General features: G+C 46.7%; 93 protein-coding genes, 3 tRNA genes, 1 other RNA gene, 1 pseudogene and 1 riboswitch. Of the genes and pseudogenes, 52 read left to right on the forward strand and 46 right to left on the reverse strand.

Translation table 11 applies throughout. The features are described 5' to 3' along the window. The first annotated feature begins 559 nt into the window (after nucleotides 1-559). Entirely contained in the window at nucleotides 560-3,499 is a 2,940-nt protein-coding gene (locus RJ60_RS00005) for an HD domain-containing phosphohydrolase (RefSeq protein ID WP_258006128.1), read from the forward strand. On the opposite strand, the gene RJ60_RS00010 is transcribed toward RJ60_RS00005, so the two are convergent. Continuing rightward, entirely contained in the window at nucleotides 3,496-4,998 is a 1,503-nt protein-coding gene (locus RJ60_RS00010) for a hypothetical protein (protein ID WP_103133739.1), read from the reverse strand. The genes RJ60_RS00005 and RJ60_RS00010 overlap by 4 nt on opposite strands. 9 nt (nucleotides 4,999-5,007) lie before the next feature. Continuing rightward, complete coding sequence (locus RJ60_RS00015; RefSeq protein ID WP_099830220.1) at nucleotides 5,008-5,763, reverse strand: ABC transporter ATP-binding protein; 756 nt, start codon at nucleotides 5,761-5,763, stop codon at nucleotides 5,008-5,010. Nucleotides 5,764-5,950: 187 nt separating this feature from the next. On the opposite strand from RJ60_RS00015, the gene RJ60_RS00020 reads away from it, so the two are divergent. The 3 genes from RJ60_RS00020 (at nucleotide 5,951) to RJ60_RS00030 (ending at nucleotide 11,110) form a co-directional block, all read left to right on the forward strand. Further along, on the forward strand, nucleotides 5,951-8,074 hold the full coding sequence (locus RJ60_RS00020) for an RND family transporter (protein ID WP_099830221.1): 2,124 nt from the start codon (nucleotides 5,951-5,953) through the stop codon (nucleotides 8,072-8,074). A 68-nt stretch (nucleotides 8,075-8,142) separates the two neighbouring features. Continuing rightward, the gene (locus RJ60_RS00025) at nucleotides 8,143-8,652 is read left to right on the forward strand and encodes a 2'-5' RNA ligase family protein (RefSeq protein ID WP_099830222.1); all 510 of its coding nucleotides are present in this window, start codon (nucleotides 8,143-8,145) and stop codon (nucleotides 8,650-8,652) included. 109 nt (nucleotides 8,653-8,761) lie between these two features. After that, nucleotides 8,762-11,110, forward strand: a complete 2,349-nt coding sequence (locus tag RJ60_RS00030; RefSeq protein ID WP_099830223.1) for a Lon protease family protein — start codon at nucleotides 8,762-8,764, stop codon at nucleotides 11,108-11,110. A 109-nt stretch (nucleotides 11,111-11,219) separates the two neighbouring features. Here the strand turns inward: RJ60_RS00030 and RJ60_RS00035 are convergent, their stop codons facing one another. Continuing rightward, nucleotides 11,220-12,230: a phospholipase gene (locus RJ60_RS00035; RefSeq protein ID WP_099830224.1), complete on the reverse strand. Its 1,011-nt coding sequence runs from the start codon at nucleotides 12,228-12,230 to the stop codon at nucleotides 11,220-11,222. A gap of 128 nt (nucleotides 12,231-12,358) precedes the next feature. Between RJ60_RS00035 and RJ60_RS00040 the strand changes: the two genes are divergently transcribed. The 3 genes from RJ60_RS00040 (at nucleotide 12,359) to RJ60_RS00050 (ending at nucleotide 16,068) form a co-directional block, all read left to right on the forward strand. Continuing rightward, nucleotides 12,359-13,588, forward strand: a complete 1,230-nt coding sequence (locus tag RJ60_RS00040) for a S9 family peptidase (protein ID WP_099830225.1) — start codon at nucleotides 12,359-12,361, stop codon at nucleotides 13,586-13,588. Then, nucleotides 13,585-14,274: an aspartate/glutamate racemase family protein gene (locus RJ60_RS00045; RefSeq protein ID WP_099830226.1), complete on the forward strand. Its 690-nt coding sequence runs from the start codon at nucleotides 13,585-13,587 to the stop codon at nucleotides 14,272-14,274. Before RJ60_RS00040 ends, RJ60_RS00045 begins: the two co-directional genes overlap by 4 nt. 246 nt (nucleotides 14,275-14,520) lie before the next feature. Next, the gene (locus RJ60_RS00050) at nucleotides 14,521-16,068 is read left to right on the forward strand and encodes an ankyrin repeat domain-containing protein (RefSeq protein WP_099830227.1); all 1,548 of its coding nucleotides are present in this window, start codon (nucleotides 14,521-14,523) and stop codon (nucleotides 16,066-16,068) included. 105 nt (nucleotides 16,069-16,173) lie between these two features. On the opposite strand, the gene RJ60_RS00055 is transcribed toward RJ60_RS00050, so the two are convergent. Together RJ60_RS00055 and RJ60_RS00060 are read right to left on the reverse strand one after the other, a co-directional pair. Beyond that, complete coding sequence (locus RJ60_RS00055; protein ID WP_243392358.1) at nucleotides 16,174-16,518, reverse strand: MarR family winged helix-turn-helix transcriptional regulator; 345 nt, start codon at nucleotides 16,516-16,518, stop codon at nucleotides 16,174-16,176. A gap of 93 nt (nucleotides 16,519-16,611) precedes the next feature. Continuing rightward, a complete protein-coding gene (locus RJ60_RS00060) occupies nucleotides 16,612-17,991 on the reverse strand; it encodes an MATE family efflux transporter (protein WP_099830228.1) in 1,380 nt (459 codons plus the stop codon). Between the two features lie 1,511 nt (nucleotides 17,992-19,502). Here RJ60_RS00060 and RJ60_RS00075 point away from each other — a divergent pair. The 4 genes from RJ60_RS00075 (at nucleotide 19,503) to RJ60_RS16445 (ending at nucleotide 23,443) form a co-directional block, all read left to right on the forward strand. Then, nucleotides 19,503-20,405 (forward strand): DMT family transporter, encoded by a 903-nt coding sequence (locus RJ60_RS00075; protein ID WP_103133741.1) that lies wholly within the window; start codon nucleotides 19,503-19,505, stop codon nucleotides 20,403-20,405. 88 nt (nucleotides 20,406-20,493) lie between these two features. Further along, nucleotides 20,494-21,879 (forward strand): TldD/PmbA family protein, encoded by a 1,386-nt coding sequence (locus RJ60_RS00080; protein WP_103133742.1) that lies wholly within the window; start codon nucleotides 20,494-20,496, stop codon nucleotides 21,877-21,879. Beyond that, nucleotides 21,879-23,222: a TldD/PmbA family protein gene (locus RJ60_RS00085; RefSeq protein ID WP_103133743.1), complete on the forward strand. Its 1,344-nt coding sequence runs from the start codon at nucleotides 21,879-21,881 to the stop codon at nucleotides 23,220-23,222. The genes RJ60_RS00080 and RJ60_RS00085 overlap by 1 nt, the downstream gene beginning before the upstream one ends. An 8-nt stretch (nucleotides 23,223-23,230) precedes the next feature. Further along, the gene (locus RJ60_RS16445) at nucleotides 23,231-23,443 is read left to right on the forward strand and encodes an FmdB family zinc ribbon protein (protein WP_374704097.1); all 213 of its coding nucleotides are present in this window, start codon (nucleotides 23,231-23,233) and stop codon (nucleotides 23,441-23,443) included. A gap of 319 nt (nucleotides 23,444-23,762) precedes the next feature. On the opposite strand, the gene glnA is transcribed toward RJ60_RS16445, so the two are convergent. Then, nucleotides 23,763-25,088 carry a type I glutamate--ammonia ligase gene (glnA, locus tag RJ60_RS00095; RefSeq protein WP_103133745.1) on the reverse strand — a complete coding sequence of 442 codons (1,326 nt, stop codon included), beginning with the start codon at nucleotides 25,086-25,088 and terminating at the stop codon, nucleotides 23,763-23,765. Between the two features lie 135 nt (nucleotides 25,089-25,223). On the opposite strand from glnA, the gene RJ60_RS00100 reads away from it, so the two are divergent. The 4 genes from RJ60_RS00100 to RJ60_RS00115 all read left to right on the forward strand — a co-directional run bounded on the left by RJ60_RS00100 (nucleotide 25,224) and on the right by RJ60_RS00115 (nucleotide 28,048). Continuing rightward, the gene (locus RJ60_RS00100) at nucleotides 25,224-26,648 is read left to right on the forward strand and encodes a phosphoribosylaminoimidazolecarboxamide formyltransferase (RefSeq protein WP_103133746.1); all 1,425 of its coding nucleotides are present in this window, start codon (nucleotides 25,224-25,226) and stop codon (nucleotides 26,646-26,648) included. 45 nt (nucleotides 26,649-26,693) lie between these two features. Beyond that, an RNA gene (gene ffs / locus RJ60_RS00105) (signal recognition particle sRNA large type) lies at nucleotides 26,694-26,955 on the forward strand. 78 nt (nucleotides 26,956-27,033) lie between these two features. Then, nucleotides 27,034-27,501 carry a peroxiredoxin gene (locus tag RJ60_RS00110; RefSeq protein WP_103133747.1) on the forward strand — a complete coding sequence of 156 codons (468 nt, stop codon included), beginning with the start codon at nucleotides 27,034-27,036 and terminating at the stop codon, nucleotides 27,499-27,501. Nucleotides 27,502-27,544: 43 nt separating this feature from the next. Further along, the gene (locus RJ60_RS00115; protein ID WP_099830236.1) at nucleotides 27,545-28,048 is read left to right on the forward strand and encodes a flavin reductase family protein; all 504 of its coding nucleotides are present in this window, start codon (nucleotides 27,545-27,547) and stop codon (nucleotides 28,046-28,048) included. Here the strand turns inward: RJ60_RS00115 and RJ60_RS00120 are convergent. Together RJ60_RS00120 and RJ60_RS00130 are read right to left on the reverse strand one after the other, a co-directional pair. After that, entirely contained in the window at nucleotides 28,031-28,504 is a 474-nt protein-coding gene (locus RJ60_RS00120) for a hypothetical protein (RefSeq protein ID WP_103133748.1), read from the reverse strand. The two genes, RJ60_RS00115 and RJ60_RS00120, sit on opposite strands and share 18 nt — an antisense overlap. Nucleotides 28,505-28,987: 483 nt before the next feature. Then, a complete protein-coding gene (locus RJ60_RS00130; protein ID WP_146028877.1) occupies nucleotides 28,988-29,974 on the reverse strand; it encodes a coenzyme F420-0:L-glutamate ligase in 987 nt (328 codons plus the stop codon). A gap of 292 nt (nucleotides 29,975-30,266) precedes the next feature. On the opposite strand from RJ60_RS00130, the gene RJ60_RS00135 reads away from it, so the two are divergent. Both RJ60_RS00135 and RJ60_RS00140 read left to right on the forward strand, forming a co-directional pair. Then, the gene (locus tag RJ60_RS00135) at nucleotides 30,267-32,099 is read left to right on the forward strand and encodes a glycerophosphodiester phosphodiesterase family protein (RefSeq protein ID WP_180979876.1); all 1,833 of its coding nucleotides are present in this window, start codon (nucleotides 30,267-30,269) and stop codon (nucleotides 32,097-32,099) included. Nucleotides 32,100-33,014: 915 nt separating this feature from the next. Continuing rightward, a complete protein-coding gene (locus tag RJ60_RS00140) occupies nucleotides 33,015-33,956 on the forward strand; it encodes a DMT family transporter (RefSeq protein WP_103133752.1) in 942 nt (313 codons plus the stop codon). Nucleotides 33,957-34,236: 280 nt separating this feature from the next. On the opposite strand, the gene RJ60_RS15905 is transcribed toward RJ60_RS00140, so the two are convergent. Both RJ60_RS15905 and RJ60_RS15910 read right to left on the reverse strand, forming a co-directional pair. After that, on the reverse strand, nucleotides 34,237-34,863 hold the full coding sequence (locus RJ60_RS15905; protein ID WP_258006129.1) for a cation:proton antiporter: 627 nt from the start codon (nucleotides 34,861-34,863) through the stop codon (nucleotides 34,237-34,239). Beyond that, complete coding sequence (locus RJ60_RS15910; protein ID WP_308410907.1) at nucleotides 34,839-35,297, reverse strand: cation:proton antiporter; 459 nt, start codon at nucleotides 35,295-35,297, stop codon at nucleotides 34,839-34,841. Before RJ60_RS15910 ends, RJ60_RS15905 begins: the two co-directional genes overlap by 25 nt. Nucleotides 35,298-35,439: 142 nt before the next feature. After that, nucleotides 35,440-35,514, reverse strand: a riboswitch (Fluoride riboswitch). A gap of 50 nt (nucleotides 35,515-35,564) precedes the next feature. Here RJ60_RS15910 and RJ60_RS00150 point away from each other — a divergent pair. From RJ60_RS00150 to RJ60_RS00170, 7 genes are all read left to right on the forward strand, one after another. Continuing rightward, complete coding sequence (locus RJ60_RS00150) at nucleotides 35,565-35,765, forward strand: hypothetical protein (protein WP_103133753.1); 201 nt, start codon at nucleotides 35,565-35,567, stop codon at nucleotides 35,763-35,765. Continuing rightward, nucleotides 35,762-36,661, forward strand: a complete 900-nt coding sequence (locus RJ60_RS00155) for a carbon-nitrogen hydrolase family protein (RefSeq protein ID WP_103133754.1) — start codon at nucleotides 35,762-35,764, stop codon at nucleotides 36,659-36,661. Before RJ60_RS00150 ends, RJ60_RS00155 begins: the two co-directional genes overlap by 4 nt. A 154-nt stretch (nucleotides 36,662-36,815) precedes the next feature. Further along, entirely contained in the window at nucleotides 36,816-37,748 is a 933-nt protein-coding gene (locus tag RJ60_RS00160) for an ATP-grasp domain-containing protein (protein ID WP_103133755.1), read from the forward strand. A gap of 1 nt (nucleotide 37,749) precedes the next feature. Beyond that, on the forward strand, nucleotides 37,750-37,968 hold the full coding sequence (locus tag RJ60_RS15915; RefSeq protein WP_258006131.1) for a hypothetical protein: 219 nt from the start codon (nucleotides 37,750-37,752) through the stop codon (nucleotides 37,966-37,968). Nucleotides 37,969-38,244: 276 nt separating this feature from the next. Continuing rightward, nucleotides 38,245-38,490, forward strand: a complete 246-nt coding sequence (locus RJ60_RS15920) for a hypothetical protein (RefSeq protein WP_258006132.1) — start codon at nucleotides 38,245-38,247, stop codon at nucleotides 38,488-38,490. Further along, nucleotides 38,484-38,888, forward strand: a complete 405-nt coding sequence (locus tag RJ60_RS15925; protein WP_258006133.1) for an amidohydrolase — start codon at nucleotides 38,484-38,486, stop codon at nucleotides 38,886-38,888. The genes RJ60_RS15920 and RJ60_RS15925 overlap by 7 nt, the downstream gene beginning before the upstream one ends. Nucleotides 38,889-38,978: 90 nt before the next feature. Then, nucleotides 38,979-39,668, forward strand: coding sequence for a hypothetical protein (locus RJ60_RS00170; RefSeq protein WP_258006134.1), 690 nt, complete (start codon nucleotides 38,979-38,981; stop codon nucleotides 39,666-39,668). Between the two features lie 48 nt (nucleotides 39,669-39,716). Here RJ60_RS00170 and RJ60_RS00175 read toward each other — a convergent pair whose 3' ends face one another. Beyond that, on the reverse strand, nucleotides 39,717-41,534 hold the full coding sequence (locus RJ60_RS00175) for an Ig-like domain-containing protein (protein WP_103133757.1): 1,818 nt from the start codon (nucleotides 41,532-41,534) through the stop codon (nucleotides 39,717-39,719). A 683-nt stretch (nucleotides 41,535-42,217) separates the two neighbouring features. On the opposite strand from RJ60_RS00175, the gene RJ60_RS00180 reads away from it, so the two are divergent. Then, entirely contained in the window at nucleotides 42,218-43,354 is a 1,137-nt protein-coding gene (locus tag RJ60_RS00180; protein WP_180979877.1) for a uroporphyrinogen decarboxylase family protein, read from the forward strand. 45 nt (nucleotides 43,355-43,399) lie between these two features. Here RJ60_RS00180 and RJ60_RS00185 read toward each other — a convergent pair whose 3' ends face one another. From RJ60_RS00185 to RJ60_RS00200, 4 genes are all read right to left on the reverse strand, one after another. Then, nucleotides 43,400-44,356: a uroporphyrinogen decarboxylase family protein gene (locus RJ60_RS00185; RefSeq protein WP_103133759.1), complete on the reverse strand. Its 957-nt coding sequence runs from the start codon at nucleotides 44,354-44,356 to the stop codon at nucleotides 43,400-43,402. Between the two features lie 3 nt (nucleotides 44,357-44,359). Next, the gene (locus RJ60_RS00190) at nucleotides 44,360-46,138 is read right to left on the reverse strand and encodes an ASKHA domain-containing protein (RefSeq protein ID WP_103133760.1); all 1,779 of its coding nucleotides are present in this window, start codon (nucleotides 46,136-46,138) and stop codon (nucleotides 44,360-44,362) included. Nucleotides 46,139-46,339: 201 nt separating this feature from the next. Further along, complete coding sequence (locus RJ60_RS00195) at nucleotides 46,340-47,038, reverse strand: vitamin B12 dependent-methionine synthase activation domain-containing protein (RefSeq protein ID WP_099830252.1); 699 nt, start codon at nucleotides 47,036-47,038, stop codon at nucleotides 46,340-46,342. Between the two features lie 33 nt (nucleotides 47,039-47,071). Then, complete coding sequence (locus RJ60_RS00200; protein ID WP_099830253.1) at nucleotides 47,072-48,130, reverse strand: uroporphyrinogen decarboxylase family protein; 1,059 nt, start codon at nucleotides 48,128-48,130, stop codon at nucleotides 47,072-47,074. A gap of 261 nt (nucleotides 48,131-48,391) precedes the next feature. Between RJ60_RS00200 and RJ60_RS00205 the strand changes: the two genes are divergently transcribed. The 6 genes from RJ60_RS00205 to RJ60_RS00235 all read left to right on the forward strand — a co-directional run bounded on the left by RJ60_RS00205 (nucleotide 48,392) and on the right by RJ60_RS00235 (nucleotide 55,412). After that, the gene (locus RJ60_RS00205; protein ID WP_099830254.1) at nucleotides 48,392-49,873 is read left to right on the forward strand and encodes a DUF2779 domain-containing protein; all 1,482 of its coding nucleotides are present in this window, start codon (nucleotides 48,392-48,394) and stop codon (nucleotides 49,871-49,873) included. Between the two features lie 132 nt (nucleotides 49,874-50,005). Continuing rightward, nucleotides 50,006-51,067, forward strand: a complete 1,062-nt coding sequence (locus RJ60_RS00210; protein ID WP_099830255.1) for a nitronate monooxygenase family protein — start codon at nucleotides 50,006-50,008, stop codon at nucleotides 51,065-51,067. 68 nt (nucleotides 51,068-51,135) lie between these two features. Next, nucleotides 51,136-51,771, forward strand: a complete 636-nt coding sequence (locus tag RJ60_RS00215; RefSeq protein ID WP_099830256.1) for a corrinoid protein — start codon at nucleotides 51,136-51,138, stop codon at nucleotides 51,769-51,771. A gap of 236 nt (nucleotides 51,772-52,007) precedes the next feature. Then, nucleotides 52,008-53,252 carry a DNA recombination protein RmuC gene (gene rmuC, locus RJ60_RS00220; RefSeq protein ID WP_099830257.1) on the forward strand — a complete coding sequence of 415 codons (1,245 nt, stop codon included), beginning with the start codon at nucleotides 52,008-52,010 and terminating at the stop codon, nucleotides 53,250-53,252. 698 nt (nucleotides 53,253-53,950) lie between these two features. Further along, complete coding sequence (locus RJ60_RS00230) at nucleotides 53,951-54,646, forward strand: queuosine precursor transporter (protein ID WP_099830259.1); 696 nt, start codon at nucleotides 53,951-53,953, stop codon at nucleotides 54,644-54,646. Nucleotides 54,647-54,809: 163 nt separating this feature from the next. Then, nucleotides 54,810-55,412, forward strand: coding sequence for a DNA polymerase ligase N-terminal domain-containing protein (locus RJ60_RS00235; RefSeq protein WP_099830260.1), 603 nt, complete (start codon nucleotides 54,810-54,812; stop codon nucleotides 55,410-55,412). A 120-nt stretch (nucleotides 55,413-55,532) separates the two neighbouring features. Here RJ60_RS00235 and RJ60_RS00240 read toward each other — a convergent pair. After that, a pseudogene (locus RJ60_RS00240) lies at nucleotides 55,533-55,982 on the reverse strand (YbaN family protein). Between the two features lie 30 nt (nucleotides 55,983-56,012). Beyond that, complete coding sequence (locus tag RJ60_RS00250; RefSeq protein ID WP_099830263.1) at nucleotides 56,013-57,482, reverse strand: catalase; 1,470 nt, start codon at nucleotides 57,480-57,482, stop codon at nucleotides 56,013-56,015. A 356-nt stretch (nucleotides 57,483-57,838) separates the two neighbouring features. Here RJ60_RS00250 and RJ60_RS00255 point away from each other — a divergent pair, with 356 nt between their 5' ends. From RJ60_RS00255 to RJ60_RS00270, 3 genes are all read left to right on the forward strand, one after another. Then, on the forward strand, nucleotides 57,839-58,672 hold the full coding sequence (locus RJ60_RS00255; RefSeq protein WP_099830264.1) for a sulfide/dihydroorotate dehydrogenase-like FAD/NAD-binding protein: 834 nt from the start codon (nucleotides 57,839-57,841) through the stop codon (nucleotides 58,670-58,672). After that, the gene (gltA, locus tag RJ60_RS00260) at nucleotides 58,665-60,041 is read left to right on the forward strand and encodes an NADPH-dependent glutamate synthase (RefSeq protein ID WP_099830265.1); all 1,377 of its coding nucleotides are present in this window, start codon (nucleotides 58,665-58,667) and stop codon (nucleotides 60,039-60,041) included. Before RJ60_RS00255 ends, gltA begins: the two co-directional genes overlap by 8 nt. A 685-nt stretch (nucleotides 60,042-60,726) precedes the next feature. After that, nucleotides 60,727-61,587 (forward strand): ROK family protein, encoded by an 861-nt coding sequence (locus RJ60_RS00270; protein WP_258001713.1) that lies wholly within the window; start codon nucleotides 60,727-60,729, stop codon nucleotides 61,585-61,587. Nucleotides 61,588-61,901: 314 nt separating this feature from the next. Here RJ60_RS00270 and RJ60_RS00275 read toward each other — a convergent pair whose 3' ends face one another. The 3 genes from RJ60_RS00275 to RJ60_RS00285 all read right to left on the reverse strand — a co-directional run bounded on the left by RJ60_RS00275 (nucleotide 61,902) and on the right by RJ60_RS00285 (nucleotide 64,716). Then, nucleotides 61,902-63,344 carry a cell wall metabolism sensor histidine kinase WalK gene (locus RJ60_RS00275; RefSeq protein ID WP_099830268.1) on the reverse strand — a complete coding sequence of 481 codons (1,443 nt, stop codon included), beginning with the start codon at nucleotides 63,342-63,344 and terminating at the stop codon, nucleotides 61,902-61,904. Further along, complete coding sequence (locus RJ60_RS00280) at nucleotides 63,341-64,012, reverse strand: response regulator transcription factor (RefSeq protein ID WP_099830269.1); 672 nt, start codon at nucleotides 64,010-64,012, stop codon at nucleotides 63,341-63,343. The genes RJ60_RS00275 and RJ60_RS00280 overlap by 4 nt, the downstream gene beginning before the upstream one ends. A gap of 323 nt (nucleotides 64,013-64,335) precedes the next feature. Next, a complete protein-coding gene (locus RJ60_RS00285; protein ID WP_099830270.1) occupies nucleotides 64,336-64,716 on the reverse strand; it encodes a hypothetical protein in 381 nt (126 codons plus the stop codon). Nucleotides 64,717-64,895: 179 nt separating this feature from the next. Here RJ60_RS00285 and RJ60_RS00290 point away from each other — a divergent pair, with 179 nt between their 5' ends. After that, nucleotides 64,896-65,945: a BMP family ABC transporter substrate-binding protein gene (locus RJ60_RS00290; protein ID WP_099830271.1), complete on the forward strand. Its 1,050-nt coding sequence runs from the start codon at nucleotides 64,896-64,898 to the stop codon at nucleotides 65,943-65,945. 584 nt (nucleotides 65,946-66,529) lie between these two features. Here RJ60_RS00290 and RJ60_RS00295 read toward each other — a convergent pair. Next, nucleotides 66,530-67,816: a HAMP domain-containing sensor histidine kinase gene (locus RJ60_RS00295; RefSeq protein ID WP_099830272.1), complete on the reverse strand. Its 1,287-nt coding sequence runs from the start codon at nucleotides 67,814-67,816 to the stop codon at nucleotides 66,530-66,532. Then, nucleotides 67,797-68,474, reverse strand: coding sequence for a response regulator transcription factor (locus RJ60_RS00300; RefSeq protein ID WP_099830273.1), 678 nt, complete (start codon nucleotides 68,472-68,474; stop codon nucleotides 67,797-67,799). Before RJ60_RS00300 ends, RJ60_RS00295 begins: the two co-directional genes overlap by 20 nt. A gap of 136 nt (nucleotides 68,475-68,610) precedes the next feature. On the opposite strand from RJ60_RS00300, the gene RJ60_RS00305 reads away from it, so the two are divergent. After that, the gene (locus RJ60_RS00305) at nucleotides 68,611-68,853 is read left to right on the forward strand and encodes a (2Fe-2S) ferredoxin domain-containing protein (protein WP_099830274.1); all 243 of its coding nucleotides are present in this window, start codon (nucleotides 68,611-68,613) and stop codon (nucleotides 68,851-68,853) included. Nucleotides 68,854-68,890: 37 nt separating this feature from the next. Here RJ60_RS00305 and RJ60_RS00310 read toward each other — a convergent pair whose 3' ends face one another. Next, on the reverse strand, nucleotides 68,891-69,640 hold the full coding sequence (locus RJ60_RS00310) for a nitrilase-related carbon-nitrogen hydrolase (RefSeq protein ID WP_099830275.1): 750 nt from the start codon (nucleotides 69,638-69,640) through the stop codon (nucleotides 68,891-68,893). Next, nucleotides 69,637-70,239 (reverse strand): pyroglutamyl-peptidase I, encoded by a 603-nt coding sequence (locus RJ60_RS00315; RefSeq protein WP_099830276.1) that lies wholly within the window; start codon nucleotides 70,237-70,239, stop codon nucleotides 69,637-69,639. Before RJ60_RS00315 ends, RJ60_RS00310 begins: the two co-directional genes overlap by 4 nt. A gap of 98 nt (nucleotides 70,240-70,337) precedes the next feature. On the opposite strand from RJ60_RS00315, the gene RJ60_RS00320 reads away from it, so the two are divergent. After that, nucleotides 70,338-72,287: a S9 family peptidase gene (locus tag RJ60_RS00320; protein ID WP_099830277.1), complete on the forward strand. Its 1,950-nt coding sequence runs from the start codon at nucleotides 70,338-70,340 to the stop codon at nucleotides 72,285-72,287. Between the two features lie 7 nt (nucleotides 72,288-72,294). Then, nucleotides 72,295-73,326: a GNAT family N-acetyltransferase gene (locus RJ60_RS00325; RefSeq protein ID WP_099830284.1), complete on the forward strand. Its 1,032-nt coding sequence runs from the start codon at nucleotides 72,295-72,297 to the stop codon at nucleotides 73,324-73,326. A gap of 81 nt (nucleotides 73,327-73,407) precedes the next feature. Here RJ60_RS00325 and RJ60_RS00330 read toward each other — a convergent pair whose 3' ends face one another. Both RJ60_RS00330 and RJ60_RS00335 read right to left on the reverse strand, forming a co-directional pair. After that, nucleotides 73,408-73,725 (reverse strand): cupin domain-containing protein, encoded by a 318-nt coding sequence (locus RJ60_RS00330; RefSeq protein ID WP_243392369.1) that lies wholly within the window; start codon nucleotides 73,723-73,725, stop codon nucleotides 73,408-73,410. A 75-nt stretch (nucleotides 73,726-73,800) separates the two neighbouring features. Beyond that, nucleotides 73,801-74,817 (reverse strand): TIGR00341 family protein, encoded by a 1,017-nt coding sequence (locus tag RJ60_RS00335; protein ID WP_099830279.1) that lies wholly within the window; start codon nucleotides 74,815-74,817, stop codon nucleotides 73,801-73,803. A gap of 104 nt (nucleotides 74,818-74,921) precedes the next feature. On the opposite strand from RJ60_RS00335, the gene RJ60_RS00340 reads away from it, so the two are divergent. From RJ60_RS00340 to RJ60_RS00350, 3 genes are all read left to right on the forward strand, one after another. After that, nucleotides 74,922-75,815, forward strand: a complete 894-nt coding sequence (locus tag RJ60_RS00340) for an SMR family transporter (protein ID WP_099830280.1) — start codon at nucleotides 74,922-74,924, stop codon at nucleotides 75,813-75,815. A 67-nt stretch (nucleotides 75,816-75,882) separates the two neighbouring features. Further along, the gene (locus RJ60_RS00345) at nucleotides 75,883-76,758 is read left to right on the forward strand and encodes an acetamidase/formamidase family protein (RefSeq protein ID WP_099830281.1); all 876 of its coding nucleotides are present in this window, start codon (nucleotides 75,883-75,885) and stop codon (nucleotides 76,756-76,758) included. After that, the gene (locus RJ60_RS00350) at nucleotides 76,758-77,708 is read left to right on the forward strand and encodes a lysylphosphatidylglycerol synthase domain-containing protein (RefSeq protein ID WP_103133761.1); all 951 of its coding nucleotides are present in this window, start codon (nucleotides 76,758-76,760) and stop codon (nucleotides 77,706-77,708) included. Before RJ60_RS00345 ends, RJ60_RS00350 begins: the two co-directional genes overlap by 1 nt. A gap of 25 nt (nucleotides 77,709-77,733) precedes the next feature. Here the strand turns inward: RJ60_RS00350 and elbB are convergent, their stop codons facing one another. Then, nucleotides 77,734-78,399: an isoprenoid biosynthesis glyoxalase ElbB gene (elbB, locus tag RJ60_RS00355; protein WP_103133762.1), complete on the reverse strand. Its 666-nt coding sequence runs from the start codon at nucleotides 78,397-78,399 to the stop codon at nucleotides 77,734-77,736. Between the two features lie 196 nt (nucleotides 78,400-78,595). Between elbB and RJ60_RS00360 the strand changes: the two genes are divergently transcribed. Then, nucleotides 78,596-79,888 carry a glycosyltransferase family 4 protein gene (locus RJ60_RS00360; RefSeq protein ID WP_258006135.1) on the forward strand — a complete coding sequence of 431 codons (1,293 nt, stop codon included), beginning with the start codon at nucleotides 78,596-78,598 and terminating at the stop codon, nucleotides 79,886-79,888. A 35-nt stretch (nucleotides 79,889-79,923) separates the two neighbouring features. Here the strand turns inward: RJ60_RS00360 and RJ60_RS00365 are convergent, their stop codons facing one another. Together RJ60_RS00365 and RJ60_RS15360 are read right to left on the reverse strand one after the other, a co-directional pair. Further along, nucleotides 79,924-80,994 carry a DUF362 domain-containing protein gene (locus RJ60_RS00365; RefSeq protein WP_099831014.1) on the reverse strand — a complete coding sequence of 357 codons (1,071 nt, stop codon included), beginning with the start codon at nucleotides 80,992-80,994 and terminating at the stop codon, nucleotides 79,924-79,926. A 480-nt stretch (nucleotides 80,995-81,474) separates the two neighbouring features. Continuing rightward, complete coding sequence (locus RJ60_RS15360) at nucleotides 81,475-81,678, reverse strand: hypothetical protein (RefSeq protein ID WP_133117348.1); 204 nt, start codon at nucleotides 81,676-81,678, stop codon at nucleotides 81,475-81,477. Between the two features lie 185 nt (nucleotides 81,679-81,863). Here RJ60_RS15360 and RJ60_RS00380 point away from each other — a divergent pair, with 185 nt between their 5' ends. The 3 genes from RJ60_RS00380 (at nucleotide 81,864) to RJ60_RS15365 (ending at nucleotide 83,661) form a co-directional block, all read left to right on the forward strand. Further along, nucleotides 81,864-82,442: an MMPL family transporter gene (locus tag RJ60_RS00380; protein ID WP_099831016.1), complete on the forward strand. Its 579-nt coding sequence runs from the start codon at nucleotides 81,864-81,866 to the stop codon at nucleotides 82,440-82,442. Between the two features lie 322 nt (nucleotides 82,443-82,764). Then, nucleotides 82,765-83,397, forward strand: a complete 633-nt coding sequence (locus tag RJ60_RS00385) for a hypothetical protein (protein ID WP_102819070.1) — start codon at nucleotides 82,765-82,767, stop codon at nucleotides 83,395-83,397. 12 nt (nucleotides 83,398-83,409) lie between these two features. Then, the gene (locus RJ60_RS15365) at nucleotides 83,410-83,661 is read left to right on the forward strand and encodes an MMPL family transporter (RefSeq protein WP_258006136.1); all 252 of its coding nucleotides are present in this window, start codon (nucleotides 83,410-83,412) and stop codon (nucleotides 83,659-83,661) included. 72 nt (nucleotides 83,662-83,733) lie between these two features. On the opposite strand, the gene RJ60_RS00395 is transcribed toward RJ60_RS15365, so the two are convergent. The 5 genes from RJ60_RS00395 to RJ60_RS00415 form a co-directional block, all read right to left on the reverse strand. Then, nucleotides 83,734-86,538, reverse strand: a complete 2,805-nt coding sequence (locus tag RJ60_RS00395; RefSeq protein WP_099831018.1) for a response regulator — start codon at nucleotides 86,536-86,538, stop codon at nucleotides 83,734-83,736. Between the two features lie 47 nt (nucleotides 86,539-86,585). Then, nucleotides 86,586-87,074 (reverse strand): hypothetical protein, encoded by a 489-nt coding sequence (locus tag RJ60_RS00400; protein ID WP_099831019.1) that lies wholly within the window; start codon nucleotides 87,072-87,074, stop codon nucleotides 86,586-86,588. Between the two features lie 162 nt (nucleotides 87,075-87,236). Further along, nucleotides 87,237-87,875 carry a lipid-binding SYLF domain-containing protein gene (locus RJ60_RS00405; RefSeq protein ID WP_243392457.1) on the reverse strand — a complete coding sequence of 213 codons (639 nt, stop codon included), beginning with the start codon at nucleotides 87,873-87,875 and terminating at the stop codon, nucleotides 87,237-87,239. 56 nt (nucleotides 87,876-87,931) lie between these two features. Next, nucleotides 87,932-88,456: a hypothetical protein gene (locus RJ60_RS00410; protein ID WP_103133766.1), complete on the reverse strand. Its 525-nt coding sequence runs from the start codon at nucleotides 88,454-88,456 to the stop codon at nucleotides 87,932-87,934. Continuing rightward, the gene (locus RJ60_RS00415; protein ID WP_103133767.1) at nucleotides 88,453-89,166 is read right to left on the reverse strand and encodes a glycerophosphodiester phosphodiesterase family protein; all 714 of its coding nucleotides are present in this window, start codon (nucleotides 89,164-89,166) and stop codon (nucleotides 88,453-88,455) included. The genes RJ60_RS00410 and RJ60_RS00415 overlap by 4 nt, the downstream gene beginning before the upstream one ends. 232 nt (nucleotides 89,167-89,398) lie before the next feature. Here RJ60_RS00415 and RJ60_RS15370 point away from each other — a divergent pair, with 232 nt between their 5' ends. Further along, nucleotides 89,399-89,683: a hypothetical protein gene (locus RJ60_RS15370; protein ID WP_146028878.1), complete on the forward strand. Its 285-nt coding sequence runs from the start codon at nucleotides 89,399-89,401 to the stop codon at nucleotides 89,681-89,683. Nucleotides 89,684-90,557: 874 nt separating this feature from the next. Here the strand turns inward: RJ60_RS15370 and RJ60_RS00425 are convergent. The 5 genes from RJ60_RS00425 to RJ60_RS00450 all read right to left on the reverse strand — a co-directional run bounded on the left by RJ60_RS00425 (nucleotide 90,558) and on the right by RJ60_RS00450 (nucleotide 96,516). Continuing rightward, on the reverse strand, nucleotides 90,558-91,655 hold the full coding sequence (locus RJ60_RS00425; protein ID WP_099831025.1) for an ABC transporter ATP-binding protein: 1,098 nt from the start codon (nucleotides 91,653-91,655) through the stop codon (nucleotides 90,558-90,560). Between the two features lie 23 nt (nucleotides 91,656-91,678). Continuing rightward, the gene (locus RJ60_RS00430; RefSeq protein WP_099831026.1) at nucleotides 91,679-93,892 is read right to left on the reverse strand and encodes an iron ABC transporter permease; all 2,214 of its coding nucleotides are present in this window, start codon (nucleotides 93,890-93,892) and stop codon (nucleotides 91,679-91,681) included. Between the two features lie 75 nt (nucleotides 93,893-93,967). Next, nucleotides 93,968-94,969 (reverse strand): ABC transporter substrate-binding protein, encoded by a 1,002-nt coding sequence (locus RJ60_RS00435; protein WP_099831027.1) that lies wholly within the window; start codon nucleotides 94,967-94,969, stop codon nucleotides 93,968-93,970. 620 nt (nucleotides 94,970-95,589) lie between these two features. Next, on the reverse strand, nucleotides 95,590-96,120 hold the full coding sequence (locus RJ60_RS00445; protein ID WP_243392458.1) for a carboxymuconolactone decarboxylase family protein: 531 nt from the start codon (nucleotides 96,118-96,120) through the stop codon (nucleotides 95,590-95,592). Between the two features lie 198 nt (nucleotides 96,121-96,318). Next, entirely contained in the window at nucleotides 96,319-96,516 is a 198-nt protein-coding gene (locus tag RJ60_RS00450; protein WP_099831030.1) for a DUF6485 family protein, read from the reverse strand. Nucleotides 96,517-96,625: 109 nt separating this feature from the next. Between RJ60_RS00450 and RJ60_RS00455 the strand changes: the two genes are divergently transcribed. The 4 genes from RJ60_RS00455 (at nucleotide 96,626) to RJ60_RS00470 (ending at nucleotide 99,098) form a co-directional block, all read left to right on the forward strand. After that, a complete protein-coding gene (locus RJ60_RS00455; protein WP_099831031.1) occupies nucleotides 96,626-96,808 on the forward strand; it encodes a hypothetical protein in 183 nt (60 codons plus the stop codon). Between the two features lie 517 nt (nucleotides 96,809-97,325). Beyond that, on the forward strand, nucleotides 97,326-97,541 hold the full coding sequence (locus RJ60_RS00460; protein ID WP_243392459.1) for a hypothetical protein: 216 nt from the start codon (nucleotides 97,326-97,328) through the stop codon (nucleotides 97,539-97,541). 240 nt (nucleotides 97,542-97,781) lie between these two features. Then, a complete protein-coding gene (locus RJ60_RS00465) occupies nucleotides 97,782-98,057 on the forward strand; it encodes a hypothetical protein (RefSeq protein WP_099831033.1) in 276 nt (91 codons plus the stop codon). 324 nt (nucleotides 98,058-98,381) lie between these two features. Then, complete coding sequence (locus RJ60_RS00470; RefSeq protein ID WP_103133769.1) at nucleotides 98,382-99,098, forward strand: hypothetical protein; 717 nt, start codon at nucleotides 98,382-98,384, stop codon at nucleotides 99,096-99,098. Between the two features lie 545 nt (nucleotides 99,099-99,643). Here RJ60_RS00470 and RJ60_RS00475 read toward each other — a convergent pair. From RJ60_RS00475 to RJ60_RS00485, 3 genes are read right to left on the reverse strand one after another with little or no spacing between them, the layout of a single operon-like run. Next, a complete protein-coding gene (locus RJ60_RS00475; protein WP_103133770.1) occupies nucleotides 99,644-100,897 on the reverse strand; it encodes a molybdopterin-dependent oxidoreductase in 1,254 nt (417 codons plus the stop codon). A 12-nt stretch (nucleotides 100,898-100,909) separates the two neighbouring features. After that, nucleotides 100,910-101,320, reverse strand: coding sequence for an iron chaperone (locus tag RJ60_RS00480; protein ID WP_099831036.1), 411 nt, complete (start codon nucleotides 101,318-101,320; stop codon nucleotides 100,910-100,912). A 3-nt stretch (nucleotides 101,321-101,323) separates the two neighbouring features. Further along, entirely contained in the window at nucleotides 101,324-101,614 is a 291-nt protein-coding gene (locus tag RJ60_RS00485; RefSeq protein WP_099831037.1) for a DUF1905 domain-containing protein, read from the reverse strand. Between the two features lie 535 nt (nucleotides 101,615-102,149). Between RJ60_RS00485 and RJ60_RS00490 the strand changes: the two genes are divergently transcribed. Further along, on the forward strand, nucleotides 102,150-103,397 hold the full coding sequence (locus RJ60_RS00490) for an HD-GYP domain-containing protein (RefSeq protein WP_103133771.1): 1,248 nt from the start codon (nucleotides 102,150-102,152) through the stop codon (nucleotides 103,395-103,397). Between the two features lie 858 nt (nucleotides 103,398-104,255). Here the strand turns inward: RJ60_RS00490 and RJ60_RS00500 are convergent. The 4 genes from RJ60_RS00500 to RJ60_RS00515 form a co-directional block, all read right to left on the reverse strand. After that, a tRNA-Met gene (locus RJ60_RS00500) sits at nucleotides 104,256-104,332 on the reverse strand. Between the two features lie 6 nt (nucleotides 104,333-104,338). Next, nucleotides 104,339-104,415, reverse strand: a tRNA-Met gene (locus tag RJ60_RS00505). Nucleotides 104,416-104,474: 59 nt separating this feature from the next. After that, nucleotides 104,475-104,563: transfer RNA gene (locus RJ60_RS00510), tRNA-Leu, on the reverse strand. 46 nt (nucleotides 104,564-104,609) lie between these two features. Continuing rightward, nucleotides 104,610-105,941, reverse strand: a complete 1,332-nt coding sequence (locus RJ60_RS00515; RefSeq protein ID WP_103133772.1) for an MBL fold metallo-hydrolase — start codon at nucleotides 105,939-105,941, stop codon at nucleotides 104,610-104,612. 98 nt (nucleotides 105,942-106,039) lie between these two features. Here RJ60_RS00515 and RJ60_RS00520 point away from each other — a divergent pair, with 98 nt between their 5' ends. Next, complete coding sequence (locus tag RJ60_RS00520; protein ID WP_103133773.1) at nucleotides 106,040-107,410, forward strand: sodium:glutamate symporter; 1,371 nt, start codon at nucleotides 106,040-106,042, stop codon at nucleotides 107,408-107,410. The last annotated feature ends 485 nt before the right edge of the window (nucleotides 107,411-107,895 follow it).

Below are 107,895 nucleotides of genomic sequence, written 5' to 3' on the forward strand. Positions count from 1 at the left end.
AGTTCCTAATCGAAGCCTGTACTAGGGTCACGCCACCTGTATGCCGGTCACCATCTGGACAGTAAGCAGGTTTCCTCCAGACTTATCCCGGGATAGTATGTCCTCCCGGTTTTGATGACACTAGTAGTTCTTACGACACGTTCACGGTGGTTCACTTGTATTCGTCTCCTCTGGTACTCACCTGACGGGATCGCTGTCCCGCCTTTTCCCGTAACGTTCACTACCATGGCTCTTTACCACAGCAGCTTACGGTGGTTTGAAGCCTCCACCTGCATGGCGGCTTCGAGGGGCCCTCCCTCATCTTCAATTAAGCATGGCTTGAAGTTTCCTTCTTCGCCTTCTTGGCACACACCAACCGCAACCAGTATTGTGGAAACAACTATGGAGATTCCACATTATAAATCTCGCAATCTTCACTATAATTTTAATGCAAATGATTGATTCTTAAGAAAATGGCATTGCTCAAACGATCAGTCTTCAAAACTCTGATCTTGAAGAATCCTTTAGCGGTCAAGAGCCCGTCACTGAGTAGTGCTTTCTGGGTATCGTGAAGGCAAAAATGATAGACTTGACAAAACCAGTCGTTTCTCATACAGGAGTATTTATGAAGAATTGGCTTATAGCTGTCTCTCTGGCTGCTCTAGCAACGCTTTTCTGGGCCGTTATAGGTTTTGCGGTGACAGAAGTCAGGTATTCTAAAGTTGAAAGTCAAATTGCCAACTCCGCAAGAATGATCGCGGAAAACACTGCAAAGACCACATTAATCGGCCACTTTCATCGGGATTCGTTTTATGAAGCTGTTATGCAGAATGACAACGATTTCACCAATCACTACCTAATGGAGATGCTGGCCAGTAATATGCATATCAAAGGTGTTGCTGTTTTTTTTAATGATGAGGTTTTTGCGTCTGCTGGTGAGAAGTTTGAAATTGCCGTCACGCCTACTGTTGAAGGAGGAGACTACTCGGAGATCTTCTCAGTGGGCAAGGATCTTTTTGCAATTTCTGCCTTCACCAACAACGCTGGTTCAGAGAGCTCAAAGGATGGGTATGTCATTCTGAAGCTAGATCTCGAGGGAATTCTGAGTCTGCTTACAACAGAAGGATACAGCTTGAATAGCGAGAAGGGGAGTCTGCTATTAGCAGGAGTCTCAGTTTCTCTTGAGCGCAGATGGCTACCGGCTAACTATGCCGCAATCGCTTTCGTCTTTCTTCTGACATTCGCCTTCACCGCTACTATACAGCGAATGACTGGCAAGAAGTTTCTTGTCAGAAGGAACAGAGAAATGTCTCTGCTTCTGGAAAAGATTCCGACACTGATCTGGTGCTTCAGAGATCAGGAGACTTTCGGAATCGTCAATGAGTCGTTTGCAAAGTTCTTTGGCAGGCACCCGGAGGAAATTGATGGGAAGAATGTCTTTGAGATTCTCACGGAACAGGAGGCAATAGAATGTGTTGAGAGCAACAAGGAAGTTTTCGCTCGAAAAGAGAAACTTGCTTTTGAGCAGAATTCAGAGAACTCGATTGGAGAGCTAAGAATCCTGGAGATTACGAAGACGCCGGATATCGACGAGTTCGGAAATATTAAATCCGTGGTTTGTTCTGCAAACGATGTCACAGAGGAAAGAAAGGCTCTTAGCAAGATCAAGCTCATCCAATTTGGGCTGGATAACGCGAACGATGAGGCCTACTGGATTGCACCTGACGGCACGATACTGTATGCAAACAGCGAAGCCTGTAAGAATCTTGGATACACAAAGGATGAGATTTCCGGACTGAAGGTAAATGATCTCGATAAATCGATGGAGGCAATGGATAGAAGAGTAAGCTGGGAAAGGCTTAAGTCGAAAGGAAGGGATACATTTGAAGCCTATCATGTGAGAAAGGACGGCTCTGTCTTTCCCGTCGAGATTAACAGGAATTATTTCAGGTACGATGAAAGCGAATACGAATTTACTTTTGCCCGAGATATATCTGAACGCATGAGAAATCTGGAGATTCTTGAGAGAGATAGGTTCAGAATAGAACGGCTTCACGATGCAGCTCTCAATCTGGAAAGATGCGGAACCCTCCAGGATGTATATGACTCTGTGATTGAAGCAGCTAATGAGATCCTTGAATTTGATATATGCTTCATCTGTGTCAACGAAGAGGATAATCTAGTAATCAAGGCATCTTCCAACCTAAATCCGCGAGACCCAATTGTAATGCCGAAAGATGTTGGAATTGTCGGGAAGACTTTCAGAGAGAAGAAGCCTTACATAATCGATGATATCCAGGAGTTCCCCGGCACTCTCAAATCAAACGACATCTACCGTGCTGGCCTAAGCGTTCCGATTGGAGATGTTGGAGTCTTTCAGGCGATGTCCGCGAATAGGTCGAAGTTTGGCCAACAGGAGCTAAGACTGACTGAACTTCTTATGTCTCACGTCCGCGAAGCGATCGTGAGAATCGAGACCGAGAAGCGTATGAATTACATGTCTCTTCATGACGGGCTTACTGATTTGTACAACAGGTTCTATTTCGAGGAAGAACTCATCAGGTTGGAAGGATCGAGATTCTATCCTATTTCAATCGTTTCGGCCGATGTCGACGGTCTGAAGCTAATTAACGATACGATGGGCCATGCAAGAGGAGATCAGATACTTTTGGAGTTTTCGAGAATTCTGAGATCCTGTTTCAGAAAGAATGATGTTATTGCAAGGTTTGGTGGAGACGAATTTGCAGTTATTCTCATACGAACGGATGAAGCTACTACCGAGAAGATCGCGTCGAGAGTCAGGGAGATTGTCGGTAAATTCAACAGAGATCACATCGGACCTCCTCTGAGTGTTTCCATGGGAATCGCTACCAGTAAGGGACAGGAACAATCTCTTGTCGAGACTCTGAGGCATGCAGATGACCTGATGTATCGTGACAAACTTTACAGGAGCTCCAGCGTCAGAAGCCAGATGGTGAACACGCTGCTAGTTACTCTTGCCGAAAAGGATCAAATCTCTGGCGGTCATGCGAAGAGACTGCAGAGGATGTGCCTAGAACTGGGAAGAAGAGCAGGACTGAGTTCTCGGCAACTCAGCGACCTAGCGCTTTTTGCTCAGGTTCACGATCTAGGAAAGGTTGGAATTCCAGATAGAATACTATTCAAACCAGGCCCACTAGATGATGATGAATGGAAAGTGATGAGACTTCACCCAGAAAAGGGATACAGGATCGCCGTGTCATCTCCAGACCTCTCTTCAGTCGCAGATCTAATTCTCAGGCATCATGAAAGATGGGATGGTGAGGGCTATCCTCTGGGTATCAAGGGCGATAAGATCCCCGTTGAATGCAGAATTCTTTCTATTGTAGATGCCTTTGATGCAATGACAAATGACAGACCATACAGCAAAGCCAGGAACAGGCAGGAAGCAATTGACGAAATAAAGAGATGTTCCGGTACTCAATTTGACCCCGAACTGGTGATTAAGTTTAGGGAAATGATAGAGATAGAGTCTTTCTAGATGCTCTTGATTATTTGTGAGATTTTTTTGTAGCTCAGAAGAGATATAAGAAGCGCTACTGCCAACGATGATAGTGATATTAGAAGGAGCCAAGCTGTGCCGGTGCCGTCAACTGCGCCTTTCAGAATCAACGTGATAGGCATTATTGCCCCAAAACTCAATCCCATGCAGATCAATTGGTTCAGAAGAACGAATTTCGTTCTCATGAATGCATTCGGATTATCCATTTGATCGGGAGGTGACGAAAGAACACCTCTTATACCGAGCAGAGAGGATGTCACATAAAGCACAAAGACAGCCGGAACAACCATAAGATAACCGAAAGAACCTCTCTTGATCAAGATGCTTACGCCTAGAACGCCCACAAAGAGAACTGTCCCCAACAGAACAGGTAGAGTGGTTTTTATGGCTATCATCCTTCCCAGAGAAAGAGGCAATATCTTTGTAGTCTCAATAAAGGGATACTCTCTGCCCATCAAAAAGGCGGATTGTATAGTGGTGAAGATGGTACTAATAAGTACCATAGTGAAGATCGATGTTACTACTTCTTCTGATATAAGTCCAAAAACAAGTCCAAAGACAACGGGATAGAAAAGATAGTATATTAGCTGTTCATAGCGTCTATATATCTTTAGTTCTCTTCTGAGCAAAACCCATCCCCGCCTGTCATTGAAGGTCACGGTCTTCTGCTTGTTCTTGGAATATGATACCGGTTCGAATTTGATAGATGAGGCAACCCTGAAAAAAACATATCCCAGCAAAGGAATTGCTGCTACTCCAACTAGGAGGTACAGAGGGCTTTCCGAAGACTTAACACTCCAGGTGAAGATATTCATAGGGTTTGAAAAAACCTCCCAAGCGCTTGCCAGCTTCTGCAGATAAAGCGGTATGTTATCCGTGCTCTGTGGAACTAACTGAACTATTATGAAGAACATGAAAGCTGCCGCAATTTGAACGATGAACATTACTTTTCTTGCGACTGCCCTGGACATGAATTTCCCAAGAGCTACAGAAACGATGGAAGCCAGAAGTACGGTGTTTATTACCACGAGAACAAGTGAAGGGATTCCGATCCATGGATTGGGATCGATCCTGAGATGGTATGGAAGAGCGATTCCCAGAAAGACGGACAGAGTGAGCCCCTGATATAGGGTCGAGATAATAATCTGATAGACTATGATACTCACTCTCTTTACCGGAAGAACGAGAAGCATGTCTATCTCATCGTTTCTCATGAAGAGATAAGACGATGTGGCCGAAAACGAGATTAGAAAGAACAGCCCTGAGATTGTCAGAAAGAATCCGGCCATGACCTTGCCAAGGGAGACGCCTTCAACGGCTACTCCAGAAGTCGCACCATACACGTTCCAGAGAAACATTCCGATCATGATTGTGAATAGTGCAAAGACGAATAGCTGGCCCGAAAGGCCTCCTCTTGTGCCTTTCTTGCCCGGAAACATGAAGAGCTTGTACTTAAGGAACAGCTTAAGGTCGTTCAAATAGACACCTCACAATGCGCCTACAATTTCCTGGATGTCTTCGTTCTCGCCAGTAAGCTGCAGGAAGAGGTTCTCTAGAGTCTCTTTGTTGTCGGCTCCTGCTCTCTTTCTTAGCTCATCCATCGTGCCCTCGGAAATAAGCTTCCCCTTGTTGATTATGCCTATACGGTCGCACATCTTTTCCGCTATCTCCAGCACGTGTGTGGTCATGAAAATGGTAGAGCCTTCGCCCTTATACTTCTCAAGAAGCATCTTAAGTATCTTCGCGCTTCTTGCATCGAGACCTACGGTCGGCTCATCCAAAAAGATGACTTCTGGTCTCCTCATCAGAACAGAGATAACCATTATCTTCTGTTTCATACCGTGAGACATCTCAGATATCATCTTCCCCAGATAATCTATTCCAAACGCTTCACATAGTTCGCCGACTCTCTTCTTCGCTTCTTGTCTCTTATCGGGAAAGACATCCATAATGAACTCAAGGAACTCCGCTCCTGTAAAGTAGGAATAGATTCTTGGTTCTTCAGGGACAACACCGATCTTGCTCTTTATCTGAAGCTCATTATTCGAGTAGTTCATGCCGAGGATTTTTATCTCTCCAGAAGTAGGTCTAAGCGTACCGGTAAGCATTCTAATCGTTGTTGTCTTTCCAGCTCCGTTTGGTCCCAGAAAGCCATATATCTCGCCAGAGTTCACCAGCAGATCTATCTCGTCTACTACGGGGCTCTTATCGAATGCTTTCGTAAGTTTTTTACAGTCAATCATCTAGCATCCCTCCAGACGGTATTGCTTCAGGACGATCTTCGTGTATGACCCGAACCTATTCTACGACAAGACCCGATACATTTCACAAAATGTCAAGAAATTCTGTTGATCTGGCAGATGATTCCTATACAGCGCAGGCAATCCTGTTGCCGGATGATATAATTGGCTAAGTTTATGAGGTGGGCATATGAGAAAAGCTGTCTCCTTCGCATTATTAGCTGCCGTAGTAATAATTCTATTGTCGGGAATCAACGGTCTCAGCTTCGATCCCTCGCCCGCAGCATTTCTGAGCCATGATGATCCTGAACTGGCAGCGTTCAACCGAATCGCGGAGGTTTTTGGAGACACTGGATCGATCATGGTGATTCTTAATGCATCGGAAACTCCACTCGAGCTTCTGAAAAGAATATCAGATGAGATAAAGTCTCTTGACTGGGTCAACTCGGTGTTGTCAGCCACTGAAGCGATGAAGCTGGGAAGGTTCAATCTTTTCACTTTGAGAATTCCAACTGAGGACTACGTGTACTTGGAAGATGGGAAATTGGTGCTGAATGAAGATCTGCTGACAGATCCGATATACAGTAACCTGCTGATATCTTCTGACGGCAGCTATTACGGCATACTGATTACAATCGCAGACGGAAATGAGTTGAGCAGCGACACACTTGTCCCTGAACTTCGATCGAAACTCGATTCTCTCGATGTAAAGGGCTATAGACTAATTGGAGAGAGCGTTGCCAACACAGAGACATTCAGATCAATAATCGATCTTACCTTCAAGTATCCACCTTTCATTCTACTTGCAATTCTCATGGTCTACGTAATCAAGTTCAGAAAGGTCTCGCTTGCTTTGCTTACACTGGTTCCTCCTCTAGCCTCCGTAATGGCGATAGTTGGAGTAATGGGTATAATGAAGCTTTCGATCAACAGTTTGACCGTTATGATCCCTTCATTTATCGTCATTATTGGAAGTGCATACGGGATGCATTTCCTCTCAAGGTTTGAAGAAAACATTCATCTTAAGAATGCCGTCAGTCGGACAGTTCACGAGGAGAGAGTTCCTGTTCTTTTATCTGCTTTGACAACGATGGCAGGCTTTTCTTCATACATTCTGCTCGACTTGAAGGCCTTTCAGGAGATGGGTATATTCGTCTGTTCAGGAATCTTCCTCTCTGCGGTTTTCACAATTGTCGTGCTCCCGGGACTTGTGCCTTCAAGAGAAACTGTGAATCCGCAACGTGCATCACCTCCAAGAGACGTAAATCGTCTTGCGAAAAAGGTAGTTGTCTGGGCCGTTATAGTGGGCAGTATCGCCTCTCCTTTTCTGATCATGACAATTCCAATGACTATTGACCAGTATAATTTCTTCAAAGAGAATTCGGAGATTAGAAGAAGCGCAAACACCATGAAAGAGGCTTTCGGTTGGCTGACAAATTATTCGCTGATGGTTACACCAAAAGAAGGGGATAGCATTGCATTAACGACAGATCATGTAGAGAGTTTGGAAGCGTTCGAAGCGGAGCTAAAGAGACTTGATGGAGTTTCGAAGGTCATGAGTCTACTCGATCTGTCAAGAGAGACGGGTGTTCCGTTGACGCTTATGGTGAGAGCACTGAACTCAAGTGATGTTTTCGGTGACTCTACAACACTTCTTGTGAGCGACAATGCTATACGATTCAATCTGTTCTCTCCGGAGAGCGACAGTCGAAGCGCCGAAAAACTGAAGTTGGCCGTCGAAGAACTAATAATGAGCTATCCGGAACTGGATGACAATTTCAGGTTCAATCTGGCTGGAACTACGCTTATATGGAAGAGCGTGAACTCCTCTGTTGTTAACAATCAGATTCAGAGCTTGATAGTATCGTTTGGGCTTATCATGCTCCTCCTATTCACGATATTCAAAAGTTTGAAGTCGACAATCATCGCCACGATACCTATTCTCCTTACAACTCTTTTCAACTTCGCTTTTATGGCGCTTTTCAGGATCCCGTTGAGCATTTCTACAGCGCTCATTTCGGGAATGTTGATGGGACTGGTAATCGATTATTCGATTCACTTCACTATCTGGTTCAGGAGGTTCGGCGATTCACGTAGGGCATATCAACAGACCGCAAATGCAATTCTTGCAAACGGGCTCAGTCTTGTTGCTGGCTTTTCAGTTCTTCTGCTTTCACCTCTCTTGTTGTACGTTGATGTGGCGAAGTTGATGGTTAGCGGACTTGTTGTGGGAATGGTTCTTACTCTAATACTTCTGCCAGAGATCGCATCTAGAAGTAAGAAGTTTTCTGATAGGGCAAAAGCCTCTGACTGATATAATTCACTTATATTCAGATTGGAGGTGGCGTTCTGAAAGCTCTCGTTTCTCTTCTTCCAGACGATCTGAATCGGTTTGTCAGAGAGCTGTGGGATGAATTGAAAACAGACTTCGGATTACGTTCGGTTATGCTCAATCCATTTCCACACATTAGCTATTGCATTTTCGAAGAGACGACTGTCACTTCAGATTCCATGCTTGAAGAGATTGCGGCCGTTATGGGTGCCTTCCCGGCAAAGACAGAATATCTTGGTATTTTCACTGGTGAGAGACCGGTTATTTTCATTGGAGTAGCTAAAAGTCCTAGTTTGGCTTCTCTTCATAAATCGCTATGTAAAGTCCTTTGTGAAGCGGTAGACAGCAAAGCAGCCGTTTACAGCGAGACTCGCTGGATTCCTCATATAACACTTGCCTATGGAGATGATATTAATCGAAGCAACATAGGTCCTGTGATGGAGAGACTTGCATTCAGGGACTTCCATCATGAGTTTGTAATTGACAATCTGGCAGTTCTTGAAGAGATTCCAGAGAAGGGAATTGTTGTCAGTAAGAGCTTCAGACTCACCTGTTCCTGAAGACAAGCTGGTCTATCTTTATGAATCATTTTTCGTGACTTTCAGTGTCTCAGATGGGCTCTCAAAGAGTCCAATTTGTTATAATCGATCAGAAGAAGGAGGTAGATGAATGAAAAGAATTGGCTGGAAGGAGATAGATTTGAAAATTCCACTGCCGAAGAATGTAAAGTCAACTGAATGTTTAAGTGAACTAGAGGAGTTCATCGGACAGGAGAGAGCCATAAGAGCTTTGGAGACAGGGCTTCATATAAACGCAAAGGGATACAATGTTTTTGTTTCCGGCAGTAACAACACCGGAAGAAGGACATTTGTCAGTCGTTATCTGAAGAAGAAGGTCGAAGGAACAAAGACTCCGGGCGACTGGATATATGTCTACAACTTTGATGAACAAAGGTCGCCAAATTCAATTCCACTTGAAGCGGGCGCTGGGAAGGTATTTCAGAAAGAGATGAACGAGTTTGTTGAGATAGCTATCAACTCGATCAGCGAGAGCTTTCAGAGTGAGGACTACCAGCAGAAGGTAACTTCGATCCAGAATGAGCAATCGGAAAAGCGTTCAAGTATGCTGAAGGAATTGTTAGAAAAGGCGAAAGAAAAGGATTTCACTGTTCAAATAAACCAGACAGGAGTTGCAACGATTCCTCTCTGGAACGGTAAACCGCTTACCCAGGAAGTGTACGAAGCCTTACCGGAGGAATACCAGAAGCAGCTTACCAAGAAAGGCGAGGAAGTCCGTGAATTAGTCAACTCGTATCTTCTTAGATTGAGCAAGATGGAAAAGGAGTATGGTGAGAAGTACAAGGAATTGAATCGAAACGTGGCTTCTTTCGCAGTTGAAGGTCACATAAAGGAGATGAAAGACAAGTTTAGCAAGAACAAAGAGGTCGTTGATTTTATAGAGAGCATGAAGGAAGACTTGCTTGACAATCTGGGAGTATTCTTCAGCCAGGAGATCGACTCCAAAGCTTTCTTCGGCAAGAGATATGCGGTCAATCTGTTTGTCGACAACTCGGGAATAGAGGGGAAACCCGTTGTGGAGGTAACAAACCCCAATTACTCCTCCCTTTTCGGAAGAATAGAGTATGTAGCAAAGATGGGAATGCTTGATACCGACCACACCATGATAAGGCCAGGCGCAATACATAACTCGAACGGCGGGTATCTTGTCCTTGATGCCAAGAGCGTACTGAGCGAACCCTACGTCTGGCAGACTCTGAAGCAGGTACTCTTTTCCGGTCTCGAAGGAATTGAGAATCTAGAACACAAGATCGGTCTCTTATCGACTGTTAGTCTGAAGCCTGAGCCAATTCCGCTGGATATAAAGATAATCATGATAGGCGAGCCGTGGATATACAGCATGTTAAGTACGCTCGATACGGATTTCAAGAAGCTCTTCAAGATTAAAGCCGAGTTTGATTGGGAAATGGCGTTGGAGAAGGACACGATTGGCAAGCTCTGTGGGCTAACCTGCAATATTGTGAGGGAGAATACTTTGAAGCCGCTTGAAAGGGACGGAATCAAAGAAGTGATAAAGAGAGCGATATTCCTTTCGGGAAGCAGGAAGAAAGTCTCGACTCAGTTTGGTACCCTTGAACAGCTCCTCCTGGAGAGCTCGGCCATGGCGGATATGAAGAAGCACGATATGATAGAGGCTGAGGATGTATCGACCGCTTGGGAAGAGATGCATACAAGGGTCTCCCTCTATCAGGACAAGATAAAGGAAATGTTCAAGAACTCGACATTGATGGTTCAGACAGATGGTGAGCTTGTTGGTGAGATAAACGGTTTGACAGTAGTCCAGACAGAGGATCTCTCTTTTGGAATACCGGTGAAAATAACTGCCAAAGCCGGTCCGGGCAACAGCGGTATAGTTGACATACAGAAAGAATCGGAACTAAGTGGAAGCATCCACAACAAAGCCAGCCTGACTATTCAGGGATACATGAGTTCGAGATATGCGCAGCAATTCCCGCTGAGTCTGAACGGTTCGATAAGTTTTGAGCAGGTCTATTCGACAGTTGAAGGGGATAGCGCTTCCGTGGCGGAGACAGTCGCTTTCCTGTCTGCAATTGCCGATGTACCGATTAAGCAGTCAATAGCAGTTACGGGCTCGATCAATCAAAGCGGAAGAGTCCAACCCGTAGGCGGAGTTCAGTACAAGATTCAGGGCTTCTATGATCTCTGCAAGATAAAGGGGTTTACCGGTCAACAGGGAGTGGTCGTGCCTCAGGCGAACTCTGACAATGTTGTTCTCCCTGACGAAATAATTAATGCCATTAAGGAAGGGAGATTCAACATATGGACCGTTGAGACCGTGGACGAGGCCATTGAGGTACTGACGGGCATGAAGTCGGGAAAGCTCGGGAAGAGCGGAGAGTACTCGCCTGGCAGCTTCAACCAGAGGGTAATAGAGAAGTTGATGAAGTACTATGAGATAGCTTCTCAATCGAAGAAATGACTAAGCAAGATACGTAAATCAATGGTGGTTGTTCAAATGGCCAATAAGAAAAATGGCGACAGACATATCTGGCATGTCCATCGCCATTTTTCGTAAGGCAGCTACCTGATCATGATTCGGAGTCTATTGCCGCGAATCTGTTCAGCATATAGTTTATGTATCCCTTTACATAAGAAGCAGTCTCTCTGAGAATCTCAACGGAGAGGTTGTCTAATTTCGATGTCTTGCCTGCTTCGTGAAGATCATCGAAATACTCTTTGCCTAGCCAGACTGCCTGAGGTTTCTCAAGTTCATTTCCCATAACATGTTTGAGTTCATAGTATACTGGATTGAGTTTCTCTCTGGAGTACTTCCGCAAATCTACCGCGGCCTGCTTCGGATTCTTGACGATTCTGGCAGGAACCTCTTCGAGCGCCATTAGCAGGGGCTCGTATTGTCCCCAAATCAAATAACCACCGTAGAAGTCGTATGCGAAGTGATAATTCGCAAAGATGGCGAGCCACTTGTCCATGTTGAAAGGAAGCTTCAGCAGTTCGAAAAACGGCGCGGGGAATGTATGAAAAGGCTGGCCGACATCTTCAAGATAGTGCATTGCTCTACCCATGAAGCGGTATGCCCAATAATGGTCTCCTCTGGAATAAGCGATCTCGGCCAGATCGCTGAAGTACTGAACGACGTCAGTCACTTCTCCGACTCTAACGAAGAAGAGCATTCTGTATTCCATGTGTCTTAATCCCTGGCTGTCTCCGAGGAGCGTCTCTATTCCCTTTAGTTCGAGCCCCTTATCCATGCCTAGATCGGGCTCGTAAGAATAGACCGAAAGGATCTGCCACAGGGGTGCCAAATTGTCAACAGGTCTGGGGTTTGGGAAGACTGCGCTGTATAGGTCGAGATCTTCTTCCGGCAGATAGCTCTCGCCGAGATAATCGTAGAAACCCTCTATGGCCGGATTGTATTCACGAGTGTCAACATCGGCGTATGTGTACGGGGTTATCTCAACGTACTTGTCAAAAACCTCCTCATACTGGGATACAATCAAATACGTTAGAGCATCGTGCCCCGACCATGAAAATCCGAACACGGCTAATAGCAGTATTAGAATCATCATCACCTTTTTCACGTAACCACCTCCAATTCTTATAATAACAGATTCAAACTGCATTATTGTCTTCTTGATACCGATTAGCTTCGTGATAGGCAAGCTTTCTGATAGTATTGTCTAAGAAAAGCAGTTTAGGGAGGTGCAATATGGCCGACGCTTCTAGAGGAGTTTCAAGAGGCTCATTAGACGTGCGGATTCTTCAAGATATTGAATTTGATTTCCAGCTCTACAGGTCTCTTGGTGCAGTATCGTACGAAGGAGGCACCGTAGGAGAGATTCTTTCGCTTGTACCGCATATAGATTGTGAAGACCCATCAACTTGGGTGAAGTCATTCAAGGACCTGGCAACAAGGTTGAAGAACCACGCTCTGAAGGTTTTGCAGAAGGGCAATAGCGAGACTGCTAGACAGGAGTTTCTGAGAGCAGCAAGTTACTTCAGAGCAGCAGAGTACTTCGGAGATCCTCGAGACTCTAAGACAAGGTACATCGGTATGGAAAGCAGAGATTGCTTTGTATATGCTTTCAGAACCACTGATATTCAGTTCGAAGCTGAGAGAATACCCTACGGTGAGGATTTCATTCCGGCGTACTGGATTGCTCCAACGACCGGCGGCACGAAGAAGACGATAATTATGATGAGTGGTTTTGACGGGACATCGGAAGAGATGTATTTCCAGGCAGGCTCGGCCGCTTTGCAGAGGGGTTACGCGGTTGTTCTCTTCGATGGCCCCGGTCAGGTAGGAATGAGAAGGTTTTCGCCCGAGACTCCGTTGCGTCCTGACTACGAAGTTCCGATTTCCAAAGTTGTCGACTATGCTTTGTCGAAGGAGGATGTCGATCCATCAAGACTCGCGCTGTATGGCATTAGTCTCGGAGGTTATTTCTCACTTAGGGCCGCTGCTCACGATTCCAGAATAAAAGCCCTGATTTCCAATTCACCTGTTACCGATATCTACAAGTACCTATCTGCATTTGCCGGAGAAGCTATCAATTCTCCTGAAGATATTACACTGGAAACGGTCGACCTTGTGCCCTCGGAGTATTTGTCTAAGGCTCAAAAGCTCCAGCTCGTCAACATAATGCTCAGGTTCGGCGAGGTCTCCATGTCCAAGGCTTTCAAAAGAATGAGGGATTTCGTTGTAGGCAACGCTATAAAGAGTATTCAGGTTCCATTCCTTGCCATGGTGGGAGAGGGAGAAGGAGAAGAGGCGCTCATCCAGGCAAGGGAAGCCTCAGATAACGTTTCGGGAAAGTCAACAATGAGAATATTCAAGAAGCAGGAAGGCGCAGATTCCCATTGTCAAGTTACTAATCTTCCTTTGTCCAATTCAGTGCTTCTTGATTGGCTGGACGATGTTTTTGGAGCAACGACATGAAGCGTATTGGCCTTTTGGGTGGGATGAGCTGGGAATCATCACTGGAGTACTACAGATTGCTAAATGAAATGGTCAAGAACAGGCTTGGGGGATTGCATTCCGCAGAATGCACCTTGGCTTCAGTTGATTTCGGCCCCGTTTCGGAGATGCTAAAGAGTAATGACTGGAAGGGTATAGAGAGGGTCTTGACTGCCGCAGCCATTGATCTGAAGAGAGCGGGTGCAGACTTTCTTATCATATGTACCAACACAATGCATCTTTTGGCCAGAGAAATCGAAGGAGCATCAGGGCTTGAAGTCCTAGAAATCGGTAAGGCAGTCGGAGAGGAGATCGAGAGAAGGGGACTTGAAACCGTTGGACTCCTCGGCACAAGATTCACTATGGAGAGGGCTTACTACAAGGATACTTTGGCGGGATTTGGCATAAATGTTATCGTTCCTTCAGCTGAAGAAATGGTAGTAGTAGATATGATTATCTTCGAGGAGCTCTGCAAAGGAATCTTCAGGGAGGAATCAAAGTCAGTCTATAAGGCAGTGATTAAGGGTCTTCAGTTCAATGGAGCCGAGGGAGTTATCCTTGGTTGCACTGAGATACCTCTGCTGATCAAAGAATCAGACGCTGACATTGCCGTTTTCGATACTACGGCCATTCACGCCCGGGCGGCCGTCGATCATGCTCTTGCGTGATTCGGAATCAAGAATACTGAATAGTCCACAGTTCTCTAGAGAATGCATGACGCATGAGATTGACTCACAAGACAAAAGCGTTTTGCTTCTGAATCGGTAAGTTCGACCGGATCCGAGATTCCAAATCACTCTTGTGTGAATCTCGACAGGGAAGGCTATTTTCTCAGGTAGATACTGCTATTCACATGATTAGCAGCTATTTCAAATTGCTAGTGATCGTTCACTTCGCGGAAGGAGGATCTAAGTATGAAAAGACTCTTGTTAGTGCTTCTATCAGTACTGCTGTTATCGGTAGTCTCTTTTTCTAGCGTTTACAATAGTGCGTCCAACGGTGACCTGCAAGGGGTAAAGGAAGCTGTCAACAGCGGTGGTAATATTAACGAGCGTGGCTATGCAAACAAAACACCCTTGATGGTCGCAGCGGATTACGGCCACTCGGAAATAGCAACCTACCTTATTGAATCTGGGGCAGACATTTCAACTGTTGACGACAATGGCTATACAGCTCTTCATTACGCTGCGAGAAAGGGTCTCCTCGATGTCGTGAAGATGCTCCTTGAAAGAGGGGCGGACATAAACGCTCATCCGGCCAGTTCGATGTTTTATGAAGGCTATACACCTTTGATCCTTGCCTGTGACAACTCCAAGAACGATGCTACTCTGGAAGTCGTTAAGTATCTTGTGGAGAAGGGAGCCGATCTGGAGAGAGTTGAATATGCTTTCCGCTCACCTTTGATTGCTGCGATATTTTCGAAGGGGACAAATACCGTAGTCTTCCTGCTTGAAAACGGAGCCGATCCAAATCGACCGGCCAAGGACGGAAGAACTCCTCTCTATCTAGCTATATCGGAAGGCCTCCCAATTGAGGGCATAGAAGCGCTTCTAGAACATGGGGCAGATGTGTCTATCGGCAATGAATACTATACGCCGCTTCAACTGGCCGTATCGAAGTCCAATAATGATATTTCGAAAATGCTGATCGAATTTGGCGCCGACTATTCTGGAGTAGATGATTCAGGTAATACCCTACTTCATCGCGCTGCAGGTAAGGGATCTACCAAGAACATCGAGATGTTTGTTGAGCTTGGAATCGAAGTTGATTCAAGGAACTATGAAGGGAAAACTCCTCTGCATATCGCTTCAGAGAACGAGTCCTTGAGAAATGTCAAGCTCCTTATTTCGCTTGGAGCCGACGTCCTGGCAAGAGATAACAATAATCACCTGCCCCTACACTTGCATCTCGCTGTCTACCAAGAAGACAAAGAAACTATTGAGAGCTTGCTTTCTGCGGGTGTCAGTATCAATAACAATGAAGTAGAAAGCGGTATCTCACCGCTTCATATCGCAGCCGCTTATGGAAAGCTAGATATTGTCAAGTACCTCTTAGAAAGAGGCGCGGATGTTTCGATCGAGACAGATGAGGGAATCCTTCCAATTCATTCCGCTGTCGGCCGCAGGGGAAAGACGGAAGTCGTCGATTACTTGCTCGAAAGCGGAGCTGACATTGAGGCCGAAGATAACGAAGGCAGAACGCCTATCTTCTATGCTGTTAAAGACTACAACATGGAAGCGATTTCTTACCTCGGTGAGAGAGGAGCGAATGTCAATCATCAGGATCACAGCGGGAAAACGCCCTCACACTACGCTGTCGAGGACAAATGGGACGCGATCGAAATGCTTACGATCCTGAGCGGATTCGGTTTGGTGCCGGATACAAAGGACAACGCAGGAATGACTCCGGAGGATTATGCTGCATCAGAAGAGATAGTTGGATTCTTGAAAACGCTTTATTGAAGTCTCGGATAAGTCCGCGATCCAAACTACTAAACCGGTGTCTGCCTTGCGCAGGGACCGGTTGTTTGTAATGGGCCATAAGATGTTAACCAAGAAACGTCATTGTCAATCATTGACTCTTCTGGCATTTTGAGCGGCTTTCTGAAGAAGAGAAAACAGGCAATCTCTTTCGCCGTTGGAGAAACCTTCTGTTAGCATTGTTTCATGATCTCTTCCAAGCCTTCCTAGCTCTTGACCAATTCTTATGCCGCTTTCTGTGAGAAACAGCCTGTAACTCCGGCTGTCTGATGGGTCGGTTTTCCTCTTTATATAGCCTGCTTCGGTAAGTTTCTTCATGGCTACAGGAGTAATTCCCTTATCGACACCGAGGATTTCGCTGAGCTCATTCTGGCTTATTCCGTCCTGGACATCAGCACTCTCACAAAGAAGAAATGACCATTTCCCAGTCAAAATTTCTGCATTTCCCTGCTGAAATAGACATTTGCACTGCGCGAAATGCGATATATCCAGCGGCCAATGTACTCTTCTCTATCGAAGGCTGGATCACGCGACGTCCGTTGTGCCTGCCTCAGCACTGAGCTCACTTGAACGGAATATCTTCAGTTCTCTAAGGTAGAAAACCAGCGATATTGCGAAAGCGATCAAATCGGCAAGTGGAAAGGATATCCAGATGCCATTAATCCCTAGAAAGCGCGGAATCACTAGAATCAGTGGTATCAGAATTATTATCTGTCTAAGGAGGGATAAGAAAAGTGCGGGTATGGCCTTGCCAAGAGCCTGGAACATTCCAGAAGCAATAACCTGGATGCCAATGGTCGGGATGGCAAGGATAACAATCCTGAGAGCAGAAATTGTGGGTTCAATAAGCTCGATTTCATCAGTGAAAATCGATATGAGTTGTCTTGCAAAGAAGAACATTATGATTGCCGAGAAAAGGGCGATCAACGTGGTAACTGCGGAGGCCAGTTTGACAGACTCTCTTGCTCGCCTCATTTTTTTGGCGCCGTAGTTGTATCCGACAATTGGAAGAAATCCCTGATTGACGCCGAACATAGGCATTATGAAAACCATTAGAAGTCTGTTGATTACTCCATACACCGCAACGGCAATATCCCCGCCGTAAAATACAAGCGAATTGTTGAGAACCACAGCGAGAAGGCTGCCTGCCACCTGTCTTGAAAATGCAGAAAGACCCACGGAGACGGTTCCCTTCAGGATTGTCCACTCTGGAAGCAAAGAAGCCAGAGAGATTCTCAGCAGACTCTTTCCGCTAATGAAGTAAAAGAGAATATAGATCGAGGTAATCGCCTGAGACAAAACGGTTGCCAGCGCCGCGCCTCTTATGCCCATGTTGAGAGTGAAAATGAAAATGGGATCAAGAATTATGTTAAGAACAGCAGAGATCAACATTGCAGCCATTGCTATCTTTGGTTTTCCTTCTGCCCTAATAACATGGCTCATAGCCATTCCAAAAGAAAAGAAAGCGCTTCCGAGAAGTATTATGCTCAGGTATTCTCTCGCATACGGAATGATGGCTTCACTCGCTCCGAGCAGTATGAGCAACTGATCTATAAAAAAGTATCCCAGCAGGGTCATCGCCAATCCGAAGGCGATCGAGAAAGCCATTACGTTTCCAGCGGCGCGTCTTGCCTTTTCGTGATTCTTTTCACCCAGCGCCCTCGATATAACTGAAGCGCCGCCGATTCCGAACAACTGAGCAAATGCCATAACGAATATTTGAACGGGGAAAGAAATAGATATGCCCGCGATGCCCATCGACCCGACGCCTCTTCCGACGTAAATTGTATCAACGAAGTTGTACATTGCCTGAACAAGCATGCCGATAGTTGCAGGTAAAGAAAGACTGAGAAGAAGCTTTCCAATCCTCTCCTCCCCAAGCATCTTATGTATGTCTTTTGCCATAACTCACCTCTAAGACAGTTGCATATTCAACTATTATAATTCATAGTAGTACCGAATGCTTTCTCTCTCGCTTTCGTGCCGGTAGTTCTGATTCGATTAGAAGCGAGTTGGCAATCGTTGTCCGTAAGCGGTCCACCGTTCTCCGGAGCCGCCGTTGTATGCTTAAAGGCGGAGAACCCGCTGAACGCTGATGAAAAACCACGTTGACCGTCATCGCTTCTCCGTTCTCCGTAAAAGCCACGAAGAAGATTGAAAACAAGATTCAGGATCCGAGTCTGAAATGATTGCCTTATGTTATTCAAAAGACACCACATCGCGTCATGCTGAACTTGTTTCAAAATACTGCTCTCAAGGTTTTTCGAACCTGCACACTGCAACCTCGGTACTTCAAGACCAGATCCCGTACAGAAGCATCACGAGATGACATGACGTGGAAGCATTTCAGAGCGAAACGAGTTTTAATGCTTCTTTTCTTGTTTGCTCTTACCAACAACCAATAACGAACAATTTATTATCGCTCTTTCTTGTAGCACTGCGGAATGACAGTCTTTTCTTACTTCAGGTCATCCTGGCACGCTTCTGGCAAGGATCTCGATCTTTGAAACAGTTGCCAGTGACAAGTTGCGAGTTGTAAGAGCAAAAGCTAATAAACTCTCTAAGTATCTTGAAACGCTCTTCTCGGTGGACGGCGGACCGTTGACGGACAACGTTGTCTCCGTCAGTGACCAGCGGGTCCTTGTTCTTAAGCGAATAGCGGCTCTCAGGACGAGATCCCGTGCAGACCCATCACGGGATGACAAAGAAAGGGATTGATACTAGAGTAATTCGGGATGCCGGCCTTAGGTTATTCGAAAAGCATCGTATCGCGTCATTCTGACACGCTTCTTGTCAGAATCTCGATGAATAGCGCGGAGATCCCGATCAGTTACCCTGAACAGGATCCCCAAACAGGAGCATTTTGGGGCAGGCTTCTCAGGGCAGGCTCTACGGGATGACAGCCGTTTTTTATGTGATTCTGACATGATACCAGCCTGGATCTCGGTTCTCTCGTGAGCGAAGCGACCGTCTCTACCAGCTTTTTCTCGATTGCTCTTCTTGGTGGACGGGTCTTTGCTCTTGGACGGTCAACGGAGAACGGATCTTCATAGCGTTTCTTAGCCCGCGAAGCGGAACTGGCCTCGCCGAAGGCGAGACTGGCCAGGCAAAGCCTGACTGGCCACCGAAGGTGACTGGCTTTCAGATCGCTTCCTGCCGAAGGCAGCCCTGCGTCCGCCGATGTTCTTTCGGCGCCTTGCGTCTTATTCCGCTCTTTCTCATTCTCTCTTGTCGGAGAACCATTCAACGGCCAAGTGATCTCGCTTGGCACACCTCAACCTGCAATCCCCGACCCCGGTCACGTCAACGACGGCATCGGTACGGTCGAAGTCTCAATGATTGGTAGCTTGTCAACCAAGAGTGTCTGTTGTATTCTTCTTCCATGGGACTTTACGCTCAATATTTGAGGTGAATTTATGATCCGGGGCAACAAGAAGTCTATTAAGGTCAAGTCGACATTCTTCCTAGTTATTACGGGTCTTCTCTGGAGTACGGGAGGTCTGTTGATCAAAAATGTAGACTCAAATCCACTTGCGATTTCCGGAATGAGAAGTATTATTGCCTCTTTAGTAATACTTGTAGCTCTCGGAAAACCAAAGTTCACCTGGTCTTTTTCGCAGATAGCCTCGGCTCTAGCCTACACAATCACAGTGATCCTGTTCGTTTCAGCGAATAAAATGACGACAGCTGCAAACGCGATTTTGCTGCAGTCGACTGCTCCCATATATGTTGCGCTTTTAAGCGCCTGGATTTTGAAGGAAAAGGTCAGGCTTCTTGATTGGATTACCATTGTGACTGTCTTCGGAGGCATGGCGCTCTTTTTCTTTGAAAACCTCGATAGCAGAGGTATGGTTGGAAACATTATGGCAGTAGCTAGCGGAGTTACTTTCGCTCTGTTCAATGTATTTATGAGACTCCAAAAGGATGGGTCTCCGATGGAGTCTGTGCTGCTAGGAAATATCCTTACTGCCGTTGTTGGGATTCCCTTTCTTATCGGTTCTCTTCCGAGTCTTTCAGGCTGGGTAAACCTTATTATACTGGGTGTTGCACAGCTTGGTTTGTCATATGTTTTCTATTCAGAAGCGATTAAGCATTCTACTGCACTGGAAGCAGTCCTGATACTCATGATAGAACCGATTCTTAGCCCACTATGGGTCTTTCTCTTTATGGGAGAGGTCCCTGGAAAACTACCAATGATCGGAGGAGCCATAGTAATTGGAGCTATAACTACCAGATTCATTGTGAGGGGGCTTTCAGGAAAACCGATAGCGCTGAAATATGCTGCCGCCAGAAGCCTTTTCAGGCGTAATAGACTATAGATTCTTAAGCGAGTTTCTAATTACACGTACCTCACTACTCATAATGTTGTAAAATAGTAAGAATACCTAACAAGAATGGAGGTGCATCATGTATTCAGATGAAGCATACTCCGCGGTTATCACTAAGATATTGTCTGGCGGAGCGGATTTTGCAGAAATCTTCCTGGAAGAGAGATACACGGGAAGTATAAGCATGGTTCAAGGTGAGGTGGAAGGAAGCGTTTCGGGGAAATTGTTTGGAGCAGGACTGAGAGCCTTTAAGGGGACAAGAAGTATCTATGCTTACACAAACGACCTTTCACTTGATGGTCTTATGAAAGTTGCGGATAGGCTTAAGGCGGTCATTGATCAAGAAAGAGATGTCGATACCGTAATTGATTTCAGAGAGAGAGAGTACGTTGATCTTTGTCCGGTTCTTCATGCACCCGAAAGCGTTCCGAAAAAGGAAAAAGTCGGTGTTATGAAGCTTGCTCATGAGGGAGCTTCGACTTTCTCAAGCACAATATCTCAAGTTGTCGTGAATTACATCGAGTATGATCAAAATGTCTGGATCTATAACTCCGAAGGAGTTAAAGCGCAGGATCATCGTTCAAGGACAAGATTGGCGATATCCGCTGTTGCTACCAAGAACGGCAATATGGAGACGGGTTTCTATGGTCCGGGAGGTGCAATGGGGTTTGAGTTCTTCAATATCAAGGACCCGAGGGCCGCTGGTGAAAGAGCTGCTCGAATCGCCGACAGGATGGTTAAGGCTGAGTATGCGCCTGCGGGAAAGATGCCTGTCATAATCTCCAATGAATTTGGCGGGGTTATCTTCCATGAGGCATGTGGTCATGCCCTGGAAGCAACCGGAGTAGCAAAAGGGGCGTCGGTCTTTGCAGGGAAACTGGGACAGAAGATAGCAAATGAATGTGTCTCTGCCGTAGACGACCCGACGATACCTAATGCTTGGGGATCGGCAAATGTAGATGACGAAGGGACACCGACAAGAAGGAATCTTCTAATAGACAAGGGAATCCTCAAAAACTACATGATTGACCGCCTCGGAGCGATAAAGATGAGAATGGAGCCCACTGGAAGTGCCAGGAGGCAGGATTACACATACGCTCCGACATCTCGAATGAGCAACACCTTCCTCCTTCCGGGAGAGTACTATCCGGAGGAAATAATCGCAGCAACAGACTACGGTCTGTACGCAAAATCCCTTGGAGGCGGTTCCGTGATGCCATCCACGGGTGAATTCAACTTTGCAGTTATGGAAGGTTACATGATAGAGAACGGCAGGATAACCAGGCCGGTACGCGGTGCGACTCTAATTGGGAAGGGCGATGAGGTGCTCACGAAGATAGACATGGTCGGTAATGATCTGGCGAGAGGTCAGGGAATGTGCGGATCTATCTCTGGCTCGATTCCCGCCGATGTAGGTCAGCCCACTGTGAAAGTGTCTGAATTGATAGTTGGGGGGCGAAACTGATGGATATCAAGACTTTCGCTGACAAAGCCTTCGAAATCTCCAGAAAGAGAGGGTTCGAGGAATCCGAAATATATTACTCAAGCGGTGGAGAATTCCAGTTGAGCTCTCTGAACGGCGAAATAGATTCGTATAAGGATGCCAGTTCGACAGAAGTGTACTTCAGAGGACTTAAGAGCGGAAAGATCGGAGCTGCTTTTTCCGAGGTTCTTAGCGAAGAAGCTGCAGAACTGCTGGTCGATGAGGCTTTTCAGAACTATTCTGTAGCAAGTGGAGAAGATGTATATGTGTTTCACGATGGATCGGGCGATTATGCGCAATTCGATGGTTATTCAGGAGACTTTCAGAAGAAATCAGTCAAGGAAAAGATCGATACGGTGATAGCGTTGGAGAAATCGGCGCTGGACTACGACAAGAGAATCGTTATGATTCCAACTTGCAGAACTGCAGACAGCTGGTCGGAACTTGTTATCGTCAACACCCTAGGTCTTAACAAAACGTATAAGAGCGATTATGGATTTGCTGTCGTTGTGAGCCTTGCGGAAGATGAGAAATCGAAGAAGACGGGCTTTTCCTTTTCACTTGTTAGAAGACCTGAGGAGCTTGATGTCGAGAGAATCGGTCACGAGGCCTCCAGGAGAGCGGTGGAACAGCTGGGTGCTGGAAAAGTCAAGAGCGGAAGGTACAGAGTAATCTTCAGGAACGACGTATTTGGACAGTTATTTGGGACCTTCATGTCTATGTATTCAGCAGATAACGTTCAGAGAGGGCTTTCGGTTTTGAAGGGAAAAGAGGGAACAGTAATTGGATCAAGCAGGCTGACTGTCTATGACGATCCTTTACTGCCCGAAAGTCCCTATAGCAAGCCTTTTGATGACGAAGGCTTTCCGACTTCCAAGAAAGCGATCGTGGAGAATGGAAAACTTATGACCTTCTTATATGATCTGAGAACTGCGAAAAAGGATGGGAAGAAGTCAACAGGCAATTCAGTGAGAGGAACTCACAGAGCAAAGCCTTCCATTGCTCCCGTCAATACTGTCATTGAGAGAGGAGAGAAGAGTTTTGACGGACTTCTCGAGACTATGGGAGAAGGGATATTTGTGACCGACTTAACGGGTCTGCATTCAGGAACAAATCAGGTCTCAGGGGAGTTTTCTCTTGGTGCCAGCGGGTTCTATGTCAGAAACGGTAAGATCAGTAATCCAATTGAGCAGTTCACAATATCCTCAAACATATTGAAGGTCTATAATGGAATTGCTGAAATTGGGTGCGATCCAATCTCCTCCATTTATCGTGTTACTTCTCCTTCAGTGCTGGTGGACGAAATCGATGTTGCATCTGAGTGATAAGGGAGGTGTGTTATTTGCCTTTATACAGGTTTGTCTGTGAAGATTGCGGTAATGAAGAGAGCCTTCTTCTGAAGATTAACTCTCAGGTGCCCCCTTGCGAGAAATGTGGGGGCAGCCTCTCCAAGCAGATAACCAACATCTCAAGCTTTGGCTGTTCTTCAGGTTCCGAAAGCTGCGGATCCTGCTCTGGTGGAAGCTGCTCTACTTGTGGCAATTGAACTCTTTATGAACACAAGCCCGGGGATCCCCGGGCTTTTTTGTTCTCCGGTTTCCAGTTGTGTTTACCTTTAAAGCTCTTTTCATTTATTCGTTTTTGTTGCTTCCGTTCTGCATTCAAAATCTCTGGCCGATCGCTTCGATTCATATATTTCGGGTTGTTCTGACCCGGAAAGACAACCGAAGAAATTGTCTAGCCTTTGGCCTGCAAGCAGTGTAACCAAGCGTTTACGAGACACCCAAGCATTCTAGGCATCTTCTCACCGATTCAGCTGTCGAGTTCCTTCTTAGATATCGACAATGTTCGAGGCTAGACTTCACCTAGTAGAGCTCAAGATACTTGCTGGTTTCCCAGTCTGTTACCGAAGCACAAAACTCGCTCCATTCGCTTTCTTTAGATCTCATGAAAGTATCAAAGACATGCTTGCCTAGAGTGTCTCTAACAAATTCGCTGTTCTTTGTGAACTCAAGAGATTGCCAGAGAGTGCCCGGAAGGCTTTCTATCATAAGCTCCTTCCTTCTTGATCCCTTAATGTTGAAGATGTTTTCATCTATTGGGACTGGTGGTTCAATACCTTTTTCAATCCCGTCCAGCCCGGCTGCGAGTGTAAGAGCAAGTGCAAGATAGGGATTACATGTGGGATCAGGACTCCTGAATTCCAGCCTGGTACCTTCTTTTCTAGTGCTGGGAATTCTGATCATCGCACTTCTGTTGCCCAGAGCCCAGGAAATGTTCACAGGAGCTTCGTAACCAGGCACCAACCTCTTATAACTGTTAATTGTGGGGTTAGTTATTGAGGTGATTTCTCTTGCATGAAAGATAAGACCTCCAACAAAGTTCAGTGCAATGGTACTCAGACCGTGTGGACTGCTTGGATTGAAGAAGGCATTCTTGCCTTCAGAAAAGAGACTCATATGAATGTGCATGCCAGATCCGTTCACTCCGGAAAAGGGTTTGGGCATGAACGTGGCGTGAAAACCGTTCATGATAGCTATTGTCTTCACCACCCACTTGAATGTCTGAATATTATCCGCTGTCTTCAGAATGTCGGTGTATCTGAAGTCTATCTCATGTTGAGATGGAGCTACTTCGTGGTGCGCGGCTTCAACTTCAAACTCCATTTCTTGAAGCGACATTACAATCTGTTTTCGAACTTCTTCGCCTCCATCGACGGGAAGTAAGTCGAAATAACTCCCTGTATCAAGCATTTTGCCAACGGGTTTTCCACAAGAACTATCCCTTCTAACAATGAAAAACTCCGGTTCTGGCCCTGCGAAAGCTTCGAATCCCATCTTTTTCGCTCTTTCGATGACCTTTTTCAGTATATACCTTGGATCTCCATCAAATGGAACTTCATCTGGTTTGTACACGTCGCAGATCAGCCTTATCGTATTAGAGTTGCCGTTGTCCCATGGAAGTAAAGCGAAAGTCGATAGATCAGGCCTTAGATACATGTCGGACTCTTCGATTCTCACGAACCCATCAATTGAAGAACCATCAAACATAGCGCCTTTCTCAAGAATAGTTGGCAGCATCCTTGCGGGCACTTCTACATTCTTCAGCATCCCGTTAATGTCTGTTATCTGAAGCCTTGCGAAACCAACTTCCCCAGATTCACTCTTCTGAATCAGCTCTTTTTCAGTCATGTTACCCCCGCTATCCTTGCCCGACCCAAGGGCATGTGATAGTAAAGTATATGCCTTGTTCAATAAGATTCTTCGAACCAATCGAAAAGTCTTGGAGTACAAATTGATGATAAACTAATCACAGGGAGGTGCCTGATGAATATTAAGCGTGCCTTTATAAGTGTTCACAACAAGTCGGGAGTGGAGAAGATCGCGGGCTATCTCGCCTCTAATGGGGTGGAGATAGTTGCTACAGATCACACCGCGGAATATCTTATAGATCATGGCATCAATGCAATAAAGGTTGCAGACTACACAGGGTTTCCATCAATATTTGACGGGAGGCTTAAGGCGATTCATCCGAGGATAATCGGAGGAATACTTGCGATCCAGGATCTTCCCTCACACATGACGGAGATGAAGGAACATTCGATTCTTCCCTTTGACATAATAATCCTGAACCTCAAGCCCTTTGAGTCTGCAGTGAAGAAATCACCCGATGAGTTGAACCTTTCTAAGGAGATCGATGTGAGTGGACCTGCACTTCTTATGGCAGGTGCCAAGAATCACAGGGATATAGTCGTCATTTCCGATCCGACAGACTATGATGAAGTGATAGAGAGTCTGGAAGAATGTGGCGATGTTCTTCTTCTGAAGAGGAGAAGGTATGCTCTGAAAGCGATCTATGCGGCAATGCTCTATAATTCGTCTATTCATAAGGCGCTCTCTCAGATTTTCGCTTCTGAAAAATATGATTACACAGTTATGGAGTACGTTATGCAGCTTCTCTACGGGGACAATCCCTCTCAGAAGGCATACCTCCTGAAGCTCTCAAAAGAACCCGGCCTGTTGGACGAGGTTCAGATCGGTAATCCGGCTGTGGGGCTGAAGAAGTCTCAGTTGAGGAACATGAATGTATTCATGGAGCTCTATTACTACAGTGATAATATCTCTGTCTTTCTAGACAAGGGAAAGATAACGAAGGTCTTTGCCGGCAAGCTACGTGACGGTTATTCGGAAGGTGGTCCAGACACGATGTTTGCATCTACTTTTGCTATTGATGGAGATACCATCAAGAAGCTTCACGAGGACGGAGTTGAAGCGTTTGGCGGAGTTTTCGACCGTGATGCAATTCTTGCTGCACGCGAAAGAGATATTATGATACTCACTGCTCCTGCGCACGAAGCGGTGTCTCTCTCAGAAGAGACTTACTCAGGCTTCGGAAATTACTTCGTGAGAGAACTATCATATAAAATGAAGGACTACGATCTTGAGAATGACGATAAGCTTGCTCTTTTCTGTTCTAGAGTGAATAGAGCGAACAACTTATCCATCTTCAGAGAGGGTGAGAGCGCCCTTCTGAAGAGTGGACTGAGCTACACAGAGCTCATGAATTATGACTTTGAGAATCTCGACCTTCAGGATTCGGTGATGGCATCAGATAATGATCTTACCGATGAAGTGCTCGCAAGACTCAAGGCCGCCGGAGTTAGAAGAATGATTTTGCCAGGCACAAGAAGAACCTATTCTCATAAGAGTGTACTCGTTTTGGGAATTGACTTTACTAGACTAAACAACTAAGGAGCACTTGAAAGCTGTAAAGTCAGAATATATAATGTAGTTACACCATGCTAGGCGGGGAGCTGGCGGTTCCCTGTACCCGAAATCCGCCATACGCGGGGCCGAATGCCTTCCGAGGCTTTGCCGGTTTGGTGTCGGTTTGTCTGAAGGTGTTGAGGATTGAGTCCTGCGCAATGGGAACTTGCGAACCTGGTCAGGTCCGGGAGGAAGCAGCCATAAGCAAGCACTCCCGTGTGCCGCGGGGGCGCTCAGTCTGAGCCGGATCGCAAATACGGCCAGGTTGTCAATGTCGACGAAGGATGCATGGTGTTTCTTCTATGTATCATGCTTATCATCTGCTAGAATTAATATGACAATTATAGACGGTTATTAGGAGGTATATAGAATGTTGCTTAAGGGAGAAAAGGCAGAAGACTTCTCGCTTTTCGGTTCGGATCTTAAGGAGTATAAACTCAATGAATATCTAGGCAAGAAAGTAGTTCTTGTTTTCTATCCGGGAGCATTTACAAGTGTATGCCAGAAAGAGCTTTGCACATTCAGAGACTCGCTGGCCAATTTCGAGAGTATGAATGCTGTGATTCTTGGAATAAGTATGGATAGTCCCTTTGCCAACAAAGCCTTTAAGGAGCAGAATTCGCTTTCCTTCCAACTTCTGTCTGATGTCGCAGGGGAGGTATCTAGGAAATACGGAGGAGTACACCAGGACTTTTCGGGCGTGAAGGGACTAGTTGTCTCTAAGAGAGCTGTATTCATTGTGAACAGAGATAGCAAGATCGCTTACACATGGGTCTCAGATGATCCTAGAGTTGAGCCTGACTACACAGAGATCGCGAATCAACTGAAGAGGATTTAGCGACAGGGGGATCCCCACGTCGTTTTTGTAATAGGAGGTCAGCATGACTGAATTCAGTTTTCCGGAATACTCGACCGAGCTACTGGAGTATCTTAAATCAGGAAGGGTGCTAATAGGTGTGACAGACGGAGTAGAAACTAACTTGATGACAGTTGCCTGGGGCTTCTTGGGATACACGTGGAATCGTCCTGTTTTTATTACCATGATCAGGCCAAGCAGATTCACTCATAATTTCTTCAGGAGCAGTGACGGCTTTTCGGTTAACTTCATGTCGGCGAAGTGGCAAGAGGCACTTAATTTCTGCGGAACAAGAAGTGGAAAATACTTCGACAAATTCAAAGAGACAGGCTTAACCCCTCAAGAGGGAATTTCACCATCGATTGTAGTGGTAGGTGAGGCAGACAAAGTGCTGGAATGTCGTGTCATATCGAAAGAAGCACTAACACCGCTAGCCCTTAATGGAAGTATTGCCAGTACTTTCTATGGTGATAACTCATACCATTCACTCATATTTGGAGAGATTACCGACTCATACACTCTTCCTTGAGTAAATGCCGAGAGTCAAAGTTAGCAGAAGAGACGCTATAAGAATAGACCACAGTACATACGACGACCAATTAGGCGTCTGATAGCTTAGTCTTGAGGAAGAGTCGATGAGAAGAATGTCTCTGGCAAAGAAAAGAGAGATAATGGTTTGGAGTGAAGAAAGAAACCCAACGACGAAATTCCATCCCCTTCTTTGGGCAGCTATTGCAGCGATATGAGCAAAGATGTAAATTACGAATGAAACCGGAGCCAATGCTATTCCCATGACGAAGACTAGTCTTACGGACTCAGGGTTCTGAAGAACATTATCCGACATTTGGTTTGCTATGATAATAAGACTGACCGAAAGCAAACCGACTACCGTAGCTATTGAAGTCAAATGCAAGTAGGCCTTTTCTCTTCTTCTGGCCTGCACAACGCTTATCGCTCCATGTTCTCTCTTCTTCAAATCATTCACCCAGACAACAATATTCCAGACTTACGGTCTCTCACCATAAGTTGACAAAGCTTTCCAAAGTAGTACGTATATTGAATCATTTGCGTGCGCATTATTATTATTATACTGCAAGTAATACTAATTATCGAAAGCAAAAAAAATGAGCTTCGCAAGGTTCACGAAGCCCTAGATTTATATATACTCAAGAGTAATATAGCACATTCTCAGGAATCGCTCGTTGATATACAAATAATGAAGTCTAAATCTAACTCAAAGGGAGGTGTTCTTAATCTCCTTCAATTCGATTTTGAATAGATTCTATTTTGATGCATTAACTCTCTCTTGAGTAGATTTATTATGATTATGATGCATTACGAGCTAACTAGATCTTTCATTGGAGCCGTCTATCTTAGGTCATTTGAATGGAGCAAACCGATGAATAAGCGACAATAACATTTTGTCTGCCGGACCGCTTTCTCGAAAAGTCTGTCATTCTACATTTGACTAGGTTTGATTGTTTCTTCCAAACGGGACAGATATTAGCAGCGCTAACAATAGTATCAAGTTCGGAATGATCATTTTGATAAAGGACTTGATTGTGACACTTGCAGGATATGTGATTGAATCAAAGTCATACTTGATTTCAGTGTATCTATAATTAAGACCTCGAACAATGCATATGGGCGAACACTCATCAAAGCCACCCATAGCTGTACCTGCAAAAGCAGCAATGGAGTCGACAACAATGTCCATACCACCGGACTTTGGCTTTCCGAACAGATCAGTTCTTGCATGTTCTCTAGATAAAGGATCAATTCCAGAGAAACCAATAGAGACATCAAGTGAACCGGTCTTCCCAACCGATGCTATGGTGTCCGTAATGATCACTGCTGCTTTCTTACCTGTAAGCAGTTCGATTTCTTGACGGATCTTCTCAGCACTCTCACACGGATCTTTTGGGAGGAGAGATACCCATCCTTTCGGAAGATTGGACGCATCTATTCCGGCTTCATCAAGATAGACACCATATTTCCTTATCATGAACACGTTTCTAAAGCTGTCAATAACCTTCTCACTCTTGCTTTGATCAACTGATACCTGCTGCATTCTCTTTCTGATTACCTTGTTCTTTAACACAGACTTGTAAGGGAACACAGCTAATATTCTCCCTTCTCTGAGAATCAATTCTACTTTCGAGGATTGCTTCCCAAAGAGCTTCCCAAGCAGTCTCGCACGTAGCGAGGGCCTTATTTGACTTAGCTCATAACATCTTCCTTCCAGAATTGAAACGATCTTTGAAGTGATGACTATTACATCCCCACTTTCAATAACCTCCCCGGCACTCTCTACTGATCGAAGAATAAAAGATCCAGGTGAAGGATACTCCTTACCGGGCTCAAGTCTTGAAATAAGTCTCACTGGAGTAACGGTTATTGCAGACATGCCGTCTTTCACTTTTGTTACAACGGTTTCGAGAACAGTGCTATCCACTTCAGCATCACCGCTCTTCAATAAGGTATGACTTCCCCATCAAGAATCAATTAAGAACAGTTATTCAATCTATCGTACTGAAAAACCCCTATTCGAATCAATAGCCGAACTGACTTGAAATTATTATAATCGACATCAATAACATTCTACTCTTATTTTAGCTGTCATCCAAAGCAAACATATGAAGGATTATACATTGAACTTCTTCACAGTTACGCATATCAAAATACAACGTTTGGCAAATTGGTCGGTCCTGACGTTTGGTGATTTTGATATTATAAGAGAGACGCGTTTGTGGGAGGTTATTCTCATTGCGAAGATAGGGGCAAAGATGATGTATCATGTTTTTCTGAAAATGCCTTCGAAGTCTGTGACTTTCATGGTTCTAATGAAGGTTGCCTTCTCTTTATTGACAGTACCACTAATTGCCCTTTTGCTTGGCTCTCTGTTCTCTTTCACCGGCAGAAAAATGATTTTTGACTGGAGTTTCTTGAGTCTTGCAGAGAGTTTTCCTGGATTAGTCATTGTCTTAACGGTGGCTTTCTTGTGGCTGCTTGGTTTTTCATTTGAACAGAGCGGATTAGTGAAGTTTTCGGCTGCCGCACTCAAAGAACGAGAAGAGAGAGTAAGATCTGTGCTTGCGAGGATTCTAAGGATTCTTCCCAGACTTCTTGGATTAGCTTCATTTAAAGCGGGGATCTTCCTGTTGTGCATTTTGCCTGCATTGAGGATTCTTCCCGTATTGCAGAGAGCGTTTTCGAGAGGGCTCCCTGTCGGAATGTATCCATCTGTAGTTACTGGACCGTTTGGTTGGATGGCAGCGATAATGTCACTGATGATAATGATCAGACTTCTTGTCTCCTGGATTTTCGCGATTCACTACGCCGTTCTGGATCGAAAGACATTTGCCGGTGCTCTCAGGGCAAGCACAAGCCTGGTAAACGGCAACAGAAAGAAGGTGTTGCTAAGCATGTTGGCATTCTGGGCTCCCTCTCTGCTGCTGATAATCGGCAATTCCTTCGTTTTTAGGATCACGAGAGATGTTGTTATCCGATCAAGCTATGATCCCACATCGATGAATATCCTGAAGCTTTCCATTTTCGCTTCAGCTGAGACAATGACAACTACGGCTGTCTCTATAGGGATATCTATCTTTTATTCTATTTTGACAACCAGGCTCTTCTTTGCGCTAAAAGAAGGAGAAGCCCTTCATTCTCAAACATTGCTAAGAAAGGATGCTGTTGCTGATAGACCTGTTGTGATTCGAAGGCCCTGGCTACTCCCTCTACTAATCATTCTAGTCATTCAGGGAGTCTTCTTCGGATACTTGGGTCGTTTTCTAGTTGTTTCCGAGATTGAACTGCCTTTGGTCACCGCTCACAGAGGAAGTTCATTCAAAGCGCCTGAGAATTCGCTTAGCGCGGTTAGAATCGCAATTGAGGATGGTGCAGACATAATCGAAATCGATGTACAGATGACACGTGACGGAGTGCTTGTTCTAAATCATGATAGGTCGCTATCAAAGGTCGCAAGTGTCGGAGAAAGAGTCCATACCCTTACCTACGCCGATATCGCCGAATTCGACATAGGTAGTCGCTTTTCAAATGAGTTTGCCGGGGAGAGAGTTCCAACCCTGGCAGAAGTCATTCAGTACATGACCGGGATTCCGCCAAGTGTGAAATTGAACATTGAACTTAAAGATTATGGATACTCTCCAGAGATCTCTAGGGCAACGATAGAGTTAGTCAAGGAGATGGGCTTTGAGAGCAGGGTGGTCATCACGTCTACAAGTATTGAAAGATTGACCACTGTCAGAGAGCTTGCTCCAGACATACCTATTGGACTTGTTGTAGGGTATCTGACCAGCCTCGTTTGGTCGGTAGATGTGGACTTCTACAGTGTATCCACTACAATCTTGAATGATAGATTCATACAGAGAGCAAGATCAATGGGGAGAGATGTCCATGTTTGGACAGTGAACAACACGGACACAATGAGTCGATACTCATCAATGGGAGTTGCTTCGATAATAACCGACAGACCTGATGTTTTGTCTAAGCTCCTTCTGAGGCAGGCAGAAATGTCGATCTTTCAGCTGAGAGTCCTCAGCATTTTGATGACTTAACAAGAAACTCCCAACAATACCTTGGGTTACAGAGCTCAGAAAAATGCAGGTACTTCGCCAGGGTATCTTTTGTTTATTTGATCTGACGAGAAATAGCATTTTCGAAATGTTCGCTGCGCTCACGTGAGGACGTGAGAAGAGCCGGTCCCTGTTGAAATAAGACGCAAGGCGCCGAAGAACACCGGCGGACGCAAGGCTGGGCTAAGAGCGGTTGTTGGTCGTACGTGGTTGGTGGTTGGTCAAGATCAAAGAGCTAGAACCCCTATCACGCAAAGAATGACGAAATCCAGTTTATCAGAACCAGCTCACTTCGTCATCCTCGTGCTTCTTGGCCAGGATCTCGATCCTTGGATCGTTCTCAAAACCAGATCCCGTGCAGGCACATCATGGGATAACAAAGTGAGAGGATTCATGGGCAGGCTCTACGGGATGACAATGTCAAACGATTAGACAATTCTTTTGTAGGGGCGAACGGCTGTTCACCCTCCTAATGAACTGATATCCTAGGTAAAAAGCTTTTCAAATTCATTAAGGTATTCGGTGAAGATATCGACCAATCTAGATGGTTGTGCGGCAGCATGTTCTTTCAACAAATAATTCATCAATCTGTCTTGGCCTTTTTCCGGTCGGAGAACGGCGAACATTCAACGGTTGACGTGTCAATTGGAGTCTTCTCGTGAGCGAAGCGAGCATCTCAACAATGCCCTTTCTCGATTCATCTTCTCGGCAAACGGGTCTTCGTTCTTAAGCGTGAAGACGCACAGAATATCCCCCATTATCAAGCTTACAAGTAGGTGGGGCCCCCTTCGACCACAAAAAAAGAACAAGTTTGCGTGTCTATGCGCTCCGGTAAAAGTTAAATGCCGTCAAATGGAAAGAACTACGTGTCTGCCGGTTTTAGTGTAGACTTATTTCATGGATATTTTGAAGAAGAAGTGGATGGCGGCTTTAATCGCTGTATTCTGTTCAGTTCTCTGGGGAAGCGCTTTTCCCGTTCTTAAACTCGGTTACGAGGAGATGGCAATTTCCCCGGATGATGTTTCAGCTAAGCTTGTCTTTGCCGGAATCAGGTTTTTGGGAGCCGGTATTATGGTGCTTCTGCTTTCGATACCTTTGGGTAGAAAGGGAAGAGTGAAGTTCGTTAAGAAGGACTACATGCATTTGTTTGCACTTGGAGTATTGCAGACTTTTCTTCTGTACTTCTTCTTCTATAATGGGCTCAGTCATACAACGGGAATGAAGTCTTCGATAATAATGGCGGGTGAGAACTTCCTTGTGATCCTTCTCGCTCACTACATTTACAAGAATGATCGCCTGAGCTGGAAAAAGATACTTGGGATGATACTGGGATTCGCGGGGGTTTTCCTTGCAAATTTCGAAGCGGGATTCACTCTGAGTTTCGTGTTCAAAGGTGATGGCTTCATGTTGATCGCAGCGACTATCGGTGCATTCGGCACTATGTATGCCAAATGGATGTCGTCGAACCGATCTCCCTTTCTCGTGTCGGGATGGCAGCTCTCGATCGGCGGCTTTCTTCTCCTCATCGTCGGTCTTCCCGGGTTGAAACAGGATTCGCTCGTTTTCACGCTCAAGGGCAATCTCCTTCTAGTGTATTCTATGCTTCTTTCGGCCATAGCCTTTTCCTTGTGGTATGCGATTCTCAGCTTTCACAAAGCCGGTGAAATCACTATGTTCCGATTCGTTATTCCAGTTGCCGGCGTCTTTCTCTCCGCAGCCTTCATTCCAGGAGAGGCCCTCAATTCGTACATGGCGTTTGCCCTCATATTGGTTTCGGCCGGTGTTGTGGTTGTCAACTGGAAGAACAGGGCAGTCTCAGAAGATAGGTCCGCTCGGTAGATCTGAATATACTTTCGGAAATTAGCATAGGGATACCTAAGGCCCATCGTGAGCTTTGAGCACTACCTATTGCCGAAAAGGATTGCGCAGAACTTCTCTTCAATCAAAAATCACTCCGGCAGAAAGCCGCGGCAGATAAACCGGAGTAATCGCTTTAACTTGCTTTTTGGTTTGAAATGAAACGGAGTCAAGAGTGATCGACGATTTCTCCGGATCGAAAAGAGCCTTCACATTTCATAACTTTATGAAGAGAGTCGAAGAGAAGATGTGGTCGACTCTCTCAGGTGCTCTTCGCGAATCTTCTTGCGGCGAGTCTGATGCCGATGGCGCCAAGAGGCGCAGTTATGAGGATCGAGAGTACTGAAACCGAAAGTATAACATCTCCGTAAGCAACTCCCATTGCTAAGGGTATTCCTCCCACTGCAGCCTGAACTGTGGCTTTGGGCAGAGAAGAAATCATGCAAAAGAGTCTTTCGCGGAGAGTCAGTTTCGAACCGAGAGTGGCCGCCAGAACGCCCGCGCTTCTGAATATGAGTCCAATAAGAATTACAAGTAGTCCCATTAGCCATGAGTCGCCTATCGCACGTACGTTAACACTTGCACCCACTAGAACGAACAGGAAGACCTCGGCGACCACCCATATTCTCTCCATTTTTCCTGCAATCCTGTCGACGGCTACCGGAAGCCTCTCTCGCAGGACAAAATCTATCGCCATAACACCCAGAAGAGTTGCTACGGGGAGTACTTCCTCGAGTTTATGGAAAACGAACGCAATCATTAGAATCAAGAGAACCCTCTTCATGTCTCTGATATGGAATCTTTTGAAGAGCAGGCTGAAGAGAAAGCCGATTGCCGCGCCAAGAGATATACCGAAAACAATCTCTACCGGCACCATAAGAAAGGACATTCCGATACTGACATCCTATCCTCCTTCAATTCCCAAAAAACCGTAAAGAGTGTAATAGCCACAACGTAGTCTATTGAAGCTGCCGCCAGAATAGTAGAAGGTATTTCGTTTCTCTTTCCGAAGTCCTTTTCTTTCAGTCTCAGCATCTCGGGAACTACTACCGCAGGCGAAACCGCCGCGATTATGAAGCCGAGCATTTCACCTTGAACGAGGCTGAGATTCAGGAAGAAGTGAGCCATTACCATAATTGAGAAACCTTCGAAGAGGCTTGGAAGAAAACTAAGGCGAAGAGCGAGGGGACCTATCTTCTTGATGATTCTCCGATTCAATCCGAGACCGGCGCGCATCAGAATGACTATGAGCGCAAGCAGCCGGACTTCATCGGAAATTGAGAGCAATGATGTGTCGATGAGATTCATTGCATCCGGTCCCAAAGCTATTCCAAGCGAGACCAGTTCAATCAGACCGGAAAGACGGATTCTTTAAAAGAGGGAAAGCACAACTATCGAGAGAATAACTATAAGGGAGATGCTAAGAATCATATACTCCTCCAGAGTCAAGCAGGACCAGGCTGCAAATTTGGTAGAAGCTATCAGCTGGAGGCGTTTCTGGAGGAGTCTGCTCAAGGCAAGCTTCATTGCCTAGAGAATTATATAGTCCATGCGTTATACTGTCAATGACCAGTAAACGGAGGTGATCTCTTGAGCACTTTTCTAGCCATTGTCGGTGCATTGTTCCTGCTATATCTTGCAATTAGGTTCTTCCCTGCGTTGATTATTGTTGTAGCCGGCGTAGGAGTGATAATGATAGTGATATTTGCCATAGCAGGTCTTTTTGTTGTCTTCCTGCCGATCTTATTGGTTGTTGCTCTAATATTGATTATTGTTAAGCTTGCGTCATGAAAGACACCGATCTTACTGCAATTCAGGTCTGGTTCGATCAGGAGTCTTATGGCGAAGAGACATTTCGCAGAAAGATGAGAGACTATGCGAGTGAGGCTTCACTTCTGTGGAAGGGGAGTAACCATATCATTGCCTTCCCGGAGTTTTTTGCAACATTTCTGTACCCTTCCTTCAGGAAACTCAGCTTCGAGGAGACGACAACAAAGACTCTTGCAAAGTATGCAATTAAGAATATGGGGTTCTCTCTTAATCCTTTGAAGAAGGCTTTTCTAAGAGATGCCCTTGGGATAGAAGCCTACTATCACGGAGTTTTCAGTACCATTGCCAGGGAGTTCGAAACTTATCTTCTTGCCCCGTCGATATTGCTTCCCATAATCGATGAAGAATCTGAGAGAGGGAGATTCATTAGGGATGGAAGGCTCTATAACATGGCCTACTTATTCAATCCTGAGGGAAAGTTGTTGACAAGAGCCTTGAAGCACAATCTTACCAAAGCCGAGAGCTCTGTGTTGTTTTCCAGAGGAGAGCCAGTCGATAATGTGGTTCATACGGAGATTGGCATAATAGGTATAGCGATTTGTTACGATATGTTCTTTCAAACCGAAATCGAGAGACTGGACGCAGCCGGTTGCGAAGTGATACTGGTTCCCTCCTGCAATTTTGCTGAGTGGAAAGGATCGATGCGCGGTTCGACGCAGGAGAGGATCTGGTTTCGCGATGGACCGATCAGGGCATCATTGTGTAGAGAGAAGATTCGCTATCTCGTGAATCCGATGGCGATTGGGATTGTTGGCAGAGACAAAGCGCAGGGAAGATCTTCCATCTGGTCCAGGGGAAGAGCGCTTGCCGTTGCCAGAAAATTCGATGGGGAAGAGATTCTCAACGTCACGACATAAAGCGATGAGCTTCATCAGCAACACTAGTCGAAGTCCACTCTGTCTTTTGAGACCGGGGTTCTCCTTCATTGATACTAAATCGGGAAACCGAAAACGAGGAATATGTATAATTCCTTTGTAGTGATACTTTGAAGATGTCCCAGGGAGGAATGTTATGAGAATCACTGTCGTTCACGACACGACAATCGATTTTCATCATGAAGAGATGGTCAGGAGTGTTGTTAGTTCACTCGAGAATAGTTTTGAAGTTGATTCCAGACCATTCGAGATCGATGCTGTTAGCGTACTTAGAGGCACTGATCTCGTGTTCAATCTCACTACCGCCATGGGTAATACCGAGAGGCAGATCCATCTTCCGGCCGTGCTGGATCTTCTCGGAGTACCCTTTACCGGCTCCGGTGCTACGGCAAACGCTCTCTGTATTAACAAGACGCTCACAAAGTTGATCATGAAGGCCTATGGGATATCCACTCCCGAATTCTTTTCGGTTCGTCCCGGAGATATTGTCGACAACCTTCCGTTCAGCCCGGCAATTGTCAAACCCGTTAAAGAAGGCGGCGCAAAGGGTATCTGGGAGGACTCGGTTGTTGTAAGCGTTGATGAAATGCAGAAAGCTGTTTCACGTATCCACGAGAGATTTGGACAGCCCGCTCTGGTTGAGAGGTTCATTGAAGGAAGGGAATTCACAGTTGGAATTGTTGGCATTGAAGTTCTTCCGATAATGGAAATAGATTTCTCGTCATTGCCAGATCACCTTGAGACTTTCTATTCCTACAGGGTGAAACAGTTCCACGGTGACGAGACAAATTACATCTGTCCCGCGAAGATCTCACAGAGAGAGGAATCAGTGGTAAGCGAGTTCTCACTGAAGGTCTTCGGGGCGCTGGATCTAAAGGACTATTGCCGTATCGATTTGAAGGTTGACGACGAAGGAAAGATCCACTTCCTGGAGGTCAATTCCCTTCCTCTTCTCGTACCTGATTACTCAGATATCGTTAAAATGGCCGAGGCAAGAGGGTGGAGCTACGGCGATCTCATTAACAGGATTGTCGCTTCAGCAATAAGTAGATATGGAATCGGAGAATAAAATGGTAGTCTATGAAGAGATACTTGATTACATAAGACAGATCCCGGTGATTGACACGCACGAGCACCTTGTTCATGCAGAAGATCTGCTTGAAGGAAGAGACGATGTTCTTCAAGAGTTCCTTCTTCACTATATGAGCTCTGATCTGATTTCTTCGGGACTTGAGTCGAAGACCCTGGAAGTTGCCCGAGATAGAAACAGAGATCTCCTTGAACGCTAGACACTTATCGAACCACACCGGGAGTTTTGCCGACATACCGGTTACGGCAGGGCTCTCGATGATTCGGTTAGAGCGATATACGGGATCGACGGAATAAGAGGTTCGACCATAGAGGAGCTCGGAGAGAGGTTCAGAGAGGCAAACAGACCGGGACACCTGAAAGAGATCCTGAAGGATCTCTGTAACATAGAACTTGCGATAATAGATCCCTGGACCGGTCGATTCGAATGCGACAGGAGCCTATTCAGGAGGGTATGGCAGCCACAGAACTACATAATGCCAATGCCACCGGAATTCGATATAGTAGGATGGCTGGAGGAGACCTATGCCGTAAAAAGAAGATCGCTCAGCGACTGGCTAGAGGTTTTCGAAAGGGAGCTGGATGAGAATCTGGCAAATGGCATCATTAGTCTGAAGAGTGTTATTGCTTATCAGAGGCCGATTAGATTTGAAGAAGTGAGTTTCAAAGACGCTGCAATCGTCTTCACGCCGGTTTGCTGGAAGGAAATCGTAGAATGCTAAGCAACTCAAATCCAGAACTCTTAGAGAACCTATTCCTAAAATACCCGGGAGTGAAATTCGATCTCTTTCACATTGGATATCCTTACTGGGGAGTGACTGCGGCCTTTGCCAAGACCTATACAAACGTCTTCATCGACATGTGCTGGTCTCACATCATTTCGCCAGTTTCTGCACGGAACGCCTTGAGCGATTTTCTGGATGCGGTGCCGTTCAACAAGATATCCGGTTTTGGCGGGGAATATGCAATCGTCGACGCGATCTACGGACATCTCAAGATAGCGAGGGAAAACATCGCGAGAGTTCTGGAGGAAAAGATTAGTGAGAAGACTGTAAAGCTCTCACAGGCGATGATGATTGCCGAACGAATTCTCCATAACAATCCGAAAAAATCCTCCTGAACAATCTATGATCTGCAAAGCAATCTCAGCAAAGGCGGTTTTGGAAAACGAGAAGGTGGAGATCAATTGACACATGAGGAGAGGTACAACTTGGCTTTGGAGATTTCTCAAAAGGTTTCGAGAGAGGTGAAGGACAATCTGATTTGCTTCTGCCTGTATGGTTCTACATCGAGAGGGACCGATACTCACTGGTCCGATCTAGAAATGCTTATGATAACCAGAGAAGAGGTTCCCAAGAAAGCCTTTCTCGATGGCTTAGTCCCGGTCACTATAAATTCGATAACCGAAAACAGACTCTGCAGATTACTTGAGGAACCGGGAGTTGAATGGCCATTCTATGCCGGACTGGTGAAGAACCTTCTCGTACTGGAGGGCGATGCATCGAAGCCGGGGCAGTATTACGCTCTCGCTTGCCGTGTTCCTGAAGAGAAGTTCAGGAGGGCTTTGAAGGACAATCTTTCGGAGCTCGTATTCGAGTCTTGCGGGAGAATCTTCTCCTGCATTGCAAGGAAGAGACACGAGGACATCTACTGCGCCTCAATAGAGACCCTGCTAGAAATGAGAACCGCTCTCTGTCTTCTGAACTGTACGCACGTGAATTATGACTACTTCGATGGCATTCAAGAGAGTTTCAAGTTCAAGAAGCTGCCAGAACGGTACCCCGTTCTGCCAACGAGATTGTGGAAGGGCAGAAGTCCGTTCAGCATTGCAAATGACTTCAGAGATCTCTTCAAGAACTATCTCTCTCTTTTGAGAGAAGAGCAAATTCTTCAAACATGACGGAGTCTATCTACAAACTTGACGCTAGATTCTCTGACCCCCCACTTCTTATGGCACGTAATTGACATCCGTGGCCCACAAGCTTATGTTGTCGAACATGACGTATGACAAGAGTCCATTGCTCGTAGTCATCCTAACTCCATTTGTGCCGGCAGAAGCCGGTCCAAAAACGAAACTCTTCATGTATGTGCCATCTACATATACTGCCGCGTTTCCCGTTGTGTGATTAAAGATCACCTTCACTTTGTACCAGACTCCAGGTGAGATATCCATCACTTTCTCGTAATGGTAGGAACCACCGGAATTTGTCCGGCAGATTATCGCCTGACTTCCTCCTAGGTATCCTATTCCTGTGTATGCATTAGTGTTGTTCGGCCCAATCCAGCCCCATTTGTTTGTTGTGGAGGAGCTCAGCCTAACGTCGTACTCTAGATAGCCAAGCTTTATAGGTTTCACCGATGAAGTGTAGACCGTGGAGTAACCTCCAGTTCCACCGTAGAAGGCGATGACTTTACCGTGACCGGTGATCGTTGTAATGACTGGATTGGGCACACTGCCAGACTCAGTGTAGTACCACTTCCCGAATGAACCTGTGATGGTGCCTGTAGAATATGTCTCAAAATTCTCTCCAAAGGCTTTTGTTGGCGCAGTGCGGAAACTCCAGACGGGGCCGGTCTTAGTGGCTCCTTTACTGTCTATCGCTTTAATCCGCCAGTAGTAATAAGTCGAACTACTCAAAGTGCCGGTAGGGTAAGTAGTCGTACTCCTGTTTGTTTTGAACACAAGAGCCGTTGGAGAGGTACCTAAATACACATCATATGTAACTACATCGCCGTCTGGATCTCCCCCGATCCAAGAGAGTGTAAGATTGGCTGGCTGTGTAAGTGCCCCACTGGCAGGAGTAGGATTCGAAGGGGTATTCGGTGGGTTGTTTATTCCACTTGGATTGATTGTTATATCGAATGTCTGGTCTGTTTGGCCTCCATTTCCATCGTTTGCTCTGATCGTTGCGTTTCTTGTTCCTGAGTCACTCAACAACGGAGAATAAGTGAAGGTGCTTCCGGTGACAGCTCCAACCCCAGCGACTTTGGAAAAGGTAAGCGAATCTCCATCGGGATCATTTGCGAATACGGCGATGTCCAGAGTTAATGTCGTTCCGGCTGTAACATATTGCGGGGAAGGGATCGACAATTCGGGAACTCTGTTCTTATTAGTAACGGTCACTGAGAAACTCGTCGTCGCCTCTGCTCCTTTTGTGTCAATAGCTCTCAGAACAACACTGTAGACTGCCGATTCTTCAAAGTGAATTGCTGCATCCCCATAGGAGGGAGAGTACTCATAGTTGTTTCCGTCAATCTCACCGGGACCTTCAAGAATATCGAATGTAAGAGCATCTCCATCCGGGTCGCTGGCATAGGTTGTAAGAAGAACTGTAAGAATGGAACCCTCCTGAACAGTTTTATTTGGAATCGTTATCCAGACTGGAGCCCTGTTCGTGGGCATAACGGTGACGTTAAAGCTTTCACTTGCCGTTCCACCTTTTCCGTCGTTTGCGGTTATCGTAACTGCATATACCGCTTCTTCCTCGAATTCAATTGCAGATTCACCGATGCCCGGAGTGTAGGAATATAGACCGCTAACTACGCTTCCCTTTCCTGTTACCGAGAAGCTCAAGGCATCGCCGTCTTCATCTGAGACGTGATCGCTCAGAAGGATTTCAAGGGTTTTGGTTTCTTCCACAGTCTGATCTCCTATTGGAAGAAACCAGAGCGGAATCTTGTTTGGCGGGTTGAATGGACATGCAGACAGCAAAAAGATAAGGAAAACTACTGGTAGCAAGACAAGACGGTTCTTTTTCAGAAGCATTCTAAACACCTCCCACTTAACCATTTCAGCGGTTTTTGAAGTCAACTGTTCCTGCAGTTTCAGTATATTTCACGGCTGCGCGACATTATCTTTCGATACGAAGATTCCAAAGAATAAGAATGCCAATCGGATTTGTTTCGAAAAGAGCATGTAAGTTTCCTTAATTACGCCAATATGGTTAACTTGCTAAATGTGAAACTAAAGACTAATCATAAAGACATCATCTAAGGGCGACTAAGATTCGACAGATACAGACTCATCTGGCTTAACGGTTCAAGCGGTTACCTGAAGCCCAGACCAGGAATGATAAATAAGTCTAGACAAATCACTCAGAATTATGATATTGCGTTTTGATTTTGGTTTGAAGAGAAAGTGTAAATCTGCAATAATTGAAAAGTCGCTAAACACTTTCAGAAAATAGTTTTGAAAGCCACAGCGGTCATTCCTTCAAAGAACTTGGGACAAGTGGCTTTCACTCGTTCTTGCTGCCCTCAAAGAGAGATGGATCATACTTCTAGATCTTCGAGTAGTGAAGCAAAAGAATCTGTCTCAGGCATAATTGTTTCGTAGAGTCTCAGGAGAGAAGGATCTGAAAGGAGAGGAACTGGATGACTTCGCGAGATAGAGTGTTAAAAACGTTGAAACACCGCGAACCTGACCGCATTCCCATCGATCTGGGAGGAATGAGGTCGACCGGCATTCATGTCAGGGCTTACAGGAAACTTGCAGATTATCTCGGTCATTGTGATCTTCCAGTAAGGGTTTTCGATGTTCATCAGATGCTTGCCTTTATCGATGAGGAGATCAGGAGAGAAGTCCATTCCGATGTGATCGAACTCAAGAGACTGAACGGAGGCTTTGGAACTAGAATCGATTCCTGGATAAGGAGAGAGATCTTCGAAGATGGGTCGAGATACCTCTTTCCAGATGGTTTCGATCCCGAATTGAAAGAGGACGGTTCGCTAGCAATCGAGAGGAACGGTGTCGAAGTCGCGAGGATGCCCCGGGGCGGCCATTACTTCGACAGGAGTTACTTCCCCCTTGCCCATGCCGATAGCAAAGAGGAGATCTCGGCTCTTGTTCTGCCAAAACTGACTGACGAGGAAATAGAGTTCCTGAAAGGACAGCTCTCGGGAATACGTGAGTCAACAGACTGCGCCGTAATCGGGGCTTTCGGGGGAAACTTCCTCGAGGCTGGCCATTCAATGTTCGGTTACCAGGAGTTCATGGAAAGGCTGATTACCAACCGATCTCTTATGGAGTTTTTTCTTGATCGGCTCCTCGAAACCTATATTGTAGATCTGGAAAAGTATCTCTCTAACGTGGGAGACGATATAGATATTATCCAGATTGGCGACGATTACGGCACCCAGGAAAACACGGCGATATCGCCCCGGATTTTCAGATCTGTCTTCAAGTCCAGACTGAAAGACCTGTGTGACTTCATTCACAGGAAGAAACCCGATCTTTTCATCTTTCTTCACTCCTGTGGGTCAGTCTATACCTTCATACCAGATTTCATAGAAGTCGGTGTTCAGATCCTGAACCCGGTTCAGACTAACGCGAAGAATATGGAGCCGGAAAGGCTCAAGAGTGAATTTGGAAGAGATATCGTCTTCTGGGGAGGGGGATGCGATACACAGCACGTCCTGCCTTTCGGAACACTCAAGGATCTTGAGGACGATATTCGCCGGCGCATCGACATTTTCTCTCCGGGCGGAGGCTTTGTCTTTGCTCCTATCCACAACATTCAGGCCGAAGTATCACCCGGGAAGATCTTCAGACTTTTCGAATGCGCATACGAATATGGTTCTCGATAATTCCCGCTGAAGAATCTGCTCTTCTTCTGAACCTGAGGTCTTGTATTACGGCCGAAAATTCCTGCAGGCCCTGAAAAAGGCGGCGATATTCTCAGGAGGAGTCTCCAGTGGGATGTCACAGCCTGAACTCAAGATGAAATTGGGTACGTCCTTCATTTTCTCTAGAAGGTTTGCAGTTTCTCTCTCGACCTCCTCTCCGTTTGACTGAAGGAAGACCTTGACCGGATCTATGTTGCCTATAAGAAAAACATCTTCGGGAATTCTCTCCGCCGCATCCTTCAGGTCCACCATGCTGTCAAGGCTCAGTCCGTAGGCGCCGCTGGCGCCCATAGGTTCTACTATGTGTTCCGTGTCTCCGCAGATGTGATAAATTAAAGGTTTTGAAAGTTCCGATCTGAGCTTTTCAAAATATGGAAGCGCGAAACGTTTGAACTGTCTCTTGGATAAGAGCACCGCCGTCGGTTCAAGCACGGCTATCGTGTCCGCGCCGTGGTCGATTAGCGCTCTGGAGTATTCACCTACAACCCTTGCGCAGAAGTCTACTACACTCTCTGCAAAATCCGGCTCTTCTATCAGTTTCATACAGAGGTCTGTAACCCCAATCAGTTCTCCTGCAAGGCTAAGTGGACCGATAACGTAGCTGCCCTTCATTCCCGGCAGTTTTCTCGCCATCTTATCTGCAACCTCTGTGAAGATCCTCATTCTGCCGGATACTCCCCTCCAGGAGTTTTCGACAGAGGCCAGCTCGTCCCGTCCCTTTATTAGATGTTCCTTAACGTAGGGATTGCCATCCTCAGGGAAACCGATCTCCAGTCCCAACGCCTCGGCCTCGACCGTCAAATCCATCATGAAGAAGATCCCGTCGGGCTGAAACTCCTCCATAAGCTTCGACAAAGACTTGAACTGGATTTCCACGTTTGTGAGATTCTCTTTAAGCTTTGTTCCAGTAAGTCTTGCTCCCGGCGCGCCGAGCAAAGGTATGATTGATCTATTGAAAGCCATTCTTTATCCCTCCCTCAAGGCAAGATTGTCAACGAAGATCTCGTTGAAATCCTTTCTGCCAGATAGTTCTACATAATGTACCTCACTGCTGAGACTTTCCGCTCTCTCTCGAATCCCGCTATCGAAAACTGCCAGAACTGCACCCAGACCGGCCGCATTGCCGACGGGTGAAACTCTTTCGACCGGCACATTGGGAAGCATGCCTATTCGCAGGGCATTTTTGGGATCGATGTAGTTTCCGAAGGCTCCGGCAAGCAGAATCCGGTCTATATCTTGCGTCTCGATGCCGGCCCGGTCCATCAAGACGGATACTCCTGCTCGAATGGCTGCTTTTGCAAGCTGTACTTCACGAATGTCTCTCTTGTTTATCCGCACTTTTCCCACCGGGCCGTCAAGCTCGAAGTGTTCTCCCCTGATTCGTCCCGATTCGTTGACTACTCCTGCATCTATCATTACGGCAATCGCGTCTATCAATCCCGAACCACATATTCCAGAAACATACGAACCATCCACTGTACTGAATCCGACACCTTCTCCATTCAACCACACATGATCCATCGCTCCCGGTCTGGCAATAGTTCCCTGGCTTATGTTGCCTCCTTCGAATGCCGGACCTGCCGCGGTCGAGCAAGCGAAGATTCTGTCGCCGCTTTTGAGGGCCATCTCCCCGTTGGTTCCGATATCCACAAGGAGAACGTTGCCGGAATCCTCGACAAATCCAGACGAGAGAATACCGGCCGTGATATCTGAGCCTACGTAGGCAGAGATTCCGGGCATTATGTAGATTTTCGAATTTGGAATGGACTCTTCTAGATCCAGTTCATGCGACTCGAATACCTTTCCTCCAGTGAATGCCGGTATGAAAGGTGAGGAGACGATTCTCTCGGGGCTTATTCCGAGAAGGATGTGGATCATCGTCGTGTTTCCCACTATCGAAGTATCGTAGATCCTTTCCTTCGATACTGCCCCTTCATTGCAGAGATCGTCGATCAGCTTGTTCAGTGTTGTCAAGACTGCAGTTCTCAGCTCATCGATTCCTTCGTCTCTCTTGATTGCGTAGTCAATTCTGGAAATGACATCTTGGCCATATGCAGACTGGGGATTGGAAGCAGATCGAACCGCAACGATCTCTCCCGACTTGAGATCTGCCAGGTAAACTGCGAGGGTTGTCGTGCCTATATCGATAGCGACACCGAAGATACCGCTTTCGTCCGAGAAAGGTAGTATGTCTATTACTTCGCTTCCGTACAAGACGGCCCTGCCTCTGTAATCCAGCTCCCTTATGACATGGGGAAGCCTTCTCAGAAGACTAAGTCTGTCAATCCCTGGTCTTTCGGTAACGAGACCACTCATCAGTCTTGAATAGTCTGAAGTCTGGTCATCAATATCCGGCCTACAAAGAGAAAACTCTTCGACTCTAACCTGTGGAGATATCTCTCTTATCGAGGCCTTCGGAAGAGGCGGTTTGGAAACTGCGGAATTCAGAGCCGGGTCCTCTGTTTTGACTCTGACATCGGTCATGACTTTGTACTGGCAGCTCAGCCTGTATCCGGCCGCAATTTCGTCTCGTGTCAGGAGTCTTGACTCGGTAAGGGTGAGCGGGAAGGCCTTGCTTCCTTCAGCCACGAGCGCTTTGCACTTTCCACAGTTTCCCCTCCCTCCGCATACGGCATTCACCTGCTGCGATTCCCTTCTTAAAACATCGAGCAGCAAATCGCCTCTCTTTGCCGTTACTGTTCTTTGCGAAGGCAGGAATGTGACCTTATACACAGCTTCTTTCATTACTTAACCTCTCTCCTCATCGGTATCCCCGATCTCATTTAACCTATGCATTCACTCGAGAGCGACACCGCAGCGGCTCCTTTTGGGCAACGGTCTTTCCGAATGGACAATGGCAAACTAAGAACTAATTTTTTCTGCTCCAACCTCTTGCCAGCAACTCCTAACCTCGCCAACCAGACTGATTTTGAAGACTGAGCCACTCTATTCAAGGGAGTTCCTCAGCTTCCGATCATACGGTGCGCTTCTGTAATGACAGTTAACCCTTCTGCAAACCATGCAGCTCCTGTAATCCTTCTCGGACTGAAATGCAATTCCCGAAATTGACTTCGTCGGAATCATGAGTAGAGATTCATTCAGTTCGACCCCAATCTCTTCCTTCACATTTCCAATCAAGGAAAACAATTCCTTCTGCTGCTGCAGAGCCCAGATCTCCGCATCTCCCGAGCCTGGAGACATCCATACGAGGTTTTCGATCAGGTTATTCCTGGAAATCTCGCTTCTTAGGAACCCGGCTGCCTCATGTAGTATGTGCTCCAGCACACTATCCCAGAGAAAGATCTTGAGAAAGTCTGTACGATCGAGCGGGAACTCGTAAAGTTCTCGTCCGGAAGTTATGACGAACGGGAAGACTCTGCCGACCGAATGGAGTTTTTTCGACAGGAGACGGCTCTCGAAGCGAACACCTTCTATTGTAACTTCGTCGTTGTTAACGCAGTCGACAAAGCAGGTCCTGTAGATCGCTTTTGGGTTTGCAGTCTCACGGGCATTCTCTACGAGCTCTCTGAAAGTCGTCTCTTCCTCAGAACCGGCTCTGATCCGCAGGCTTTCTACAAGCGAAGCCGCCTCTATCTTGAAAGGTATGCCTTTCAGGACTGAGATGTTTTTCTCGCGCTCTACCATGAACCGACCGAATCGAAAGCCGATTCGACGTATCTAGCGAGAGTTGAATTCATTTCCAGCCTCCAGCATTGCAAGGTAGTTTCTCACCGGGATGTAGTTGGCGACGGTGTTGCCCGTGCCTAAAGCATACCCGCCTCCCGGAGCGCATTGTTCGAGAGTCTCGAGTGTTCGATTCCTAACTTGCTCGACGGAGGCGTGACATAGAAAATCAACATCTATTCCTCCGAGGATCGAGATTCTCTTGCCCCATCTTCTTTTCACTTCTGGAACAGGCATTATCTGGTCTTCAAAGGAGTGTTTTGCATCGACTCCGGCTTCTATTATATCGTCCATTACAGTGGTTAAGTTGCCGCAACTGTGAAGGACAAAGGGTTTACCGTTTGCATGTACCACGCTGGCTATCTCTTTGTACCACGGGAAGACCAGTCTTCTGAGATGTCTCGGAGAGAAGATGGTCGATGTCTTGTATCCGAGATCGTCTCCAAAGCAGTAGGCGCCTACGCAATCCATTGAAGAGATGATCTTTGCGGCTCCAACGAGAACATGGCCGATCTTTTCGTTAAGAGTGTTGACCAGCTCGGGATCCTCGTAAACGGCCATGGAGAGATTCTCAACACCCATCAGGAAGCTGGAGTGCTCAAATGGCCCGCCGGAAGCCCCTCCAACTACTTTCATTCCTTCGGGAAGGTGCTCACCCAGCTTACGGAAAAGGTCGAAATCGACAGCTTCATCTGCCTTCGGCCAGTCCGCTTCCTGGATGTCTTTTAGGGTCTTAATGGGGCCGCCCTTTTCATTCATCCACTTCCTGCTTTCTCTGCGGTATGTTGCCGTGTCTTCACCATGAATGTAATCGGGAGTGGGAAAGCGGGGAGCCTGATAGAAGGGAACGTAGTCATATCCCAGTTCCTCATAAAAACCGACCAGCTGGTCGAAGTACCTGTCGGGATCTTCTTCTAATACGGCAAGTTTGTAGCCCATCACTTCTTCCATTATTTTATCGTCCGCAAAGAGCTCAAAGAACGGAACTCTGCAAGGTTCTTCATTGCGCCTGAAGACGTCCAGAATCACTGAGAAATCGGGTGCCGGTTTCAACTGAATCCCCCCCATTTTTTCCAAAGAGTCAAGTCTCCGGAGACTCCGATCGTGTTTAAGTATATCGGGTACTCATCAAAAGCATTCTAGCATCAATCCATATCTCAAATAAAGCTCGACGAATGCGTACCTGCAGTTGCGGAAGAAATAAAGGCTCGAAACAAGGCCTGAAAATCGGACCTGTCGGTACTGTTATAATCATCATGAGACGTTATCTGAGTTCAGGCATTCAACACTCTTCAAGACTCGAGGTGAAGCTAGTTGAGACTTATTACTAATAAGATGTTTCTCGAGTACGATTACTGCCCTGTCAGGGGATGGATCGAGAGGAATGAACCTCGGGATTTCACGCCGACAATCGCAGAAGATTTCAGGATGAAAGAGGGTCTAGATGTCGGCAGAAGGGCGAGGAGTCTCTTTCCTGAAGGTATTCTGATAGAGGAACTGGATCCCTTTGAGGCCTCCTTCGTAACCGAGCGGATTATCGGAGACAGGCAGTCCGTAACACTGTTTGAACCCGCTTTCATTAGCGGCGATTTCGTCTCAAGGGCGGACGTTTTGAGAAAAGGGGCAGATGGACTGGATGTCTTCGAGGTCAAAGCGAGCCTAGCAGGTTCATCGAACACAAAGGACTACATAAGAGATCTCTCTTACACAATCTCAGTTATAGAAAGCTCGGGTTACAGAGTCAAGAAAGCATGTTTAATTATGGTCTCAAGAATGTATCGCAAGGGTGACGATGACCGGAAGCTCTTTGAGATCATAGACGTAACGGACGAGGTTTCGAAGCAGAAAACAGAGATAACGGCCAAACTCGAACTTGCATCAGTTATCTTGACTTCAACATTGATTCCTTCCGGCTCATTGGGGTACAAATGCAGAGACTGCGAGCATCTTCGAAGATGCTTCGGTCTGGACAGGAGACTCAGTATCTTTGAGCTTCCCAGATTGGGTGCCGATAAGACAGATGCTTTGATCGAAAAGGGATACTTCTATCTGGAAGAGCTTCCGCGAGAGATACTTGGTGACAAACCTCTTCTGCAAAGAGTCTTTCGTGGAGCAAAAACAGGAGGGATAGTGATTGACAAGCCCGAAGAACTTCGAGAAAAGCTGAATAGTATGGAGTATCCGATAGGTTATCTCGATTTCGAGACTGCAGCTTCAGTTATTCCCCTGTATGATGGTCTGGCTCCCTACGAGGGGATCCCGTATCAGTATTCACTGCACATTCGAAGAAAAGACCCGGAAGTCCTTGAACACAGGGAGTTTCTCTTCGGCAATCCTTCGAGAGATGAAAGCCTCCTGCTCGCCGAAAGGCTGGTTGAGGACCTCAAGGACTGCAGAACACTTATGGCGCACCATGCTTCCGTTGAGAGGAATATTCTGAGATGGCTGTCTAACAGATACAAAGACTATCCAGAACTTTCAGAACAGCTCATATCCTTCTCGGAGATATTTGTAGATTCGGAACTGCTTGTGAAAGACCACATATATCATCCCGACTTCGGGGGAAGCTTCTCAATCAAAAGGCTTCTTCCTGCACTTGTAGAAGGGGTTGGTTATGAGGGACTGTTCATCCATAACGGTGACGATGCCAGGTATGTTTTCGTGAATATGGCTCTGGGAAATTACAGAGAGCCCGAGGTAGAGAGAATAAGAAGAGATATGCTGGAGTACTGCAAGATGGATACACTGGCGATGGTAGAGATTCACAAATTTCTCTGCGATCTATTATCGGAATGAGGATACTGTTGATACAAATGTGAATCGTCAGCATACGACTTAATCGAATTATTTTCGAAGTAGAATAATCTGGTCATCAAATTAGGTTATTATGAATCATGCATACTTTAGGCATCGAGAGGATGTGACGACATAGAAATCTTCAAGATAAAGAATCATGAGACATCGCTTCCCCTTATTCAAGGAGGAATGGCCGTAGGGATTTCTCTGGACAATCTGGCCGCTACCGTCGCTTCTGAAGGTGGAATAGGGGTTATTGGAACGGCAGGTATTGGTATGACGGTTGACGGTTACAGAAAGAACTTCAGGCAGGCAAGCATAGATGGCCTCAAGAATACCATAAGAAGGGCAAGGGAGAAGACAAAAGGGGTTTTGGGAGTAAACATTATGGTAGCCCTCACAAACTACGCAGAGATGGTGGAAACGGCCGTGAAGGAGAAGATAGACGTGATCATCTCCGGCGCGGGACTGCCTCTTGATCTCCCCTCTTATCTCGATGATGGATCGGAAACGGCTATAATTCCAGTGGTCTCATCTCTGAAGTCTGCGACCGTAATATTCAAGAGATGGTTTCGCAGGTACAGCTACGTCCCCGACGGCTTCGTTGTGGAGGGACCTAAGGCGGGCGGCCACCTCGGATACAGAGTCGAGGAGATCTTTTCTGAAGAGAGTTCTCTCGAAAAGACCGTACCTGAGATCAGAAGGTTTGTAGATCAGGTGAAACGTGATACTGGAAAAAATATTCCGTTGATAGCGGCCGGAGGGATATTCGATAGAGATGATGTCGAAAAAGCCTTCAAGCTCGGGGCCTCAGCAGTTCAAGTAGGGACGGCCTTTGTGGCCACGGAAGAATGCGATGCAGACTACAGGTTCAAGCAGGCATTCGTGAATGCTTGTCGGGAGGATATAACCATTATCAAGAGTCCTGTGGGAATGCCGGGCAGAGCAATAAAAAACAAGTTTCTGGACGATGTTGAGCAGGGAAAGAAAAAGCCGTTTAAATGCTCATTTCAGTGCATAAAGACATGCAATTACAGAGAGGCGCCATACTGCATTGCAGAGGCGCTCATGAATGCCTGCAAGGGAGATCTGGAAAATGGCTTTGCCTTTACGGGAAGCGAAGGATACAGGATAGAAGGCATTACAACAGTGAAGAAGGTTATAGATAGACTATTCGGTGAAAACAGGCGCTAGCTCTCTTGATGTATCTTAAGAAGTCAGTGGTCTGTCTGCACCGCAAATAAATGTGGGGGAGGTTGAAGATGGGAACCCTGGAGAAGATAACGAACGCGATCATCGAAACAATGCCTGCTCAGGCAAAAGCTGCCACTGAAGAGGCTCTAGCGGAAGGCCTCAGCGCAAAGGAAATTCTGGATAGCGCACTTATCCCGGGGATGGATGAAGTTGGCAGGTTATTCAGAGAGGGCGAGTATTTCGTTCCCGAAGTTCTTGTTGCTGCAAAGGCGATGAACCAATGTATGGACCTTATTGAACCTCTTCTTGTCAGCGGAGGGGTCAAGAAGATCGGCAAAGTGATTGCCGGGACTATCGAGGGTGACCTCCATGACATTGGAAAAAACCTGGTGTGTATGATGCTTAAGGGAGCGGGCTTCGAAATAATCGACCTTGGCGTCGATGTGAAGCCCGAAGAGTTCGTTGAGGCAGCCGAAGGTGCGAAGCCGGATATTCTTGTTATTTCCGCCCTGTTAACGACCACAATGCTTAATATGCCCAGAGTGATAGAAGAACTGAAAAAGGCCGGCATTCGAGAAGAAGTAAAGGTGCTCATAGGTGGGGCGCCCGTGAGTCAAACTTATGCTGAGGAAATTGGAGCGGACGGTTATTCTCCCGACAGTGCCGGAGCCGTCGAACTGGCAAGGATGTTCGTATCTGGGTAAGCTCATTGATTTTTGAAGAGTGTCCGGTGGCGATCCGGAATCGTCGAGAAGACCGTTTGCTCAACGCGAAAATCAAAGAATAGAATAGGTACTCAATACACGACTAAATGTGCTCAGGGAACCTTTACAAAGTGCAATTTCAAAGACAAGTTGATATAATACCGATGGTATTCATTTATTCCGGTTTTTCATTTTGACGGCTGTAAAGCTGTCTATTTACGGATGGAGGGTTCAAGATGTTGACAGCGTTAATAATAATGTCGGTCGTCACTCTGATTTCCTTTCTCTTCGCAATTGCATCTGTCAGAAGACTTTCTCAGAGTATCAGGAGGAATCAGGAACTCCAGCTCAAAGAAAAGGACCTGGAGAGAGATGTCGCAGAGAGGGATGAAAAACTGGACTGGCTAACTTCTGCCAAAGAGGAGCTTGAAGAGACCTTCAAAGCGATATCTTCTGATGTTCTCAATTCCAGTACCGAAAACTTCATTCGACAGGCAAATGACAAGTTCTCGGGATTGCTCAAGCTGCAGAAAGAAGATTGGGGCAGTCAGAAAAGGGATTTCGAGAGTCTCGTGAGTCCGGTGAAAGACAACCTGGAAAAGCTGGAAAGAAATGTGAGGGAATTGGAATCTAAGAGAGAAGGAGCATACAAAGCTCTTGAAGAACAACTGAGGACTCTTGCGACAGCAAACACCGATCTTAGGCAGGGCGTTACGGATTTGAAGGGCGCCTTGAGAAATAGATCAACTCGTGGAAGATGGGGTGAGATTGAGCTTCGTAGAATAGTTGAGCTCAGCGGCATGACCGAACATGTTGATTTTGTGGAACAGGAATCGATTGACAGTGGCAGGCCAGATCTTATTGTAAAACTACCTAATGAAGCTTACATACCGGTAGATGCCAAAGTTCCGCTCGACAGTTATCTGGCCGCATTGGAAGAAGATGACGAGTCGTCGAGAAGCCAGTTCATGAACGTCTACGCAAGGAATGTTCGAGAGACAGTGAATAGACTCGCCAGCAAGAACTACTCTGAATCGTTCAGCAGAAATGCCGATTTTGTGGTAATGTTTGTCCCGGTGGAGTCTGCAATAAATGCGGCTTTTCTAACAGACCCGGACCTCTTTGAATATGCTATTGCGAAGAAGGTCCTTATTGCTTCTCCGGTGAATCTCGTTGCGCTGTTGAAGTCTGTAGCCTATGGGTGGCAGCAGTACAGCCTTACCGAAAACGCTGAGAGGCTTGTTCAAGCCTCGAAAGAACTCTATAATAGATTCGGTGTTTTCTTCGCTCATTACAACAGACTGCAGGGCCACCTAAAGAACGCCGTCAGTGCCTACAATGATGGAGTGGGTTCCTTTGAAAGCAGGCTGCTTCCGAAAGTCAGGGAGATCGAAACTCTTACCGAGACACGCGAAAGGCTTCCCGAAATTGAAGGGATTGCCGAGGAACCGAGATCTTCGGAAAATATGAACTATGATTGATCTCCTGCGCCAAAATACAGAGACTGGACTTGGGAAAGATCGCTTCAGAGGCGGTTGAGAACTTTTTTCGCCGCGATGTGGTCATCAAAGATCAGTCTTTTTGCTTCGGAGCAGAGCTTCTGCCAGCTTCTTTCGGTCTTTCCCGAAATCCATCCGCCAGCCTAATCGAAAGTAGCTGACATATGCTAGACGGAATAAAGAGGGCAGACCAACAATATGGGCACTCGCATCGGCACTTGCAACTCAATCCGCTTCGACTGCACCGTGTATATGCTGGTCCCTGTAAAGGTTGCTGTCTTTGATACTTGCGTAGTCGTGAAGTAACGCTGTAATTTCTACTACAGAGCGATCTGCATTAAGTTTTTCGGCAAGGATAAGCGAGTTGAGTTAGACCACCGTCAGTATTTGATGTGCCCGGATGTCGTAACCGAAGATATTTTCGTCGTTCTTGCAGTTTTTTCGACTATCTCACCGCTTTATAGAAAATAACAATCTCTTCTTCCCTTTAAGGTAAAATCCATGTGATTTCGCTCCCGGCTGCCTGTTCCATCAGTAAGACAATATTATGATACGCGAGAGTGGTTCTGAAAGTCTTTATGCGATAAAATGCGAGAGGGGATGCAATGTCCGGTCTTCCGATGACAGAAATTTGCCGGTCTCTTGATGCTGATTGTGAAGGATTCGGAATGGAGGTATAGATGAACGAACTATTATGGTTTTTGATGCTTGTAGTGAACTTCAGTTTGATCATAGTTGCTTACAGGTTGTGGGGAAAGACAGGATTGTACGTCTGGGTAGCCATAGCTACGATAATTGCCAATGTTCAGGTAATAAAGACGGTTTCACTTTTCTGGATGGCCGCGACTTTGGGAAATATCGTTTATGCGACGTCGTTCTTGGCTACGGATATTCTTTCTGAGAATCATGGAAAGAAGGAGGCCAAGAGAGCAGTCTACATCGGCTTTTTCTCTCTGATATCGACTACCGTGATAATGCAAATCGCTCTTGCCTTCGAGCCTCATCACTCTGATTTCTCTCAGGAGCATCTCTCAGCAATATTCGGCCTTCTCCCCAGAATTGCTCTGGCTAGTCTGGCAGCCTACTGGTGTTCTCAGTTACATGACGTCTGGGCATATGATTTCTGGAAGAAGAGGTTTCCTGACAGGAAGCACATCTGGCTCAGAAATAACGCAAGCACGATGGTATCGCAGCTGATCGATACGGCGGTTTTTACTTCGTTAGCCTTTCTAGGAGTTTTTTCGACCGATGTGTGGTGGCAGATATTCTGGTCCACTTACATTCTAAAGTGGGTCGTTGCAGTTCTAGACACTCCATTCATCTATCTAGCCCGAAAACTGAAAGACGAGGGTAAAATCAAGGATCTTGTTCCCTGAGATTCTTTATGAGAAATCCTCCTCGAGATAGCTTCATGCTGTGTTCTCTTGTGCTTCCGAAAGCTCTCGGCCGTCGGTTGATATAATTCATATGAAAGAGAAATATTTATGAAGGAATGGATTGTTCAACTCCCCGGCTGACAAACAGATCAGGAGGTAAACTGTGGACGAGAGTGAAAGGAAACTGAATAAGTACGAAATGAAGAGAGACTTCAACAAAACGCCGGAGCCCGACGGTAAAGAGGCCTCTCTTGAATGGGCAAAAGATAGACCGGTGTTTGTTGTTCAGAAACACGCCGCATCGACTCTTCATTATGACTTTCGAATCGAAGTAGACGGAGTTCTGAAGTCGTGGGCCGTTCCCAAAGGTCCGTCAACCGACCCCTCTGAAAAAAGGCTGGCCGTTCCCACGGAAGACCATCCCCTCGAGTATGGCGATTTCGAGGGAAATATCCCCGAAGGAGAGTACGGCAGAGGCACGGTTCTTCTTTGGGACCGGGGAAGCTACAGAAATCTGAAGGAAGACCCTGAATCGAACCCACTCACAAAACAAATCGAAGATGGTCATATCACAATTTGGCTCGAAGGAGAGAAGCTTAAGGGTGGCTACGCGCTCGTCCGAACGGGAAAAGCGGAGAATGCGCGGTGGCTTCTGATCAAGATGAACGATAAAGAAGCCGATGCAAGAAGAAACCCAACGTCGACCGAGCCCAATTCAGTCAAGACAGGAAGAAGCCTTGAAGAAATTCGCGACTCCAGAGATTAGACAACTTATACAGCGAGCCTTCAAGATCAGGAGATGAGTAAGCCGGATATTATCTTTTCGCTTTTTGGAGCTGCGAGAGTTCATCTTGATGGCGAGAGATCGGGACTATTGTGATCGTGATTAAGTATTGCCGCTATTCGAGGTAGTGTCTTTATTGATCCTATCAGGATTCTTCAGACCCTTCCTGACTTCTTCAAGCATTTCACTTGTCAATGTTTTCAACTTCAATAGATGAATAGAAACGGCAGTGCCAACTCCGACAAGAATTGCCGTGACAACAGCATTCGATATCAGTATCATTGTCAAGGTAAGAGTGGACCACAGCAAAGCAAGTGCAAGATTTCTTGCTCTCCTCCTTACTGCTCGGAAATGTAGATAACTGTAGATATACGCACCGAATAGCTTATGGCCGATCAACCATCGGCACAGCTTCTCTGAGCTTCTTAGGTATCAAAATGCCGCCAACAACAGAAAAGGAGTTGTTGGCAGCAATGGAAGAACTATTCCGGTTACGCCAAGAAAAAGGGAACCCGATCCTGCGATTACCAGCAAAACTTGTTTAAGCCTCACAAGTTACCTTTCTTATCGCTCAATATTTGGCTACTTCCAAACTTCGTCCAGCGAAATCCCCAGAGCCTTCGCAACCCCCGCTCCATAAGCGGGATCGGCTTTCAGGCAGTTTCCAATATGTCTGATCTTGATTTCCTTTGTCGAGTCTCCCATGTTCCTTGCTGTGTTCTCAAATAGAACTTGCTGCTGCTCTGGAGTCATAAGATTGAAAAGCTTTCCAGGCTGGGTGTAGTAATCATCGTCATCTTCTCTGAAGTTCCAGTTATCGGCGGCACCCTTTAGCTCTAGAGGGGGTTCTTTGAATTCAGGTTGTTCAGCCCATGCTCCATAACTATTGGGTTCATAGCCTATCGTGCTTCCTGCATTATCATCTACTCTCATCTGTCCGTCACGATGATAACTATTGAATGGGAACCGTGGTCTGTTAACTGGAATCTGATGATGGTTAACCCCGAGCCTGTAACGCTGGGCGTCACCGTAGGAGAAGAGCCTTCCCTGAAGCATCTTGTCTGGAGAGAAACCTATTCCGGGAACAATACTTGCCGGATTAAAGGCAGCCTGTTCAACATCAAGATAGTAGTTTTCAGGGTTCTTGTTCAGCTCGAAGTACCCAACCTCGGTGAGCGGGAACTCTCCTTTGTACCAGACCTTTGTCAAGTCGAAGGGATTGTAGGGCATTTTATCGGCCTGTTCCAGCGTCATAACCTGAATATACATGGTCCATCTTGGAAAGTCGCCTCTCTCTATGCTCTCGAAGAGATCGCGCTGGTGGCTCTCCCGATCTTTTGCGACTATGACTTCAGCTTCGGCATCGGTGAGATTCTTTATTCCTTGTTGCGTCTTTAAGTGGAACTTCACCCATATCCTTTCATTGTTGGCGTTTATCATGCTGTAAGTATGGCTTCCGTAACCGTTCATGTGTCTATACGAAAAGGGAATCCCGCGATCGCTCATTGTTATTGTTACCTGATGAAGAGCCTCGGGAAGTGAAGACCAGAAATCCCAGTTATTCTTCGCGCTCCTCATGTTGGTCTTCGGATCACGTTTAATAGCATGATTCAGATCGGGGAACTTGAGAGGGTCCCTCAAGAAGAAGACTGGCGTGTTATTGCCGACTAAATCCCAGTTGCCTTCCTCTGTATAAAACTTCATTGCGAAACCTCTTATATCCCTTTCGGCATCGGCAGCGCCTCTCTCTCCGGCTACCGTGGAGAACCTGACAAACATATCAGTCTTCTTGCCCATCTCTGAGAAGAGCTTGGCTTTGGTATACTTTGTAATGTCGTGGGTCACGGTAAACGTTCCAAAGCCTCCAGAGCCTTTCGCATGCATTCTTCTTTCCGGAATAACCTCTCTGTCGAAATGGGCCAACTTCTCAAGATACCAGACATCTTGCAGCAACATCGGGCCTCTCGGACCGGCAGTCATTGAGTTCTGATTGTCGACTACGGGCGCTCCAGCTGCCGTGGTCATTTTCTCTTTTTTTGGATCTTTTTCCATATTCTCCTCCAATCTTATCGTCCGGCAAAAGCGGACATCGTAGGGTTTATTTAAGGGGTTGGGGTTCTCAAAAGATCTATAATAAGCCGAGTACACACACATGCATTCATGGCTCACGATTTCATAGAAGCAAACTCTAACTAGAGCAAGTCGGGCTCAGTAGACAAGACTGTCTTGGAATCTTTACTAGCTTAAATTATTCTAACATTAGATACCGCGGAAACTCGTATTTGCAGCACTCTTAAGCGCAACGCCAGTTCTTAATCACATTGTTTCTCTGCCTTGGATATGCGGCCAGCTTCAAGGCTTTCGGCAATGTAGTTTGTATTCTGATATTATTCTATTGAGGTGATTGAATGTTCACAGTACTCTCAAAAGAGCGAATTTCGCCGGATACCTTTGATATCTGGCTTTCTCATCCCGAGATCTATAAATACGCGAAGCCCGGCCAGTTCCTGATAGTAAGGATAGACAAATACGGTGAGAGAATTCCTCTCACAATTGCGTCAACCGATAAAGGAAGGGTAAGAGTTATTGTGAAGGCCGTGGGCAAGAGTACCTACAAGCTATGCTCTTTGAGCGAGGGCGAATCAGTTGCGGATATCGTAGGCCCGCTAGGAAATCCCAGCGAGATAGAAAAGATTGGAACGGTCTGTGTAGTGGGCGGTGGTGTTGGCATTGCACCGTTGTTTCCTATTACCAGGGCACTGAAAGAGGCAGGAAATGAGGTTATAGGAATACTGGGCGCTGCAAAGAAGGAGCAGCTTATAATGCTGAATGAATTCAGACCATTTCTTGACAGGCTGTACATCACGACCGACGACGGTTCCCTTGGTTCAAAAGGAACGGTAACAAATCCTCTTAAGGAAGTTATCAAGGATCACCCACCAGCTTCAATCTGGGCAATAGGGCCCATGGTAATGATGAAGTTTGTCTCGCTTCTAGCCTCCCAGAATGACATACGATGCTGGGTCTCACTTAATCCGATCATGGTAGATGGGACGGGAATGTGCGGAGCCTGCAGAGCAGAAGTAGGGGGCGAGATGAAGTTTGCCTGTGTTCACGGACCGGAATTTGACGGCAGGTCGGTCAACTGGGACGAGCTCATCAAGAGGCAGTATCAGTACCGAGAAGAGGAGCAGATTGCTCTTGAGGAGTACATACGTGAATCGGGTGAGATTAATGCCTGAGAAATTCAAAGTTAAGATGAGAGAGTTAGATCCTTTAGAGAGAGTCAACAACTTCGAGGAGGTTGCCCTTGGCTACACCAAGGAAGAGGCAATTGCAGAGGCAAACAGATGTCTCCAGTGCAAGCACAAACCCTGTGTGAGCGGCTGTCCGGTGGGAATAGATATCCCCGGTTTCATCAAAGCACTGAGAGAGGGTGACATCGAGAAGAGCACAAAGATTTTGAAAGATGCCAACAACCTCCCAGCAATCTGCGGAAGAGTCTGCCCTCAGGAAAAGCAGTGTGAGCTTGCCTGCGTAGTGGGCAGGATCCCGGGCAGTGAACCTGTCGCAATCGGGAGACTGGAGAGATTCGTCGCCGACCAGAATATATCTCTCGAAACTGCCGTAAAACCGTCCGTAAACAAAAGAGTTGCCGTCATCGGTGCAGGTCCGGCCGGTCTAACGGTCGCAGCCGATCTCGCGAAAGAGGGTTTTTCGGTTACGGTCTTCGAAGCCTTCCATACTGCGGGAGGTGTGCTTGTTTATGGTATTCCCGAGTTCAGGCTTCCCAAAGAGATCGTTGCAAAGGAAGTTGAATTTGTGAAGGGCCTGGGAGTTGAATTCCGTTTCAATCAGATTGTAGGCCGAACGATTCCATTCGAAGAGATAAAAAACGAATTTGATGCAGTTTTCATTGGTATCGGGGCGGGCGCTCCTAGATTCATGGGAATACCGGGATCGAATCACAACAACATATTCTCCTCTTCCGAATACCTCACGAGGACCAACCTTATGAAAGCCTATCTCTTTCCAAGGTACGACACGCCTGTCAAGATAAAGGACAGGGTAGCCGTGATAGGGGCAGGAAATGTCACAATGGATGCGGCAAGGACGGCCAAAAGACTTGGAGCCAAAGAGGTTCATGTGGTCTACAGGAGAAGCGAAGAAGAAATGCCTGCAAGAATAGAGGAGTACCACCATGCCGTTGAAGAGGGGATAGTGTTTCACTGGCTGACCCTTCCCGTTGAGTACGAAGGGGACATAAACAACAACGTCACTGGAATGAAGTGCGTTAAGATGACTTTGGGTGAACCGGATGATTCGGGGAGAAGAAGGCCGATACAAATTGAGGGATCGGAATTCATCATGGAAGTGGATATGGTCATCGAAGCGATCGGGCAGACTCCAAACGCCATTCTGAAAGCCGGTTTTCCAGAGGTGAGACTGAATAGATGGGGCAGTATCGATGCCGATGAAGCCAGCGGCAAAGTCGATGAAGGCATCTACGCCGGCGGAGACATCGTGACCGGTTCCGCTACCGTTATAGAAGCCATGGGAGCAGGAAAGCGTTCTGCGAGAGCAATTAAGGCGTACTTGTTGCGCAAGTGATGTGCTTCATGATACCTGCGCCAGATCTTGAATGTAAATAATCACGGAAGACTATAGAGCAAAAAAACGCGAGAAGCCCGTCAATGGTTTTCTGCACCGAGACTCTACATTTCGGAGACAATTGCCGGCTCCTTTCAATAGAGTTTTTTTGTTCAAAGAATAGATCAACTCTCAAAACCAATCTGATAATCTGAGAATCATGGAATTCTGATATTTCTCTCGATAAAGGAGACTTCTCTTCGCAATGAAAAAAATGACGAAAAACAGCTTTCGGTGATACAGAGCTTTCATTCTTCTCCCTTTTTGGCGCGTCATATTCTCAAAATTCCTCGTGAGATACGATCATACCCGATCAACCTCTTTTATTCCCAGATGTTTAATCCGTTCTACCTAAAAGAGTGTTTTCAAATAGACTGTTGAGTTTGCTGGAATAATTTAGGTTCAGAAACTAACTAATTAGGAGGACTGAATTTGCCAATCTCTGAGAGAAGATCAGCTGGAGTACTCTCTGAACTTAGGGAAAGAAATCTTAAGACAGTAATGGACGTTGTATCAAGATACCAGCCCATATCAAGAACAAAGATTTCCAATTTGACAGGGATATCTTGTAAGCGCTGGCAAGACTTCTTCTGGTCTGGGAAAAAGGCAAGAACTTCTTTCCTTCAATCCCGGGAAAGCCTTCGTTATTTCGGTTGATGTCGGACTCGCAACAACTATAGTCGCCAGAGTCGATCTTTCAATGAATGTCACAGACAAGTGCGAAATCGGAACATCCGAGAGCCCGGAGAAATTCGCTTGCGAATTAGTGGACTGCATTTCAGATCTTTGCGACAAAGAAAACGAGCTTCCTTCGTATTTGGTGATCTCTGTACCGGGTCTTGTTCGCGGTGATTTGAGAACTGCAATTAATGTTCCCTTGCTCCATTGGACCGACCTCGTACTTGCAGAACTCGTTGAGAGCCGACTTAAGCTGAAAGGGCTAGATTCTCCGGTAATGAGCAACAACGATGCAAAACTGAGAGTTCTCGCTGAGGTAGCTCTTAAAAGGGACATTCCTGATGATTTTGCGAACATAGTTTACGCTCTTGTTAAGGAAGGAGTCGGAATTGGACTGTTCATCAACGGCAGTATATATGTTGGAAGTAATCATATTGCTGGCGAATTTGGGTACATGTCTATCGATCGAAACGGACCGGAATGTTCATGTGGAAGAAAGGGCTGTTGGCTTACTATGGTTGGCTCGAGAGAACTTGATGATCTCGTTATAAGTGAAAGACTTGATGATTACATCGAATCCTTCTCGATCGGTCTCATGAATATCGTAAACGGTCTTTATCCAGATCTGGTTGTAATTAGCGGTGCCCTTGAAGAATACCGGGACAGCGTTTTGCCTGCCCTGAAAACAAAACTGAAGAACAGCGCGCTCTTCGAACTGTCCTCGATGGAGATCGTTAAATCTGCTTTTGATGACAGAGAGGGCCCCATTTTTGGAGGGGCGTTGATGGGTTTGAGGAAGTATCTAAACATAGAAACGGGCGTTTTATAGCCCGAATTTGAAGAGAGATGATGACAGTTGAAACGTGGAGTAGTGCTCTTGATAGCATTGTGATTTTTACTTACTGGAGCTACAACACTAAGCGGCTCTCCGATCAGCTGGCTCAGCAAGGAGTAAGCGGAGCGGGGAAGAAATCCCTTGGTTGATGAGAGATAATAGGAATAGCTTGATTTCAGGTACTTGACAGGTCGAATCAACTGCCGTAAGAATTGAAAGATCTTCTGAATGAGACAGGAGGATGCAACGATTATCCTCCTGTTTTCAATCAATCTCGCGATGAAATTATTCATTAACCTTTTCAAAGGTTAGATGCTCTTAATAGGCAATTCAACGATTGTTGCCACTGCCGATTCTTCGTTCTTCACGAAGATCGTTCCTCCATGCAACTCGAGTATCCTTCTCGTTATGCTCAGCCCAAGTCCATTTTCGCCGCCGACTCCTTTGATGAATGGTTTGAAAAGCGTGGCCAGTCTTTCTTCTTCGATTCTTTCACCATCGTTTGCGAAGCGGATAACCACGTTCTCTTCTTTTTCATTGACTTCCATTGTGACCTCTATCGTATTTCTTGCATAGCGGATCTGATTGGAAAGAATGTTCTCTATCGCTATTGCCATTTGCTCTTCGTTTATTTGCTCAGTGATATTTCTCAGGTTCAGGTTCCAGTCTATGTCGTCTCTCTGGAAAGAAAAGCGCCCGACGGTATCTTCAATCAGTTCCGAAAGATTGACCTCTTCCGTCTCCAGGTTGTGACGCGACAGATACTCCAGTCTGGTGATAAACAGTAGATCCTTCACTCTCAGATCCATTCTCTGAATCTCTCTGTCAATAACATCTATCGCGCTATTTAGATCCCCACCAGGATAGATACCGTCTTTTATTGCCTGCGCGTAACTCCTGATAACCATTACAGGTGTTTTCAGCTCGTGCGAGATAAACTGGAGCATAGACTGCTGCTCTTTGTCCTGCTCGCTAAGACTCCTTCTCATGTTTTCAATTGAATCGGCAAGCTCTCCGATTTCGTCGCTTCTGTTCAAAGCAATCGGCTTATCCCAGTTTCTCTTGGATATCATTCTTACGTCTTCGGAGAGTCTCTTAAGAGGTTTAGTCATATATCTTGAGAAAACGATGATGACTATCAGACTTACCACGGTCATTATTGCCATCACCAGCAATAGTCTTGAGAGCAACGTCGATGAAAGAGTGTTCTTGTAGGTATCCCACATATAGGAAATCATTGTGACATCTCTTCCCGAAAGTTGACCGGACCGAACGACGTAGAAGAGACTCCTGTTGTTCAACCTGGCTTCATACCTCTCTGACGATGTGTTTTGAACCTCCGCATTAGCTCTTATAGAATCAATCACAGGCAGAATCTCAGGCACTATCGTTCCGCTGATTACAATTCCCTTCGAAGTTGTAGTCGGCGAAGAGACTTTCTCAGTATCTTCCTGTGTCCTGAATCTATGCAGATAATTGTCTATGAGGTCAAACTCTCTGTCGAAAACGACTATATGTCCAACGTCTCTAGCATTTTTAAAGCTGTTCGTGTCAATGTCTTCAAAAGGAATGAATCCTCCCTGTAACTCTATCAGCTTGACTTCCTGGGCGTACTCAATGGTCCTGTACGCCTCGGTGGTGAAGAAGTCTCTTATCGACCATCTAAAGACGATTCCCAAGAGGAGAAACAAAATCGCGAGAACGGTGGCAAACAGTAGCCAAAGCTTGTCAGATAAGCTCCAGGCCCTCATATGTTCACGCTCTTATATCCGAATCCATACACGGTTTCAATCTTGAACTCAGGCATCTTCTTCCTCAGTCTTCTAACCAAATCATCGACCGCTCTATCGCTTCCGTAATGGTCGTAACCCCAGACTTTGTCCAGGATCTGGTCTCTCGAAAAGGGCTTGCCTCTGCCGTTAACGAAAAGAAGAAGCAGGTCAAACTCCATTGAAGTGAGTTCGATGGCTCTAGATTCGTCATTTGTCTCTTCAATAACTGTTCTTCTCGCTTCATCGATTTTGTAGGGAGGAATAGTGATTACCCCTTCGGAATGACGGACCCTGTCGAGGATCTTCTTCACCCTTATAACTAGCTCTCTCGGAAGAAAGGGCTTGGGCATATAGTCGTCGCTTCCCATCTCAAGTCCTACAACTCTATCTATGTCTTTGTCTCTTGCGGAGATAAAGATTACCGGTATCACTGAATCTCTCTTTCTGATTTCTCTGAGGAGCTCGAATCCGTCAATTCCGGGAAGCATAATGTCAAGAATCCATATGTCTGGGGTGTCGTCTATTTCGTCGAAAGCGTCGCTTCCGTTTGTGAACGATCTGACTTCCCATCCCTCCTTTTCGAGATAAGAAGTGAGTACATTGTTCAGATTTCTTTCGTCTTCGACCAGATTGATTCTTGTTGCCATGAACTTCACCTCTAGAGTGCCAGATCTCATTCAATAATAATCGATCACGTCAATAATAACTAACCAGTAGGCCAGACTGCCACTTTTTGTCTCAGTTGGAATTCGGCGGTCCGGCCTTTTTCAAAGAACTTCTTCAACAGAGGAACAAGAAGCTACGATTCTATCTTACGGAATGTTTCACGTTCATCATCAGTCGTTTCCAGACTAGCACGCTCCTTTCTGTGTAGCGGATGGGGGGTCACGTTATCTATGTAAGACTGCATTTGCTCGTTCTGCATTGCGTCTCTCGTTTTCTTTTCGAAAGACTTTTCCACGGGTACTGCTTAAAGGTCGATGCTCTTGACTGCTACCACTATTGTCTCTGCGCCGTTGCTCACCCTTGTAATCTGGATAGAAAAGGCAGGTGGTCTGTAGATCTCTTCTTGGCCGGTTGAAAATGAACTGTACTGCTTGTAGACCGGTGTCATGTCGAGCAGCATTACTCTCGATATAGACTCCGAATCCCAGCGGCGGAGTGTATCCTTGAGCTGTTCCGGAGCAATCGTGCGGTTGTCGGTTACGAGGCGAGTTTCAGTTCCCTCAATTTCGCTGACGACAACTCTTTCTATAGATTCCAGTCCCAGTTCCTCTATTTTCTCAATGAGACCGCTGATGGTCATTTCCGATTTGTTTGAAGATCGTTTTTTCTCGCCTGTGAGAACCATGTTTTCAACTCCTTTTGGGGGTTTATGGTTTAGCTTCAGTAATATTATAGGAAGAAATGTCCGGGAGAATTCGGGAATTCTGTGGGATATAATGGGATTTGTAGATCTGAGCTTTGCCGGCCTAGGAGTAACATTGTTTCGGCCTTACCGTTGCTCCGACTTTCTTAAGGAGGTGTTTTATGAAAGTAATTCTTGTCGCTGTTTTGGTTCTCTTTGCTTCCATTTTGATTGCAGAACCTCTCGGCATAGCGTTTGTCTATGTAGGTTCAGTAGACGACGGAGGCTGGACACAGAAACATGATGAGGGTCGGCAGTATATTGAGAAGGTATTTGGCGATCGGATAGAGACTTCATTCATTGAGAACGTAACCGAAGGCGAACAGGATCTTGAAGTGCTAAGAGGTTTCGCAGAGAGAGAATTCAAGCTTGTTTTCAGCACTAGCTTCGGTTTCATGGACGATGTTGTAGAAGTTGCGAAGAACTTTCCCGGCACGGTTTTCATGCACTGCTCTGGTTACAAGACGGCAGAGAACCTGGGGACTTATTTCGGGAGAATATACGAACCGGCCTACCTGACAGGGTTGATCGCCGGCGAGATGACAAAGAGCGACTTGATAGGATATGTTGCCACTTTCAAGATTCCCGAAGTAATCAGGGGTATAAATGCGTTCGCAATAGGAGTTTCAAAGACTAATCCAAATGCGCAAATTCACGTTATTTGGACTGAGACCTGGTTCGATCCCTCTTTAGAAGAGGAGGCGGCCGATGCCCTCCTGGACCTTGGAGCCGATGTCATCGCCCAGAGCCAGGATTCACCGGCTGCCGTTCAGGCGGCCGGGCAGCGCGGCGTCTACGCTATTGGTTACAACACCGATATGAGCGCCTTCAGTCCAGACACTTTTCTTAGTTCCCCTGTGTGGAATTGGGGCATCTTCTATGAAAGAGTGATAAATGAGTTGATGGACGACAAATGGATCAGCAATCAGTACTGGGGTGGAATCGGTGATGGGGTTGTCGACATAGTAATGAGCGACCTCGTTCCGGAGGCTCTGATGGACCTAGTGAAAAATGAAAGAAAGAGGATAATCGAGAGTGATTACCACCCGTTTGAGGGTCCTTTGATCGATCAAGAAGGAAACACGAGATATTCAAAGGGTGAGACGCCTACAGATGAAGAACTGTTAGCAATGGATTGGTTTGTCAACAATATCGTCGGCAGCCCAAAGTGAGGCTTATTATTGCAGTATGATGGAGCATTCCTGCTACTCTGGTAAGAGATAAGAGCAGTTATCCGTTAACGGTCCGCCGTCTGAAGATCCGCTGGTCACTCTTGCCAGGAGACGATGATCGCTTTGAAGAGCAAGGACAAGAAGAACATGATCCCGTGCAAGGGCCCTTAACAGTAGCCCCAAACAGAGACATTTCGCTCAGCCTTACGGGATGATGAAGTAAGGAGTTTGCACGAGTGACTTGGGATGACAGTCTTCTCTCGCATCGCGTCATTCTGAGATGATTCTGCTCAGAATCCCGCTCTTCTCGTGAGCGAACACTCGATAATGCTCTTTCTCGCTTGATGTTATTCAAGGACTGGTCCATGATCCGGGAAGGGCAACGAAGGACGGCACTTCAGAGCTAGATGCTGAAACAAGTTCAGCATGACGGGATGTGACGTTTTTTTCAGGCTTAGGGCTTGCAACTTGCATCTTGGCACTTGCAACTGATCTTGCTCTTGTCGGAGAACGGTAAACCGAGAACGGATAACCGGTTCTTATTCAGCTTGCAACTTTATCCAACGACGGAGTGAAGGAAGAGCCTATTTGTGTTTTCTTAATGGTATCCGTATTTCGAATGTGCTTCCTCCGTCGACATGGTTTCTGACTGTGATTTCGCCTCCTAGAGAACCGATAATTTCCCTTGCGATTGAAAGACCCAGACCACTTCCTGGGCCGTTATGAGATTCATCGGTCTTATAGAATCGTTCGAAGACTCTTTCCTTTTCAGAGTCGGCTACGCCTGAACCGAGATCGCTTATCTGAATGAGGGCAAATCCTTCACTCTCGAAGGCCTTTATGGTGACATCGCTGTTTTCTTCAGTGAATTTGATTGCGTTTTCTAGAATTGCCGCGACCGCAACTTTGAGATTGTCTGAGGAAGTTTTCAGAACAACATCATCGCGGGATTCAACGAGAATGCGAACTCCCCTTGACTCTGCAAGAGGTCGATGATACTCTTTCAGTTCAGCGAGGAAAACTCCTAGCTCCACATCTTCAGGGGCAATCTCTAACTTCTTTTCGTTCTGCACTCTCGCGAGAAGGAGCAGCTTGTTCACAACGTTCTGCATACTTCTGGTCGCCCCATCAATCATATCGATCTTTTCCATCGATTCTTTCTCCAGTTTTCTCTCCTTGAGCATATCTACACCCAATCTGAGAATTGTGAGTGGTGTTTTCAGCTCATGAGAGGCATCGGCGGTAAAGCGCTGGAGTCTTTCATAACTCTCTTTCAAAGGAGTCAAAACATATCTTGCGAGAGTCATACCGGCTACCCAGGAGATTACGGCAACCATCAGGACAAGAAGAAGCAGCGAAAACAGAAGGCTCTTCAGCCCATCACTGAGTCCCTCAGTTGATTTTCCGACTCTAAGGAAGAAGACGGGCTGCCCTGCAATCCCTCTTATCTCTCTGGTCAGAACGGTGTACTCGTGCTCGGATTCTCCATAGTCGATTGCCTTCACTCTCGAGGTGCCCTCTGCAATCGGTATGTCACTGATTATTGCTCCTCCAAGCTGCAGGAGGATTTCGCCAGAGGGAGTTACAAACTCAAGAATTTCGTCTTCTGAGGTGAAGATGTCGAGATTCCCGGGATAGTTTCTGATCATCCGCTCGACTCCTACTGCAGGAGGCCTACCTATTCTAGACTCGATTCTGTCGGCAATTCTGTTCAGTTCGATTATTTCGGCTCTTCCTTCAAGTCTTAGGGCAAGCACAAAGATAAGAAGGCTGAGAACGGAGACGAGAGTAACGACGACCAGCGTGAAGAACAGTGTCCATCTCCTCTTTGCCTTCTTGAAAGAAAGCTCTTCACCTGTCACTGATCTCATATCCCATACCTCTGACTGTCTTTATCAGCTTTTTCTTGTGACCACCGTCAATCTTCTTGCGGAGGTTCTTGATATGGCTTCTTATGACATCTGACCATAGTTCGTCGTCTTCGTTCCAAAGATGCTCTTCCAGCTCGCTTTTCGGGACTACCCTGCCGCTGTTAAGCATGAGGTATTCAAGAATCTGGTACTCCTTCTTTCGGAGCGCTATTCTTTCATTTCCCCTTATCACCGTTTTGAGCGACATATCCAGAGCGAGGTCTCCAACCTTCAGAATACTTGAAGGAGTTCCGACCGGCTGGCTCCTTCTTAGCAACGACTGAATTCTTACAACTAGTTCGCGGATGTCGAAAGGTTTGGATAGGTAGTCGTCGGCTCCCAGATAGAAACCCTTTACTTTGTCCTCTATGCCGTCCAAGGCGGTCAACATGAGCACAGGTATCTTGCTCCCAGAACTCCTGATCCCTTCCAGCACCTGCCATCCGTTCAGTTTTGGAAGCAGAATATCGAGAACAATGACATCAAACGGACCGCTGGTAGCCATGTAAAGTCCTTCTTCACCGTCCGCAGCGGTCTCGACAACAAAACCCTCTCTCTCCAGGAACTCCTTGAGGAGTCTTCCCAGGTCACGCTCGTCTTCTACAATCAGAACCTTCATGTGTTTTCCCCCACGAAGAAATAATAACAGCAATAGTGTGAAATATTCGAGAAAGCGATTACAGTTTTTCGTTCAAATCTCTTGAAGAATAGGCTATAATAAGTTGTGAAAGAAGTCACAAATGGAGGGAATGCGGGTGATTATAAGAGTATGCATGGGAAGCGCCTGTCTTATGAAGGGTTCTCCCGAAGTCTCCAAGAGACTGGTAGAGTTAGTGACCGAACACGGTTTGAGTAGATTCACAACAATCAAGGGTTCTCACTGCATGGGGCCTTGTTCTGATGGAGTAGTTGTCGATATCGATGAGAAGAGGTTCACGAATATATCAGTGCATAATATAGATGATTTCTTCAAGAAGGAGATACTTCAGCGGGAATAGACGTCATTAAGATTTGCAACGGCAAGAAAGGATATGTCTAAATGTCTTTGAGTGCGGGGAATCTTTCCCGCCAGTCTCTTAGAATACTCAGTCTCTCATAGTCCAGTTCCCAAAGAAGCAATCCCTTCTCGGCTTCAAAAGGTACCTCGTTACCGTCTTGATCGAAGAGGACGGAAAAGGCTTCGTCGTATTCGATGCCGTTGCCGTCGACCCCCGTTCTATTTAGCCCCAGAACAAATGACTGATTCTCGATTGCCCTTGCCTTAAGAAGAGCCTGCCAGTGATTTGCCCGTTTTTCCGGCCAGTTGGCAATCACTATCATGACCTCTGCAGGCAAGTTAGCCCTGAAGAGCTCAGGAAAACGAAGGTCATAGCAGATATTCAGAGAGAACTGTATCTCTTTCATCGCGAAAGAGAGATTGGAATCACCGGGGGTGTAAACTGTATTCTCTCCTCCGTATGAAAAAAGCTTTCTCTTTCGATATATCAAAGGTTCCGAGCCCGAAGCGAGAAAAGCGGCGCAATTGTAGAATTTCGATTCTCTTTTGTCTATGAAACCGTAGACAGCCGGAATACCCCAGTAATCTACCTGCTTCTTGAAGAAATCACACGCATCTTTCACATAGGCTCTCTCTGCGTTACGAGTGAACCCGCTCAAGGTAGTTTCAGGAAAGACAATCAGCTCGACCCCGGCCGCCGAGGCCCCTGCGAAAAGTCTTTCGATTATCTTCATGTTGATCTCCGGAGACTCCCAGACGATGTTGAGAGGAACGCCGCCTATTCTCATCTATTCTCCTCCAGTGCAAGATCTATTATCCTCGAAAGGACTCTAGCCGAGACTTCCGCCTCTACTGCAGGTCTGTCTTCTCCCGGACCTATCTGTTCGGGAATGCAAGGTATATGTACAAATCCGGAGGGTATGTTTATGCCTTTCTTCGTCAGAAAATCCATACACCTGTAAAAGAGATAGTTGCAGACAAATGCGCCTGCCGAGAAAGATTTTTCGACGGGAAGGCCCTCAGCCTTCAGCTTCGAGACAATACGGTCGACCGGAAGCTTCGAGAAATATGCGTCGGGAGAATCAGATATAATCTTCTCCCCGATCGCAATAAATCCGTTGTTGTCTGGAGTCGCCGATTCCTTCCAGTTGATCGCAACCTTCTCCGGAGTGATGAGAGATCTCCCGGCCGCCTGGCCGACCATAATCAATGCCTCCGGGACGCCGACCAATAAACGCTGCCTCAGTCGAGAAAAGGCGTCGCCGAAGATCGTTGGAAGGCTCATGAGCTCAATGCCTTCCCTGATTTCCGCTAGAAGCTCCACGACTATCTGCGAAGCGTTCATTTTACTTCCTCCGAAAGGATCGAAGTGGGTCACTAGTATCATCTCTTACACCTCTCATTCAGTATAATTCTAGCATCACATGGAAGTCGAGAAGGAAAAGCCGCCATTCTGGTAGAATGATTCTGAAAGGGGTGATCTAGTTGAAGAAGCTGAAGCTTGAGGATCTTTACAAATACTCCACTGTGGGCGATCTTCACATCTTTCCCGACGGGGAAAACTTTGTCTTTGTAAGAAAGACGATAGACAAGAAGGAGAACCGGTACGAAAGCAACATCTGGTCGGGCAACATGAAAAATGGGAAAATCCGTCAGCTGACCCGGGGCGGGAAGGACGGTTCCCCCGCCGTCAGTCCAGACGGCAAGAGCATTCTCTTTGTCTCGAGAAGAGACAAGGACGCGAAAGGATCCGGGCTTTATCTTCTGCCCCTTGAGGGCGGGGAAAGCAGACTGGTGAAGACTCTCAAAGGAGGATTCTCCTCTGTTTCGTGGATCGATTCGGAGACGATTCTCTTCATAACGAAGCATGCGCCCGGGGAAGATCCCGAGAAGATGGAAGAAGACGATCCGCCAGAGAAGAAGGTTTACGAGATAGACAAAATACCATTTGTCTCTAACGGAGTTGGATTCACGGAGAACAGAGTAGGCCGTCTGTATAAGATGAAACTCGAAAACGGAAAGATGGAACCGGTTGAAGCCATTGGAGGCGATATCGAAAACATTGTTGTATCTCCCGAGAGAAAGAGAGTCGCGGTGATGACGACCGAAGATATGGAGAAGAGGCCGGTATGGAGCAGTCTCTACATCCTCGATTTGCAGAACGGAATGGCGAAGAGAATCGGAGACGACACTCTCTCTTTCTATCACTGCCAGTGGTCAGGCGAACGCGAGCTATTCGCTGTCGCAACCGACTTTGAAAAAGGCTTCCCGACCAATCCCTTCATTGTCCATGTAGATCTGGAATCTCTTACGCTTAATATAGTTGCCAGAGAGTTGGACCTGTACTTTGGCAACAGCCTGAACAGCGATGTGAGGGGTGTGTCGCCGAACACTTCCATGAAGGTTTTGGAAGGCAAGCTGTTTTCACTGGTAACTGCGGGATCGCAAATAAAGCTGATTTCTATGGATAAAGAGGGAAAGGTAGAGGAAATCGCTGTCTCTTTGGGGAGCATTGACTGCTTCGATATCACAGGCGAAGTGCTTCTCCTTTCTGAGATGACGACGATCGAGCCGCTTGAGATCTACTCTTTTGTCAAAGGCAAGAGGAAGAAGCTCACAAACTTCAACTCATGGATGAAAGGTCTTAAGCTGTCGAAACCTGAAAGCTTCGAAGTGGAGGCCTCCGACGGGCAGAAGATCGAAGGCTGGATAATGAAGCCCGTAGACTTCGAGGAAGGCAAGAAGTACCCGGCAGTCGTAGAGATCCACGGAGGTCCTAAGACGGCATACGGCGGCGGATATGTACATGAATTCCAGACTCTAGCCTCTGAAGGGTACGCAGTTATTTACTGCAACCCGAGGGGAAGTGCCGGTTACGGAACCGACTTCGCCGACATAAGGGGTCACTACGGGGAAAGGGATTTCGAAGACATAATGGAGATCGTCGAGTATGTCATAAACGAATATGATTTCGTTGACGAGGATAGGCTTGGAGTCACCGGAGGTTCTTACGGCGGCTTTATGACAAACTGGATTGTAGGACATACGGACGCCTTCAAGGCTGCCGTCTCTCAGAGGTCTATCTCGAGCTGGATTTCCTTCTTCGGCACCACAGATATTGGATACTTCTTTGCAAGCGACCAGACCGGCAGCGATTTCTTCGACAACCTCGAGGGTTATCTCAGACAGTCTCCTCTGATGTCGGCGCCCAACGTCGTCACTCCGATTCTTTTCATTCACTCCCTTGAAGACTACAGATGCTGGGTCCCCGAAGCGATGCAGTTCTTCACGGCGTTAAGGTATCTCGGAAAAGAGGCCAAAATGGTGCTCTTCCCGAAGGAGAACCACGAGCTTTCCAGAGGAGGCCTTCCCGTACACAGGGAAAAGCGTTTGAGGGCAATACTGGAATGGTTCGATTCCCACCTGAAGATATGAGTCGTTGATGGAAAACAAAAAGGCAGGAAACATACATGTAAGGTTCGCCACAATCGATGACAACGAAAGGCTCCTCAAGATAGAGCAAGAATCGGCTCAGGAGGGGAATATCTGGCTCGTCGCTTTCAGAGAAGACTTCTTTGGAAGACTGAAGTACTTTGAAGAGGGCTTTATTATGATTGCCGAAGACGCATACGACATTATCGGATGCATCGGTGTTGGAATCGACAGATTGATAGTCAATGGGGAAATCAAGAAAGCAATATATCTCTTCGGACTGCGCACCAATCCGAAATACAGGCTCAAGGTCGCCCGCTGGCTTAGATCGATCATCCAGGAACTGCAGAATCTCCTTGGCCCCACGGATTTCGATTTCGGATATGCGTCGGTCAAGGCCGACAACGTTGCCTCGAAGAAGATCTTGGAACACATGGGGTTCTCGACTACGGCTACACTGGACTTCTACGCCTGTCCGGTGAGGAAGACCTCCCGGGAGAAGTCGGTTTTTGTGGAAAGGGAGGTAGACCTCGAAACAATATTGGACCTGTACAGACCTCTCGAGAAGGATCGTGACTTCCTCCTTCAGGGTACGAAGGCCTTCGAGTCTATGGTTGCAGAGAGAAGATTGAGGTTGTTCAAGACGGAAGGGGCGTCCGCCCTGGTTCTCGACACGAGCGGCGAGCAGGATTTCGGAATTACGCGACTTTCAAAGGGATTGAGGGCATTCCAGCTTCTGGCCCAGAGAACTCTTTCGCCACTGGTAAGGATTCCGAGGATGAATGAGCGGTTGAGATCCTGGGACGTTCTTCTCTTTGACTGGGGCGATATTCGAAGCGCCAGAAGGACCGTAAGAAAGATTCACAGATGCGCCTGGGAAGAGGGTATAACGCTGATCAACTTTTCGAGGGACAGAAGCCTTGGGAGCATGAAGGATGCGTTGGGTCTACTCAGTTTCAGGATTCCCTTTGAGATAATGATCTATGAGAAGAACGGCATAAACAGAGGAAGCAGACCTATAATCAGAACTCCGACGATATAGCTGTAAAATCCTGTTTCGTGATGAACTGAAGGCTTCACAAATTAAATGCCGGGTCGAAAAAGTCAGACCCGGTATTAATGTCTATGGATGCGGCGCCTTCACTACCAGAACGCGCATCGGCTCCTCTCCGGTATTGATTATTCCGTGCGGGATCATTTTCGGACTGTCTATGATGTCGTCTTTCACAACTTCATGGCTTTCTCCACCGATAGTGATTATTCCCTTTCCGGCTAGAACTAGAATGAATACATCTACCGGAGTCTTGTGCTCGGCTAACTCTTTTCCCCTTTCAATATCTATAATGACTGCCTGTGCAGTCTCTTTGTCGTAGATAATCCGACCCTTGAGACCTGACTTGTCAAGCACGACTTTCCCTTTTTCTATTGAACTTTTCAACATCTCCATCACCTCGCTTTTGATCTAGTATTATCTTAGCCGAAATTTGGCTTCTGAGCGGTAACATATGTTACCCTCTTACAGTGCCTTGCTCAGGAATAAGGACAGCGCAAGTAATCCAAGAACGACCAGCCAGCCAATTATCGTCACCTTGACGGCTTTACCTGCCTTGTTCGCCTCCCACCATGAGCGCGGTCCTATCCCTTGAAGCCTAAACGTGATTATCGAGGCGAGGTTTATGCAGACTATGTTTACAAAGAAAAGGAGTATCGCCCCGGAAAAGCCGGCCACATTGCCGCTGCCCAGCAGCATTCCTGCAGTAGCCAACGGTGGCATCAGGGAAACGGCCACCATAACTCCGATAAGAGATGTCGAGACGCCGGAGGTAATTGAGAGAGCTGCGGCCGTCCCGGATGAAAAGGCGAGCACAATGTCACCCAGGTTGGCCACCGTGCGGCTGGTTATCTCGTGAGTAGTGTAATCTGGCCTGAACAGGAGCCCAAAGACAAGAGCGAAGGCAAAGCCCAGTCCGATGCGGATCAGATTCGTTCTCACGGATTTTGCAAGAAGTCCGAAATCTCCGAGCGTCGTTGCGAAAGACTGTGCGACATTTGGCCCGAGCATTGGAGCGATGACCATCGCCCCGATTATTATTGCCGGGCTGTTCCTAAGAAGCCCTATCGTTGCGACGATGGTCGAAAGAATAATCATTGTTATGTCAACTGCGTCGTTAGATATCATTTCAGAGATGTCGTGATACAGCTCTTCTCTGCTTATTCGCTTGAAGATTCCCTTCTCGGGCTTCTTCTCTTCTTCCTCGGCCTGTTCCTCTTCTTTCTCCTCTTCTTGAGTTCTTGGAAGCGAGGCTTCCACCTGAAAGAGTATCGCCCTGAAGGACTCATCCTGGGTGAAGCGCTGCTCGAGAGAGTCCAGGACCTTCTCGCTGTTTTCGGCAAGCGCCAGTATCTTCGTCTGCCAGAGCTTTTCCGATGTCTTAACCGTCCAGTGAGCGATTATCGATTTTTCTTCCAGCATTTCCTCAAGATCTTTTTCAGGGTCGGAGCCTGAAAATACTTCTATCAGTCTTTCGGCCATCTAATCACCATCCCGTTGAGAGACTGTGGCATAATTGTTGTGCTTGCTAAGAATATACTACACCTGCGACTAAGAAGAGAAGGCGTGGAATCAGGGAGGTCGGAGTGGTCTATCTTTTGCTGGCGATACTTTCCAGTTCCTCTATAGCAATGATTTTCAAGGTGACCGAGGGGAGATGTTACAACAGGCTTGCGGTTACGACGTTTAATTACCTGAGCGCGTTCTTCATAGCGCTGGTTATGGTAGCGGTTGAAAGACCGGCCGTAGGTCCCGGCGGAGGATCTCCTTCAGAAGTGATCGCGAAGGGAGAACGTCTTTTCAGTCTCACCAGTAGCGTAGTCTGGGGCCTGTCTTTGGGACTCGTTTCCGGCCTCTTCTTCTTTCTCTCCTTCATCTTCTATCAGAAGAGCGTCAGGGAAAGCGGGGCAAGCCTTTCCGGTGCTTTCGGAAAGCTGGGGATTCTAATCCCAATGCTTTTGTCGCTTCTGGTGTGGAAGGAATACCCTGAAGCTATCCAGTGGGTCGGGATATCTCTCGCGATATTCTCAATAATTCTTGTAAACAACCCATTCGGATCAACCAGAAGAAACTTCAAACCCGCTCTAATTATGTTGTTTATTACTGGAGGACTTGCCGAATTCATGAACAAGCTCTTCCAGAACTACACCGTGGGCGGTTACAAAAGCATCTTTCTCTTCAGCGTCTTTGCCAGCGCCTTCATAATAAGCGCGATCTTTCTCAAGAAGTCTGGAAAACCGGCAATGAAAAGAGAAGCTTTTGTAGGGCTGATTGTGGGACTACCTAATCTCTTCTCTTCCTTCTTTCTCATAATGGCTCTTGAAGAAATGAAGGGTTCGGTGGTTTTCCCCATATACAGTGCCGGAAGCGTTGTGATGATCAGTCTTGGAAGCCTGTTGCTATTCGGTGAAAAGCTCAAGAAGCTCGAGATGATTTCCCTGGGAATGGTGCTGGTCTCCCTGATTGTAATAAACATATGATGTCTCTTTGGATTAATACAACCACGAGGTAGTATTGAGACAATATCAGTCAATGGAGGTGCGTCCCATGTTACACAGAATTGGAAGAGACAAAGTAGTGTACGATATGTCGCCTGAACACAAGCCCGTTCTGGAGGTGAGCCCGGGTGATACGGTGATTGTGGAGACGGAGGATTGCTTCTGCCATAAGATCGTTTCAGAGTCTCAGACCGTTGGGGGAGACTTCGACTTTACTCATGTGAATCCTGCCACCGGGCCCATCGCAGTAAAGGGAGCGACGCCGGGTGACACGATAGTAGTCAGTATAGAGAACATAGAGCTGGACGATCAGGGAGTCGTCGAGACCTGCCCTGCCTGGGGACCGGTCAAAAATGTTTCAAAGAGCTGTGTTACCGAGATAGTGAAGATTCAGGGCAATTACGCGTCGTTTATGGGAGAGCGAATTGAGATAAAGCCGATGATAGGCGTTATCGGCAATTCACCTGCAGATAAGTCGATTCCCTGTACAACTCCGGGAAGGCACGGAGGAAATCTCGATACCCGGGATATAGTATCAGGGTCGAGAGTATATCTGCCGGTGTTCGTTAAGGGAGGGAATCTCTCGCTCGGAGACGTCCACGCAAGGATGGGAGACGGAGAAGTCGGAGGAAGCGGAATTGAGATAAGGGCTCTTGTAAGGCTTACCGTGGATATGGACAAAATGCCCGTAGAAAGCCCCACTGTTGAGAACGACGAAGCCTTTTATCTTCTGTTCAGCGCAAAGTCGCTGGAAGAAGCGAGCCACGGAGCGGTTAAGAGAGCAGTTGAGTTCATAGCCGACTGGAAGTCGATTCCCGAAGAGAAGGCCTACATGCTTGCGAGTATCGCCTGCGATCTGATGATTAGCCAGGTGGTGAATCCTCTGGTAACCGTAAGGGTGAGAGTCCCAAAAGTGATTCTCTAGTGATTACTCTGAACAGATTTGTGCTCTCTTTCAGAAAGCTTTTACCCTTTCTGGGAATCGCATTATTCAGTGTTTCGGTATTCGTTCTTGTCAGCGAGTTGAGACGATACACACTAAGCGACATCTTCGCAAAGGTCGGGGAAATTCCCGCTTCAAGGTTCGTTTTGGCGATCTTCCTGACCTTTCTTACTTATCTCAACCTCACCTTTTACGACCTGATCGCCTCCAGAAGAGCAGGCGCAAAATTGAAGCTCAGCTCGACGGCTCTTGCCTCGTTCGTTGGATACACTTTCAGCAAGAATATCGGTTTCACGTTTCTTTCGGGCACAAGCGTCCGCTTCAGGTTATATGGGAAGTGGGGCGTCTCAGGAGGGAAGATTCTCGCAATAATAATCCTCAACTATCTAACTTTTTGGCTTGGCTTCTTCGCTCTTTCAGGGATACTATTCATAGTATGGCCCCCGGTTCTTCAGAAGGCCGTAACGGTGCCCTTCGGATCGCTCAAGGTCATCGGAGTAGTCTGTGTCGGTTTGTATGTGCTTTACTTTCTTCTTGTGAGTCTCAGGCAGCGTCCGTTCAGAATCAAGGGTAGGAGCTTCACTCTTCCAGGAAGGTCTTTCACTCTAGTTCAGACCGGAATATCGGTTCTTGACTGGCTGCTATCTGCCGGCGTGCTCTTCATGCTTCTACCCGCTGGAACCGGTTATTTCGAGGTGCTTGGCGTCTTCCTCCTTTCACAGTTCGCCGGCCTTTCGAGTCAGGTACCGGGTGGCTTGGGAGTCTTCGAAGCACTCACGATTGTCATTCTCTCCCCCGCCTATCAGGCAGATGCTCTGATGGCCACGCTCATTCTCTACAGGATAGTTTTTTACATCGCTCCTTTCTTGATAGCCTTGGTTGTCTTCGGAGTGAATGAGTTTCTCTTTACAGGTTTTAAAAAAACGGAGTGAGTCAGTTGCCTGCTGCTCATTTCTCTCATAGCATTTCCAAAAGCTTCTCGACGAGCTTCTCGATGGTAGAGTTCTTCTCCAGAAGACTCTCTCCTTGTTCTATAAGCGGGGCCGTAACGACTCTGTTAGATCTGTCGATACAGACTTCTCCTTTTTCACAGGGGACGTGATTGATCGCAAGTCTTTCAACTACATTCACTCTCTCACTTGGATTTCCGGAAGCCGTGATTACTAGATTTTCGGCAATACCCTCCAGAGATCTTGCGATCAGAAAGACCCCTTCTCCGATCGCGCCCAGAGGCTTCTTCTTGATGAAACAGCCGGCAAGGAGTTTTTGTAGCCCGTTGTTCACTCTGAACTGATCTTCTTCGTCCACGAAGGTTGATAGATTCTTGAGTACACCATTTCCACCAGGAATGACAAGCAGGTCGAACTCATCTTCACTGATTGTTTCTATACTTTTCGCCGGGCGGTTCAGAATTCTGGCCGATTCTATGAGCTGATTCCTCTTCTGATCAAGTTCTGCCGACTTCCTCGTGTGATGATTGAATACCTCGTATTGATCCTTGTCAAGGGAAACACAGATGATCTCTGCTCCCGCTCTTTCCAGAGCAAGAAAGGTCAGTATCGCTTCACCGATTGCCGTTCCGTCTTCAGCTCCGCATCCGGATAGCACCACACCACTCTTCAAAACATCACCTCTCTTCCTATGCCTGCAAGAAACTTTGACCAGTTTCAGCTGGAAAAACTCAATGGATTCTAGCATCTTTGTCACCGGTTACAAAACGATACGTGCTTGCTACCATTCTATTGACATTGGAGTGGGAATGTAGGATATTGGTATCGAAATATGCTTTCAGAAATGGGGTGTTTCTATCAGAATAGGATTGATTCATTATAGGGCCGGTTTGATGGACGGCGTCTCTCTGGAAATGGAGAAGTGGAAGAAAGTACTGACCGGAATGGGACATGAGGTGGATATTGTCGCCGGGAATGCTGCCCCGGGAGTAGATGTAATTATTCCCGAGATCGAGTACAACGACGAGGCAAATGAGAAGCTGAATTTGAAGCTCTACGGCCATGAACCGGCTACCGAAAGGGAGATTCATGAGGAGCTTTCAATACGGACCTCCCAGATTCTCGGCAGTTTCAGATACGCTCTTTCTGGATACGATCTTGTGATTCCAAACAATATCTGGTCTCTCGGGTGGTCAATACCTTCGGGGTTGGCTTTGCACGACTTTGCTGAGGAGAGCGGAAAGTCCTTCATCTCCCACAATCACGATTTCTGGTGGGACCGCCCATACTACAGAAGCCCATACGGAAGTGTCATGGAATTACTGAATAACAACTTCCCGCCGGATCTTGAGAACGTGAGGAACTTGGCAATAAACTCGATCTCCGCTTCAGACCTATTGGCAAGGAGAGGCATTCGGGCCACGGTCGTGCCGAATGTTATGGACTTTCGCTGTATGAGCTGGGTGTCGGAAGAGAACAATCGGAAATTTAGAAGCGCAGCCGGGATAGACGATGGAGACATCGTATTTCTGCAGGCGACAAGGATAACAGAGAGGAAGGCGGTTGAGACAGCAATAAGGCTCACGGCCGAGTTTAGAAAGATTGCAAAGGGTTTTGCCGGAAAGAAGTTGTACAGCAATAAGGTTTTCACAGGGAGGACGGTTCTTGTCTTGACCGGGTTGACGGAGAAACAGTCTTTGAATTACAGAAATAAGCTGGATAGTCTCGCTTCAAGGTTGGGTGTTGAAGTAATCGATATCTCTTCTCTGACATCATCGATTCAGCAGTCATTCTTCGAATCGTATAGTATCGCAGATATCGTGGTATATCCAACCGTTTATGAAGGCTGGGGTAATCAGCTTTTAGAAGCCCTTTTCGCCAGAAAACCGATTGCCCTCTTTAGATACAGTGTCTTCAAGAGCGATATTCAGGACAGTGGAATCTCCTTTGTGGATCTAGGCGATCAGTACAGCTATGTAGAAGGACTGGTTGAAGTTCCAGAACTCAATCTAAAGAGAGCGAGCGAGGATACGCTCGGACTTCTCTTCGATCCGGTGAGATACAGGGAAGTAACAGAAAGCAATTTCGAGCTAGGAAGCCGGAAATTCAGCTTTGAAACACTGAGCGCGATTATTCGAGAACTTGTAGAGGAGCCACTCTGATCCAAGAGCCGGGTCTCTGATCAAACACGGAACTATTACTCACCGAAACAGGCGACTTTCTCGAGTTTGTATTCTGTCTTGCCAAGGCCGATCTTCTCGGCGTGTTCAAGTTGATAACGCCATGTGATACCGGGATGGGCCCTTTCGAAAGGATCGTATCCCAGCCTTGCTACTACAAGATCTATGCATGCCTTGTCCAGTGCAACGGGATCTCTACTGGCGACTATTCCAATATCATCAACCACCGGGGGCCTGTTTATGTGCCAGCAATCGCAATCGGGTGATACATTGTTGATGAAGGAGATGTAAAGGGCCTTCTTACCCTTCGTAGCGGCGAGAGCGTATTCGGCGATCTTCTTGCTCAGCGATTCGGGGGTTCCTCCAGGTCCAGCCGTCATCGCACCGTAGTTGCACATAGCGATGCATTGACCGCAGCCAATGCAGAGCTCATAGTCTATTCTTGCGACTCTCTCAACGGTTATTGCTCCTGTTGGGCAGTTCCTTTCGCACATTCTGCAGGCCACACATCTTGACTCTCTAACAACGGGCTTAGATTCGGAGTGCTGTTCCATCTTTCCCGCTCTTGAGGCTGCTCCCATTCCGATATTCTTAAGAGCTCCCCCAAATCCCGTCTGTTCATGTCCTTTGAAATGACTTGCGACTACCAGGGAGTCAGCCAGAGCGATTGCCGATGCTATTTTCGCCTTCTTTATGTACTCGCCGTCAATCTCCACTTCAATCTCGTCTGAACCTCTCAAGCCATCTGCAATTACAACTGGAGCACCCACAGATTCCATCGTGAAGCCGTTCAGTGAAGCGGTTTTCATATGGTCTACAGCATTGGATCTGCTGCCCTTATAAAGAGTGTTGGCATCTGTCAAGAAAGGCACGGCTCCCAGTTCCTTGATCCGATCCGTTATAACCTTCAGAAAGTTTGGACGGATGTATGCGAGATTTCCGTACTCTCCAAAGTGGAGCTTAACGGCAACCAGCCTGTTCTTTTCCACCACTTCTTCAAGTTTCGCTCTCTTTAGAAGAGCCTCAACCTTTTTCAGGAGCCCCATCTGCGGAGTAGTATCGATATCCGTGAAATAGACTGTGCTCATATATCTCTCCTCCCTTATAGGAAAAACCTCTGTGGAAGCCCAAAACTTCGGGTCGGGTCCATGATCCCCTTCACTTTCCCCTATCCCGGGCTAACTATCCGACTAATCAATATAACATGACTGAAGCTACTCAAAGCAAAAACGATGCATCAAAAGAGGAGTTTGCAACTGAACTCAGGGAGGTGAAGAAGACCACCTCTGATTCTTCCGGAAATATCCAACCTGCATCTCCCTCCATATTAACTCTCTAGAATAAACGTTGATCCAAAGCTCCGCGAACCCTGGAAGGCTCGCTCTTATTTCCAACACGTTGAAAGCCGATCGCTATCAAGGACGAAATGTTTCAACCTACATTCTCAATGGTATCATATCAATAATCGACCGCCTCTTTGGGGGGCTGGAGAAGCTGAAAAGACTACAGGCCGGGAAGCAGCCATTCATAACCCGAATCTTTTTGAAAGCATCGGAAAGACTGATGCCTTACAGCATAATCTTTCCATAGTTGGCAATTCTTGCGTTTCTTGCTATCACAGTTCTTTTCGGATTGACGGTTACTTCATTGAGATTTGAAACAAATATCGACAATCTTGCCTCGGACTCCGAGGGAGTCATAAGAAAGAATGAACTGGCCGCCAGAGAGTTCTCTGTCTGGGAGCCGCTGTACCTTGCGCTTCTAAGAAACATGGATGATCCCGCCTCATGGCAGAAACTCTCCGAGACAATCTCGACCATAAGACAAATTCCAAATGTTTCGAGGGCTCTGAGCCCTCTTGATACTACCTATATCACTCTTCAGGGTCTGGTCATAAGACAGTTCCGGTTACGACCAGGTTCCACTTACGGTTGAGGAAGTCAAGGCTTTCAGGAAGTTGCTCGAAAAGAGTTTTGATAGCTACTTCGCGGCAAGCTCAAAAGGCGACGCGGCCCTCGTGAAACTGTATGTACGAGGCGGACTGGGCAGCAGGGGAAAAACGGCTATTCAGGGAATTCAGAATACACTCGATTCACAGTGGGGCGCGGACAGATATAGATTGACCGGCGAACTATTTCTGGGTTATTCAGTTGACAACACTGTCACTGCAGATGTTCTCCTGCTGTTTCCGATAGCCATAGTCATTGCCTTTCTCGTGACTTTTCTCACTTTCAGGAGTGTTGCGGGTGTTCTAACACCGTCAATCAGAGCGCTCTCAAGTGTGGCGGTGACTCTCGGACCAATGGCAGTGGCGGATACTCCACTCACTATTATGAGTGCAGTTCTTCCAATTCTTTTGATAGCCATGGGCCGCCCCGACAGTATTCACATATTCAGCAGGTACAGAGTGGAGATCTTGAAGGGCTCGGTAAAGAGGGAGGCGATAATGCAGATGATGAAATCGATGATTCAGCCGGTTATGATGACCTCGCTAACCACAGCGGGGGGGTTGGTTCTCTCGCCTTCTCAAGCGTGATTCCAATGCATGAATTAGGTTATTTCAGCGTATTCGGGATTCTCTACGCTATGATATTCTCACTCTTAGCCGTCCTTGCGCTTATTAAAGTCTTGCCAACTACTAGGTTTGTGATCGCCACCTAAAGAGGACTCAAGGAGCCGCTCATAGAAAGGTTGCTCCACAGACTCTCTCTTTCAGTATCCAGACACAGAAAACCGGTGACATATCTGTCAATTCTGGCGGTAGTTGTGCGCGTTTGGAATTGCTAACTTGCAGTTCGAGTCGAATCTTTCGGAATATTTCAGGAAGGAGAGCGAAGTCTCAAAGGAAGTAGAGGCCTTTGAAAAAAAGGGTTGGTGGATCCTCCTTCCTCCTGAAAGTCGTTGATTCAAACCAGTCGGGCGGTGTACTGACACCGGCCTTCATAGATACTCTGAATGATCTGGAAAGTTTCCTGGAAGGCTTTAATATTCTCTCGAAGACCTCAACTTTTGCAAATCTGATTGAGAGCGTCTATTCTGGCCTGCCGACTCAAGTGCAGCTGAACCTTCTTAGAGGTACGACTGCGGGGACCGTTATTCAGGGCTCCGTTAATCAAGACTCGTCAAGAGCAGCAATTCACACCTACATAAGAAATACCAACGCAAGAGACATCTCCCGAACTCTTGTCCGCGTTGAGAATGGCCTTAAGGAGATACTTCCAGCGGAATTCAGCGTCACCCTTAAGGGCACACCCCCGTATTATTCAGCTTCACATGGAGAGTTTCTCCAGAAGCCAGGCGATCAGTCTCGCATTCTCGGTTCTGGTCGTATGGTCGCTTGTATCGCTAATGTTTTCTTCTCTCCTGGTGGGATCGGTGGCCATGCTACCCTTTTCTTTGCCGTTACGTTCAGTGTGGGGACCATGGGTATTCTAGGGGTCTCGCTTGATGCGGCAACTGTTCTCGTGGCTAGCATTTCAGTGGGAGTCTGAATAGATTATGCGATCCACTTCATCGAAAGAGTAAGACCAGAGCTCAAGATGGGGCTGTGTCTTCAGGAGCTTTCTAGCAAAGCTTCAAGAACCGCGGGCCATGCGTTGCTGGTGAATGCGGCGACTCTGATTTCGGGATTTGCAGTTCTCGCTTTTTCGAGATTTCTAACCGTTTCGGTATTTGGTTTGCTAGCGATTTTTACTATGGCGATCAGTTCTATGTCCACACTTGTAATAATACCGGCGATTCTTAGCTCTAGCTGACTTGAATCAAAGTTGACAGAGAAGCTCTCGAGAAAAGCAAAGTGATACGTCCTCAGGTTACTTCGGCCAGCACTACGCCCAGAGTTTTCTATAGAGTTTCTTAAGCTCCAATATACAGTCTGCAATCGTCTTGTCGTCTCCGCTCTTTCCTGCTGTTTCAAGCTTGAATCCAACTTCAGACAGCTCTTCAACGCCGTACATTCTTCCGGAGCCCTTGAGGCTGTGTCCGTCTCTGGAGATGGAGTCGAAGTTTCTTCTTTCCAAAGCGTTCTGAATATCGTCAATGGTTTTGTGGATGTGTTCCCCATATTCTTCGAACATCGCCGAGGCCTCTTCGAACGACAAGCCCATATCCTTAGCGAAGAGAGAGATGCTGTCTTGCGTATGCTTAGCCTTGTAAGATCTTGCCTGTTCTCCATCTCTCTTTTTGCCGGTCTTGTCATAGATGCCAAGATGATAGCGAACTACCTCGAGAAGATCAGACTGACTCACAGGCTTACCCAGAAAGCCGTCACAACCGGCTTCTATGGTTTTCTCCTCATCTCCCTGCATGGTATGGGCAGTCAGAGCTACTATAGGAATCTTGTAGCCCTCTTCTCTCAATACCTTTGTGGCTTCGTATCCATCCATGATCGGCATCTGCATATCCATCAGAACGAGATTGTACTTGTTGTTCCGTATCATCTCAACAGCATTTTTGCCATTGCTCGCCAGATCGACCGAATATCCTGCTTTCTCCAGCACTTCCTTTATCAACAGCTGGTTGGCCTCGTTGTCTTCGGCCAGCAGAATCCTGTACTTCTTACCGCCTGCTTTCGGAGCGAGTTCGAAGTAGTTGCCTATACTTTTCATCAGCTCCTCTTCTCTTACCGGCTTCTGGATAACTTCATCTACTCTGTCGCCGAACTGGACTTCGTCTTTGGCAGCATCCGTGATTGCGATAATTGAAGCGTCGTAGATACCATCAAGGGCAGTAAGGGCCTCGCTAGCTTTTTTTGGAGTGTCTACGATCGCAAGTGATGCTCCGAGATCCTTAACCGCTCTGGAGAGATTTGTAAGGTTCTTGACGGGTTGATAATGAATGCCGTTTCTCGTTAGCATGGAGCCGACGATAATCAAGAAATCGTCATCGTCAGATGCGAGAATGACCTTTCCGGCCACAGAGATTTCGGCTCTCTCCTTTTGTTTTGGAGCTTCTTTAGAAACCTGCGAAGGTATTCTGACGGTCACTTTAGATCCTTCCCCAACCTTACTCTCGAATCTGATCCTTCCCCCCATGAGCTCAACTATCTTCTTGGTTATTGCAAGACCTAAACCCGTCCCACCAAACTTTCTGGACATGGTTCCGTCTGCCTGAATGAATGGCTCAAATATCTCTTCCAGCTCGTCCCTGGAGACCCCGAAGCCTGTATCCTGAACGGTATATATGAGATACTTTCCATCATAATCAAGCAGTATCGAGACGTATCCCTTCTCGGTAAACTTCAGTCCGTTGGAAATCAGATTGGTCAGGATTTGCCTCATCCTGAACTCGTCACCATCCACATACTCCGGGACTCTTTCCGTTACGCTGTTTGCAAAATGCAGACCCTTAGAATAGGCCATCGGCAGGTAAGTTTCAGTAAGCTCATTGACAAGTTTCGATGGGCTGTAAGGGGAGATCATGAGGTCGAAACGGGCCGCTTCAATTTTGGAGAGATCAAGCACATCGTTGATAAGGCTTAGAAGGTGTTCACCGCTTCTATAGATAGTCTTAAGGTATTTCATCTTTTCGAGGTTCGTCTCGTCGTTCATAAGAAGCTCGGCGAACCCAAGGATAGCGTTCATTGGAGTCCGCATCTCGTGTGACATGTTCGCCAAAAACTCCGATTTCATCTTACTTGCCTGCTGGGCCTCTTTAGATACTTTTCTCAGGAGCTCGTTGGAATTCTTCAATCTGTCCAGTGTCCTCTCTATGAAGACCATGGTGTTGTTGAGTTCAGAGGCTATCTCGCCAAGCTCGTCATTCGAATTGATTTTGACTCTGGAAAACGACCCCTTCTTTATCGACTCAAATCCCTTCAGCAATTCCGAGAGGGCTTTGGATATATGAGCGTTTAGCGAGAATGAAAGTACGAAGGAAAAACCGAAGACACCCAGGACAACGATGCTGATAATTGGAAGCAGTCTGTTTCTTAGCTTGACGAGGAGGCCCTGTGATTGCAGCACATAGATATCTGCGCCCCCAATTGAGACCTTGTCCACAATGAACAGAGAACCAGACGAGAAGAAAGAGAAAGCCGGTCTGGGTTCGCTGACAGTGAAAGGTGTCTCTTCCGACCACTTCTCCTCATCCAGAACAGTCCTCACATATAATCCTGAGTCCGAGAACTCTCTCGGAATAACAAAGTAATCGCCGATTAGCAGGAAGGCAATCCCATCCTGTCCGATAAACGACGAAAGACTCTCGATATCGTTGTTGTCGAAGATAATCCCTGCGAGGTACGGAACTTCATTGCTAACTATTGTAGAGAAGTACACGAGCTGCCTTTCAAGCATCTTAAATCCGTTTCCCGACCTTTCGATCTCATCAATCTCTTCGTCGGAAAGAGCCGACCTGTTAAGAATAATCTCTCTCTCATCACCGAGTTGAACGAGAATGTCATACCCACTTTCAAGGACCTGCTCGAGAGCGTAACGATCGACAAAGAGTTTCAGATCTCTGCGCAGATCTATGAACCACTGAAAGACAGACTGTTTCTTTTCGGTTAGGTAGCTCTTGTACTCATCGGTTGCTGTTTGGATGAAAGTGATCGCCAGCAACGTTACAAGCAAAGTTAGCACCGCAAGAACGAAGAGCAGGAACTGTAGTGAGATCTTTCTGCTAAGCTTTCTCATTTACTTTCTCCGCTCTATTCTCTGAATGCGATCGTCTAACTACATCATTAGTCAACGTTGAACTCCCATTTGAAGGTTGCTCTACTTCCGTTCAGAACAACCGAATAGTAAACTGACGTATCGAGATAACTCGAAAGAGCAACTACTAGTCTATTTGAATCTATCAGAATAAATGGATCATACCTTGTAGTTTGAACAAGGAACCCTTCCCCAATTACATAAAGATCTGCCCAAACCCCATCCACAGCTTCGCCACGTTTGCATTTCCCTGCCACAGTAACATTTAGAAAGGATACTTCCGAAGAGTTCTCCGGCAGCTCAAAAAACAAGAGCCCTACTAGATCATCGATCGGAATGCCCAGTTCCGAGACGGCTTCATAGGGAATTGCAGTAACGGTTGCGGAGCTGCCGCCTTCCATCTCAAAGCCCTTAGAATCCGCACTATGGCAGCTGTCCTTGAGGCTCTCAATCGTTTCGATATTCACAGCAAGACCAACCGCTACAAGAGCAATGAACAGAACCAAGAGAAGTCTCAAAACCTCACCTACCCTATCTGGCAAAGGAAGAACTGCCTTGGTGCCATTATAGTACGTGAAGGCTGGATATCGAAAAAACAGAAGCTCTCAAACCTGAGCATCGAAGTTGAGACCCGATTTGCTTTTCGGAATATTGCAGTTTCTTATTGCTAAAGCGCAAGGCTATTCTTTGGGGCCAATCAATGAATTGAGAAATCCAACAAGCTCTTCGATTCCCACTCCGCTTGCTTCCCTCTCAATAATCTCGGTGGGAGTAAGCGATAGCCCATAGTATTCCCTGTTTGTTTCGGTGTCCTGGCGTACAATCGAACCGCCCAGTGATACACCGGCGAAGATGCCGTTACTGACTGAATAAGAGTAAATGGCAGCTTCTAGTTTGTAATCAGTATCTGCAGAGAGGGTCTTGCCCGTGGGTCCGGCTGAAATTGAGGCGCTTCCGCCAAGGGTAACGTTATTGCTTAGAAAACCTTCAATGCCCTTCTCGTTCATAATGACAAGCACCAGACCGCTCTTTTGAACGCCGGCCTGAAATCCGTAGCTTATACCGTACAGCTTGAGAAACAACGGTCCATACCAGCGGCCATCTTCTCCTCTCTTGAGCAGAAAACCCTCTCCGAACTGCCCGCCGAATCCAAGCGCGGCTTTCACCATCTCAGGGTAAATCACTATTCCGCTAGACTTACTCATCAACTCAGCAAAAGATCCACTGTCTTCCGTTTCCGAAAGCTCTTGAAGAATACTTAGGGCATTTTGAATCCTTTCTTTGGGCAAGCTTGCTCCGAATGCCATTAAAGAAGCCATAAGAATCACCACCACGAAAAGCCTTTTCAGGTCAATCCCCTCCCGAAGTATCGAGTCTACTTCACTCTAAGAAAAACCTCCTGCCTTTCCTGACCGAAGGTTACGCTAGACAATCTAAACTCTCCTTTTGAGGATATTCTTGGAACATCGGCGTTGTTGACAACAACGTTCTGATACTGGAAGTACGGCAAGTCCTGAACTATTGGGAAGAAACTTCCCTTCGAGTCGGTCACGCCATATAGAAATCGCAAGGCATCGAGTACCTCTGATTTGATCACTGCAACCGTAACGTAGCCTCCCTTAACTTCACTTTGAGGGAAGTCCTTTGAGAAGATCTCTCTCCCTTCCCCGTCGTAAACGGCAATAGTAAGCTGAGGCTTTCCTGAAACGTCTAGCTTGACCTTTCTGAAATCGATCTCACTCTCCTCAATTCCCGAAAGAGCAAGAATCTCTTCCCGAGAAAGCGATATTTGCTCTTCGGGCTGGACTGTCTTCTCTCCGCAAGAGGATACAAGAAGCATCGTCAGTGAAGTTAAGATTAGAAAGGTGACAATAAGGCTTTTGCGTATATTTTTCTTCATACTACCTCCCTCATCTTATCAGAACAGTCGGTGATCAAAAAGTCGCAGACTTCCCTGACCTTGAGGAGCAAATTCTGATCGTTCAGCGTCCAGAGTGAAATTTTGGTTCCGCCTTCACGCACCTTCCGCAACATAGAGAGGCCCTTTTCCAATCCCAAATATTCGAAGAGATCTTTATTGAGATTTACTGAGTAGGGCTTGTACTTCTTTATGACGCCCGCCAGATACTCTTCGCCGCCGACTTGGCGGATCTCTTTATCTATTATAGGTGCAATCATTGGATTGCCGAAGAACTCCTCGGTGAATGCAAGCAAACAATCATGATGAAAAGAGGAGAACATTGTTCTCTCAACCGCATCAAACCTCTTGATAATCTTTATTACTTGAGGGACGGCTTCAACGGCCTTGATTTCGACATCAATAAATGTCTCTTCGGGGAGCTCTTTGTAAACCGTTTCGAGAGTAGTTAGAGAATCAAATCCAATCAGGTCCATCTTGTCCAGTTCGTCGAGTGTCGTTTCAGATAGCTTGACATCCAATCCCAGAGTTCTCTTGAGATCGGGATCGTGATTCAAGATCACTGCGCCGTCCTTCGTAAGCCTTACGTCGAGCTCAATGCCATGTGCGCCAAAGGACAGACCCTCCTCAAAAGACTTCAGCGTATTCTCGTATCTGCCCTTCCCCATACCCCTATGAGCTAAAACCAACATCAGAATCGCCTCCAAAAACGGCATATAGCGTTGCTGAATTCATTCTACTTTGTTAGCCCAACTCAGTCAAGGCATTCGAGAAGGCAAGAACACGCCAGTTTGCTGACGCAGGTGAAGACCCACGTAAGCTTTGAAAAGACGTCCTTAGAAAGATCAGTTGCAAGTTGTCAGTTCCAAGTTGCAGGCATAAGAGCCGCTGTGCGCTTAAAAGCGGTGAACCCGCTGGTCGCTGATGAAAAACAACGTTGTCCGTCAACGGTCCGCCGTCCTCGAGATGGAGCAGTTGCAAGTTGTCAGTTTCAAGTTGCAAGACTTAGAAGCCTACGTCAGCAGACTGACTTCCCTCTCTCTCTTCTCTCGTGAGCGTAGCGAACCTCTCTATGCTCTCTTTCTCGATTGTTTTTGTTTTGCCCGTGAAGCGGAACTGGCCACCGAAGGTGACTGGCCCCTGAAGATCCGCTATACGCTGAAAGATCAGTTGCAAGTTGTCAGTTCCAAGTTGCAAAACTTAGAATAAGCCTACTCAGCAGACTGACTTCCCTCTCTCTCTTCTCTCGTGAGCGTAGCGAACCTCTCTATGCTCTCTTTCTCGATTGTTTTTGTTTTGCCCGCGAAGCGGAATTGGCCACCAAAGGTGACTGGCCCCTGAAGATCCGCTGTGCGCTGAAAGATCAGTTGTAAGTTGTGAGTTCTAAGTTATAAGCCAGGGGTTGAACGAAAACATCGCATTTCGTCATTCCGACAAAGCTACTGGTCGGAATCCTGATGCTCTTGCTTCATTGCCCTAACCAAAAACGAAGAACAGATACTCGCACTCTAGGTCATCCTGACAAGCTCTTGGTAAGGATCTCCGTGAATAATAGTACAGAATCCAAGAATCGGTTAATCCCCACTTTTGCCATTGAAGATGAAGAAAGAGATCCCGTGCACATGCATCACGGGATGACCCTGAATAGTAGTCCAAAAAAAGAGCCCCCAAACAGGAGCCCCAAACAAGAGCATTTTAGGGCAGGCTTACGGGTTATGAAGTAAGGAGTTTGTACGAGTGACATGGAGTGATAGCCTTCTCTAGCATCGCGTCATTCTGAGGTGATCCTGCTCAGAATCTCGCTCTTCACGTGATTGAGCGAACTCTCGATAATGCTCTTTCTCGCTTGATGTTATCCAAGGACTGGTCCATGATCCGGGACGTGCAACGAAGGACGGTTCTTAAGAGGTGCTGAAACAAGTTCAGCATGACGCATTGTTAGATTCTCTGAACGATCGCGATCTTCCTACATCTATTCTCAAACCTCTGACCCCGGCCTTTGCTCACAACTCGCAACTTGCAACTTGGAACTGATATTTTGCTTTTTCCAACCACACCGCTACCCGCAACCACGGTCTTACCCTCATTCATCCTTATTCGGCAGCACTTTTGCCAGGTTCGGGATAATGCCGATGGAAACCTTCTCTCCCTCGGGATAAATTTTCTTTTCGGCGGGGTTGTCTATCTGCACCAGGAGTTCTCCGTGCTCGGTTGCCACATATGATTCGAGGCTTCCACCGAGATATATGTTTGTCGTTACCTGGCCTTCAATCATTCCCTCTCCGGGATCAACGAGTTTGAGAGACTCGGGTCTGGCCATAATCACGGCGGCTTCTCCAGGTGATAATTCCGGCGAGAACTTGCCAACCTCCACTGTTTTGTCTTCAAACTTTGCTTTGCAGGTTCCATTCATCTCGAGAACCTCCACCGGTAAGAAGGCTACTTTTCCTACAAACCCCGCAACGAACTTTGAGTTTGGATCCTCGTAGAGCACGTTCGGTGAGCCTATCTGCCTTATGAAACCGTTCTTCATCACGATTATCCTGTCCGAGAGACTCATTGCCTCGACCCTGTCGTGAGTCACGTATATCGTGGTGATTCCAAGCGTCTTCTGAATCCGCTTTATCTCGACTCGCATCTGTTCCCTCAACAGGGCGTCTAGATTTGAAAGAGGCTCGTCTAGAAGCAGTACGGAAGGCTCCACGATCAGGCTTCTCGCAAGGGCGACACGCTGCTGTTGGCCGCCGGAGAGTTTCGAAGGAGCCCTCTGGGCCAGATCCTTCAAGCCGACCAGATCGAGAGTGCCCATTACTTTGTCCTTTATTTGCTTTGTGGGAAGCTTTCTCAGTTTCAGGCCGTAAGCAACGTTGTCAAAGACGTTCATGTGCGGAAAAAGCCCGTAACTCTGAAATACTGTAGCAGTATCTCTTTTGTTGGGCGGCAGAAACGTGATGTCTTCATTCCCCAGAAAGATCTTTCCCTTTGTGGGCAGTTCGAATCCACCGATCATCCTGAGCGTCGTCGTCTTCCCGCAACCAGAAGGACCCAGCAGAGTGATTAATTCACCGGGTTCTATATCGAAGTTGGCATTGTTAACGGCTATAACATCTGCCTTCCCTTTGACATCTTTGAAGACCTTGGTGACGTTTTCGATCCTAACTGAGACAGAAGTCTTTGACATCCAACCACCTCGCAAACCAATTATCAGTTTAGAGTTACGTTCTTTTCCATGTACTCGTTCTTTCGCACAAGAAGTCTCATCAGTCCGAACGCTCCGAAGACGATGATAATCAATACGGTGGAAAGAACGCTAGCCAGTCCGAATCTTATCGATTCTGAGAAGTTATATATGAGAACCGTCATGTGGTACCACTTAGCGGATATCAGGAATATGATCGCACTGACGGCAGTCATTGATCGGACAAAAGTGTATGACATCCCGGAAATGAATGCCGGACGTATCAGAGGCAAGACGATCGTCCTGAAGACCGTAGTCGAATCCGCGCCAAGATCTTGCGCGGCCTCCTCTATAGCGGGATCTATCTGCCTGAGAGTGGCCACTCCTCCTTCGACACCGACGGGCAGCTCCCTTATTATGTAGTTGATAACGATAATTGCCCCAGTTCCAACTAGAATCAACGGGGGTTTGTTGAAGGCAAGCACATATGAGATACCGATCAGCGTCCCCGGTATGGCGAACGGTGCGAGAATCAACCCCTCAAGAACCCTCTTCCCCACAAACTTCTTCCTGACGATTACCAGCGCAGCCATCATCGCTATCAGTCCGGCGAATGGTGTGGCAATTGCCGACAGGGTGAAGGTGTCTACAATCGCGTCCCTTCCTCTCTGCAGCGCTTCCGTTATGTTCTTCAGAGTGAAAGAGTAGTCTATACCCCAGTTGGCTACGAAGCAGCCGGCCACTATCGTTCCATACAGTCCGAGGATAAAGACGATGATGAGAACGATAAACGTTATGAGACCGAATTTTACAGGCTTTGAAACTAGATCGCTCAGTCTCGAAGAGGGCTTTCCAGTTACGGTCACATATGACTTCCTGCTTACCCAGAATCTTTGAACCAGGAAGGCCGTCAGTGTCGGCATGAGAAGGAGAATAGAAAGAGCAGCTCCGTGACCCAGTCTATTTCTTCCTGTGACTTCAATGTATGCCTCTACCGAGAGCACCCTGTAAGATCCCGCCAGGAGCAGTGGGTTTGCAAAGTCAGCGAGGGAGTTGGTGAAAACGAGCAGCCAGGAACTGAGAACACCGGGAATAGCCAAAGGGAAGGTGACCTTCGAGAAGGTCTTCCATCTGCTACCATTAAGGTCGAGAGAAGCCTCCTCAAGTGTAGAGTCGATTGCCTGTAGAACTCCCGAAAGAGTGAGGAAGGCAATCGGGAACATGCCGATAGTCTGTACGGCTGTAAGGCCGCCAAGTCCGTATATGGTAAAGTCTTTCAGTCCGAGTATTTGCTTTGTTATCAGTCCGTTGCTTCCAAAGAGCAAAATCAGTGACAAAGACAGGGAAAATGGCGGAGAGATTACGGGCAGAAGCCCCATAGTGCTCAGGAACTTCTTTCCTCTTATGGCCGTTCTGTTTATGACAAAAGCGAAGATGAACCCGATGATCGTGGAGAATGTAGCCGTGAGGATGCCAAGTCTTACGCTCCCCCATAGCGCACTAAGATACTGTCTGGAAGAGAGAATTGTGACCCAAGTACGCATCGAGAATTTGCCATCGGCCAGAAAGGTCAATCTAATGGCTTCAAACAGAGGATAGGCTACGAATACTCCGACCATCAAGAAAAGACCGAGAATAACATATCCCATCACGGGATCTCTGAAGAATTTCGAGATGAAATAAATGATAACGAAGACAGCGAATGCGGCTATCATAAATAAGTTTAGTAGATTTGCGTAATTCTCCCCGGCCTCTGCAGACATCAGAAATAGCAGAAAGCCCGTCATGTCGTAACGAGTTTCGTCTATCAGTGGTGCAAACACCAGCGTAACACTCTTTCCTTCGAATGAATACTTGAGGGAAGAGTAGTAGTTCTCAAGATAGTAGACGCTTTCAAACCCCTTGGCGAAGTCCTCAGAACTGTAATTCAATTCATAGAAGCTTCTCAGTTGTTCGTTCGGGGCGAAGACCTGCAGTTCATCCCAGCCGGGTACTCCGTGAACATAGATTATTTCCGCTTCGTCGAACTCCTTGTTTACTGCAGTAATCCAGTCCTCGGCAAGTTCCCTGTCTCTTGGTGCCGATTCGGCAAGAACCGTAACCAGCTGCCTTTGGTTGTCTCTAACAACCTTAAAGAAAGAGTCTTTCAATGTATCGAAGATCCAGAAAAGGGCGACAAAGACTAAAACACTAATCAACGCGAACGATAAGAGTTTTCTCCAGGAATACAATCCGATCACACCCCAAGAGTAACCTTGATTGGTGAAGCCAAAGTGAAGAAGAGCAGGAGACTAGCTCCTGCTCTGATCAACCAATTATTCTACCCCGCCGCCTATTTCTTCCGTCCAGCGATCGAGCAGTCTTTCTTTGTTCTCAGCATCCCAGACATAATTCTGGTGAACTGTCTTGATTTCTTCCATGCTGAAAGAGAGCGGATGCTTCGGAGCGATCCTTGAAACTGGTATAACGTACCAGCCTGCAATGATTGCCTGTGCCTCTTCGGTCAGTATCCAGTCATACAGCTTCTTGGCATTGACAGGATCCGGTCCGCCCTTGATCAAAGACATCGAAGCGATCTCGAAGCCTGTACCTTCTTCGGGAACGGTTATAGTAATGTCGGCACCTTCTGCCTTCAGCTTGACCATGTCATGGGCGTAACCTATTGCGAAGGGTATCTCTCCAATTGCAACGCTCTTTCCGCCTGCCGAACCGGACCTTGTGTACATCTCGATGCTTCTGTCTAGTTTCTTCAGATAGAGGAAGGCTAGATCCTCGTCCCCTCCGAAAAGAGAAATCATACAGGTGATGAGATTGTAGGCAGTTCCCGAAGTATTCGGGTTTGCAACCCTTACGAGATTCTCATACTTGGAATCGAGTATGTCGAACCAGCCCTTCGGTGGTTCAAGTCCTAGCTCAGCTGCACGACCATTGTGAGTGGCGAATGCCAGAGGTCCAAGGTAGAGACCTATCCAGTAGCCTTCGGGATCCTTGTATTGCTCGGGAGTATTTGCGGCCGCTCTGGAGAAATAAGGAGTTGTAAGACCCTTCAGCTTTGCACTGATATGATTCAGTCCCACTCCTCCAACCCATATCGAGGCCTGCGGATTCAGCTTTTCAGCCTCCATCCTTGCTTCGGCCTCTCCACCGGAGAGCCTCACCCAGTCAACCCTGATACCGGTGACTTCTTCATATTTGTCGAAAAGTTCTTTTGCCGCAAGCTCTTCAAGAGTTGTGTAAACAGTGAAAGAATCAGCGGCGAGAAGGGTTACGGAAAAGGCAACACAGATGACAGTAATCAAAACCAGAAATCTTCTCATTCAAAGAAACCTCCTTGAAAGATGTGTGATTTTGGAGAACAGTTGTCATTGTTGCGTTAGATGATGAGAACCAGAATGCTACGACTAACAAAAATTATATCATCGTATGAGTTTGAAATTGCGACGGGGGAAACCTGTACAGATATCTTTTTCGTGTTTGAGAATACATAATGGTTGTCCGTCATCGGTTCCACCGTCCTGCGGAAAGGATCCGCTGATAGCTGCTCAAAACAACGTTGTCCGTCAACGGTCCACCGTCCTCGAAATGGAGCAGTTGCAAGTTCTCAGTTCCGAGTTGCAAGCTGAATAAGAACCGGTTATCCGTTCTCGGTTCACCGTTCTCCGACAAGTGCAAGACCAGTTACAAGTGCCAAGATGCAACTTGCAAGCTCTAAAGTGAAGAAACGTCAAATGCTGTCATTCCGACAAAGCTCCTGGTCGGAATCTTGATGCTGCTGCTTCACGATTTCAACCAAAAACGAAGAACAGATCCTTGCTCTGGAACGAAGAACAGGCTTCTTCGGAGAACCATTCAACGGTGATCCGATTTTCAGTAGCTCTTTCCAACCCGCAAGCCCGAACCTCGTCATTTATTCTTCCCTTCGACTCGCAGCTACGGTCTAAGCAGCGGCCTCTTGTGTTTGAAAGGTTATTATGGGCTTTTTGAAAAGACTGGCGAGCAGAGCGTGTACCGAGGCCACAGGGATGAAGAAGATGAAAGAGAGAATCATACTGATCTCGTACCAGAGACTGCTACCTTTAACGGGTCTACCTTTGATCCTATTTGAGAGGGCTCCCCAGGCTATGCCGAAGCTGTTGCCCATCATTATCGTTCTAACTGCGCCCAATATGCCCTTGGCCTTGGATTCCCCATAACTCTGGATGAGACTCTTCCATAAGTGCTCAGATGGTTTGCCGGAAGAAGTTGCATACCCCCTGGCGAAGAGAATGGCAGGGGCTTCATCTTGTGGAAGTTCTTCAACTTCGGTGACGAAAAGCATCTGGATATCTTCTTCTTTGATTCCCTCTTTTTCGGCAACTCTGTTGTGGAAGACCGAACAAACTTCGCATCCATTTATTTCGGTAACGGTGAGCATAACCTTTTCGATTAGCTCTGTACTCAGCTCTCCGTCCCGCTTTGATCGTGACATGTGGCCCACCGTTCTGATGCCGTTGAAGAGAATCCAATATGACTCTTTCAATGAAAAGAAGCGCTTATAAAACTCTTGAGTCAATTCTTCCTCCAGGAAATCCCGATAAAACTCGAGAATATGTAATTTAAAATCATTCTATTTTAGCACTTCTCGGTAGTGCGGAGTTGATCGAGGAAATCAGACCGGCTTTCGAGATCATCTCTTGCTGTTAATTCTCACAAAATGTTCAATGGTTCTATCCCAGGTCTTCTCCTGCTCTGCGGTGAAATAGCAGGCAGGAAGTTCTCCGTTTTTCCGATGATAAGCTATGCACTCGCAGCATTTGCCCTTTCTGGGACAGCCGGGATAAGTGCAGTTGCATCTTTTCAGATTTCTTTCTACTGTGCATTCCATTTTCGTACCCTCCTTCGCACCTCTTTCATTCTATCAAACCAGAAAAACCTCCGGCCATTAATTTCTTAATGGGCAATCGATTATTCTGTATGTGAAGGAGGAGGCAGATATGAAGAGAACAGAAATGCTTTTTCTTCTTGCTTTTCTGAGTTTGGGATTGGTATTTGCAACCAGCAATGCTGGCTATGGACCCGGAGATGGGATTCCCGACGGTCCGGATGATGGTTCTGGCTACGGAGCAGGCGCTGCCTCTTCAAACTCGGAAAAGGGATTGGAAACTCCGCCTCTATAGATCGGCTCCAGTGTGAGGGGTCGGGAGCTGGAAAGGAAGAGTCCCCGAATTTCGAAGCCGCTTTTTCCCTGGATTCTTCCGATGAAGAGAGTTCAGAGTCTGCGATAGTCCACTTCATGAGAAGATTGGCAGAGATGATTCGGAACGCAGTAAGGAACTTCTTCAGAGTACGAAGCAGTTTCAAAGTAGAGCAGTAGAGCACTAGTCATAATACCCCTGTTAACCCCTAGTCCAGCCGCCGCACTTTAATACCGGGTAAGCGGCGGCCTTTTCTCAGACGGGAGTTCAAGAGGATTGGTTTTGTTGCTGGATAGAGAGACCTACAAAGTCGAAGAAAGTTTGTATTGCTCGACCATAAGGAGTATAGACTAACATAAGTCAATGAGATTCCCGGCAAATTGCTAATCTAGAAGTCTAGATGAGAAGACGGAGTGCAGGAAACCTATGCATCAGTTTTTAATCACTCTTTAATGACCAAAATAATAAGATCTATTCACTTGATCAAAACGGAGGGATGATGGTGAAACGACTAACCGCAATTGTGCTTTTCTTTCTCCTTGCTTTTGGAATTGCTCTTTCAATCAACGGCAGTGGACCGGGAGACGGGATTCCAGATGGCCCTGACGACGATGCAGGTTACGGTGCTCCTAACGACTCCTGCAACGGAAACGGCCCGGGTTACGGAAAGCTTGACTCAAATGAGGACGAGATAGTCTTTGCGGAGCTCTCTTAATTGGGTCTTCTTGAAGATTGGTTTTGAAAGGGACCGGCTCATTACGGTCCCTTTCGCTTTGAGTAAGGGATCTTCCCGGGTCGATTCTTACCTCGTTGGAATTCATCCACTATATCAACTTCTCACGCTGGCGCTATTAGAGCTACGTTTCTAAGCAAACTCTAAGGTTTAGCTAAGGATTCTCTAAGAATGCACCCGTAAACTGAGAATGTACTAAAAAGCAAATGGAGGTGTAGAAGGATGAAGAAAGTAGTTTTAATTACGATAGCGGTTCTTTTGATCGGTGGAATGACACTTGCAGTAGGTTACGGGACGAGAGCGATGCAGCGACTACAGGACACAGCTGCCTGTGAGAACTTCGTAGATGCAGATGGCGATGGAGTCAACGACAACTGCTCGAATGACGGCGTAAGAGTTATGACCAACCTCAAGGCTGAAGACGGAACAGGATTCAGACATGGAGCGGCAGGCGCAAAGGGTCCCGGACTCGGCAGAGGATTCGGAAAAGCAAGATAGCCCTAACCCCTTCAATCAAGTAGGGCCCATCTGGGCCCTTTTTTTATGACAAGGTATTGGAAAAGACCTCATGTGAGTTTACGACCATAGTTAATTGAGTCATCGATGGCCTACACAACTCTTCTCCCTCCAGATTCACTCGCTTCCAGTTTTCCCGAACATTGAGACAGGGCTCTCCAGAAGAGCGAAACAACACCTAAAATGTATATAATTCTTCTACAATGTCTAAAGTTTTGTTCCTAACAGCCTGAATGAATCGGTTTCTATCAATGTTGTCAACAAACCGCTAGTGAAGAATCTCTGGTGGAGGAGGAGGAAAGTGGCATGATAATCAGAACTCAGGATGCGGACTACAAATCCTTTACGCGGAACAGGCTAACGATATTCGAACACAGGAGAAAACCGTTACTTGATCAGCTTGAGAGAATCAAGAATGAAATCGACAAACTGAGACCTGAAGAAGAGACCAGGAAACTTCGGGGAGCGGGTGGGGTACCAGCCGCAAAGCAGGAAGAAAAACCGCTAATTAGCAAGATAGAAACCTACAGCGAAAGAAGATGTAGGGAACTTGAAGCCAAGCAGCAAGAGGTGGAGGAGAAACTTGAGGCTCTCGACATCGAAGCGGAGGATATTGAACTGAAAGCTCTTGCTGAAGAGACAGAATATCTGGATAAGAAGAAGGCTGAGTATCTCGAAGCTCTGGAGAAGGCTAAGAAGAAATTCGAAGCCGATTGGTATTTGACCAATATAGAACTCAAGTATTCGGAGGAAGATTACATTCACAAATTGCTGAAACGACTGGAATCACTGGGAGAAAGACAGAAAGAAATCAACGATCTCAGGACCTATCGAGAAAGGAAGAACAGACAGGGGGCAGTCGGCGGAAGGTTGGTTGGCGCCCCCAAAGATCAGAAGAACGATTCAAGGAGAGCAGCAGCAGATTCAACTACCGAAAAGGGGCCGCTCACTCCTCAGGATGAGGACCAGTCAACGATAATGAGAAGAAGGGGCGGCGGAAGAATTGAGCGCGACGATAAATAGATATTTTTTCTGTCGCCAGTGAAAGCATAAGAAGTTGTTCTTGTCGATTTACAAGCAGGTTGGGTTTTATCACAGAACATAATAATAATAGTGTAACAAAATACTTTGTTTTCTTTATTCTGTTTGTCTTATGGGTGATTTGTGATGAAGCGCGCTGGAGTCAATCCACTGAAGTGCACTTTTTTGATTACCGGAACGGTTAGTGAAAGCAAGGAGAACAGCAGGGGTTACTAGATGTGGAAGATTCCAGAAGGTTAATGAGAGAAGCGAAATTCATTTCTTGAGTCCAGTGTCATGTGCTCTCTTCTGACGGCGGGTTCATAGTCTTCACTCTGACTATCTTGTGCAGTCGCGATCAGAGAGAGGTTTTCTTTGCTGTAATAGCTTTGCTATCATGAAAGCCGATTATGAAAACAAGACTACAGACTGACAGTATTGCTTATCATAGCCGCGGTGCTTTCCTCCAAACAACGCCTTAAAGCTGATCTTCAGATCGGCTCCTGTTTGGCCCCGAGAAACTATATGGGCTGAGAACTATCTCTGGTTTATCTGTCGAACATCGGCTTGTCGAGACTTCCATCTTTGCTGTATCCATACTCTTCCCAGTAACCCCTGTACTTGTCGTTGCCCGACAGCTCTATCTCTTCGACCCATCGCGCCCACTTGTAGCCCCACTTGTCTTCGGCAACCACTATGAACGGGAAACCCTGGGCCGGAGGTAGTTCGATTCCGTTCAGTTTGTCGGCCAGCATGATATTTCTCTCTCTTATGTAGTCGAGAGTGAGGCTTGTCGTATAGCCATCAGTTGACTTGAAGATCACATTAGTTACCTTGTCGTCGGGCTCTGCTCTGTCAATCAATTCCACAAGAGGAATACCTTCCCAGAGCATCTTTGCTGTCCACCCCTCGACACAGTGAAGTATAACCAGCTTCTGAATGTGCTGAAGATCCTGCAACTCCGAATAAGTTAGAATGTACGGATTTTCTGCGAGACCTCCAATCTTTAGGAAGTATTCTTCTATATTCACGTACTGCACGCCCTTTATCGAGTTTTCTCTGAAAGCGCCGAGATCGTCGAGTTTGATCCCCTGATACTCCGTGACGACTACTTCTTGTGGAGAAGAGCCATTTGCACCATTGGCAACTCCTAACACGATAATGACCACTGCGACAATACCTATTAGAATGAGAACGGGTATCTTCAAGAAAAGCCTCTCCTTTTTATTTAGTATCGTTCTAATTAGATGACTTCTAAGGACTACTGGTTCAGAAGAAGATGTTATTCCAGTCAGATCGTTATCAGGAGCAGCAATTGGTCTGGAAAGAATATCTTCGAAAGGAGAGAAAAAAGAAGCAATTTGCTGACGCAGGCAAGTTCCGCTGTGCGAGGGAAGATGGCTGACGATTAAGATAACACACTGAACTCTGGGAAGAGCATGGCCCAGAAAAGCGTCTGGGGAAGCAAGGCCGGCTTCACGTGGAAGCGATTCAAAAAAGCGGCAGCCACTGACAATGGGATTGTTTTCGGCCTCTCTCGCCGCGGCATGGCACTCCAGAATTGCTTTCTTGGCTTGAGGCAGTTTAATGGTTCCGGCTAGCCAGCCTCTCGCAGCAGTCAACGCATTGCCCGGTCGGAGGTCACTCGGATAGTGCTTACTCCAGAGCGGCAACACAACTTCTTCGGAGTACTCAACTGCCCAGTATGCGAGCGTCGCCTTACTCTGAGTTTCGATCTGTCTCATGAGTGACTGAATATACGGAGCATCCCAGTCATTGAGCATCTTTCTAACTTTTGGCATACTAATCCTCCGCTAGTGATGGCTCTCTTTTTCATTGCACCATTTCGCGATCTCCACTATCAGCTCAAGAAGAATAGTTTTGTCATAGTGGAACTGTACAGCACCTTTGCTTGTTCTGTAATGACTTAGTTTATCTGCAAAGTGTGCGATTGCCTCTTCTCCTGGATAAATCCCCATGTGGTTCTTAAAAGAAGTGAAGTGGATTATGTTCCTCTTCTTCCAGAAGGTGGGCATCCTCCAAGATATTCTCTCTTCCGAACCCGGAAGCACCTCTCTGAGGGCATCCCTAACACTCCTCAGTAGCGATTGAACACCTTCGGGCTGCATGGTGATATACTCGTCAATCGTCTCTGGCGGTTCAATGCATGCATGTTTCTGATTGTGTTGTTCGAACTGGCGTCCGCACTCAGGGCACTTCCACATGCTTCATTCGCCTCTTTCCATAACGGTGACTTTTACGGTGTCACCAGGTTGCTTCCCGATAGTCTTTGTGATGGCCTTTCGAAGACCAATGATGTAACACACCGACGCGTCATCCTTCTTTATTCCCATGTTGACAACGCTACCATCGTAAGGCTCGCCGTCAAATGTTGCGTGGACTTTCAATCTGCCCTTTCCGAACTCCGACTTGAGGTCATACGGAAATTCAACATACGCCCCATCTATGTTCGGAATCCTTCTTATGACTGCCTCATATACGCAGGTCTTTGATTTCACGAGAGCCCTCCTTGTGCACTAACCATTTTCCTCAATAAAACTCTTACAGGCAAGGAAGTAATATAGTGAGATTTCAGAGTAGGAGATCACATTTGTTATCGCGTTTCTCAAAGTACTCCTGACTGACGCCCCAAGAATAACCGGACTAGAATGAGCAAGCACAGGTCAAGATGAAGCAACCCGTTACTTCTATGATATCCATTTTATTCTTGAAAGTGTGGATATCTCAGTTAAGCGTTCAGGTAAAAATCTCTGAAAGCAGCTCCCCCTCATTGCAAATCCATCGCTAATTCTCGGTGGGTATTCTGAATCCAAAACATTGTCCCAGGTTCTTACGGCTGATCTCACTTCTGAAGAAAGTATTCGATGATTGGAATGATGCTCGAGTAGTGCCTGGCATAAGATTGCATAAAAATTAGGAGTGATCGAAGAGGCAAAAAAAGGGAATCGCAGGACACTCGTATAATGATTATATCAATAGATTAAGTGATATGATAATGTCAAATGATTTTCCATTCAGAATGGGAGGTGTTACATGAGAGGATTCGATGAACTCAGGTATATCCGACCGACTCTAGTGATATTTGTCTTTCTCGTTACCGTCTTTCTTATGCTTATGCCGTACCACGTCTTTCAAAATGAAGCAATAAACTATACTCAGAAAATCTATTCGGGAATCTTTGAGACATCTGTCGAAAATCTGGGATCTGCTTTGTCTCTGGGATATTTCCAGTGGAATGCTATGTACAACGCCGTTTTGTCGAAAGACGAAGTCTTCATCGAAGAGATGCTCCAGGAGATCCAAAATGAGTTCCCAGCAGTGAAGTCGGCCAGGCTCATAAGCAGACCGTCAGAGATACCGGTTAAAGATGTGTACAGAGTATCTGCCTTAGAGCAGGAGCTTTATCTCTACTTCAACGTCTACGACAGCCATATGGAGAATGAGATATCCGATGCAGTCGTGATTGCCAGCATAGACAAGAATTTCTTGCTTTCAGAGATGAATCTCGATGGCAGAATCACCTTCTCACCAGGCGGATCGAAGAGTTTCGCCTACGGTCTGAGAACCGAAATAAAAGGATATGATCTTACCAGGTGGATGATTCTACATTCCGTGGCGGCCGGGATAATTGGCGTCTTGTTCATGATGGAAGTGCTGGCGCTCGGTCTTTCCAGGTACTACGAGATGAGTGGTCTTCAGGAAATCATGTATTTGTGGGAAATGGAAGATTCCCACACCGCCTTTCACTCCAGAAATGTGGCGAAAATCGCTGAGTGTTTGGGCAAGAGTCTTGGATTGAGAAGGAAGAAAATCACGGAGCTAGTTAACGGTGCAAAGCTTCATGATATTGGTAAGATGGGCATTTCAGCTAACATATTGAGAAAGCATGGCCCTCTTGATGAAATTGAAAAGGAGGTAATACGCAATCATCCCCAGCACGGTAAGGAAGTTCTCCAACATTTCAAATACCTGGAGAGATTCGTTCCTTACGCCTATCTACACCACGAAAGAGAAGACGGTTCCGGTTATCCCCAGGGTTTAAAGGGAGATGAGATACCGCTCGAAGCAAAGATTCTGGCTGTAGCAGATGTGTTTGAGGCTCTCACGGCAGATAGGCCCTACAGGACCGCCTATTCTTTTGCTCAAGCTGTGGACATGATGACAGAAATGCCTCTAGATCAGGATATAGTATCCAAACTGAAAAGTATCCTTCCGGAACTTGAGAACGAGCTTTGCGGGAGGAATCCGCGTAAGTGCGGGATCATCGGAAGTCAAACTTGACTTGCCGGACAACTTCGCCAAATGTTATGTGACGAAAACAATCAAGATACTCTTTTGCTTGTGACCCAAGCCTCGTGACGGGAATGGATTTCACGGTTGGTTCTTCTGTCTGCAAGACGCCTAAAATCGTGACCTGCAAAAGATTGACTCAACACAAAAGAGAAGCATAAAATAAGAGACGCGGTGGTGAAAATCACAGTTTCCAGAGTTATCCCGATTTTGGTCGTAAGGCTTGTTATCACGGTAATAGCGATATTCGTTCGTGAATTTACAATAGTCATGCACAATACCTAGAAACCGGCCATTCTTCAAAGGTGCATTTCTTTCGTTGTGACGGACAATGAAAACTTTTTCGGCAATGTATTTTCCCGTCTCTATCGCTTCTTTATTCGAACACAGTTGACTGTGAAGTATGGTCGCAATTTCTTGGTGAAGAACATGAAGCCAAGCCTTTCTGTAAATACAATCCCCACAGAAACAAAACTCCCGGAGCAACCGCCCCCCTCTTACTCAAATCGTCCTTAGACGAGAAATAGAATACAAAGGCTTTTATCGGCGGTTTTTCAGAAGGAGTAAGTGAACTCAGGTCTATATCTCGCGAAGACACGTCTCTTCATTGCGGGAGATCTGGAGCGGGCCAGTTCTCATTCAAATTAACACCGCATCATGAGAGCAGAAGCAGGACCTTTACTGAACACTGCTGATGACTGTCACTGGCAGTTCTAAAAGCCTTAGGGCTAATGAAGCAGTGGTTTTAGATCGCCGAAAAACTGACGCAAAAACAAACAAGCCTCCCAATGGGAGGCTAGGTTTTCTTTGATCAAAGCGCTTCATACACGCAGGTAGGCACTAAATGTTTGGTGGCGGCGGTCAGAATCGAACTGACGACTCTGCGGGTATGAACCGCATGCTCTAGCCAGCTGAGCTACACCGCCTGATAATGGTAGCGGGGACAGGATTTGAACCTGTGACCTTTGGGTTATGAGCCCAACGAGCTACCAGACTGCTCCACCCCGCACCGAGTATATATCTACTTGCTATATTCTATATATAAATGACCTGCTTTCCTTGCTTCCATGGTGCCGGGGATGGGAATCGAACCCACACGGAGCCTTCGCTCCAACGGATTTTAAGTCCGTTGCGTCTGCCTGTTCCGCCACCCCGGCAACCGTACACAATGATAACACCAGTGCATTTCATTGTCAACCAGATTCAGAGCTCGACTGTCTGAAGATTCGATGGTATCTGAATCTCAAACTCATACTGGAGTTCTTCGGCAAGGTTTTCCAGCGCTCCCTCGTCACCGTGAACATAGATCAGTTTTTCTGGTTGGAGTCTTCTGGGGAGGTCAAGAAGCTCCTGGTAGTCTGCATGCCCAGAGAAGTTGAAGATATCTATATTCTTAGTTCCAATCTCAACCGTCTCTTCTCCCAGGGCGACTTGTGCATCGCCTCTCTTACTTGCTTCAAGCACCCTGTAACCATCTGATTCTGGACTCTGATAACCCATGAAGAAGATTCCGTCTTTGCTGTTCGGCAACATCTGTTTGGCGAAGATATACGATAGAGTATCTTCAACAAGCATTCCGGCCGAAAGGACAAGGAGCGCCGGCTCTTTCGAAAAGAGCAGTCTCTCAATGGCCTTGGGTGCCACAGTCACATTTTGCTGGAAGTTCTTCATGAACCACTTTCTATCCTTGTCGCTAATGCGCTCGTAATTGCTCATGTAGAGATTACTGAGTGAGGCTACCATTCCATTTGTGTATATGGGAACGGAGGGGATCTTGTTCTTTTCCATCAGCCTTAGAAGCATGTAGATTGCTTCCTGGCCTCTGCCAAGGGCAAATACAGGCATAAGAACCCTGCCGCCGTTTTCCAGTACGCGTTTCACTGACTTGCTGAGTCTTTCAATTTCGCTGTACCTTGTTAGAAGCTGATTTTCTTTCGAGCCGTAAGTTCCCTCTGAGATAAGGGTTTCCACCTTTTTTGGTAACTGGGCCGGTGGGATAGTAAGCTGCTGCGAAAGTGATATGTCTCCAGAGTAGAGAATTCTCTTTCCCTTACGCTCAAGAAAGATCGAGGCAGCTCCCATTACATGACCCGCTGGGTAGAGTGCCACGTCCACTTCATTGTCAATTGAGTACCTTTGAAAATACTCCATCGGAAATATTCTTCTCTTCAGCTCGTTAACTTCGCCGTGACTGTATAGTATAGGTTCAACGCCGTCTTTGGCGTTCTTCTTCTTCATTACTTCGACTGAGTTCTGAAGTATTCTTAGAGCTAAGCCTTTATTCTCTTGAGTCATCAGGATTGGCGCATTTGGCCATCTTTGAGATATGTAAGGTAGAGAAGAGAGATGGTCGTAGTGGGAGTGGGAGATCATTATCACATCTAGATCGTTTATGCTGTCAATTTCAGGTAGCGACTCGTAGCCTTCCTTTACTGGGTGTCTGCCTGCATCAATCAGGATATTCTTTCCGTCCAGACTAAGGAGATAGGAATTCGCGCCTATCTCGCGGCCGCCACCAAGCGGCGTAAGTGTCATTACAGTTTCCTCCTTCTTTCTACAATTCTAACAAAAACCAAAAAAATTAGCTTGAACCGTATTCTGATACAATTGCTTTGTCAAAAAGGGGTGATCTCATGGAACAAGACTGGACTATTATACTCGACTTCGCTTACCTTTCCATCCTTATAGGTGTCGCTTCCGTTCTGAAGAGGTTGATTTCTCCCTTAAGCAAGGTTCTCATTCCAAATGCAGTTATTGCCGGTTTTCTCGGGATTCTCTTGGGGCCGGAGGTTATGAAGATAATCCCCTTCTCTTACGATAGACTTGGAAACCTTGTCTATCACTTGATGGCAATTGGCTTCATCGCGATCGCGCTGAAGAGAACGAGACGCTCCACTACTAAGTCTTCTGTCAATACCGGCTTTCTTATCAGTATGTCTTATGCTCTTCAGGGATTAGTGGGGTTCATCATTGGTATCGCACTTGTAGGATTATTCTTCAAAGATCTCTTCCCACCCTTTGGTCTTCTATTAGCTCTGGGATTCGCTCAGGGCCCTGGACAAGCCTATTCGCTGGGTAGTCAGTGGGAAGCGCTGGGCTTTACAGGCGGGGGAGCCGTGGGCTTGAGCGTTTCAACATTAGGCTTTCTCTGGGCGGCCTTTGGCGGAATAGTGATGTTGAACACAATGGTGTATAGAAAGAGACAGGTGGGAATTCAGATCGAAAGACCTACTGTTAAGAAAAGGGTAGAGGCAGTGATAAAGGACTTCGAATTCTCAGACATCGACGGATTCACGATTCAAGCTCTAGCCGTTGGTGTTGTCTATCTTGTTACCTACCTGTTCTTGAAATGGTTCACGGCCTTGATCGGCGGGCTAGGTACGTTCGGAGAGACGTTCGCCCAGGTTTTATGGGGCTTCCATTTTGTGATCGGAGTTCTTTTCGCAATGGCCTTCAGAGCGATATATGAGAGGGTGAGGAAGTCAGAGAAATATGAGATCGAATATATGAACGACTTCCTACTTCAGCGTATCGGCGGGGGCGTGTTCGACTTCATGGTAGCGGCGTCGATCGCTGGGATCTCTTTCTCAGTAATACAGGAGTACATTTGGCCGGTAATAATTCTCACCTCGGTAGGCGGACTCTTCATTGCCGGCTACACGATCTGGTTTGGAAAAAGGATTTACGGGAAAGCGCCTCTGGAACACATAGTAACATTCTTCGGAATGCATACCGGTACACTCTCGACCGGGATGGCGTTGCTCAGAGAAGTCGACCCGACATTTGAGACGGGAACCGCCGAAGACATGGTCTTCGGAAGTGGGCTTGCGTTATTCTTGGGCATTCCGATGCTGATACTGCTTAACATACCTATTCTCGGCTACAAAACCGACCAGCCTATATACTACCTGTACTTCATTCTTGGTCTGGCAGCTTATATCGGGGCGATGTACTTCTTCTGGTTCAGAAAAGCAAAGATAAGAAGCAGAGAAAAGAAGAGGTAAGTGGGCAAAGAGCCGCTGAGAAGAGTCGTTATCGGTCAGCGGTTAACCGTACTCAGGAGAACACAGCTGCAAGTTGTCAGTTCCGAGTTGCAAGCTGAATAAGAACCGGTTATCCGTTCTCGGTTCACCGTTCTCCGACAAGTGCAAGACCAGTTGCAAGTGCCAGTGTGCCAAGAAGGCGAAGAAGGAAACTTCAAGCCATGCTTAATCGAAGATGAGGGAGGGCCCCTCGAAGCCGCCATGCAGGTGGAGGCTTCAAACCACCGTAAGCTGCTGTGGTAAAGAGCCATGGTAGTGAACGTTACGGGAAAAGGCGGGACAGTGATCCCGTCAGGTGAGTACCAGAGGAGACGAATACAAGTGAACCACCGTGAACGTGTCGTAACAACTACTAGTGTCATCTAAACCGGGGGGTGCAACTATCCCGGGATAAGTCTGGAGGAAACCTGCTTACTGTCCAGATGGTGACAGGCCTATAGGTGGCG

The sequence above is a fragment of the Mesotoga sp. B105.6.4 genome (genome assembly GCF_002896535.1).
Lineage (GTDB): Bacteria > Thermotogota > Thermotogae > Petrotogales > Kosmotogaceae > Mesotoga.

Bases quoted from the DNA above. Each gene is read 5' to 3' on its own strand.
- RJ60_RS00005 (WP_258006128.1), top strand. From the start codon at position 560: ATGATAGACTTGACAAAACCAGTCGTTTCTCATACAGGAGTATTTATG.
- RJ60_RS00015 (WP_099830220.1), bottom strand. From the start codon at position 5,763: ATGATTGACTGTAAAAAACTTACGAAAGCATTCGATAAGAGCCCCGTA.
- RJ60_RS00020 (WP_099830221.1), top strand. From the start codon at position 5,951: ATGAGAAAAGCTGTCTCCTTCGCATTATTAGCTGCCGTAGTAATAATT.
- RJ60_RS00030 (WP_099830223.1), top strand. From the start codon at position 8,762: ATGAAAAGAATTGGCTGGAAGGAGATAGATTTGAAAATTCCACTGCCG.
- RJ60_RS00040 (WP_099830225.1), top strand. From the start codon at position 12,359: ATGGCCGACGCTTCTAGAGGAGTTTCAAGAGGCTCATTAGACGTGCGG.
- RJ60_RS00045 (WP_099830226.1), top strand. From the start codon at position 13,585: ATGAAGCGTATTGGCCTTTTGGGTGGGATGAGCTGGGAATCATCACTG.
- RJ60_RS00050 (WP_099830227.1), top strand. From the start codon at position 14,521: ATGAAAAGACTCTTGTTAGTGCTTCTATCAGTACTGCTGTTATCGGTA.
- RJ60_RS00060 (WP_099830228.1), bottom strand. From the start codon at position 17,991: ATGGCAAAAGACATACATAAGATGCTTGGGGAGGAGAGGATTGGAAAG.
- RJ60_RS00075 (WP_103133741.1), top strand. From the start codon at position 19,503: ATGATCCGGGGCAACAAGAAGTCTATTAAGGTCAAGTCGACATTCTTC.
- RJ60_RS00080 (WP_103133742.1), top strand. From the start codon at position 20,494: ATGTATTCAGATGAAGCATACTCCGCGGTTATCACTAAGATATTGTCT.
- RJ60_RS00085 (WP_103133743.1), top strand. From the start codon at position 21,879: ATGGATATCAAGACTTTCGCTGACAAAGCCTTCGAAATCTCCAGAAAG.
- glnA (WP_103133745.1), bottom strand. From the start codon at position 25,088: ATGACTGAAAAAGAGCTGATTCAGAAGAGTGAATCTGGGGAAGTTGGT.
- RJ60_RS00100 (WP_103133746.1), top strand. From the start codon at position 25,224: ATGAATATTAAGCGTGCCTTTATAAGTGTTCACAACAAGTCGGGAGTG.
- RJ60_RS00110 (WP_103133747.1), top strand. From the start codon at position 27,034: ATGTTGCTTAAGGGAGAAAAGGCAGAAGACTTCTCGCTTTTCGGTTCG.
- RJ60_RS00115 (WP_099830236.1), top strand. From the start codon at position 27,545: ATGACTGAATTCAGTTTTCCGGAATACTCGACCGAGCTACTGGAGTAT.
- RJ60_RS00140 (WP_103133752.1), top strand. From the start codon at position 33,015: ATGGATATTTTGAAGAAGAAGTGGATGGCGGCTTTAATCGCTGTATTC.
- RJ60_RS15905 (WP_258006129.1), bottom strand. From the start codon at position 34,863: ATGTCCTTTCTTATGGTGCCGGTAGAGATTGTTTTCGGTATATCTCTT.
- RJ60_RS00155 (WP_103133754.1), top strand. From the start codon at position 35,762: ATGAAAGACACCGATCTTACTGCAATTCAGGTCTGGTTCGATCAGGAG.
- RJ60_RS00160 (WP_103133755.1), top strand. From the start codon at position 36,816: ATGAGAATCACTGTCGTTCACGACACGACAATCGATTTTCATCATGAA.
- RJ60_RS15915 (WP_258006131.1), top strand. From the start codon at position 37,750: ATGGTAGTCTATGAAGAGATACTTGATTACATAAGACAGATCCCGGTG.
- RJ60_RS15920 (WP_258006132.1), top strand. From the start codon at position 38,245: ATGCCAATGCCACCGGAATTCGATATAGTAGGATGGCTGGAGGAGACC.
- RJ60_RS15925 (WP_258006133.1), top strand. From the start codon at position 38,484: ATGCTAAGCAACTCAAATCCAGAACTCTTAGAGAACCTATTCCTAAAA.
- RJ60_RS00175 (WP_103133757.1), bottom strand. From the start codon at position 41,534: ATGCTTCTGAAAAAGAACCGTCTTGTCTTGCTACCAGTAGTTTTCCTT.
- RJ60_RS00180 (WP_180979877.1), top strand. From the start codon at position 42,218: ATGAGGTCGACCGGCATTCATGTCAGGGCTTACAGGAAACTTGCAGAT.
- RJ60_RS00185 (WP_103133759.1), bottom strand. From the start codon at position 44,356: ATGGCTTTCAATAGATCAATCATACCTTTGCTCGGCGCGCCGGGAGCA.
- RJ60_RS00190 (WP_103133760.1), bottom strand. From the start codon at position 46,138: ATGAAAGAAGCTGTGTATAAGGTCACATTCCTGCCTTCGCAAAGAACA.
- RJ60_RS00195 (WP_099830252.1), bottom strand. From the start codon at position 47,038: ATGGTAGAGCGCGAGAAAAACATCTCAGTCCTGAAAGGCATACCTTTC.
- RJ60_RS00215 (WP_099830256.1), top strand. From the start codon at position 51,136: ATGGGAACCCTGGAGAAGATAACGAACGCGATCATCGAAACAATGCCT.
- rmuC (WP_099830257.1), top strand. From the start codon at position 52,008: ATGTTGACAGCGTTAATAATAATGTCGGTCGTCACTCTGATTTCCTTT.
- RJ60_RS00230 (WP_099830259.1), top strand. From the start codon at position 53,951: ATGAACGAACTATTATGGTTTTTGATGCTTGTAGTGAACTTCAGTTTG.
- RJ60_RS00250 (WP_099830263.1), bottom strand. From the start codon at position 57,482: ATGGAAAAAGATCCAAAAAAAGAGAAAATGACCACGGCAGCTGGAGCG.
- RJ60_RS00255 (WP_099830264.1), top strand. From the start codon at position 57,839: ATGTTCACAGTACTCTCAAAAGAGCGAATTTCGCCGGATACCTTTGAT.
- gltA (WP_099830265.1), top strand. From the start codon at position 58,665: ATGCCTGAGAAATTCAAAGTTAAGATGAGAGAGTTAGATCCTTTAGAG.
- RJ60_RS00275 (WP_099830268.1), bottom strand. From the start codon at position 63,344: ATGAGGGCCTGGAGCTTATCTGACAAGCTTTGGCTACTGTTTGCCACC.
- RJ60_RS00280 (WP_099830269.1), bottom strand. From the start codon at position 64,012: ATGGCAACAAGAATCAATCTGGTCGAAGACGAAAGAAATCTGAACAAT.
- RJ60_RS00285 (WP_099830270.1), bottom strand. From the start codon at position 64,716: ATGGTTCTCACAGGCGAGAAAAAACGATCTTCAAACAAATCGGAAATG.
- RJ60_RS00290 (WP_099830271.1), top strand. From the start codon at position 64,896: ATGAAAGTAATTCTTGTCGCTGTTTTGGTTCTCTTTGCTTCCATTTTG.
- RJ60_RS00295 (WP_099830272.1), bottom strand. From the start codon at position 67,816: ATGAGATCAGTGACAGGTGAAGAGCTTTCTTTCAAGAAGGCAAAGAGG.
- RJ60_RS00300 (WP_099830273.1), bottom strand. From the start codon at position 68,474: ATGAAGGTTCTGATTGTAGAAGACGAGCGTGACCTGGGAAGACTCCTC.
- RJ60_RS00310 (WP_099830275.1), bottom strand. From the start codon at position 69,640: ATGAGAATAGGCGGCGTTCCTCTCAACATCGTCTGGGAGTCTCCGGAG.
- RJ60_RS00315 (WP_099830276.1), bottom strand. From the start codon at position 70,239: ATGATACTAGTGACCCACTTCGATCCTTTCGGAGGAAGTAAAATGAAC.
- RJ60_RS00325 (WP_099830284.1), top strand. From the start codon at position 72,295: ATGGAAAACAAAAAGGCAGGAAACATACATGTAAGGTTCGCCACAATC.
- RJ60_RS00330 (WP_243392369.1), bottom strand. From the start codon at position 73,725: ATGTTGAAAAGTTCAATAGAAAAAGGGAAAGTCGTGCTTGACAAGTCA.
- RJ60_RS00335 (WP_099830279.1), bottom strand. From the start codon at position 74,817: ATGGCCGAAAGACTGATAGAAGTATTTTCAGGCTCCGACCCTGAAAAA.
- RJ60_RS00345 (WP_099830281.1), top strand. From the start codon at position 75,883: ATGTTACACAGAATTGGAAGAGACAAAGTAGTGTACGATATGTCGCCT.
- RJ60_RS00365 (WP_099831014.1), bottom strand. From the start codon at position 80,994: ATGAGCACAGTCTATTTCACGGATATCGATACTACTCCGCAGATGGGG.
- RJ60_RS15360 (WP_133117348.1), bottom strand. From the start codon at position 81,678: ATGTTTCTTAGAAGCGCAAGGTACAGCGGCTCCCAGACAGAGAACTCT.
- RJ60_RS00395 (WP_099831018.1), bottom strand. From the start codon at position 86,538: ATGAGAAAGCTTAGCAGAAAGATCTCACTACAGTTCCTGCTCTTCGTT.
- RJ60_RS00405 (WP_243392457.1), bottom strand. From the start codon at position 87,875: ATGGCTTCTTTAATGGCATTCGGAGCAAGCTTGCCCAAAGAAAGGATT.
- RJ60_RS00410 (WP_103133766.1), bottom strand. From the start codon at position 88,456: ATGAAGAAAAATATACGCAAAAGCCTTATTGTCACCTTTCTAATCTTA.
- RJ60_RS00415 (WP_103133767.1), bottom strand. From the start codon at position 89,166: ATGTTGGTTTTAGCTCATAGGGGTATGGGGAAGGGCAGATACGAGAAT.
- RJ60_RS15370 (WP_146028878.1), top strand. From the start codon at position 89,399: ATGAAAAACAACGTTGTCCGTCAACGGTCCGCCGTCCTCGAGATGGAG.
- RJ60_RS00425 (WP_099831025.1), bottom strand. From the start codon at position 91,655: ATGTCAAAGACTTCTGTCTCAGTTAGGATCGAAAACGTCACCAAGGTC.
- RJ60_RS00435 (WP_099831027.1), bottom strand. From the start codon at position 94,969: ATGAGAAGATTTCTGGTTTTGATTACTGTCATCTGTGTTGCCTTTTCC.
- RJ60_RS00445 (WP_243392458.1), bottom strand. From the start codon at position 96,120: ATGTCACGATCAAAGCGGGACGGAGAGCTGAGTACAGAGCTAATCGAA.
- RJ60_RS00450 (WP_099831030.1), bottom strand. From the start codon at position 96,516: ATGGAATGCACAGTAGAAAGAAATCTGAAAAGATGCAACTGCACTTAT.
- RJ60_RS00455 (WP_099831031.1), top strand. From the start codon at position 96,626: ATGAAGAGAACAGAAATGCTTTTTCTTCTTGCTTTTCTGAGTTTGGGA.
- RJ60_RS00460 (WP_243392459.1), top strand. From the start codon at position 97,326: ATGGTGAAACGACTAACCGCAATTGTGCTTTTCTTTCTCCTTGCTTTT.
- RJ60_RS00465 (WP_099831033.1), top strand. From the start codon at position 97,782: ATGAAGAAAGTAGTTTTAATTACGATAGCGGTTCTTTTGATCGGTGGA.
- RJ60_RS00470 (WP_103133769.1), top strand. From the start codon at position 98,382: ATGATAATCAGAACTCAGGATGCGGACTACAAATCCTTTACGCGGAAC.
- RJ60_RS00475 (WP_103133770.1), bottom strand. From the start codon at position 100,897: ATGCCAAAAGTTAGAAAGATGCTCAATGACTGGGATGCTCCGTATATT.
- RJ60_RS00480 (WP_099831036.1), bottom strand. From the start codon at position 101,320: ATGTGGAAGTGCCCTGAGTGCGGACGCCAGTTCGAACAACACAATCAG.
- RJ60_RS00490 (WP_103133771.1), top strand. From the start codon at position 102,150: ATGAGAGGATTCGATGAACTCAGGTATATCCGACCGACTCTAGTGATA.
- RJ60_RS00515 (WP_103133772.1), bottom strand. From the start codon at position 105,941: ATGACACTTACGCCGCTTGGTGGCGGCCGCGAGATAGGCGCGAATTCC.
- RJ60_RS00520 (WP_103133773.1), top strand. From the start codon at position 106,040: ATGGAACAAGACTGGACTATTATACTCGACTTCGCTTACCTTTCCATC.